Here is a 115,343-nt window from a genome sequence, read left to right on the forward strand (position 1 = left end):
GGTCGTTGTCGAAGATCGCCCTCAGCGTGCCCAGCGGCGCGCGGTTGACCCGCGCCAGCACGAAGCCGGAATAGGCCTCGTCGGCAATCCGCATGTGATCGTGCTGCTCGTAGTCGTAGTACGGATGGCCACCGGCGAGCAGGTCGTCGCTGAGCCGCTGCAGCGACTTCTGCAGCACGTCCTGCGGCACCGCGAAGCCGGCGTCGCGCGCGTCGAGCATGAAGTCGACCACGTACGGCGTCATGAACGTCTCGATCGGGCTGGTGCCACCCCAGAAGCTGAAGTGGCCGTTGCTGGCCTGGAACGAGGCGATCCGCGCCAGCGCGCCGTCCACCGCGCCTTTGCGCACGTCGTCGGCCATCGGCGATACACCGAGCGCCTTGGCCGTCTGGCCGTCCAGAATCAGCGCGGCATAGCCTTTGCTGGTGGTCTGCTCGATGCAGCCGTAAGGATAGTCCAGCAGGTGACGCAACGCCGAGTTGTACGGCAACGGCGGCAGCGTGCTGAGGGTGAGCTGGGTGCGCACAGTGGCCGGCAGCAGGCCGGCAGCCGCACCGGCATCCAGATGCGCCGGCTTGCCGCCCTCGATGGCCATCGGCAGGGTTTTCACCTGCTCCGGCCACGCCGGTCGCACGGCAAATTCAAAATGGCGGTCGACCTGGTAGTCGTTGAGTTCAGCATGGATGTCGACCTTCGCCACCGCGGCACCGGCACCGGCGGTAACCGGCATGCTCAGCGTCTTGCCGGCGCCGTCCTTCAACGCCACGCTTTGCGTCGCATTGTCGATGTTGATCAGGCCGTCACCCTTGACCATGACCTTGGCCACACCGTCCTTGCCGGAGAGATTTTTCAGGTCGAGGCTGATCCGCGCCTTGTCGCCGGCGGCCATCACCCGCGGCGTGCTCGGCTCGACCACCAGCGGCGCCCGCACGACGATGTTGCTGTCGGCGTTGCCGTAGCGCGCGTCGGTATAGGCCAGCGCGGACAGGCGCAGGCTGCCGTTGAAGTCCGGTACGTCCACCTGCAGCGTGGCCTTGCCGCTGGCGTCGAACACGGCCGGCCCCGCGAACAGATCGACGATCTGCACTTTCGGATTCAGCCGCGCGGCATGCGGCAGCGCCTTGCCGCTCATGTCGCCGCCGTAACGCAGCTTGGCCTCGGTGCCGTCCATCGCCTCGATCAGCCGGCTGTACAGATCGTACGCGTCGGTGGTCAGCGCGCGCTTGGCGAACAGCCACGCCCACGCATCGGGCACTGGGTAGTTGGTGATGTTTAGCACGCCTTGATCGACCGCCGACAACGTGACGTACGCGCGCTTGCCAGCCAGGCCGTCGGCCTGCACGGTCACCTTGAGCGGGTTGCCTGGACGCATCATCGCCGGCGCGTCGAGCTTCAGCGGGATGCGTCGGTCGGTGCGTTCCATGCTGACGTGTTCGATGCCCATCGAGCGCGCCGGCGTGGTGTGTTCGTCGGCCGCGCCGCCGCGGAACACCAGCGCCACCACGTAGACGTCGTGGCGCTCCCAGTCCTTGGTCACCGGAATCTCGAAGGTGGCGCCGGCGGTGGCGTCGATGTTCTTCGTGTAGAGCAGATGATCCGATTCGACCAGCAGCACGCCGGGGCCGTCATGCGGCGGCGTCACGCTGACCTTCATGGTGTCGCCGGCGCGGTAGCGCGCCTTGTCCAGCTGCAGCTTGACCTTGTCCGGGCGCGCCTCCTTGCCGAGATTCTCGTCGTCCCAGCTGTAGCCGGCGAAGAACGGAAACGTGGTGGTCAGCTTGGTTTGCGGGTCGTACACCTGCAGCTGATAGCCGCCCCACTGAACCGGGAAGTCGACTTTGACGCGCTGACCGGCCGCGACGTCCACATCTTTTTCTTCGATCAGCTGCAACCGCTGGTTGGCGGTGGATTTCCAGTCATCACCGTGTTCGTACAACCAGTAGAAATCGCGCAGCTCGCGCTGCAGCCGCACCTTGAGATGCGAGCCGGCAACCAGCTTGCCGTCGACGTTCGCGCGCAGGACCTCGAAGCTCGCCGTGCCTTCGCTTTCGGAGCCCTGCTTGGGATCGAACAACGGGCGCACGCCGACCAGCTCCGGCGCCGGCCAGTACACCCGCTTCAGTACGCGGGTGACCGCACGACCGCCGCTTTCGTACACGCTGCCGGACAGGTTCACCGCGAACGGCGCCACCGGCTTGATGTCATCGGGCAAGCTCACGTCCTGTTCCAATTGGCCGTGCTCGTCGAGCTTGGCATCGACCGCGTCATCGGCGCTCTTGGGCAGGTCGATCAGCGGGTCGCCGAAGAACGTGTCCGGCAGGTTGACCAGCGGATGCACTTCCGGTGCGACCAGCAGCTTGGCGGTGAAGCGATTGCCATCCGCCGGCGCGCCATACAGATAGCTGGAGGCGACCTTCAGCTTCAGCGGCTCGTCTGGCATCACCCGCGCCTGCGGGCTGGACAGCTCGACCTTCAGCCGCTCCGGCAGAAACTCCTCGACGTGGAACGGGAACGCCTGTACCGATTCCTTTGCGGCGGGATCGAGACGGAATTCCAGCTGCCACAAACCGGTCGGCGCATCGGCCGGAATCGCCTGGCTCAAATCGAAATAATTCAGCTCGCGCGGCTCCATCCGCTTGTCGATCAGGCTGCGCCCGTCCGGCTGCTTCAGCCGCACGAACAGCGACTGCTGTTTCATCGGCATGCCGTCGTAGTCGCGCAGCAGCGCCGACACGCGCAGCGTCTCGCCGGGCCGGTACAGGTCGCGGCCGGACCACGCATACACCTCGAACGGCGCCTGCTTGCGCCCGGTGATGTCGAAATTCGAGACATCCAGCGCGGGCCGGTTGAACGGCAGCACCGAGACATCCTTGCCGTGTCGCGCGACCAGCACGTCGGTCGCATCGATCTTGTAGGCCATCAACGCATTGCCGCTGGCGTCGGTGGTGGCCTTGAGCTTGCTCTTGCCGCCCGTGTCGTCGATCTCCACCGCCACGCCGCTGATCGGGGAACCGTCGCGCAGCGACGCGACGTGCAGCAACACGTTGTCGCGATACACGCGCAGATGCAGGCCAAGGTCGCTGACGAAGAACACCGAGGTGTCATAAGAGCCCTTGAACGTGCCGCCCTGCTTGATCACCGCCATGTACACGCCGGGCTCGGCGAGCTGCTTGACGTCTTGCACGGGCAGGTAGGTCACCGCGCGCTCGTTCTCGGCACCGCCCAAGGTGTAGTGGTTGGCGTAGACCGAGTCGGCCATGTCGGTGATCGGACGGCGCGGGCGAGCGCCGTTGTCGCAGTTGTTCCAGGGGCTGATCTCGTGATCGAGTTCGTAGGTGTCGCGATGCTTGTTGGCGGGATAGGCGCAGTACAGATCCGACAACGCGTCATCGCGCACGCGAAAAAATTCCACGTCCGCATCGTGCACGTTCATCGACACCACTGGCAGCCCGCGCGTGCCGCGTGCCGGCAGCACGCTGCCGTGCGAGGCGAAACCCACCGCCGGCGGCAGATTGCCGGAGTACACGTCGTGCTTCAGCTCGCGCCCCAGCGTGCGGCCATCCGCGGCCATCAGGCCGGCATGCAGCTGCACCGCGTAACGCTGGTTGGCGTTGACGAACGGAAAGCTCAGCGTCTTGCCGTCGGGCTTCAGGCTCCAGCTGCCGCCGACCACCTCGCCGTTCGGCCCGGTCACCGCGATCTGCTGGTCGAAAGTCTGTGCCGATGCCAGCGGCGCATTGAATTGCAAGGTCAGCGCGGTGCGCGAATCCTGCGTTTCCGAACTGGCCGATACCAAGCCGAAGGCTGATTTGGCGGCTGCCGCAGACTGCGCCGAGGCATTGCCGGCAGGTGCGCCCTGCAACGTGGGTTTGCCGCCGTCGTGGCCGCGGTTGCAGGCGGCCAGCAGCAGGCCGAGCAGCAACGGAAACAGCGCGCGCGACAGCACGCTTTTCGACAGCACGCGGCGCGAAAAGCACTCGAACATTTGAACTGACATGTGACCCCTCTCCCTAGGATTGCATAACAGTATTGCCGGAATTCATGGCGGCTTGGTGGCGCCGATCGGGCGCGCAGATTTCACTAATGAGGTGACGCGACGGCTCGATCGTGCACCTGCCGGCCCAGCCAGTCCGCCAGCTGCATCATGACCTGGCTGCGTCCGGGCTCGGCTTCGTTGAACAGTTCGTGATAAAGCGTCGAGAAGAAGCGCGTGGTCAGCTGCCCGGTCGACGCGGCCTTTCTGGCGAATGCACGACTGCCGGAGGGATCGACCAACCCATCGCTGTCGGCGACCAGCAGCAGCGTCGGCTGCGCCAGGCTGGCGGCATCGGCAATGCACGTCGCACCCTCGCGGAAGATGAAGTCGGCCAGCCGCGGCGTGATCCAGCCATGCCGCAACGGATCGCCGAGATAGCCGGCCGCCACCTGCGGATCGTGCGAGAGCTTGTCGGAATCCAGCCCATTGCGCAGCGGCAGATTCGGCACGACCCGATTCAGCATCCCAGCCAGCTTGATCAGCCACGGTGATTCCCAGCTACGCAGCGCCGGCGACGACAGCAGCAGGGCCGGCGGCGCGATGCGGCCATCCAGCGTGCTGCGCAGCGCGACCAACCCGCCCATGCTGTGGCCTAGCAGCAGCGGCGCGTGCGGCAGTCCGTTGCTGTAGTCGTTGTAGACGCTAGCCAGATCTTCCAGCAAATCGTCGCGATGGCGTAGCGCACCGCGCTGGCCCGGTGTCCGCCCATGACCGCGCTGGTCGTAACTGCGTACCGCATAGCCGCGCTGATTGAACCACCGCGCCAGCCATTGATAGCGGCCACTGTGTTCACCCAGCCCGTGCACGATCAGCACCGCGCCACGCGCCTGCGGCAGTGGCCAATCGCGCAGGAACAGGCGCTGGCCGTCGGGCACGGCGAGCATGCTTGTGTGCCGGGTATCGTTGTCGGGGATTGCGCGCATGCGTAAGTGCTTTGTGTGCGGTGAGGATTCAGCGCTCCTTGACCTGCAAATCCTTCGTCAGCAGGTCGAGCTTGCCCTTCATGAAATCCTGGGGCTGCGTGCCGGTGTGGCCGTAGAAGGCGGTATACAACACGGCGGGCGGCTGCTTGCCGGCAGCGGGCGCCACCACCGTGTCGATGCCCATCTGGCCGTCCCGGTAGTTGGCCACTTCGTTGAAGGGATACTCGCGCATGGACAGCTTCCGCCAACGGCCGCTCATGTCCTCATCCAGACCAGGCGGCGGCGCGAGGTAACGCTGCACGTTGACGGCATCGCGATCGTCGGAGGTGAGATCTTTCCATATCTGCACGATGCCCACGTCCCATACCGGCTTGCCGTCGTCGACGAAGAAACGCAGGCCCAGCTCCAGCAGGCTATCCGGTGCGACCGCTTGCAACGTGGCCGGATAGGCGAACGCCACGCGCGGCGAGTCGTAGCTCAAGCGGTGGCCGTAGTCGAACTGCATGTGGATGTCGCGCAGCACGGCCGGCAGCAGCGCGGGGCGGTCGAGAAAGGCCTTCCACTGCGCGAGGGTGCCCTTATAGGTGACGTAGACGAAGCTGGCGATCTCATCGAGGTCGAGCCGGTCATCGTGCTGGCGGGCAGCCGGCACGAAGCGCATCAGCATCACGCAGCCATCCGGCACAGGCAGCGTGTAGGTCACCACACGGGCATTCGCGTAAGCCAGCGGCCAGATGGCAACGTGCCAGGGGCGCTGCCAGCGATCGACGTGCGTGGCCTCGAGCGTGGGCTTGCCGAGCGAGGTGATCTTGATCTTCTGGCCGGCTACCTCGCGTTGGAACATGCCGGTGTGCGCGAGCAGATCCATGCGCGCCTGCGCGCTGTCGTAGAACGTCGCCGCATCCATGGTATCGGGTCGGCGCAGGTGGATCAGTCCGTTGTGCCCGAACCCGCCGACGCCCACATAGCCGTTGGCATCCAGCGTGAAAGATTGCGCCTGTGCGCCGGTACGCACCCATTCGCCGTCGGTGTTGCGCACGACCACCGTGGGGAAGTCGTTGATCTGTGTCTGCTGATGCAGCAGGCGCGCCGAGCCGGCGCCATTGGGGAACAGGTTCGCGGATTCCTTGGCGAGCAACGCCTTCAGCTGCTTCTCGCTGTTGGCATCGAAGCGCTTCTGGTAATCGCGGTAGAAGTCGGCAAGGTTCTCGGGCAGCGCGAACTCCGCCTTGAACTCGCCGCTCTGCTCCGCGGTGAACAGGTCGAGCTGGTAGCTGTTGCGTACGTCCATCACCGCCTTGCCGTCCGGCGCAGCCAGCACCTCGCTGATCGGCAGTGCGTAGTTGAGGTTCTCGTTCGCCGATTTCATCAGCACGATGCCGATCAGCTTGCCGTCCTTGTCCAGCAGCGGGCCGCCGCTGTTGCCGGGCGAAGCGGCCGCCGAGAAACGCATCCATTTCCAGCGGCCGTCCTGCTCCTCCGGTGTGTCGGAGGTGTAGAGGCCATCGCGTATCACCACGCCGGTACCCAGCGCATTGCCGACGGCGTAGACCACGTCGTTCAGCGCCGGCTTCAAGTTGATCTCGAGCGCGGTGGCCGCCGCAGGCTGCTCGGCGAGTGAAAACACCACGAAATCCTGCTGCAGCGAGAACTTCTCGATCTTGCCTATGGCGTACACATGGCCGCTGGCGTCACGCAGTGCGGGTTCGCCCCACAGGCTATCGACGCCGACCTGCAGCACATGGGCCGCCGTGACGTAGCGGTTGTTGCCCAGCGCGAAGGCGGTGCCGATCGAGTAGTACTTGTCGTTGCGCTCCTGATACGGCAGCAGCTCCAGCGGCAACGGCTTCTCATAGGTCAGCGAGTCATTGACCGGCTTGGCCGCCACCACCTCGAATGTGGCTGCCTGGATTTTCGGCAGCACCGCCGGATCGAGGCTGGCGGCATGTGCGGTGGCGCCGCACAGACCGATGAGGGCGAGCAAGGCCAGCCGGCGAAAAGCCGCCCGCATGGTGCCGGCCTTGCGCAGAATCACTTCAAGGTGATGCATGAGAGTCCTTCGCATGAACGCCGCCGCCGGATTCCCCATGGGGCCCCCTGACCTGCGCCGGCTGTACATGAATAATGACATGCTGCAGCAGCCCCTGCATCACTACCCGTATGGCCATTTGCGGCCGATTTGATGGCACGGATGGCGCGAACCAACGCATGGTCGGGTGACCCTTTCCTGGCCGCGAGGAAGCCTGGAGACAAAGGCGTGGCGACATGCCGACGGTGGTGACCTACGTGTCCGCACTGAAGGCGCTGTCGTACGGCAGCCACATCAATCCGGAAGCGCCGCTGGAAGGCGCCCGCGCCGAACAGGAAAACCCGGCTGCCCCATGTGGCGGCCGCGACCCGGAAACCCTGCCGTCCCTTCGCCGAATGGCGACGATGGGACGGCAGGCGTGCCGACTACAGCTCGACGCGAAACTCCACGCCAACAACACGTGGATCGTTGACGAAGGCGGTGCGATTATTGAAATCGATGGCGCCGGTGATCGCCCGCTTGTCGGTGAGGTTGCGGGCGTACAAGGCGACTTCGCGGCGGCCGTAATCCCAGTTGTAGCCAAGCCGCAGTCCGCCTTCGAGCAGCGGCTTGCCTTTGAACTCGGCCGAGTCGTACAGGAAGAAATTCACCTCGCTGCGGTAATTCCAGTCGGTATAGACGAAGAACTCGCCGCTGTCGCCGTACGGGATGCCGTAACGCGCGGTAACTGTGCCGACCCACTGCGGCGCGTTCGGCAAGGTGTTGCCATCGACCAGTGCCTGACCGTTGGCATTGAGCGGATTGAGCACAGTGCAGCCAAAGCCGCAGACCGCCACGGCCAGGTTCGGATCCTTCAGTTCGGTGTGGTTGTAGCTGCCGCCGGCGGTGAGCACGAAGTTCGGTGTGAGGTACGCCTCCAGGTCGAACTCCGCACCGTAGCCCTGGGTCTTGCTGGCATTCAACAGGCGCGTCACGTTGATGTCGCCACCCACCGCGGTGAGCTGCTGGTTGTGCATGTTGTAGGTATAAACGTCCGCGTTGAAGCGCACGTGGTTGTCCATACCGGTGGTCTTGACGCCCAGCTCGTAGCTGGTGATCGTCTCCGGCTTGGCCTGCGAGATGAAATCGGCGAACAGCACGCGGCCCTGCACGCTGGGCGCGCGAAAGCCGTTGGCGATGCGCGCGTAGACGTTGACGTTCGGGTTGAGTGTCCAGGTGCCGGTAAGGTCACCGCTCCAGCGCGAATCATGCGGTTGCGCGGCGAGCTGCAGCGGGCCGGCGCCGAACGGCGACAGCAACCGGTTCACTGCGAAGTCGCGCGAATCGTGTGACCAGCGTGCGCCGGCGCGCAGCTCCAAATCGTCGGCAAGCTGGTAATTGGCCGAACCGAACACCGCCCACGCCTTGGTGCGCTGGGTCTGGACGGCATAGCCGTCCAGAGCATGGTTGTTGAACGTGGCGTAGTCGAAATTGCTGATCGCGATGTCTTCGTCGAAATAGTAGGTGCCGACCTGCCAGTTGAGCTTGTCATGCTGGTTGCTGGCGAGGCGGAATTCCTGGGTGATCTGGCGATCGTGCGGCAACGCGTCCGCGGTCTCCGACGGGAACGGGATGAAGCCCGGGCCCATCGGCGGATGGAACACGGCACCAAAGCCGCCGTCGACGTCGCCGCGGCTGTAGGTGGTGGCGCGCTCCAGACCCGTGATCGAGGTGAACGTGTAGTCGCCCACGTTCCAGTTCAGGTGCAGGTTGCTGCCCCAGCTGAACAAGTGCTGCTTGTTGAGCCCGTCCTGCGCCACCTTGTTCCGATCGAAGCCCGGCACGAACACATCGCCACCCAACGAGATCGCGTTGGCCCGGTTGACTTCGGCCGTGCCGTCCAGCCAGCGCGCATGCGCGCTGATCAGTGCGTTGAAGCCGCCGTTCTCGTACAGCGCCTGCAGGCGCAAGGCGCGATCGTTGTAACGGCCCAGCGCATCTTTCTTCCCGGTGTAGGTGTTGTCGATCCAGTTGTCTCGGTGCTGCGCCAGCGCCGAGACGCGGCCGGACCAGTGCTGGCTCAGCGCACCACCCAGCGCAGCCTCGGCGTTCGCGGTGCCGAGCGTGCCATAGGAGACGCGGGCGTAGCCGCTGGTCTCCTGGCTCGGCTTGCGCGACTCGAACTTGATCACGCCAGCCGGCGAGTTGCGTCCGAACAGCGTGCCCTGCGGGCCGCGCAACACTTCGACCTGTTCCAGGTCGAACAGCGGAAAGCCTTTGAGTATCGGGTTCTCCTGCACGATGTCGTCGTACACCATCGACACCGGCTGCGAGGCGTTGAGGTCGAAGTCGCTGTTGCCCAGGCCGCGGATATAGAAGCGCGGGAAGATGCGCCCGTACGAGGTCTCGGCATATACGCTGGGCGCACGCGAAGCCAGCTGCAGCACGCTGTCGCCGGCCTGACCGAACGCTTCCAGCTTGTCCGGCGTGATCACGGTCAGCGCCATCGGCACCTTCTGCATGTTCTCCACCCGTTTCGAGGCGGTGACATTCACGGTCTGCAGCTCGGTGGCCTTGGCCGCCGGCGGCTTGGCCGGTGCCGCCGATTCTTGCGCCAGCGCGACAGAAACCGGCAGGCCAAGAGCGAGCGTGATCGACAAGGCGAGCGCGACGGAACGCGACGGGCGGGCGACGGACATGGTTTTCCCCAGTTGGAAAGGCAACGATACGTAGCCGTATTGTCATACAAAGGGCGGCAGCGACGGAAGCGCCAGGCGCGGATGCCGTTTACAACAGCCTGCACCGCCTCCATCTATGATCGACCCCTGCCCCTTCCCTGCGGGCCCGATCAATGGCACTGCAAGACTTCCATCCCGCCGTCGCGAACTGGTTCCGCGCCGCATTCCCCGCACCCACCGCGGCGCAGGCGGCCGCGTGGCCGTCGATTCGTGCCGGCAACCACACCCTGGTCGCCGCACCGACCGGCTCGGGCAAGACGCTGACAGCGTTCCTCGCCGCTATCGACACGCTGGTGCGCGAAGGCGTGGCGCATGGCGGCGTGCTGGCCGATGCCACCACGGTGGTCTATGTGTCGCCGCTGAAGGCCTTGTCGAACGACATCCACATCAATCTGGAAGCGCCGCTGGAAGGCATCCGCGCCGAACTGGAGAAGCTCGGCCTGCCCGACGTGGCGATCCGCACCGCGGTGCGCACCGGCGACACGCCGCAAGTGGAACGCAACCTGCTGCGCAAGCAGCCGCCGCACATCCTGGTGACCACCCCGGAATCGCTGTACGTGCTGCTCGGCTCGGACTCCGGCCGCGCGATGCTGGCCGGAACGCGCACGGTGATCGTGGACGAGATCCACGCCATCGCCGGCAGCAAGCGTGGCTCGCATCTGGCGCTGTCGCTGGAGCGGCTGGAGTCGCTGTGCCAGCGGCGCTTGCTGCGGATCGGGCTGTCGGCGACGCAGAAGCCCATCGAAATGGTCGCCGACTTTCTGGTCGGCGCTCCTGCTCCCTCTCCCCTGCGGGGAGACGACTGCATGGATGCAGGAGGTAGAGCAATGCAAGGAGCAATTGCCGAGGGTTGGGGTGAGGGGCAGGGGTCGCTGGGAGCTGCAAAGGAAGCGATGGCCATCGGCAACATTCCCGCGAGCACCCGCCCCTCACCCTACCCTCTCCCCGCAGGGGAGAGGAGCGAGACTTGCAACATCATCGACGTCGGGCACACGCGTCCGCGCGATCTCGCGATCGAGGTGCCGCCGGTGCCGCTGGAAGCGGTGATGTCGAACGACAGCTGGGAGCTGGTCTACAACCGGCTCGCGCAGCTGGTGCAGGCGCATCGCACCACTCTGGTCTTCGTCAACACGCGGCGGATGGCCGAGCGCGCCGCGCGGCATCTGTCCGAACGGCTGGGCAAGGAAGTCGTAGCGGCGCATCACGGCAGCCTGGCCAAAGAGCAGCGGCTGGATGCCGAGCAGCGGCTCAAGCGCGGCGAGCTGTCGGTGCTGGTGGCGACCGCGTCGCTGGAGCTGGGCATCGACATCGGCGAGGTGGACCTGGTCTGCCAGCTCGGCTCGCCGCGCTCGATCGCTGCGTTCCTGCAGCGAGCCGGCCGTTCCGGCCACAGCATCGACGGCACGCCGAAGGCGCGGCTGTTCCCGGCCACCCGCGATGACCTGATCGAGTGCACCGCCTTGCTCGATTGCGTGCGCCGCGGCGAACTCGACGCGCTGATCATGCCGCCGCAACCGCTGGACGTGCTGGCGCAGCAGATCGTGGCCGAGGTTGCCTGCCGGGAATGGGACGAAGATGCCTTGTACGCGCTGGTGCGCCGCGCCTATCCGTACCGCGGGCTGGCGCGCACCAGTTTCGACGCGGTGGTGCGCATGCTGGCCGAGGGATTCACCACCCGCCGCGGCGCCCGTGCGGCGTACATCCACCGCGATGCGGTGAACCGCCAGCTGCGTGCGCGGCGCAGTGCCCGGCTCACCGCGCTGACCTCCGGCGGCACCATTCCCGATACCGCCGACTACAAGGTGGTGCTGGAGCCGCAGGCCATCATCGTGGGCACGGTCAACGAGGATTTCGCGGTCGAGAGCATGGCCGGCGACATCTTCCAGCTCGGCAATACCAGCTACCGCATCCAGCGCGTCGAACGCGACCGGCTGCGGGTGGAAGACGCGCATGGCGCGCCGCCGAGCATTCCGTTCTGGCTGGGCGAGGCGCCGGGGCGCAGCAACGAGCTGTCGTTCGGCGTGTCGCGCCTGCGCGATGAAATCTCCGCGCAACTCGACGCCGGCGGCATGCCGGCGGCGATGGCGTGGCTGCAGGACCCGCTCGGCCTGGACGTGGCGGCCGCGCAGCAGCTGGTCGACTACCTGGCTCGCGCGAAGGCCGCGCTGGGCGTACTGCCGAGCCAACACACATTGGTGCTGGAGCGCTTCTTCGACGAATCCGGCGGCACCCAGCTGGTGATCCATACGCCGTGGGGAAGCCGCATCAACCGCGCCTGGGGGCTGGCGCTGCGCAAGCGATTCTGCCGCCAGTTCAACTTCGAACTGCAGGCGGCGGCGACCGAGGACGCGATCGTGCTGTCGTTGTCGACCAGCCACAGTTTTCCGCTGGAGGAGGTCGCGCATTACCTGCACTCGAACACCGCCGAACACGTGCTGATCCAGGCGCTGCTCGACGCGCCGCTATTCCCCGCGCGCTGGCGCTGGAATGCGGTGACGGCGCTGGCGCTGCCGCGCTTCACCGGCGGCAAGAAAACCCCGCCGCCGCTGCAGCGGATGAAAAGCGAAGACCTGCTCGCCGCGGTGTTCCCCGATCAGGTCGCCTGCCTGGAGAACATCGTGGGCGAGCGCGAGGTGCCGGATCATCCGCTGGTCAACCAGACCATGCACGACTGCCTGCGCGAGGCGATGGACGTGGATGGCCTGCTGCAGATCCTGCGCAAGCTCGAAGGCGGCGAAATCGCCATCGTGGCTCGCGATCTCACCGCACCCAGTCCGCTCGCCGCCGAAGTGCTGAACGCGGCGCCGTATGCGTTCCTCGACGACGCGCCGCTGGAGGAACGCCGCACCCAGGCCGTGCAGACACGCCGCTGGAATGGGACCGACAGCGCCGACGACCTGGGCCAGCTCGATCCCGACGCGATCGCCGCGGTGCGCGAGGAGGCGTGGCCGCAGGTGCGCGATGCGGACGAGATGCACGAAGCGTTGACATTGCTGGGTTTTGTCACAGCGGCGGAAGTCGATGCCAACATCGGCTGGAGCGAGCGGCTGCAGGCGCTGATCAAAGCACATCGGGCGACACAACTACTCCCCCTCACCCAGCCCGCTTCCCCGGCTTCGCAGATTGTCTGGACATCCGCCGAAAAGCTGCCGCTGTGGCAAGCGCTGCATCCCGCGGCCTCCATGCAACCACCGATCGCCGCACCCACCGAATACGCCGCGCAAACGTGGACACGCGAGGATGCCTTGCTGGAACTGGTACGCCATCGCCTCGGCGGACTCGGCCCGGTCACCGTGGCGGCGCTGGCGCAGTCGATGTCGGTCGGGCCCGGCGAGATCGAAACCGCACTGAGCCGGCTGCAGTCCGAGGGTTATGTGATGCAGGGCCGCTTTACGGCCGATGCCGTCGACACGGAATGGTGCGAGCGACATCTGCTGGCACGCATCCACCGCTACACCATCGGCCGCCTGCGACGCGAGATCGAACCGGTCAGCCGACGCGCGCTGATGCGCTTCCTGTTCGACTGGCAGCACCTTTCTCCGACGACGCGGCTGAGTGGACCGGATGCCCTGGTCGCCACGCTGGCGCAACTGGAAGGCTATGAGGCGGCGGCCGGCGCCTGGGAGTCGGAGATCCTGCCGGCACGCATCGACGATTACTCGATCAACTGGCTGGACGAGCTGTGCCGCGCCGGCCGTATCAGCTGGAGCCGCCTGCGCGCGGGCAGCGGCGGCGGTGGCGGACCGGTGCGCAGCACGCCGATCGTTCTTCTTCCACGCCGCGACATGGCCGTCTGGACGTCTGTTTCCGAGGGTGACGATCCGCAGGAAATCCTGCTGTCGTCGCGCGCACAAGCCGTCGCCGATGCGCTACGCGAACAGGGCGCGCTGTTCTTCGACGAGCTGCTGGATGCCACCCGGTTGCTGCGCACCGAACTGGAGGACGCGCTCGGCGAACTGGTCGCCGCCGGCCGGGTCAGCGCCGACAGCTTCGCCGGCTTGCGCGCCCTGCTGCTGCCCGCGGCGAAGCGCGACGGCGGCCGCCATCGTCGCCTGCGACGGCACCAGCTCAGCGGCATCGAGGATGCGGGGCGCTGGGCATTGGCGCGCACGACCTCCCTTCTCCCCATCGGGGAGAAGCTGTCCGTAAGGACGGATGAGGGGCGGGTGCTCGCGGGAGAATCGCCAAGAGCAAACGCTTCGATGAGAATTCCGGGCAAGGCCGCCCCCTCACGCCAACCCTCGGCAATTGCTCCTTGCGTTGCTCTACCTCCTGCATCCATGCAGTCGTCTCCCCGCAGGGGAGAGGGAGAGAATGTCGAGCACATCGCCCGCACCTTGCTGCGCCGTTACGGCGTGGTGTTCTGGAAGCTGCTGGAGCGCGAGGCGCCGTGGTTGCCGTCGTGGCGCGAACTGCTGCGCGTCTATCACCGGCTGGAGGCGCGCGGCGAGATCCGCGGCGGGCGCTTCGTCGAAGGCCTGGTCGGCGAACAGTTCGCTCTGCCCGAGGCGATCGCGCCGCTGCGCGCGGTGCGCCAGCGCGCCGACGACGGCGAGCTGATCTGCCTCAGCGGTTGCGACCCGCTGAATCTGGTCGGCACGGTGCTGGTCGGCGACAAGGTGCCGGCGCTGGCCGGTTCGCGTGTGCTGTATCGCGACGGTGCGGCGATTGCCGCGCTGATCGGCGGCAAGGTCACGCCGTTGATCGATCTGTCCGCTGCCGACGCCCAGCTGGCGAGGCACGCCTTGCTGCGCTATCCACCCTCGTTGCCGGAAGCCGCGGCAGCTGCAGGCTGACGCCGCCACTCGCCAACACCGCGAAGCACGAGGACACCGCCGGTGGGAGCGACTTCAGTCGCGACGCTTTTGATCATGTGGCGGGATTGTCGCCACAAGCATCGTGGCTGAAGCCGCTCCCACAAAAAACTGGAGCGGGCCAGGGCTAGAGTTTGAGGTAAATATGCCGGCGATCCATGGCCCGCACGATCAGCCACCACACCGCCACGAACACCACCGCGAAAGCCAGCGACGGGACGTAGGGGCCGAACCGCGGCGCCATCCAGCCGGCAAACAGATGCTGGTACAGCCAGCCCTGCCCCAGCCCCGGCAGCAAGATCTGCATCAGCTCGGAACCGGCGTACGCGGCGATCGCATTGACGCCGAAGCGCCGTCCCCACGCCGGCCAGCCGCGCCGATCGATCAACCGATGGAACGCCAGCAGCGCCAGCGCGGCCCAACCCGCCGTCCACAATACGAACGACGACGTCCACAGATTCTTGTTGAACGGCAGCCACAACGACCACGCCGCACCCAGCAGCAGCGACAGCACGCCGCCGATCAGCAACGGCCTGAGTCTGTCCGCGCGCAACCAGCAACCCGCGCGCAATCCGAGCAGCGCGGTGGCCAGTGACGGCAATGTGCTGAGCAGGCCTTCGGGATCGTGGCCGCGTCCGGTCGCCGGGTCGATCAGATAAACGAAGCGGCCGAACACGGCCGTGTCGGTGCGGCTGACGATGTTCGTCCATGGCTCCAATGACCCGCCGCACCACAGCAGCGCCCAGTAGCCGAGCAGCCCTGCCGCGATCGCGGCCCATTGCGTGCGCGGCCTGGCGTAGAGCGCGAACAGCGCAACGCCTGCGTAGCACACGCCGATCCGCTGCAGCACACCGGGAAAGCGCAGGTGCGCTCCGGGCATCCACCACCACGCAAGGACATTGATCAGCACGCCGAGGCCGACGATGCGCACGGCTCGTTTCAATGCGCTGCGCATCAGCGCCGCGCGATCGGCGCCCTGCTCCCATCGCGGCAGGATGGCCTGCGCCACCGACACGCCGACCACGAACAGAAAGAACGGGAAGATCAGATCGGTGGGCGTGCAGCCGTTCCACGTCGCGTGATCGAGCGGCCAGTAGACGTGATCCCAGTCGCCCGGGTCGTTGACCAGCAACATCGCCGCCACGGTGCAACCGCGCAGCGCATCGAGCGAGGCAAGCCGGCGCGATAGCGTACTCACGGCGCCGCTTCCGGTAGCAGCGCGACGCGGTCCAGAGCGTACAAGGGACCATCGGTGGGCGCGGTATAAAGCAGACACAGCGCATGCTCGCCGCGCTGCGCCGGCAGCGTAGCCTGGAGCGTGAAATTCCGGGCGCTGCGCGCCGGATCCGGCAGCGGCATGCTGGCCAGTACCGGCCCGTCGCATCGATCCTGATGCACCACCAGCTCGCCGAACGGCGTCGCGTGCGGATGCGCCACCACCAGCTTCGCCTCGTGCGCCAGCGCGTAGTTCCGCTCGAGTCGCACGGCATCGACGCGGATCGTTGCGATACCGTCCATCGGTGTCGACGGATACGACTGGCAGGTATTGAACAAGTTGACGCTATACACCGGAGCCAGCGAAGCGGCATCGGGCAACGGCTGCACGCGCAGGCGGAAATCGCTGCCCGGGCAGTTCGGCATCTCGTTGCCGCTAACGCTCAGCAGCTCCGCCCGCGACAACACGCGCTGGCGAGGTGCCGCCAGCATGCTGCCATCGGCGGCCAGCGTCACCACGCGTACCGTGGCGGGCAACTTCACCGCCAGTGGCGCGCGGTACTCGGGCGAGTCGCGCCCCGGCACGCTGCCGTCCAGCGTGTAGCGCAGGACACCACTGCCGGCCTCATTGGACAGGCTGACCTGCGCCGTGCCGCTGGCCAGCGCCGCGTTGCGATCCAGCGAGATATCCGCTGCGAATGCGCTGTCGGCATAGGCGATGCCTTGTGTGCGATAGCGTGCGAACTGCGCCGGCAGACGGCTGGTGAAGCTGCCCCAGTCGCGCGACGCCGCCGGCGACCAGTCCACCTCGCTCAGCGCCGCGAGGCGCGGGAACGCCGCATGCTCGACATGCTGCATCGTCGGCATGTGCTCGGTCCACGCATTCGCCTGCGCGCCCAGCACGTGTTGCGCCTGCGCCGCGTCGAGCTCCTTCGGCACCGGCTCGAACGCGTAGACGCTGGCAAGGTCGCGCACCGGCATGCGTCCGGCGGTTTCGTCGGCGCGGTCGCTCTGCAGCTGGTCGAGATACAAGTCCGGCGCGGGCGACAGCACCACGTCGTGCCCTTGCTGCGCCGCCTTGATCGCACCCTTCGTTCCGCGCCATGACATCACCGTGGCATCGGCCGGCACGCCGCCGTCGAGGATTTCGTCCCAACCGATCAACCGACGCCCATGCGCGTCGAGGTAGCGGCCGACGCGGTCGATCAACCAGCCTTGTAGTGCATCCTCGTCTTTCAGACCCAGCGCACGCATCTTCGCCTGTACCGCCGGCGAGGCCTGCCACTGGTCCTTGACCGCCTCGTCGCCGCCGACGTGGATGTACTTCGACGGAAACAGCGCCATCACCTCGTCCAGCACATCGGTGATGAATCGAAAGGTGGCGTCGTCGACGTTGTACAGATACGGATTGACGCCCCAGTCCACCGACACCGGCGGACGCCGGCCGGTGACGCCGAACTGCGGATACGCCGCCACCACCGCCTGCGCGTGGCCGGGCATGTCGATCTCCGGCACCACCGTTATGTGGCGCGCGGCGGCGTAGGCGACAACGCGACGGATATCGTCCTGCGTATAAAAGCCACCGTAGCGCTGCGGCTCGCCGTCGTGCCCGGCATCGGGCGGCCTGCGCCACGCGCCGAGGCGGGTGAGTTCGGGATAGCGCCTGATCTGGATGCGCCAGCCCTGGTCGTCGGTGAGATGCCAATGGAACACGTTGAGCTTGTGCTGGGCCATCTGGTTCAGCAATTGCTCGATCTCGGCCACGCTCTGGAAGTGCCGCGCGGAATCCAGCATCAGCCCGCGCCAGGCGAAACGCGGCTGGTCGCGGATATGCAAGGCCGGCAGTTGCACCGCACCGTGTCGTGCGTCGGGCGTGAGCAGTTGCCACAAGGTCACCGCGCCGTAAAACAGTCCGGCATCATCGCGTGCGGTGATGCGAATGCCCTGCGGCGCGACATCGAGCGCATAGCCTTCGCGGTTCACCACAGGCGCGTGCGGATCACGCAGCAATACGATCGAAGACGCTTTTGCGGCGCCTTGCCGCACCGGCAGGTGCAAGCCGCGGGTGCTCGCGATCAGCTCGGCCAGATAGCGCGCCGTGCGCTGGGTCGATGCGGCATGATCGGCGACGACGATCGACGTGTGCGCGTCGACATTGAAACTGCCGCGGTCGACGTCGAGTTGGGCCGGCAATGGAATCAGCGGAACCGTCGCTGCCGTAGCGGCATGCGCAACGCGCGCGGGCAACGCGGCCAGGATCACACCAGCCAGCAGGCAGTGACGGCACAGCAGGAGAAAACGGCGTGTCATCGGCAATCTCCATCGCAAGCGTCGAAGGATGCCATGCGCGGCACCCGATGACGCCAAAAAAAAACGGGCCCGGTACGAGGGTCCGGACCCGGAAGGGGAGAGTGCGGAGCCATCCATGGCTCGCGATTGCGTGAAACAGGTTCAGAGCTTGAAGCGGAGACTCAAGTAATACTGGCGACCATTGACATAGAACGCGGAAGGCTGCTCGCCGTAGGCGGGGTTCTTGGTGAAGTACTTGAGCTTCGGGTTGTTGAGGTTCATCGCGTCCAGCGACAACGACATCCAGTCGGTGAGCGTCATGCCGAGTGAGGCGGAGAGCGTGCCGATGCTGTCCTGGTAGAAGGTATCGGTACGGCTCACACCGGCGTAGAAGCTCGAGCGGTAGGTGTAGCTGACGCGGGCATTGAACCGCTTGTTCTCGAAGTAGCCCGACAGGTTGTAGGTGTTCTTCGACGTGCCCTGCAGTGGTCTGTCGTTGCTGGCGCTGCCTTCGGCATAGGTGTAGTTGGTCGAAATACCGAAGTTCTCGCCGATCGGCTGGATGTAGTTCAGCTCGACGCCCTTGACGTGGCCGTTGACGTTGTGCGGCACGCTGATGAGGTAGGTGCTGAACACGTCGTGCCCGGCGGCCTGGCTGGCCTGCATGTCCTTGAACTGGCGGTTTTCGTTACCGAAGCCGATGTAGTTCTTCAGGTTCATGTCGTACACACCGGCCGACAGCAGGCCGCGCGGTGCGAAGTACCACTCCAGTGCCGCGTCGAAATTGGACGAGACCAGTGGTTCGAGCTTCGGATTGCCGCCGCTGCCGGTATGCGTCAGGTCATCCGCCGACACCGAACCGGCCAGGGCGGAGTAGTCCGGCCGGGTCATGGTCTGCGACGCCGCGAAGCGCGCCACCAGATCGTCGCGGATATCGAACTTCAGGTTGCCGCTCGGCAGCAGCTTGCTGTAGCTCTTCTTAAAGGTGTTCCAGTAGTAGTCGCCGAAGGCCGAGCCGGTGATCGGGCCCTGCACCGTGGCGGCCTCGGCATCGGGAGCCGTGCTGGTATACCCGATGTTTTCCTTGGTCTTCACGTAGCGCAGGCCGACGTTGCCGGCCACGATGCCGCTTTCGAAGTTGAGCTGGGCGTAGGCGGCCGAATCCTTCTCGTTGACCTTGTAGATGTCGTTGAAATAGAAGCGCGACACCGGATCGCGATTGGCGAACGACGCGTCGATCGCCGCCAGCTGGCCCGGCGTGTAGTACCAGATGCTCTGCGGGATGCTGCCGCCCAGCGAGCTGGTGAAGTCGCCCGGATAGTTCTGATGGCTGGTCGGATAGGCGGCCGGATCGGTCCAGTTGCTGGACCAGTTCGGACCTTGCGCGATTTCGCTCGGGTTCTTGCGGGTGTGGTCGGCGTAGCGCACGCCGAAGTCCAACGAGGAAATGGCGCCATCGTCGAACGCCAGCGAGCCGTCAAGTGCGCCCCAGTTTTCGCTGTCCTTCACGTGGATGTCCTGACCACCGAAGATCCAGCCCGCCGAGGGCAGGATGCCGGAGGGCGAAGAGTTGTCGCCGCCGAGGTTCCAGTTGATGGGATGGCCGGTGCCGTTCATGGCCCAGCTGGCGCCGCCGCCGGCGGCAGTGCCCAGCTCGATCACGTCCTGGGTCGGGCTGTCGCCCTTGCCTTTGGTGGTGCCGATCTGGCCCTTCAAGCTCAGGTGGTCGGTCACGCGCCAGTCGGCGTCGAGGGTCAGGTAGCTGGATTGCGAGGATGCGCCGGGACGGGAGATCTGGTCGTACACGCCGTACGGATTGGTCCCGCCGCTGATCGATCCGTTGGTGACCACATTGTTGCTGACCGAGCCCGGCGTCAGCACGCCGCCGGTTGCGCCGCCCAGCGCGCTGCTGGCCCACATCATGTAGTTGCGGTTGTAGTTGTCGGCCTTGAGCTTGGAATAGAAGCCATTGAGGTCGAGGGTGAGGTTGTCGGTGGGCTTCCACTCGAGGTCGATCACGCCGCCTTTGCGCTCACGTTGCTGGGTGAACAGCACCGCGCCGATTTCGTTCGGGTAGTACTTGCCGTTTAACTCGGGGTGTGCGGCCACCGTGTTCGGAGCGGACGCGGCCGTGATCTGGTTGTAGCCGCCCACCACTTCCTGGCCGTTGCGCTGCAGGCTGCGCTTCTCGTAGAACGCCTGCACCATCACGCCGAAGGTATTGCTGTCGTTCTTCCAGTTGAACAAGCCATCGAACTGCGGCTTGGTGTTTCCGGGCAGATCGGCATAGACGCCGCCGATCGACGCTTCGGCCGTCACCGGCTTGGCGAATTCCAGCGGCTTGCGGGTGATGATGTCCACCGAGCCGGCGCTGCCGCCTTCGACGATCTTGGCCTCCGAGCTCTTGTGTACGACCACCTGGCTGACGACTTCCGACGGCAGCAGGCTGTAGCTGACACTGCGTCCCACGGTTTGTACCTGGCTCAGCACGAACCAGTCGCCGGTACCGATGTTGTGGCCGTTGACCAGCGTCTGGGTCATGCTGGGATTGGTGCCACGCAGGCTGACGCGATCGTTTTCGTCGAAGCCGCCTTCACTGGCGCTGGAGGAGCTGATGTTGACGCCGGGCAGGCGCTGCAAGGTATCGGCCACGTTCTTGGCCGGCAGCTTGCCGATGTCTTCGGCGGTCACGACTTCGATGTGCGAGGCGGCGGCCTGCTTGATCTGCAGCGCCTCGGCTTCGCTGTCACGGATGCCGACCACGGTGACCGTGGCCAACTCCTTGGCTTTCTTTTGCTGCGCCTTGGTGGCGCTGGTGTCGGTCGACTGCGTGGTGTCCTGTGCATAAAGCACACCCGACACACACAGACTGGTGATGATGCTGGCGGCTAAAAGTGTCTTGCGATAATTCATGATGTCCTCCCCTCAGAGGCTGGCTTGAATCAAAACCGTCGTGGCGACGGTCATGGACTTGTGTTGTGGCTGGCTTGGCGCCGTGTCACCGGATGGCGGTCGTCTCACTCTCCCTGCCGCTCATCCAGAAACCAGCCTGCGGCGCCAATGACACCAAGCTGGCCGTGCTCGATCAGTCGTACCGGAACCTGTTGCAGATAGGCGCGCATCACGCCCTTGTTGAAGTAGCGTTCGGTGAAGCTGCTGGCCAGCAGGAACGGCTGGATCTGCGGCAGGATGCCGCCGGCCAGGTAGACCCCGCCGCGGGCGCCGTACAGCAGCACCAGATCGCCGACGAAGCTGCCGAGCAGGCCGCAGAACACCTCCAGCGTTTCCACCGCCGCGGCATCGTTGCCGGCCAGTGCGGCACCGGTGATCTCTGCCGGCGTCAGCAACCGCGCAGCGCTGCCGCGCAGTTCACACAGCGCGCGGTAGACCTTGAGCAGACCGGGACCGGACAGCGCGTCCTCGAACGACACGTGCGGACGATCGCGGCGGAACAGGCGCAGGATCTCGATCTCGCGCTCGGTGCCAGGCGCCAGCGAAATCTGTCCGGCCTCGGTGGCCAGCACCTGCGCACGCGGCTGGCCCGGCAGCAGCACGGCCGAACCCAGCCCGGTGCCCGGACCCATCACCAACACCGGCCCGGACGCCGCCGGTTGGGCGGCCTCGATGATCGGCCTGATCTCGTCCGCATCGATGAACTGGGTGGCGTAGGCGAGCGCCTCGAAATCGTTGATCACCGCCAGCCGCTGGATGCCGAGGCTATCGCGGATCTCGCGGATCGACACCGGCCACGGCAGGTTGTCGTTGATGATCGCGTCGTCCAGCACGTAGCCGGCGCAAGCCACTGCGCAATGACGGATCTGACCTTGCATCGCCGCGTACGGCGTGCCGCCCAGCTGCCCGACAAAGTCCTGCAGCATCGCGGTGAGGCTGCTCCAGTCGGCACAGCTGTAGCGGTGATAGTGCAGCACGCTGACTGGGCGCTTGCCTACCGCATTGCGGACGACCAGCCCGATGCGCGCATGCGTGCCGCCGACATCCGTGGCCAGGAACGCCTCGCTGAAACCCGACGCAGCTGCCTGCGCCGTCGCCGACGGTTCCGCTGCATGACGCTGGTTGGCGACTTCCCCCACTCCACTCTCCCCGTGGCCTGCAACGCCCGGTCCGGTGCAGCGATGATTCGCCGCCGACCGGGCCGTGGCCTGATTTGGACGGAGTCTGCTGGCCAAATGACAACGTTGTCAACTGGGTTCGTGACAAATTTGCGAACATTCGATATTGCGCCGCAGCATAGCTGTCATGGCACCCCGGAAAATCGCCTGAGCAAGCCTCATGATTGGCTATGCCTGGCGGCTTTCAGAAGAGTTCTGCGTTTCCGAAGCGTCGTGCGGCAGTGCCGCAGCAGCATCCTGATATAGCCGTCTGGATGGCCCGATCGAGGTCTCGAACGGCGGCCCTTTGCCAGGTATTAATTGACAACGTTGCACTTTCCGGCGATTAAGGAGACATTCGCGTCTGTCCCGGTCATTCGATCGGTGCGGTACGCTCGGACTCCGGGGAGAAAACAAGACCATGGCAACCACGATGACGGCGGCGCCGTCCGAACGCACCAACCTTGGCCCGATGCTGATCATCGGCCTGCTGTTTTTCATCTTCGGCTTCGTGACCTGGCTCAACGGGCCGCTGATCACTTTCGTCAAGCTGGCCTTCAATCTCGACGATGTGAATGCGTTTCTGGTGCCGATGGCGTTCTACCTGTCGTACTTCTTTCTGGCGCTGCCGGCGTCGTCGGTATTGCGTCGCACCGGCATGAAGAAAGGCATGGCGCTCGGACTGTTCGTGATGGCGATCGGCGCGGTGCTGTTTGGCCAGTTCACCACCATGCGGATGTATCCGGGCGCGTTGACCGGACTGTTCGTGATCGGCGCCGGTCTCTCATTGCTGCAGACTGCCTCCAATCCGTACATCAGCATTCTCGGCCCGATCGACAGTGCGGCGCAGCGCATCGCCTTCATGGGCATCTGCAACAAACTGGCCGGCGCGATCGCACCGTTCGCGTTCGGCGCACTGGTACTCAGTGGCATCAGCACTTTCGGCCAGCAGGTCGAGTCGGCGCCGACGCCGCAAGCACGTGAGGCGTTGCTCAACGCCTTTGCCGGCAAGGTGCATCTTCCGTACATGGTGATGGCCGGGCTGCTGGTGCTGCTCGCCATCTGGATCGCCCGCTCGTCGCTGCCGGAAATCAAGCCCGCCGGCGCGAACAGCGAAGGCGCCATTGGCCACAAGGACGGCAGCATCTTCAGTTTTCCGCACCTGTGGCTGGGCGTGCTGTGCCTGTTTCTGTACGTCGGCGTGGAGGTGATGGCCGGCGATGCGATCGGCACTTATGGGGCCAGCTTTCACCTGCCGCTCGAGGAGACGCGCTTCTTCACCTCGTTCACGCTGGGCGCGATGCTGCTCGGCTACGTTGCCGGCTTGCTGCTGATTCCGCGCTTCATCTCGCAGCAGCGTTATCTGGCGGTCTCGGCGGTGCTCGGGGTGCTGTTCACGCTCGGCGCGTTTACTACCAGTGGATACAGCTCGGTGCTGTTTGTCGCAGCGCTCGGCTTTGCCAATGCGATGATGTGGCCGGCGATCTTTCCGCTGGCCATCAATGGCCTCGGTCGCCACACCGAAGCCGGATCGGCGCTGCTGATCATGGGCATCGCCGGCGGCGCGGTGGTACCGCAGCTGTTCGTGCACCTGAAGCAGCACATCGACTTCCAGCTTGCGTTCATGGTGCTGATGGTGCCGTGCTACCTGTACATCCTGTACTACGGAATGGTCGGCCACCGGGTCGGCCAGAAGTCCGGCGCATGAGTCGCTCGTCGCGTCGGGTATGGCCATAAGCTAGGATGCATGCGATGCCGCGCATTCCTGCGCGACGTGGTCGGCGCGGCGGCGCCCTTTATCACGATGGGCGCCTTACATCACGATGCACGAGGTTCAGCGGGTGCGTAGCGCCACCATCAAGGATGTAGCCGAACGGGCCGGCGTTTCGCTGAAGACCGTCTCGCGCGTGATCAACAACGAGCCTTCGGTGCACGCCCGCACGCGCGAGAAGGTGCAGCGCGAGATCGACGCGCTCGGCTACCAGCCCGATCCTTCCGCGCGCAGCCTGCGCAGCACCCGCGCGTATGCGTTGGGGCTGGTCTACGACAACCCGAACGCGCACTACATCATCAACCTGCAGCGCGGCGTGCTGTCGGTGTGCCGCAGCAGCGGCTTCGGCCTGCAAATCCATCCCTGCGATTCGTCCTCGCCGAAACTGGCCGACGAGTTGCGCGATCTGGTACGGCGTTCGCGCCTGGCCGGGCTGGTGCTGGCGCCGCCCATGTCCGAGCAGCCGGCGCTGATCCGTGCGCTGAGCGAAGCGAAGATCCCGTTCATCCGGATCATCTCGGCACGCAAGGATCCGCAGGACGGTTCTCCCTGCGTGTATGTGGACGACCGCGATGCCGCCTATGCGATCACCGAGCATCTGATCCAGCTCGGCCATCAGCGCATCGGTTTCCTGTGGGGCGGCACCGATCACCGCTCCAGCGTGGAACGCTACCAAGGTTACGAGGACGCATTGAAGGATTACGGCATCGCACTGGATCGCAAGCTGATCATCCCGGGCGACTACACCTTCGACGACGGCTTCCGCGGTGCGCGCAAGCTGCTGGCGCTGAAGGACCGGCCCAGCGCGATCTTCGGCTCGAACGACGAGATCGCCGCCGGCGTGCTGGCGGCGGCACACTCGGACGGCATCAACGTGCCGTACGAATTGTCGATTGCGGGGTTCGAGGACAGCCCGTTCTCCAAGCAGTCGTGGCCGGCCCTGACCACGGCGCGGCAGGCCACCGAAGACATCGCACGGCACGCCGCGCAGCGATTGATCGGCGACCTGCAGCGTGAGGCCAACGGCGAAGCGATCAGCAGCACCAACGAGGGCTTCAGCCCCGAACTGGTGGTGCGTGGCTCGACGGCGCCGCGGCACACCACACCCGCCAAACGCTGAAGCCTGCGCGACAGCGCATCGCCCAACCTCAACCCCGCGCGATCAAGCCGATCGCCAGCAGCGCCAGCAGCACTCCGCCGAGATTGAGCCGGCTCAACCGCTCGCGAAACAGCAGCAGACCGACCAGCGCGCCCAGCGCCACCACACCGATATTCATGCTGGCAAACACCAGCGCCGGATGCTGCGGCAGCGCCTGGTGGCCGCGCAGGTAGAACAAGATGTTGCCGAAGTTGGCCAACCCCAGCGCGACACCCGCCAGCGCACTGCGCGCGGTGAAGCGGGTGCGGTCACGCAGACGGCGCCACAGCTGCAGCGCCAGGGCGACCAGCAGCGCCAGCGCAAACATCGCCTGCAGCGACGCACCCAGCGGTACGCCGGCCTGCGCCACGCGCTTGAACAAGATATCGATCACGCCGAAACCGCCGAACACCAGCAGCGGATACAGCCAACCGGCGGGTCCGCTTTCCACCACGCGCTGCCTGCCGCGCCACACCATGCACAGCAAGGCGAGCAAGCCCAGTGCGATACCCAGCGCCTTGAACGCGGTGAGCTGTTCGCCGAACAACAGGAACGCCGCCAGCAGCGAGAGCAACAGCGACAGCCGTTGCGCGGCATCGCTGCGTACGATGCCGGCATGCCGTACCGATGCGGCCAGCGCCAGGAAGATCGTCGGCAGCAGCACACCCAGCCCGATCAGCGCCAGCCACGGCGCACCCGGTTCGCGCAGCGGCGCCAGCGCCGGTTGCAATATCAGCGCGGTGAGTGCGCCGGCCACCAGATAATTCCAGGCGATGGCCTGGCTCACGTCGATCTCGAAACGTCGCGCCAACTTCAGCAACACCGACACCAGCACGCTGCACACCACGCTGAGCAGTACGTAGATCACCCATCACCCCGCAAGCGGCAAACCATCATTGTGCCGCAGTGTGGCTGACGCATCGAACATACGCTGGGCGTCGCCGCCCGCTCAGAAGGAATCCAGGGGGATCTTCAGATAGCGCACACCATTATCCTCGGCCGGCGGCAGCTGGCCGGCGCGCATGTTCACCTGCACCGCAGGCAGGATCAGCGCCGGCATGGCCAGGGTGGCATCGCGCGCGCTGCGCATGCGCACGAACTCGTCCTCACCGATGCCGTCGTGTACGTGGATATTGCCGCTGCGCTCGGCCGCCACGGTGGTCTCGTGGGCAAACGCGTCGCGGCCACCGGCCTTGTAGTCGTGGCAGAGAAAGATCCGGGTGGCGTCAGGCAGCGCGAAGATACGCTGGATCGAGTGGTACAAAGTGCGCGCATCGCCGCCGGGAAAATCACAGCGCGCGGTGCCGTAGTCGGGCATGAACAAGGTATCGCCGACGAAGGCGGCATCACCGACCAGATGGGTCATGCACGCAGGCGTGTGACCGGGCGTATGCATCGCCACGGCTTCGATGTCGCCGATCATGTAGCGTTCGCCGTTCTTGAACAGATGGTCGAACTGGCTGCCGTCGCAGCGGAATCCGGGGCCGGCATTGAACAGGCGACCGAACGTATCCTGCACGTCGCGGATGTGTTCGCCGATGCCCAGCCGACCGCCGACTTGCGCCTGCACGTACGGCGCCGCCGACAAATGGTCGGCATGCACGTGGGTGTCGATCACCCAGTCCACGTCGAGCCTTTGCGCTCGCACGAACGCGACCAGCGCATCGGCGGACGTGCGCGCCGTACGACCGGAGGCGGCGTCATAGTCGAGCACGCTGTCGAACACGGCCGCCCTGCCGGTAGCCGCATCCCACACCACATAGCTGAAGGTATGGCTGACCTCGTCGAAGAACGCCTGCACCTCGGCGCGCTTCATCGCCGGCTTCCTCCGGCACACGGGAGCTGGTGCCACCACACCGGTCGATGAGCGATCAGCGCGCCGCCGTGCAAGGCGTCGAGGTAGGGGTGCATGGTCTCGCTTCCTGTGAATACGGACGTGGGGATTATCACCTCTGCGCGATCGGCAGCTGCATCATGTCGATTCGGTAGTTTGGTCCCGGGGGAGACGTTGGGCGACGACGCCTGATCCGGCCACGACGGAACCGCCACGCGGATGGTGCGGTGTTTCAGGCCGGCGATGGACGCAGCGCGAAGTAGCGTCCCGGCGACTGCCCGAAGCTGCGCCGGAACATCGCCACGAAGGCACTGACGCTGGCGTAGCCGAGCGCGTCGGCGACGGTGGCAACCGGTTCGCCTTCGGCCAGCTGTTCCAACGCCCGGCTGAGCCGTGCCTGCTGGCGCCATTGCGCGAAGCTCAGCGCGGTCTCGGCGCGGAACAACCGGCTCAGGCTGCGTGCCGATAGTCCGGCACAGGTGGCCCAGTCCTCCAGGCTGCGGTTGTCGTGCGGCTGTTCGAGCACGGCCTGGGCGACGCGCAGCAGCCGGCGGTCGAGCGGCATCGGCAGATGCAGCGGTTCGTGCGGTGCGCGACGCATCTCGTCCAACAACACCGCCATCACCCGATCCTGCTCCGCGTCCAGCCGTTCGTGCCAGGTCCACGAGCTGGCGCGGCGCACCAGTGCGCACATCAGCTCGCTGACCCCGATCACGCAAGGGTGCTCGGGCAGGCCGTGGTCGATGTCCGGCGTGATGAATACACCCCAGCCGCTCATCACCCCGCTGATGCTGACCGTGTGGAGTTCGCCCGGCGGCATCCAGCCGGCACGGTGCGGCGGCAACATCCACGAGCCGTGTTCGGTGTGTACGTGGACGAGGCCGCTCTCTACGCAGAAGAACTGCCCGCGCAGATGCCGGTGCCAGTCATAGGTGTGGGTTTCCTCGCCGTATTCGCTGGCGGCTTCACGCTCGATCCTGTAGGCGATCAGCCCCGGGCCGCCGACCTGCTCGATCAGTTCGTGGACCTGCTGCTGCTTGGAGGACGTCATGGCCAGTTCTCGACATAAATTGACCAAATAACGTTATCAGCTTGCCTGTGACCATGCTTATGCTTTCGCGTACCCCGACCACGTTCTGGCACCCGCCACTGCCGCCGCTTGCGGCCTCCGTCGATGTCGCGGATGTGCGCTCGCGGTCACACCGCGCACTGTTCGCGCGTCCTTGCTGCAGTTGCCCGTGCATCGCCGCGTTCCGAACCGAGGATGACCCCCATGTCACCGATCGAGCTGCTTTCCATGAAGCCCAAACCGACGGTCTCCCCGCTGGAAACCTTTGTTGTCTGCGCCCACCAGATGCTGGATCCGGCCACCCCCGAGCAGGTGCGCCGCGCCATGGAGCCGCGGCTGCTGGCCCAATTACCCGCGTTACGAGCCTTGGGCGTATTCGAGCTGTTCGAGTTGCGCGACCCGGCTCTGCGCGCGTGGCTGACAGACGAACTGGACGGCCTGGAAACCGCATTGAAGCACCCGCGGCCCAAAATTTTGCTGGAACAAACATAAACAGACATATATTTGCCTTGACAAATATATTTTGGGCAATAGAATGCCCGGCATGAATCAGAACGATCCCACCCAGACCTCAGTCACCAACGAGCCCCATGCGCCGAGCCTGGGGATGCTGATCACCATGGTGCGCTCCGAGATAGTGCGTGCGATCGAGGCCGCGCTTGCCAGCCAAGGCCTGGATCTCAGCTTCACCCAGTACCTGATCCTCAAAAAGTCGCAGCAGCTCGGTCCGGTGTCGGCCACGGAACTAGCCCGTTCGGTGGAGCTGGATGGCGGTGCGATGACACGCCAGCTGGATCAGCTGGAACGCAAGGGTTATCTGCGTCGTTCGCCGCACGAACAGGATCGCCGCGCGCTGCGCATCGAACTCACCGAAGCGGGCAGCACGGTCTGGCAGAACACCGCGTCCGTCTGCAGCGAGCGCGTGATGGCCGCGGCGCAGCGCTCGATGAATCCTGCCGAGCAGGCGCAGCTGCACGACTACCTGGAGCGCATGTTGCAAGCGCTCCGCGACAAGAACTGAACCCATATCCCTGGACCTCATCCCATGCGTCTGCAACTACTTGCGGCTGCCACCGTACTGACCTTCGCACTGGCCGGCTGCGTCAGCAGCGGCGGCGTGCATCCGGACGGCACGCCGATCGACCCCGCCACCCTGAAGACCCAGCGCAGCCTCGCCGGCGTCAACGTGTCGCCCGCCGCATGGCCGGCCACGGACTGGTGGACCGGGCTGGGCGATACGCAACTCGATACGCTGATCGCTGAGGCGCTGAAGGACAATCCTGGCCTTGGCATTGCCGATGCGCGTGCCCGCGCGGCGCAGGCCGAAGCGGGTGTCGCCGATGCCGCCCGCGGCCCCAGCGTAAACGGGGGCGCCGCAGTCGCTGGCGCCCGGCCGCCGGCCGCGCTGCTCGGCGACAAGGCGCATTTCGAGATGGCCAAGTACGGCTACGCCAGCTTCAAGTGGGACCTCGATCTGTGGGGCGGCAAGCGTGCCGCGTGGGAAGCCGCAGTCGGCCAGGCGCATGCGGCCGAGGTCGATGCCCGCGCCGCACGCATCGAACTTTCCGGCAACGTCGCCCGCGCCTACGTCCAACTCGGCTACGCGTTCATCCAGCAGGATCTGGCGGCAGGCGAACTGCAGCGCGCAAGCCAGTCGCGCGAGCTGACTCGCCAGCGCGTCGCCGGCGGCATCGACAACCAGATCCAGCTGAAGCAGAGCGACGCCGAAGTGGCTACTGCCGAGGAGGACGCGGCGCTGGCCAAGCGTGCGGTCGACGCGGCGCGCTCGTCGCTGTCGGTGCTGCTGGGCAAGGGTCCGGATCGCGGGCTTGAGATCGCCCGGCCGCAACTGCTGAAACCCGCCGAGCTGGCGGTACCGACCCATCTGCCGGTCGATCTGCTCGGCCACCGCGCCGATCTGGTCGCCGCTCGCTGGCGTGTCGAGGCTTCGGCCAAGGACATCAAGGTGGCGAAAACCGAATTCATGCCGAACATCAGCATCGGTGCGTTGGCCGGCGTGATCAGCATGGGCGGCGGTAACCCGCTCACGCTGCCGTCCCGCTTCTACCAGTTCGGACCGTCGCTCAGCCTGCCGATCTTCGATGGCGGCAAGTTGCGCGCAAACCTGTCCGGCAAGGATGCGCAGTACGACCTCGCCGTGGCGCAGTACAACCAGACCCTGGTCGGCGCGCTGAACCAGGTCGCCGACGAGTTGTCGGCGCTGCAATCGGTGCAGGACCAGCTCGCCGCGCAACAGCGCGCGCAGGACGCGGCGCAGCAGGCCTGGGAGCTGGCGCTGCAACGCTACAAGGCCGGCATCGGCAGCTATCTCGAAGCACTCGTGGTGCGCCAGCAATTGCTCACCGCCAACCGCGGCATCGCCGCGCTGCAGGCGAAGCAGGTCGATCTTTCCGTTCAATTGATTCAGGCCCTCGGCGGCGGCTTCCAGCCGCAGGCCGGGGTGCCGATGCCTTCCCCGTCTCCCCACTCTTCGCGTTCCTGAGGCAGCCCCATGTCCAGCCAGACCATTCCCGATCCGAGCGGCACCACGACCGTGAGCACGCCGGTCGCCCCGCCACCCAAAAAGAACTCGCGCGGATTGATGCTGCGCGTACTCGCCATCGTCGTATTGCTCGCCGTCGTCGGCTGGGCGCTTTGGTACTTCCTCGATGGCCGCTGGTACGAAGGTACCGACGATGCCTACGTCAACGGCAACGTGGTGCAGATCACGCCGCAGGTGCCAGGCACCGTGGTCAGCATCGGTGCCGATGACGGCGACCTGGTGCACGCCGGCGACGTGCTGGTGCAGCTCGACCCCAGCGACGCCGATGTGGCGCTGGCCGAGGCGAAGGCGAATCTAGCCAACACTGTGCGCAAGGTGCGCGGCCTGTATTCCAGCGTCAACGGCGCGCAGGCCGACGTGGCCGCACGCAAGACCGCCGTGGACAAGGCCCGTGCCGATTACAACCGCCGCGTCGCGCTGGCCAAGTCCGGCGCGATCTCGGCCGAGGAACTGGCGCATGCCAGCGACGCATTGACCAGCGCCGAGAGCGGCCTGATCGTCTCGCAGCAGACGTATGAGACCAGCAAGGTGCTGGTCGACGATACCGTGGTGGCTTCGCATCCGGACGTGCAGGTTGCGGCGGCGCGTCTGCGTGCGGCGTTCCTCGACGATGCGCGCGCCACCCTGGTCGCGCCGGTGGACGGCTATGTGGCCAAACGTTCGGTACAGGTCGGTCAGCGCGTGCAGCCGGGCGCTGCCTTGATGGCGGTGGTGCCGCTGCACGGCGTGTGGGTGGATGCGAACTTCAAGGAAACCCAGCTCACCGGGATGCGATTGGGCCAGCCGGTGGAGATCGAGTCCGATGTCTACGGCGGCAAAGTGAAATACAAGGGCAAGGTAGAGAGCCTCGGCGTCGGTACCGGCAGTGCGTTCTCGCTGCTGCCGGCGCAGAACGCCACCGGCAACTGGATCAAGATCGTGCAGCGCATCCCGGTGCGCATCGTGTTCGACGACCCGACCCAGCTGGACAAGCATCCGCTTCGCCTGGGCATGTCGCTGACTGTCGATGTCAGCCTGCATGACCAGAGCGGCCAGACGCTGGCGCAGCAGTCGCCGACCCAGCCGGCCTTCAGCACCGACGTATACAAGCAGCAGCTGGCCAAGGCCGACGCGGCGATCATCCGCATCGTCCACGCCAACATGGCCAGCAGCAAATAATCCCAACGACCGATACCGATGACCGCCCAATTCCGCCCACCCAATCTGGCACTCAGCACGATCGGTCTGTCGCTGGCGACCTTCATGCAGGTGCTGGACACCACGATCGCCAACGTCTCGTTGCCGACGATCGCGGGCAACCTCGGCGTCAGCAGCAACCAGAGCACCTGGGTGATCACCTCGTTCGCGGTGAGCATGGCGATCTCGCTGCCGCTGACCGGCTTTCTGACCCGTCGCTTCGGTGAGGTGAAGCTGTTCGTCTGGTCTACCCTGCTGTTTGCGCTGACGTCGTTCCTGTGCGGCGTCTCGCAGAGCATGGGCATGCTGATCGTGTTCCGCGCGCTGCAGGGCGCGGTGGCCGGACCGATGTATCCGATCACGCAGAGCTTGCTGATCAGCATCTATCCGCCAGCCAAGCGCGGCATGGCGCTGGCACTGCTGGCGATGGTGACCGTGGTGGCGCCGATCGCCGGCCCGATCCTCGGCGGCCTGATTACCGACAATTACTCGTGGCCGTGGATCTTCTTCATCAACGTGCCGATCGGCATCTTCGCCAGCATGGTGGTGGCGAACCAGCTGCGCGGTAAGGTCGAGAAGACCGAGCGCCCGAAGGTCGACTATGTCGGCCTGATCACCTTGATCGTCGGCGTCGGCGCACTGCAGATCGTGCTGGACAAGGGCAATGACGAGGACTGGTTCAACTCCACCTTCATCATCGTCACCAGTGTCGTCTCGGCGATCGGCATCGCGATCTTCCTGATCTGGGAGCTGACCGACAAGGATCCGATCGTCAACCTGAAATTGTTCCGCCACCGCAACTTCACCGCCGGCACGATCGCCCTGATCCTCGCCTACGCGGCGTTCTTCGCGATCGGCCTGCTGGTGCCGCTGTGGCTGCAGCGCAATCTCGGCTACACCTCGACCTGGGCCGGTTACGCCACCGCGCCGCTAGGCGTGATCCCGGTACTGCTGACCTTCTTCGTGGGCAAGTACGCCGCCCGATTCGACCTGCGTCTGCTGGCGTCGGTGGCGTTCGTGGTGATGGGACTGACCTGCTTCATGCGCGCGGACTTCTTCATCGGCATCGACTTCTACCACGTGGCGATGGTGCAGCTGATCCAGGGCCTGGGCGTGGCGCTGTTTTTCATGCCGATCCTGACCATTCTGCTTTCGGACCTGCAACAGAACGAAATTGCCGCCGGCTCCGGCCTGGCTACGTTCCTGCGCACGCTCGGCGGCAGCTTCTCCGCCTCCCTGACCACGTTGCTATGGGAACGTCGGGCAGTGAGCCATCACGAACAACTGGCCGAACACATCACCGCCTACAGCTCGACTTCGCAGACGGCGATCAGCCAGATCGGCCAGGGCAACCCGCAGGCCGGCGCCAGCGTGATCAACGACATGATCACCCAGCAGGGCTACCAGATCTCGTTCAACGAGGTGTTCCACGCGCTGGGCTGGGTGTTCATCGGACTGGTGTTCGTGATCTGGCTGGCCCGGCCGCCATTCAGCGCGAAAGCCGGCCCGGCCGCCGGCGGCGGACATTGACGCCGCCGCCGCAATCGCAATCTAGGGATTGAAGGCCACGCCCACCAGAGCCATGGTTTCGCCGCGGTTGGGGTGGTGCAGATTGCCGTTGGAAATGTGCCGGACCTGCAGGCTGAAGCGCCGCCCCTGCCAGCCCAGCGTGCTGACGAATTCGTAAGGCGTGCTCAATGCCTGCGTGCGGCCGGTATGCAAGGCTGGCTGGAAGCTGAGAAACAGCGGTCGATACCAGTCGCCGGCATCGCCATAGTGGAGACGCGCCCCACCTGCGACCAGCCAGATCTGGTCGCGCGTGGTGTAACGGCCGCCATCGAAACGGGCGATGTTGCGGCCATCGAGCCAGCCCAATGAAACGTCCGGAGACCAGCTGAAGCGGGTATCGCCGAGGCGGTGTTCGTCGAACACGCCTTCGGCAAACACGGTATTCGCCGCATAGCTGTCCATGTAAGTCCGGCCGCCCTGGATTTCCAGACGAGCGGCGGCGGCGGGAAAGGCGAGCGCGACAAGGGGTAACGCGAGCAGAACGAGGGACGCACGGGAAGGCAAACGCATGGAGAGACCTATAAGAGATAGGGAGCGGTTGGTTTGTGTACCCCATAGTTTACTAAACGATGTCGCGCACAGGTGAAGCCCGCCGATCGTGTGGCGGAAACACTATGTTTCTTCGGCATGCGCGTAGCCTGCAAAAATCCCCGCGGTATCTGCCGGGGCTATTCCCTCGGAACGGTGAAGCTGCCGGTTTAGCGAGCGATGATTTTCGACGCGGCAGCCGCTGGTTGCAGACTGGTGCTGTCCAGATCGAGCGCGCTCGATTCCAGCAGCACTGCATGGGGATGCGCCTGGTGTATCGCCGCGCCGAACTGCGCGGCATCACCGACCACCACGACCTTGCTGCCATCGGCATCCAGATGTTTTGCCGCGTACTTTTCGATCTGCTTCGGCGTGACTGCTTGCACTTGCTCGATGTATTTGCCGATCTGCTCCAGCTTGACGCCATGGATGGCCAGCTCGCCGACCTGCTCGGCGAGGCCGGCGGTGGTTTCCAGACTGTTGCCATAGCTACCGATCAAGGTCGCCTTGCGCGCCGCCAGTTCGTCCGCGGAAACGCGTGCGCTGCCGAGCTGCTTGAACTCGCCCAGCACCAGCTCCACCACTTGCGGCGCCGAGGGGTTCTTGGTCTGCGCGGCGGCCAGCCACATCCCGGCATCGCCCAGTGCCTGCAGCCGGCTGCTGGCGCCATAGGACAGCCCGCGCTTGATGCGGATCTCTTCGTTGAGGCGCGCGGAATACGAACCGCCGAGCACCGCGTTGGCAACGATGCCGACGTAGTAGTCGGCATCGTTGCGCGGCGGCGCCGCATGCGCGACGACCACGCCAGCCTGGCCGGCGCCATGCTGATCGATCAGCAGGATCGCCGGCACGTGGCTGGCAGCCATGCCCACCGGCCGCGGCGGCAGTGGCGCAGCCGGTTTCCGCCAGTCGCCGAAACTGTTCTGCGCCAGCTGCTGCGCCTGCTCCGGCGTGACATCGCCGGTCAGGATCAGGATCGCGTTGTCCGGCCGGTACAGTGCGTCATGCAGATGCTGCACGTCATTGCGGCGGATCCGCGCGATCGACGCCGGCGTGCCGCTGCGCGAATGGCCATAGGCGCCGTCGCCGAACACGCTGCGACCAACCGCAAGCGAGGCCAGTGCGGTCGGCCGGCTCAGCGACAAGCGCAGATCGTCGATCGCCTGTGCCTGGGCCCGCTTCAGCTCGGCCGCACTGAAGTCCGGCTGGCGCGCCACCTCGGCGAGCAGGCCCAGTGCCTGCGGCAATTTCGGCGTGGTCACGGTGACGCCCACCGCGCTTTGATCCCAGCCGGCGGCGGCGCTCAAGGACCCGCCCAACGCTTCGACGGCGGCGGCGATCTGCGGCGCGGTCTTGCCGGCGGCACCTTTGCTCAGCAGGTTCGCGGTGAGGTCGGCCAGGCCGGCCAGCTGTGGCGGATCCATCTCGCCGCCGCCATGCAACACCAGCTGGGCGGTGACCAGCGGCAAGCCGGCGCGGCGCACGCTGATCACTTGCAGGCCGTTCGCCAGCGTCTGTGTGGATGGCGTGGGCACGCTCAGTTTCGGCGCCGGGCCGGGAGCCGGCGGCGTGGCAGGGAAATCAGCGGCGGAAGCCATCGCGGTCGACGCGCCAACGGCGGTCATCAGCATGGCCATAAAGACGGCCAGACGAATTACTTTCACGTGACGGCTCATTTCGCTGCTCCCTTGCCTGCGGCCGATGCGGACGTGGCGGCCTGTGGCAGATAATCGATGGTGACGCTGTGCGCACCGATGACGTACTTCTGCAGTACCCGATGGACGTCGTTCTCGCTGACGTTCTGCAGCGCGGCCAGATCGGTGTTGACGTGTTCCGGATTGCCGTCGATCAGACTCGCCTGGCCCAGCGCGAACGCGATGCCCTGCGCAGTCTGGCGTTGTTTCAGCTCGCTGGTCAGCAGCTGGGTTTTCACCTTGTCGAGTTCGGTGGCCGGTATCGGCTGGGTCGCCAGCCAGATGATCTCCTCGTGCAGCAGTTTCTCTGCGGCAGCCGGCGCGTGACCGCTGGCGAGGATCGCGTAGGCGATGAACAGACCCGGGCCGACCCGGCCGTCGGCGTCGGCGCCGACTTGCTGGGCGACCTGATGGCGATACACCAGCGACTGGTACAACCGCGACGAATCGCCTTGCGACAGCAGCGCGGCGGCGACCTGCAGCGGAATGCTGTCGGCACTGTCGGCGGCGGGCGGGATCAACCAGGTGATCGCCACCGCGGGCAAGGGCGCCGTCTCGCTGGTGACGGTGTAGCGCATATCCCTCTTGCGCACCGGCTCTTGCGCGGCGACCTGCGGCACCGCCGTGGCCGGTTTCGGAATCCAGCCAAAGTACTGATCGACCCAGGCGTCGAGCTGCTTCGGATCGAAATCACCGGAGACGATCAAGGTGGCGTTGTCCGGCCGGTAAAAGGTGTTGTGGAAATCGATCACGTTCTGCAGCGAAGCCGCTTCCAGATCCTCGATGCTGCCGATGGTCGGCCGCTGGTATGGATGCACCGTGTACGAGTGTGGATCGATGGCGTTGAACAGCTTGCCGTATGGATTGGCCAGTACGCTCTGGCGGTACTCCTCCTCCACCACCGCGCGCTCGGACTTGAAATTCTTCTCGTCCACGTTGAGGTTGGACAGCCGTTCGGCCTCGGCCCACAGCAAGGTCTGCAGGTAGTTGCTGGGCACGATCTCGAAGTAGTTGGTGACGTCGTCCCCGGTAGACGCGTTGTTGGAACCGCCGACGTCTTCGGTCAGCCGGTCGAACTGCTCGGCGTGCATGTGTTTCGTGCTTTTGAACATCAGATGCTCGAACAGATGCGCGAAGCCGGAGCGACCCTGCGGATCGTCCTTGGAACCGACGTGGTACCACATCTGCACCGACACCGTCGGGCTGTCGTGATTCTCCACACTCAACACCTGCAAGCCGTTCGGCAAGGTGCGCTGGTGGTACTGGATCGACGGAATGCTCAGTTCGGCCGCAGCCAGCGGCGGCGACAACGCCGTCACGGCGAACAAGGCGAGTGAAGCCAGCAAGGCGGTCGGACGCAGACGCATGGTCATCCCTTCAATCCTTCAGGTGAAAGGCCAACCATAGCAAGTCGACGAAAGCGCTGGCGCGTGGCTTCCGGGCCACCGTGTGGGTTTTGGCTCCGCCCTTGACGGGCCATTTAATCCGGGTAGAATTCGCTCATTATTTCATCCGGGTAAAATAAAGTGAGCCAGTCCAACCCACCTAACTGCAGCGCGTTCGACCACCAGCGCCTGATTGCCAGCGGCCCATTGGTCGAGGTGGTGCGCGCAACCAAGCAGGCGCTGGATGCGGGAGCGCACGGGCCGTTGCTGATTTTCGACGATCAAAGCAGTCGCCAGATAGAGATCGATTTTCGCGGCACGATCGCGCAAGTGCTGGCGCGATTGCCGCAGGGCGAAGCCGCGCCGGAGCCTGCCGCACGCGGCCCCGGCCGACCGAAGCTGGGGGTGACGCCGCGCGAGGTGACCTTGTTGCCCCGACATTGGGACTGGTTGTCCAGCCAGCCCGGCGGCGCTTCGGCGGTGTTGCGGCGGCTGGTCGAACAGTCCATGCGCAATCATGGTGCGAAGGATCGCGCACGGCTTGCGCAGGAGTCGGTCGATCGTTTCATGCTCGCGATGACCGGTGACCTCAGCCAGCACGAAGAAGCGTCGCGCGCGTTCTACCGGCATGAGCGCGAGCGTTTCATCGCGCTGACCGAACCGTGGCCGCGCGACGTGCGCGATCATCTGCGCCGGTTGGCCGCCACAGCCTGGGACGACATGGCGGCCAGCTGATCGCTCTCGCCGACACTCGCACCACGCGGGCAGATCAGGACGCGGTCTGCTGCCCGCCCAGCGCCCTGAGCCGCTTCTTCTCCGCACGGCGAGCTTGCCTTGCGGCCTTGCGGATCTTGCGGTCGTAGTTCCACAGGTAGATCGCCGGCGTACTCAGCAAGGTCAGCAGCTGCGACACCAGCAGGCCGCCGACGATGGCGATGCCCAGCGGCTGGCGCATTTCCGAGCCGATGCCGAAGCCGATCGCCAATGGCAGCGCCGCACCCATCGCCACCAGGGTGGTCATGGTGATCGGGCGGAAGCGCACCAGCGCCGCTTCGCGAATCGCTTCGGGCGCGGACAATCCCCGCTCGCGCTCGGCGACCAACGCGAAGTCGACCATCAGGATCGCGTTTTTCTTGACGATGCCGATCAGCATCAGGATCGCGATGATCGCCATCATCGAGATCTGCGTCTGCGTCACCAGCATCGCCAGGAACGCGCCGGCACCCGCGGCCGGCAAGGTGGAGAGAATCGTCAGCGGATGACCCAGGCTCTCGTAGAGGATGCCGAGCACGATGTACATCGCGATGATCGAGCCGAACAGCAGCACCATGCCGTTGGACTGCATCTGCTGCAGGCGCTGGTTGGCACCGGTGTAATCGACCTTGACGCCGGCCGGCAGACCCGTCGCATAAGCCGCCTGCTCGACCAGCTTGACGCCACGATCCTGCGGCACGTCCTTGGCCAGGTTGTAGCTGATCGTGGCCGCCTGCAGCTGGTTGTGGTGGCGCACCCGGATCGGGCTGCTGTTCGGCTCGATGGTCGCCAGCGCGGACAGCGGGATCATCTTGCCCTGATCGTTGCGCACACGCACGTTCAGCAGCGACTGCGGGCTCACGCTTTGCGCCGGGTTGACCGTCAGCACCACCGAATACTGGTTGATGTCGGAATAGATCTGCGACACCTGGCGTTGGCCGAACGAGTTGTACAGCGCCGAATCGATCGTGCCGATGCCGACATGCAGGCGTCCGGCGGCCTCGCGGTCGATCTTCAGGAGCTGCTGCTTGCCGACCTGGTCGAAATTGCTGCCGACGTCGCGGAATTCCTTGATCGCGCGCATCTGCCGCACCATCTTCAGCGCCCACGGCTGCAGGTCGTCGCCGTTGGTGCTGATCAGCTGGAATTCGTACTGGCCGCCGTTGTCGCCGCTGCCGCCACCGCCGAGAAACTGCGCGGCGCTGACCGAGACCTTCACGTGGGGCAGCAGGTCATAATGCTTCGCGAGCCGCTCGACCACTTGCTTGATGCCTTCCTTGCGCTGACCCGGACCGTTGCCGTGCGGCTTCAGGTCGACGAACATCTGCGCGTTGTTGCCGACTGCGCTACCGTCGCCGCCGCCATTTCTGCCGAGCATGGTCAGCTGGTCGAGCACCGCCGGATCGGCCAGCATGATCTTCGCTACCGCCAGCGTGCGTTCGGTCATCTGCTGCGGCGAGATGTTGGCGTCGGAGCTGATGTCGACCTGCAGCTGGCCGGTGTCCTCGTCCGGCATGAAAGTGCCGCCCGCGGTCTTCGCCACAGCAAAGCCCAGGGCGAAGGTAAGGATCAGCAAGGTCAGCGGCTGCCAGCGCATGATGCGCCGGTGATGCATCGCCCAGTCCAGCGCGCGCTCGTAGATGCGCAGCAGGTTGCGGTCGAAATTCTCCACCGCCTGCTCGATCCGCCCCGGCGGCTTGCGGTCGACCGGCTCGTGCCGCAACAGGTGGGCGCACAGCGCCGGGGTCAGCGTCAGCGAGACCAGCGCCGAGATCACCACTGCCGCGGTCAGCGTCACCGAGAACTCGCGCAGCAGCATGACCAGCATGTTGTTGCCGAACAGCAGCGGCGCGAACACCGCCACCAGCGACAGCGTTATCGAGACCACCGTGAAGCCGATCTCGCCGACGCCGGTCAGCGATGCCTGCAGCGGCGTCTCGCCGCGCTCCATGTGGCGCACAATGTTCTCGATCACCACGATCGCGTCGTCCACCACGAAGCCGATGCACAGCACCAGCGCTACCAGCGACAAGGTGTTGAGTGTGTAGCCCAGCGTCCACATCACCACGAACGCACCGGCCAGCGACAGCGGCACGCTCAGCGTGGCGATCAGGGTCGGCCGCAGCCGGCGCAGGAATACCAGCATCACCAGCACCACCATCGCGATCGAGATCAGCAGCGCCACTTGCACTTCATGCAGCGCCGACTTGGTGGTCTGGGTGAGGTCGAACACCGGCGTCATGGTGATGTTCGACGGCAGCGACGCGCGCAGCTGCGGCAGCTTGGCGCGGATCGCCTCCACCGTGGCCACCGCATTCGCCTCCGGTCGCTTGGAGATCTGCAGGCCGACCGTACGCGCGCTGCCGGTCTGCTTGGTATCGAACCACGCCGCCTGATATTGATCCTGCTGGCCGCCGTAGACCTTGGCCACATCGGACAGGCGTACCGGCGTGCCGTTCTTCACCGAGATCAGCAGGCGGGCGAACTCGGCCGGCTCGTGCAGGCTGTCGCTGGCGGTCACCGTCATCTGCGTGCGGCCGTCGCTCAGCGTGCCCTGCGGCGAGGTGACGTTGGCCGCGCGCAGCGCGTTGGCGACGTCGTTCGCGGTAAGCCCCTTGGCCGCCAGCGCGTTGTTGTCCAGCTCGATGCGCACCGCATGCGGCGTGCCGCCGAACACCTGCACCTGTGCGACGCCGTCAATCTGCGCCACGGCCGGCTTGAGCAAAGTGTCGGCCAGGTCGAACAGCTGATCCTGCGGCAATCCGGTCGACGTCAACGTGAGGAACAGGATCGGGATCTGCGAGGTATCGAACTTGAAGTACTGCGGCGGCGACGGCATCCCCGTCGGCAGGTCGACCGCGGCCGCGTTGATCGCTGCCTGTACGTCGCGCGCGGCGCTGTCGGCAGTGCGGCTCATGGTGAAACGCACCATCACCGAGGCGGAACCCTCACTGGCGTTGCCGTACATGTCGTCTATGCCGGGAATTCGGCCCAGATGCCGCTCCAGCGGCGCCAGCACGGTGTTGGCCATGGTCTGCGCACTCGCGCCCGGCTGGCTGGCCACCACGTAGACGCCGGGGAAATCCAGCGACGGCAGTGCGGCGACGCCGAGCAGCATGTACGCCCATGCTCCGGCCAGGATCAGGCCGAGGGCAAGCAGCGAGGTACCGACCGGGCGGCGGATCAGAGGTGCGAAAATATTCATGGCGTTTCCGTGGCCGACAAGTATGACGCCAGAAACGGCACGCGCAGCACGTACGCGTTCGACGCGCACGAAACCGGCGGGGACAAGGCGAGAGTTCCGTTCATGCCGGCTTTATGCCAGCCGGCGCGCGCCAACGTATGTGCCTGAAGTCCACACCGTGTCGGAAGACAGGGGTGGCAGGCAGGCACCGGCGACGTGGCTATTTCGGCAGCGCGGGCATCTGTTGCTGCAGCGCCTGCTGGCGCCGGATCTGGGCACGCAACTGCCGGCGCGCGGCTTTGCGCTGCTGGCGGTCGTACTGCCACAGATAGATCGCCGGCGTGCTCAGCAAGGTCAGCAGCTGCGACACGAACAGGCCGCCGAGGATGGCGATGCCCAGAGGCTGGCGCATCTCCGAGCCGTATCCGAAACCGATCGCCAACGGCAGCGCCGCGCCCATCGCCACCAGGGTGGTCATGGTGATCGGGCGGAAGCGCACCAGCGCCGCCTCGCGGATAGCCGCGGGTGCGGACATGCCGTGGTCGCGCTCGGCGACCAATGCGAAGTCGACCATCAGGATCGCGTTCTTCTTGACGATGCCGATCAACATCAGCACCGCAATCACTGACATCACGGTCAGCTGGGTATGCGTGACCAGCATCGCCAGGAACGCGCCCATCCCGGCGGCCGGCAGAGTCGAGAGGATGGTCAGCGGGTGGATCAGGCTCTCGTACAAGACACCCAGCACCACGTACATCACCAGGATCACCGCCAGCAGCATGATCAGCGCGTTGTTCAACATGTCGACCAGGTTCTGGTTGTCGCCGGAATATTTCTTCTGCACGCCTGATGGCAGCTGCGCGGCGAACATCGCCTGGTCGACCAGCCTCAGACCTTCTGCCTGGGTGATGCCTTTGGCGAGGTTGTAGTTGATCGCAGCCGATTCGAGCTGGTCGTAGTGGCTGATGGTGGCTGGCGCGATATGCGGCCGGATCGTTGCCAGCGCGGACAGCGGGATCATCTTCCCCTGCGTATTGCGCACATAGGTATTGAGCAGGGTGGCCGGACTCAGCGACTCGGCGCTGCTGGCAGTGATCACCACGTGGTACTGATTGATGTCCGAATAGATGGTGGAGACCGTGGTCTGGCCGAACGCATCGGCCAGCGCTTCGTCGACCTGGGCCTGGCTCACGTGCAATCGCGCAGCCGCGTTGCGATCCACCTGCAGCATCTGCTGTTTGCCGATGCTGTCGAAGTCGGTGCTGACGTCGCGGAATTGCCGCATGCCGCGCATCACGCGTGCCAGTTTCAGAGTGGGCTGCTGCAACGAGGTGCCGTCGAGGCTGTTGAGCTGGAACGAATACTGTCCCTTGCCGCCACCGCCCGAGCCGCCGCCAATGAACTGGTTGACCGTGAGCGACACCTCCAGGTCCGGCACGTTCTTGAAGTACTTGTCCAGCCGGTCGACCACCGCTTGCGCTGCAACGTGGCGGTCGCCCGGCTGGTCGCCGAGCGGCTTCAAGTCCACGAACAGGCTGGACTGGTTGCCGACCGCACCGCCGCCGTTGTTGCCGCCGAGGAAAGCGGAAACGTCGCCGACTGCCGGGTCGGCCTGGATCTTCGCTGCCACCTCCTGCGTGCGCTTGGCCAGCAGGATGGGCGAGATATTGGCGTCGGCGGTGATGTTGACTACCAGCAAACCGCTGTCTTCCTTGGGCATCACGCCGCCGCCCGCCGTCATCGCCACCGCCACGGCCAGGCCGATGGTGAGCACCAGCAGAATCAGCGGCTGCCAGCGCATGATGCGTCGATGGTGCATCGCCCAGTCCAGCGCCCGCCCGTAAACGCGCAGCATTCCGCTGTCGAAGCGCTCGGCGATACGCTCAAGCCGGCCCGGGGTGCGTGTGCCCTCCGGCTCGTGCGCCAACCAGCCACCGCACAGCGCCGGGGTCAACGACAGCGAGACCAGCGCAGAGATCACGATGGTGGCGATCAGGGTCACCGAGAATTCGCGCATCAATAAGGTGAATACGTTGTTGCCGAACACCATCGGTCCGAACACGGCGATCAGCGACAGCGTGATCGAAATCACCGTGAAGCCGATCTCGCGCACGCCGTTGAGCGACGCCTGCAGCGGCGTCTCGCCGCGCTCCATGTGGCGCACGATGTTCTCGATCACCACGATCGCGTCGTCCACCACGAAGCCCACGCAGAGCACCAGCGCCACCAGCGAGAAAATGTTGAGGGTGAAGCCGAACATCCACATCGCCACGAACGCGCCGGCCAGCGACAACGGCACGCTGAACATCGCGATCACGGTGGGCCGCAGCCGGCGCAGGAACACCAGCATCACCAGCGCCACCATCACGATGCCCATCAGCAGCGCCACCTCCACTTCGTGCAGCGCAGACAAGGTGGTCGGCGTGAAGTCGAAGATCGGCGTGATCGTCGCGTCGGCAGGCAACAGTCCGCGCAGCTCGGGCAATCGCGCGCGGATCGCCATCACCGTGGCCACCGCGTTGGCCTCCGGCCGCTTGTTGATTTGCATCACCACCGCACGCTGGCCGTTGAACCATGCCGCAGCGTATTTGTCTTCCTGGCCGCTGCTGATGGTCGCTACGTCGGCCAGCCGCACCGGCACGCCGTTGTGGCTGGCGACCACCAGCGCGGCAAAATCCTGTGCCGTATGCAGCACGTCGTTGGCGCTCACCGTCATGCGGGTGGCGCCGTTGCTGAGCGTGCCCTGCGGCGAAGTGACATTGGCGGCGCGCAGCGTATTCGCCACGTCGTTGGCGGTGATGCCCATGCCCACCAGCGCACCGGTGTTCAGCACGATGCGCACCGCATGCGGCGTGCCGCCGGAGACCTGTATCTGCGCCACGCCGGGGATCTGCGCCACCGCGGGCTTGAGCAAGGTGTCGGTGAGGTCGTACAGCTGATCCGGCGGCAGGCTGGTGGAGGTCAGCGATACCAGCAGCACCGGAATCTGCGAGGTGTCGAACTTGAAGTATCCGGGCGGAGGCAGGTTGGTCGGCAGATCCGGCGCCGCCGCATTGATCGCCGCCTGCACGTCGCGCGCGGCCTTGTCGGGACTGCGGCCCGTGTTGAAGATGACCTGGATCTGCGCACCGCCCTCGCTGGCGGTGGAGGACATCCGCTGGACCCCGGCGATGCGCCCGAGATGGCGTTCCAGCGGTGCCACCACGGTCGTGGCCATGGTCTGCGCGCTGGCGCCCGGCATCTGCGCAAACACCACCACGCCGGGAAGCTCGATCGACGGAAACGCCGCCACGCCCAGCAACAGGTAGGACCACAGTCCTGCCAGCATCAACCCGAGCGCAAGCAATGAGGTGCCGACGGGCCGGCGGACCAACGGTGCGAAGATATTCAAGCGGCCTCCCTGACGCGCAAGCGTAACGGGAGAGCCGGGAATTCGGCCAGAGCCGTCGCGGGCGTTCCATCCATGCCGACGTTATGCCAGCAGTCGCGATCCTTCGTATGTGCCTGAAGTCCACCCGCATGCAGGAACCCTGCGACCGGGTTCCTGCATGCGGGTATCGGACTCAGCGCATGGCGGGGCTGTAACGCAAGGTCAGGAACACGCTGCGACCGGGTTGATTGAAGTAGTACACGGTCTCGTAGTGGCGGCCGAAGGCATTCGCCAGCCGAGCCTCGACCTGCCAGTCCGGCGCGAAGTGGTAGCTGGCGCGCAGGTCGGTCGTGGAATACCCGGCCAGTGGATGCCGATTGGCCACATCATCGTAGCTGCGGCCCGCCGCGTAGACCGTGGCGCCGATACCGATGGCGCCGAAGCGACGATCCAGGTCCACCCGCGCGGTGTGCTCGGGCCGGCGCGGCAGCACGTTGCCGTTGTTCGGACCGCCGTCCCGGTTCTGCGGTTGCAGCCAGGTCAGATAGCCCTGCAGCTGCCAGCCATCGAGATTCACGCCCAGCTGGCCTTCCACACCGCGAATGCGTGCCTTGCTGAGGTTGGACGGGAAGTAATTGCTGTCCAGCGCGATCAACTGGTCGATGCGGGTCTGATAAGCGTTCACCGCCCAGTTCCACATATCCAGCTGCTGGCTCAGGCCCAGTTCGGCGCTGCGCGATTTCTCCGGCTTCAGATCCGGATTGCCGCTGCCGTAGGGGTAATACAGGTCGTTGAAGGTCGGCGCGTGGAACGCGCTGCCGTAACTCGCCGATAGCCGTAGGTCGTGGTCGAAATGGTAGCCCCAGGCGACCGCGCCGGTGTTGTGGCCGCCGAACTGGCTGTTGTCGTCGCGCCGCGCCGACAGCTGCACTTCGTTGCGGCCGAACGTGCCCTGGTATTGCACGAAACTACCGGTGTCATGGCGGCGGGTAGCGAGGAAGCCGGTGTCGCTGTCGATGTGCTCGCCCTGCCAGTCGACGCCCAACGTCAGCAGCTGGTTCTCGGCCAGGCTGACATCGTTCTGCCACGACGCCTGATTGCGCCGCGAATAGATGTAGCCGACGAAATCCTGGTTCTCGTAGTTGTCGTAGCGATCCAGGTTCTGGCCCACGCTCAGCGTGGTCTTCCACGCCTGCAGCAAGTTGAAGCTGAGCGCGGAGCCGGCAACCTGCTGCACGGTGCGGCTGCGGTTCTGGTAACTGCCGTCGAAATGAATCTCGCCAAGGCTGCGCAGCCAGTTGCCGGTCAGTTGCACGCCGTTGTCCCAGCGGTAACCGCCGTTGGCGCTGAGATTCTTGTTGCTGTAAGCGTCCTGGTCGGGCTCGTCGGCGAAGCAGCCGGCGAATGCTTCAGCGGCGCCGATGCGGCAGGCGTTGATGCCGCGCGTGTGTTGCGCACCCACACTGAGGTTGTACCAGGCGTGCTCGCTGCCGCCGGCCAGACCGGCCTGGCCGCGCAGCAGATTATCGCTGCCGGTGGTCACGCTGAATGAGGGCACCAAGCCGCCATCGCGCGAGCCATGCCGGGTGAATATCTGGATCACGCCGCCGATGGCGTCGGCACCGTACAAGCTCGAACGCGGACCGCGCACGACCTCGATGCGCTCGATCTGTTCGACCGGCAGCTGCTCGAACGCGGGCAGGCCGTTGCCGACCGAGCCGATCCGCACGCCGTCGATCAGCACCAGCGTGTGCGACGAGTTGGTGCCGCGCATGAACAGCGAGGTCTGCTGCCCGATGCCGCCTGCATTGGCGAAACTCACGCCCGGCAGACCGGTCAGCAGATCCTGCACCGACAGCGGCTGCAGCCGCTCGATGTCGGCACGAGTGATCACGGTGACCGATGACAGCGCCTCGTCGGCGGTGATCGCGGTGCGCGTGGCGGTGACGATCACCGGGCTGAGCGTGTTGGCATCGCCTTGATCGGCAGCCTGCGCCGCCATCGTGCAACTGAGCAGCGCCGCTGCCAGCAAAGACTTCTTCATGTTGGTTCCTCGGCCGCACACCCGCGCACGGCGCCATCGTTCAATGAGCTGGCAACCGACGGGAGGAAAGACGGAACGACGGGCAGGCGGAAACGCCACACACGTGGTTCGGCCTCGCCCACCGCGAGCCACCAGGAATCGTTCGGGCCGGTCTCCGGGCTCGCGAGTGGCGTGCGGGTGAACCGCATGCCCCGAACGGCGCCTTCCCGTGCTATGCACAGTGGCGTCCGCCGTTCGTGAATCTCGCTTACCGTTGCGGGGGCAGCGCCGGCCTTGCAGTGCGACGAACGCACCACGCACCGGCTTCCCGTTTCATCCCCTGGGTGATCACCCAGCAGGACACCTGAACCGCGCCACTTTAGCTTCGACCCGAGGACCGCGCAATCTAGCGATTGCGTTAAAAAGCGCGTTATCGGCTTCGGCGTCATTGTTCTAACGATGGATGCGCTTTAAAAGCTTGCACAAAAAAAGGCTTTTATAGGAACAATAATCGCAAGCTATTGCTGTTGCGGAGAGGGAAATCGTAACTTCTTACTAATCGCCGATAATTCATAAAAATTTTGTTGACGGCGGCATTTACGCCGTTTTATGGTCCAGATCACAAATCGCGAGAAGTCATCTGTCGCGGGTAGTTAAAGCGACGGATTAAGGCATCTGCCTGACCAAGGTGAGGCTATCTGCCTAAGCAAAAAATAATCGACTGCCAGCATGCATTCGGCCTGCTGTTTCGTCGCATTGATCGAGTTACGTCACTCGGCCCTTGGGCCTTCAACACTGATGGGGAGATTCATCTCAAATGAGCAGTCACAATAAAAACCGTAACCCAATGTGGCGCCACACCGCGCTCGCCTTGGCACTGAGCGTGAGCCTGGGCGGCGTCGCCATGGCTCAGTCCACCACCGGCTCCATCTTTGGTCAGGCACCAGCGGCCTCCGGCGAAACCGTCGTCGCAACCGGCACATCCGGCCAGAGCCGCGAAGTCGCCGTCGACAGCTCGGGCCGTTATCAGATCAGCAACCTGCCGGTTGGCGTCTATACGGTCTCGCTCAAGAAAGATGGCGCCGTCATCGACTCGCGCAAGGACGTGGCGTTGTCGCCGGGTGCCGGCGCTTCGGTCTCGTTCGCCGCCGCGGCCGGTGCGGCCGGTGCGACATCGCTCGGCGCAGTGACCGTGCAGGCCAATGCTCTGCCGTCCATCGACGTCTCCAGCGTCAATTCCAGCACCGTCATCACGGCAGCTGACCTGCAGAAGCTGCCGGTTGGTCGCAACGCCGAGTCCATCGCGCTGCTGGCGCCGGGTACTGCCTCCGGCAGCGGCTTCTTCAACGGCCCGGGCAATCACTCCCTGGTCTCGTTCGGCGGCTCCAGCGTGACCGAGAACGCCTATTACGTGAACGGCTACAACACCGGCGAACCGTACAAGAACCTGGGCGGCTTCCAGCTGCCCTACGGCGCGATCGATCAGCAGGAAACGCTCACCGGCGGCTATAACGCCAAGTACGGCCGTTCCGACGGCGGCGTGATCAACCAGATCGGCAAGCGCGGCACCAACGAATGGCATTTCGGCGGCCAGGTGGCTTGGCAGCCGCGATTCCTCGAGGGGAACCCGGTCAACAACTATTACGGTCATCCGACCGTTCCGGCGTCGACCAGCCAGGTCAATTACGCGTACGAAACTCCGAGCCTGCCGGGCACGTTGCACCAGTTCCGCAACGACAACAAAGAGTGGGAGACGATCTACTCAGCCTACTTGGGCGGCCCGCTGATCAAGGACAAGCTGTTCATGTTCCTGGCAGGCGAGACCACCAAGACGCAGTCCAACAATGTAGAAGTCGCGGCCAGCCACCTCGTCCAGTACAACACCGACAAGAACACCAAGTTCTACGGCAAGTTGGACTGGAACATCACCGACAGCAACATCCTGGAACTGACGGCGCTGAAAAATGAGCAGCGCACCGGCGCGGGCTCGACCTATAAGTTCGACTACACCACGTTGAAGGCGGGCGCGTTCTCCACCGCGAACGACGTGACCAAGGACAATTCCCAGTTCTACCTGGCCCACTTCACCAGCTATATCACTGACGCCGCCACGCTGAGCGTCTTGTACGGCAAGGGCAAGTTCCAGAATCCGACGATCTACGGCAACCAGAGCCCGCTGCCGTTCATCTCCCGTCCGCAAAACGAGAATCCGGCCTTCCTGCCGCCGGGTACGGGCACGTTCGGTATCAACAACGCCCAGACCAACACCAGCTGGTCCTCGAACAACGCGACCAACGGCACCCACGGTCTGCGCGCCGACTTCGACTACAAGCTGGGCACCCACGACCTGGCCGTCGGTATCGACAACATGACCTACTCGGCCCAGAACCAGGGTCCGAATCAGCAGAACCCGTTCAACCCGTCGCTGAATTACTACTGGCGCTACATCTCCCACACCACCGTACAGCAGCGCGAGATTGGCTGGCAGACCAGCATGCGGACGACCCAGAAGGCCTACTATCTGCAGGACGACTGGCAGGTCATGCCCAACCTCCTGCTGGATATCGGCGTCCGCAACGACCATTTCACCAACTACAACGACCGCGGCACAGCGTTCGTCGACTTGAAGAACCAGTGGGAGCCGCGCATCGGTGCCAGCTGGGACGTGAATGGTGACTCGTCGTTCAAGGTCTACGGCAACGTGGGTCGCTACTACCTCGCACTGCCGGACAACGCCGCCGAGCGTGCGGCGAACGTCTCGACCTACCTCACTACCAACTACAACTATACCGGCGTCGATGCGAATGGCGTTCCGACCGGCCTGACACCGCAGGGTCCGACGACTTCGCCGGACGGCGAGAAAGGCGCGCCGAAGGATCCGCAGCAGGTCACCGCCCGCAATCTGAAGGCGGAGTATCTGGATGAATTCATCCTCGGCTTCGACAAGAAGCTCAACGACAGCTGGAACTACGGCGCCAAGGCGATGTGGCGTGATCTGAAGACCGCCATCGACGACGAGTGCTCCGCCTACAAGCTCGGTGCGAAGGCAGCCAAGATGGGCCTGGACCCGAGTGCTTATTCGGATTCGATCTACGGCGCGTCCTACTGCCGTCTGATCAACCCGGGCCTGACCAACAACCTGTTGATCAAGTCGAACGACGGCACCCAGAGCCACCTGATCCCGATGACCCAGCAGGATTGGGGCTATCAGCAGGGTGTCAAGCGCAAGGTCGGCTCGCTGAACCTGTACATGGAACATCCGTTCGACGGCAAGTGGCAGGCTCGCATCGATTACACCTTCACCCGCGGCTTCGGCAACACCGAGGGCCAGGTGCGCTCCGACTTCGGTCAGGCCGACGTCTCCAAGACCGAGGACTGGGATTCCTGGCAGCTGATGGACGGTTCGAACGGCGAACTGGCCAACGTCCGCAAGCACCAGATCCGCGTTCGTGGCGCCTACCAGATCACGCCAGAGTGGCTGGTGTCCGGCACGCTGCTGGAACAGTCGGGCTATCCGAAGGAGTGCCTGGGCTACTACGGTACGGGCGGCTCCGGCGCGGCCTATTACGGTCCGGGCCATTCGGGCGATCCGTCGGGCTACAACAACTACGGCAGCGGCAACTACCACTGGTGCAATGGCGTGCGCTACCCCGCGGGCACCATCGGCCACACACCGTGGACCACGCAGCTCAACCTCGGTGTGCACTACTCGCCGGCGTTCGCTGACCACAAGCTCGGGATCAACCTGGATGTCTTCAACGCTCTGAACGGGCAGAAGGCTTTGCAGACCGATCCGGCTGGTAACAGCTCGTACAACCGCACGACGAACACTCTTAACATCAACAACAGCTACGGAGATGGCATCTTCTTCCAGCAGCCGCGCACGGTGCGCTTGTCGTTGACCTACGACTACTGAGCTAACTGATCCAGATACACGTTCTGAAGACCACCGGCCGCGAGGCCGGTGGTTTTTTTATGCGCGGACCGGATCAACGATTAGCCGACAAGCTGTCCTCGTGCGCGGGCCGTTCGAGGCGCACAAAGAGAACCCAGCGATCACGGCTGGGAACTTGCGTCTTGCGCGAAACCAATACCTGTGCAGCCGACTTGCCGTAGCGGTCACGCGGACTGGACGAGCACCTCTTGGGCGATGAGCGACTGCCGCAGCGGCTCCAGCTGGGACGCGTATTTTCTCCATTGACCGATGCCGCCGGTATGGATCGACTGGCGCACTTGGGCGCTGCTGGGTGTGGCTACTGGCGCGGGATTGAGCTCGGGGCGCAGGCAGCGTTCGTCCGCTGCTAGCCCGCAGCGGGCGAGCACTTCACCCATGGTCGTGGCGGGATCGCCAACCAGCGAAGCGTAGGGAACGTCGAGCATGGCGTCCGGCATGCCGGTGCGCCAATGCGTAGCCAGGCGCATGTACTGCGCATAATGGTGGGCAAGCGCCTGCAGATCATAGCTGTAGGGTGAGACGTTGCCGAACATCGCCTTGAAGTTGGAAAAGCAGGTGTCCATCGGCTCGCGGACCATGTGCAGGATGGGCGCATGCGGCAGCGCGCGACGGATGAACGCGACCATCTGGATGTTGGCCGGCAGCTTGTCGATGTAGTAGCGCCGTCCCTGCGCACGCCACTGGGTTTGCTGCAGGTAGCGCGCGCCCAGTTCCGCGTAGTCGATGTCGGGACTGCGCCGGATGAGCTGCAGCAGGCCTTGTGCCTTGGCGGGCGGCACGTCCGCCACCCAGTGCAGCTGGCGCCAGAAATCGATGATTTCGCCAGCGGAAATCACCTCGGGGTGGCTGGAGAGCATGCGGTCGAGCAGGGTCGTACCCGAGCGAGGCATGCCGACGATGAAGATCGGGGTGGGCCCCTCGAACGCGCGTTCCGTTGGAGGGGCGGCCGCAGCGGGCATGCCGATCAGCGCGTCGGTAATGGCGGCTTCGCCGGCGGCGTCGTAAGGATTGAGTTCATGCATGATGGCGTTGCACCGCGCCAACGCGGGCCACGCCTCTTCATGACGCCCGAGATCGTCCAAGGTCTTGAAGGTCGCGTACTCGAACTCGGCGCGGACGAAACGGTCGCCCGGATCCTGGCTGCTTTTCGGCAGCAGCTGCAGTTGCTCCTGCAGAAAGTCGAGCCGATGGGACTCTGCCTTCTGTCGGCGCAGGTTCACCAGAACCATGGCTGCATCACCGAAGCGCGGCCAGCGCTGCAGGCACTTCTCCAGCACTTCGCATGCCTGGCCGATCTCGCCGCTGAACTGCAGCAGCATCGCATAGAGATAATGGTCATCAGGCGAGTCGGCGCCGCTGCGCATCGCCGCATCCATCAGACGCTTCGCCACGCCCACCTCGCCAAGAGTGAAGCGCAGGTGCGCCTGCGCGACTTGCAGGTCAGCAGGGGGGGCGGGCGCCTGCGCGAGGAAGTCGAGGCATGCGCGTGCCGCGAGGATCTCGCCTCGCATCATCAGGCGCTGCACCAGCCCGATGATCAGCGGTGCATCCTTGGGCAGATGGGCCGCCGCCTGCAGCAGCGGAGGACTCGATGCGCGCAACTGGCCGCGCTGCAATATCACATCGGCCAGCTCGATACAGGCGGTGACATCGTGTGGCACCAATTGCACGACTGATTCCAGCGTCGCCTGCGCAGCCTCGAACTGCTGCGCATCGATATATAGCTTTGCCTGCTGGCGAAGGCGGCTTGCAGAGGGACGAACGTCGGGTGAATTCATCGGAAGATAGTAGCTTGATCGACGGGAATGAGGAGCCGTTCGCGCCGTACTTCATGCTGCCCGGGGCGCGACCAAAGCTGCGCGCGGGCCAGCATCGCCCGAGACCGCATAAGGGCTAGCGACATGGCCCGTGCTTCGTTCGTCGAATACCGGACAACACATGCAAATGGTCAACGATGTGGCTTGAGGCTAGGCGCCACCATCGTCCACGCCACCTATCCAGCTCCGCTGGACGCGGAAGTCGTCATCCAGCACCACCAGATCGGCCTGGTAGCCCGGGGCGATACGTCCGTGCGTGGCGCCGAGGCCGAGAAAATCGGCCGGATAGGTGCTGGCCATGCGCACCGCTTCATCCAGCGGCAGGCCGAGCATCTGCACGGCGTTGCGCACGGCGCCAGCCATGTCCAGTGCGGAGCCGGCCAGTACGCCTTGCGCGGTCTGGCAGATGCCGTCCTTCACAGTGATCGTCTCGCCGTTGAGCAGGTAGCTCGGATCGGCTGCACCGACCGGCGGCATCGCGTCGGTAACCAGTACCATCTTGCCGCGCGACTTGGCGGCGATCGCCACGCGCAGGCTGGCCGGATGCACGTGATGGCCGTCGACGATGATGCCGCACCAGCTATCCGCATCTTCCAGCGCGGCACCCACCACGCCGGGTTCGCGACTGCCTAGCGGCGTCATCGCATTGAACAGATGAGTGAAGCCGCGTGCGCCGGCAGCCAGCGCTGCATGCGTCGTGGCGTAGTCGGCCGCGGTGTGGCCGGCGCAGACGATCACGCCGGCGGCAGCCAGCGCACCGATGCTGGCCGACGGTACGCGCTCCGGCGCCAGCGTGAGCAACCGCACACCGCGGTGCGGCGCGCACAGCAGCGCCAATTCCTCGCTGCCGGGCGTGTGGAAAAATTTCGGGTCGTGTACGCCTTTGCGGGCCGGCGCCAGATACGGCCCTTCCAGATGAATGCCGAGTACGCCGGGCACGCCTTCGGCCAGCGCCTGCTCCACTGCGGCGAGCGCCGCGCGCATCACGTCGACGCTGTCGCTGATCAGGGTCGGCAAGAAGCCGGTAGTGCCGTAACGCCGGTGCGCCGCGCCAATGCGGCGAATCGTTTCCACCGTGGGCGCGTCGTTGAACAGCACACCGCCACCGCCATTCACCTGCGTGTCGATGAAACCCGGCAGCAGCATCGCGCCGTGCAGGTCATGCACGGTCGCCGCGCCTACGCGCGGATCGGACAGTGGCAGCAGATCGACGATGCGCTCGCCATCGAGCAGCACGGCGAGATCGTTGCGCCAGCCATCGGGAGTGAGTACGCGGGCGTTGGTGAGGGCAAGAGTCATAGGGCTAGAAGCGAGAAGTGAGTGATGGGGCGAGGAGTGAGAACGAGAGAGAGCGAAACGGAGGATCACGAGCGAGCCGGCTTGGGCTTCCTCTCGTTTCTCACTCCTCTCCACTCACGCCTCGCCCTCAGACCGTTTCGGTCACCTTGTTGAGATGCGGCGGCACGTCAGGATTGAAGCCGCGGCGCAAGGCCAGCTCGCTCGCCGCGCGATAGAAGCTCTGGATGATCAGCAGCGGCGTGCACAGCGCCGGCAGGCCACCGATTACCGGCAGCATGCCCGCACCCTGCAACCCGGGTGCCGCCACGAAAACCTGCGCGCCGCGACCGCGGAATTCGCGCGCCACCGCGAGCGTGCCCTCCAGCGTGTCGTCGTCCTGCGCGAAACACAGCACCGGAAAGTCGGGGCCGACCAGCGCCATCGGCCCGTGCTTCACCTCGGCCGCGCTGAACGCCTCGGCGTGCAGGCCGCAGGTTTCCTTGAACTTCAGCGCCGCCTCCAGCGCGATGCCCAGGCCGAAGCCACGCCCCACCACGAACAGGTTGTGCGCATCGACCAGGCCTTCGCTCAATGCCGACCAATCGGCGTCCCATCCGGCGCGCAAAGCATCGGGCAACGCCTGCAGCGCCGCGCCCAGTTCGTCATCGCCGCGCCAGCGCGCGCACAGGTGCAGCACCGCAGCCAGCGCGGCGATATAGCTCTTGGTCGCCGCCACGCTGCGCTCCGGCCCGGCGTGCAGCGGGATCACCGTATCGGCCAGCGCCGCCAGCGGCGAATCCTCCACATTCACCAAGGCCACCACGCGGGCGCCGGCAATCTTCGCCGCCTGCGCGTTGCGCAGGAGGTCCGGGCTCTTGCCCGACTGCGAGATCGCGATGAACAGCGCATCCTGCCACTGCTGCTCGGCTGCATACACCGAGGTGACCGACGGCGACACCGACGCGGTGACGATACCGAGCTGGGTCTCGAACACGTACTTCGCATACGCCGCGGCGTGATCGGAACTGCCACGCGCACAGGTGACGATGAAGCGCGGCGGCCGTGCGCGCAGCTCTTGCGCCAACGCGGCAACCACCGCCTCGTTGGCGGCGAACTGGCGCGCGACCACGTCGGCGGTTTCGTGCGCTTCGCGGTACATCAAGGTGTCGCGGGCAGTCATGGCGGATGTGTTCAAGATAGCCTCAGTCGGTTTGCAGTTCGGCGACAAAATCGTAGATGTCGCCGCGATACCAGGAACAGGTGAACTCGACCACGCGGCCGTCGTCGAGAAAGCTGCGGCGTTCGATGCTCAGCCCCGCGCTACCCACGCTGACATGCAGCAGCCGGGCCTGCTGCGCATTCAGCGACACCGCACGCAGCCGTTGCAGTGCGCGGCGCGGGCGGGCGTTGAGTTTTTCGAGTGCTTCGTACAGCGAGTCGTGTACCAGCATCGGATCGGGTAGCACGCTGGCCGGCACCACGCTGCGCTCGATCGCCAGCGGCTCGTCCTGGCCGTAGCGCACGCGGTGCAGCCGCACTACCAGCGAGCCGGGCGACAGGTTCAGCGCCATCGATTCTTCCGGGGTCACTTCGCCGATGCCGCGCTCGAAGAATTCCGAACGCGGATGCAGCCCGCGCTCATGCAGATCCTCGGTGAAACTGGTCAGCCGCGACATCGGCTTGACGATGCGCTCGGCGATGAAGGTGCCGGCGCCGTGGCGTTGGGTCAGCAGGCCTTCCTCGACCAGCCCGGCGATCGCCTTGCGCACGGTCACTCGCGACAGCTTCAGCGCCTGCGACAGGTCGCGTTCGCTGGGCAGTGCCTGACCCGGTTCGATGTCGCGATGCTCGACGATATTGCGGATCGCCCGGCGCAGGCGCAGATAGGCCAGCGGCTGATGCGTGGCCGGATCTTGGCAGATTCTGCGGTATTCGTTGGCCAGGGCGGTTTCCATCCGGCAAAGATACCAATAGCAAACCAGTTAACGCAAGCCCGCATTGCCATGCCTACATCGCAAGTCATGTCTGGCGCGGATTTCGGAAACATAACAGGTGGCAGTGAATTCGTATGCAGCCCGGTGGTCGTTCTGGTATTTCACTGGTACCATCTGCAAGAACCCGGGCGTTGCGCCATTCGGCCCCTGCCCGCCATCCGGCATCGTGTCGAGGTGACTGCGTGACTGCTTCCTCCCAATCGGTCGAACCGTTCGACCTGGTGATCTTCGGCGGCACTGGCGATCTCGCCGTGCGCAAACTGCTGCCGGCCCTGTTCCACCGCTTCCTCGATGGCCAGATCCCGGCCAGCAGCCGGATCGTGGGCATCGCCCGCGAAGCGCTGAACGATGCCGGCTACCGCGCGCTGTTGCGCGAGGCGCTGATCGGCATCTGCGACGCGGCGAAGCTCGACGTGTTCCTGCAGCAGGTGTTCTACCGCTCGCTGGACGCGCGCAAGGATGCCGGCTGGGACGAATTCGCCGGCTTCATCGGCGCGCAGCCCGATCACGTACGAGTGTTCTACCTGTCGACTTCGCCGGAGCTCTTTGTCGACATCTGCACCCGGCTGGGCCACTACGGACTCAACCAGGGCGCTTCGCGGGTGGTGCTGGAAAAGCCGATCGGCCGCGACCTCGCCAGCGCGAACCAGATCAACGACGCGGTCGGCAAGGTGTTCACCGAGTCGCAGACCTTCCGCATCGACCACTATCTCGGCAAGGAGACCGTGCAGAACCTGCTGGTGCTGCGTTTCGGCAATGCCTTGTTCGAACCGCTGTGGAATGCCGGGCACATCGACCACGTGCAGATCACCGTGGCCGAAACGCTGGGCGTCGGCCATCGCGGCGCGTACTACGATCGCGCCGGCGCGCTGCGCGACATGGTGCAGAACCACATGCTGCAGCTGCTGTGCATGGTGGCCATGGAACCGCCTTCGTCACTGGCGCCCGATGCGGTGCGCGACGAGAAGCTGAAGGTGCTGCATTCCCTCAAGGCCATCGACGAGAGCAACGTCTCCCAGCTCACCGTGCGCGGCCAATACCGCGCCGGTGTGGCCGAAGGCGCCAGCGTGCCGGGTTATCCGGACGAACTGGGCAACAACAAATCCAACACCGAGACCTTCGTGGCATTGAAGGCCGAGATCGCCAACTGGCGCTGGGCCGGCGTGCCGTTCTACCTGCGCACCGGCAAGCGGTTGCCGAGCCGGGTGTCGGAAATCGTGGTCACCTTCAAGCCGGTGCCGCATTCGATTTTCAGCGCCGACGCCGGCACCTTGTCGCAGAACCGGCTGGTGCTGCGGCTGCAGCCGGATGAGGGCGTGAAGCTGTGGCTGACCATCAAGCACCCGGGCCCTGGTGGCCTGCGCCTGCGCCATGTGCCGCTGGACATGAGCTTCGCCGAAGCGTTCGGCGTGCAGCAGCCCGATGCATACGAGCGACTCCTGCTGGATGTGGTGCGCGGCAACCCGACCTTGTTCATGCGTCGCGACGAGGTCGAGGCGGCATGGCGCTGGGCCGGTCCTATCCTGGCCGCCTGGTCCGCCAGCGGCGAAGCGCCGCGACCGTATACCGCCGGCAGCTGGGGGCCAAGCGCCGCAGTGGCATTGATCGAGCGCGATGGCCGTACCTGGAACGAGGATCAGTGAACAACCCGGCATCCACACGCTCGTTTCACTTTGCCATGCCGGCACATTCGGCAGACTTCGCCTTCCCTCCCCGCTAGACGCGCAGCGGCATTCACCGAGCGCGCTGCACGCCACCATCAACCATGACCGCCCACCTCAACGTCACCACGCACAGCTTCACCGATTGCCAGGCACAAGCCGTGGCGCTGGCCGAACGGGTCACCGTGCGCCTGCGCGCCGCACTGATCGAACGCGGGCGCGCCGTTCTCGCGGTCTCCGGCGGCAGCACGCCCAAGGAATTTTTCGCCCGCCTCGCACACGCGGAGCTCGACTGGGAGAACGTGCAGGTCACCCTGGTCGACGAGCGCTGGGTACCGGACAGCGACGAACGCTCCAATGCGCGGCTGGTGAAATCGCTATTACTGCAACACGCCGCCGGCGCCGCGCAGTTCGTGCCGTTGTACACCGGCGCGCCGACACCGGAAGAAGGGCTTGCCGAGGCCAGTGCGCGCATCGGCGCCTTGCCGCTGCCGTTCGATGCGGTGATCCTGGGCATGGGCGACGACGGCCATACCGCGTCATTCTTTCCCGGCGGCGATCATCTGGCCGAAGCACTGGATCTGGATGGCCGCGCCCGCGTGCTGCCGATGCGTGCGCCCGCTGCCGGCGAGCCGCGCATCACGCTCAGCCTGCCCACCGTGCTGGATACCCGCGCGCTGTATCTGCTGGTCTCTGGCGAAAAGAAACGCGACCTGCTTGCCGATGCACGGCTGGGCCTCGATACCGCGCGGAACTACCCGGTGCGCGCCGTGCTGACCCAGCAGCGCGTGCCGGTGGCGGTGTACTGGTGCCCTTGAGAGCGAGAAACGAGTGGAGAGGAGTGAGAAACGAGTGAACTGCACCCGCCTCGCCTGCTTCTCACTCGTTTCTCACTCCTCTTCACTCACTTCTGGACCTGAGTCATGAACACGCTGCATCCCGTTGTCGCCGAAGTCACCGAACGCCTGCGCGAGCGCAGCCGCGAGACGCGGGCGGCCTATCTCGCGCGGATCGATGCGATCGATCGTAGCGGCCCGCAGCGCGAACACCTGTCCTGCGGCAACCTCGCGCACGGCTTCGCCGCCTGCGGCAGCGAGGACAAGGCCGCCCTGCGCAGCGGCCGGCGCGTCAACCTCGCCATCGTTACCGCCTACAACGACATGTTGTCGGCGCATCAGCCATACGAGCGCTATCCCGCGCTGATCCGCCAGATCGCCCGCGATGCCGGCTTCACTGCCCAGGTCGCCGGCGGCGTACCGGCGATGTGCGACGGCGTCACCCAGGGCCGCGCCGGCATGCAGCTGTCGCTGTTCTCGCGCGACCTGGTGGCGATGGCCACCGCGGTGGCGTTGTCGCACGACATGTTCGACGGCGCGCTGTACCTGGGCATCTGCGACAAGATCGTGCCGGGCTTGCTGATCGGCGCACTGAGTTTCGGCCATCTGCCCGGCGCGTTCGTGCCCAGCGGGCCGATGCCCAGCGGTATCCCGAACGAACAGAAATCGAAAGTGCGCCAGGCCTGGGCCGACGGCAAGGCCAGCAAGGCCGAGCTGCTCGAAGCCGAAGCCGCGTCGTACCACACCGCCGGCACCTGCACCTTCTACGGCACCGCGAACTCCAACCAGATGCTGATGGAGATCATGGGCCTGCACCTGCCCGGCGCCAGTTTCGAGGCACCGGATACGCCGCTGCGCGACGCGCTCACCGCCGAGGTGGTTCGACGGGTCGCATCGCTCAGCGCGCTAGGCGAGCACTACCTGCCGATCGGCCACATCGTCGACGAGCGCGCGATCATCAACGGCGTGATCGGCTTGCACGCCACCGGCGGCTCCACCAATCACCTGCTGCATCTGGTAGCGATCGCCCATGCCGCCGGCATCCAATTGCGCTGGGACGATTTCGACGCGCTGTCCGGCGTGATCCCCCTGCTGGCCCGCGTGTACCCGAACGGCTACGCCGACGTGAACCAGTTCCACCAGGCCGGCGGCATGGCGTTCCTGATCGACCAGCTGTTAGGCGCCGGCCTGTTGCATGGCGACGTCAACACCCTCTTCGGCGGCGGCATGGAAGGCTATGCACAAGTGCCCTATCTCAACGACGACGGCGCACTGCACTGGAAACCCGTCGACAAGCAGAGCGGCAACCGCGGCGTCTTGCGCGGCACCGACGAACCCTTCCGCGCCGACGGTGGCCTGCGCATGCTGCAGGGCAATCTCGGCCGCGCGGTGATCAAGGTGTCGTCGGTACCGGACGATAGGCAGGTGATCGAGGCTCCCGCCATCGTGTTCAGCGACCAGGACGAGGTGGCCACGGCGTTCAAGCGCGGCGAACTCAATCGCGATTTCGTGGCGGTGGTGCGCTTCCAGGGCCCGCAGGCGAACGGCATGCCCGAACTGCACAAACTCACCCCCACGCTGGCGCTGCTGCAGGATCGCGGCCACCGCATCGCGCTGCTCACCGACGGACGCATGTCCGGCGCCTCCGGTCGCGTACCGGCGGCAATCCACGTCACGCCCGAGGCGGTCGCCGGCGGCAATATCGCGAAGATACGCAACGGCGACATGATCCGTCTCGATGCGGCGAATGGACGTCTGGACGTCCTGATGGAACAGCACGAACTGGATGCGCGCCTGCCACACACCGCCGACCTGTCCACCCAGCACAGCGGCATGGGCCGCGAACTGTTCAGCTTGTTCCGGCAGGCGGCAGCTACCGCCGACCTCGGCGCGGGCGTGCTGTGAACGATCACGCCTCACCTGTGGGAGCGACTTCAGTCGCGATAGCTTTGCCTGTAATGACACCGATGCATCGCGACTGAAGTCGCTCCCACAAAAGATTTCGCGCACGACCGGAACTTCTTGGCTGCGCTCCCACAAAATCACACTCAGCGAGTGACCTCATGAGCGGCATCGAACTCAAGCAGCAACAGATCGAAACCACGATGCGGCTGGCGCCGGTGATACCGGTAGTGGTGATCGACGACGTACGCGCCGCGGTGCCGATGGCCCGTGCACTGGTGGCGGGCGGCACTCCGGCGATCGAAGTCACCTTGCGCACTTCCGCCGCGCTGGAGGCAATCCGTGCGATCGCCGCCGAGGTGGAAGGCGCGATGATCGGGGTCGGCACCGTGCTCAGCGCACGCGACCTGAAGGCTGCGCAACAAGCCGGCGCGCGCTTCGCGGTATCGCCCGGCGTGTCGCCGCACCTGCTCGATGCCGCCGACGACAGCGAACTGCCACTGCTGCCCGGTGCCGCCACCGCCAGCGAAGTGATGGCCATGCTCGAGCGCGGCTATCGCCACCTGAAATTCTTTCCGGCGGTACCGGCCGGCGGCCACAAGCTGCTCGGCGCATGGGCCAGCCCGTTGCCGCAGGTCCGCTTCTGTCCCACCGGCGGCATCAGCCTCGCCAGCGCACCGGATTTCCTCGCCCTGCCGAATGTGATCTGCGTGGGCGGCTCATGGCTGACCCCGGCCAACCTGCTCGCCAGCGGCGACTGGCCCGCGATCGAACTGCTGGCGCGCGAAGCGGCCGGCCTGCGCAAGCCCGGATAACCCTGCCACTGCTGGTAGGAGCCCGCATCGCGGGCGATGCTCTTTCTGTACAACGTGACGAAGAGCATCGCCCGCGAGCGGGCTCCTACAGCAGCCGCGACTCCGCCTCCAATCGCGCCATCACCGCCTCGGTGACGCGGGCGCAGCGCTGGCCCATGAACGGGAACGCCTCGCCCATGGTGGCGGCCAGAGTGCCATGCAACGAAGTGCGCAACAGGCGGCGCGCGCGATGCAGGCGGGTCTTCACCGTCTCCGGCTTGATCGCAAGCAAGGTGGCGGTTTCCTCGACCGTGCATTCCTCGATCTCGCGCATCACGTAGACGGTGCGGAATGCCTCCGGCAATTCGTCGATGGCGTGTTCGAGCAGATGGCGAATCTGGGCGCGGGCAGCGGACACGGCTGGATCCTCATTGCCGAATTTCGAGGGAAACTGGATGACGTGATGCGTATCGTCCGGTGCCGCATCGATCTGCTCCAGCCCCACCATGGTATGGCGCTTGCGCAGCCGCCCGCGTGCTTCGTTCAGCACGATGCTGGTCAGCCAGGTCAGCAGGGTCGAATCGCCGCGGAACGTGTCCAGCTTGTCGTAGGCACGCATGTACGATTCCTGCAGCACATCTTCCGCTTCCGCATCCTCGCCGACCACGCTGCGTGCGATACGGAACAGCCGCTGATTGCAGCGCTGCATGATGTGCCGGAACGCTTCGCGCTGGCCACCGCGGACCAGCGCCACCAGAGCGTTGTCGTCCAGCGCGGCGTAATCGACGGGTACCAGTCGGACGGGCGATGTCATGGTTCTCTCCTTTTACACCTGATCGGATGCAGCGGCATCGCCTGAGGTTCCCGGCTCATCCCGCCAACTGCGCCAGGATCTCGCGGCGCTGCGGCTCCTGCGCGAACTGCCCCAGCAGGCGCCGGGTCAGCATCGACACCCCGTGCAAGCGCACCCCACGCGACGACAGGCATTCGTGGCTGGCCTGCACGATCACCGCCACGCCATGAGGCTGCAGCACGTGCGCCAGCGTGTCGGCGATCTCGGCGGTCAGCCGCTCCTGAATCTGCAGGCGCCGGCCGCAGGCCTCCACCAGCCGCGCCAGCTTGGAAATGCCGACCACCCGCCGGTTGGGCAGATAGGCGATGTGCACCACCCCGCGGATCGCCGCCATGTGGTGTTCGCAGGTCGACTGCAGCGGGATATCCCGCAAGACCACCAGATCGTCGTAACCGCCGACTTCCTCGAACGTGCGGCTGAGCAGGCTGGCCGGATCCTGCCGATAGCCGGAAAACCATTCCTCATAGGCACGTACCACCCGCGCCGGCGTGGCCAGCAAGCCTTCGCGCGACGGCTCGTCGCCGGCCCAGCGGATCAGTGTGCGCACCGCCGCTTCCGCCTCGGCCCGCGACGGGCGCGCGGCTTCGGGGGCGACGGAAGCTGCCGTGGCAACGGCGGCGGACATGACCTGGTCGGATTCGAGCATGGCTGCGGGTTCGCTAGTGAGCGACACCGATCCGATGCAGCGGCCAGCGGCGAGGTTCCCGGCGGCGGCTCACAGAAGCCGGAACCTGCCCGCCGCTACCGCATCCCATGGACGCAGGCGAGGGCACCGGCCGGTTCGACCGCGACCCTCGCCGCATCCGTTCGTCCACTTCAAGGAGACAACACTCATGAACAAGCCACTGCTCGCTCTCGCCCTCGCTTTCGGCATCGCTTCCGTTGCCAGCGTGCAGGCCCAGACCCCGGCAGCCAGCCCCGCCCCGGCCATCAACGACGCGCAGATCGCCCACATCGCCTATACCGCCGGCGAGATCGACATCACCGCCGCCAAGCAGGCGCTGGAGAAATCCAGCAACAAAGACGTGCGCGCGTTCGCCGAGGAGATGGCGCGCGATCATGCCGCGGTCAACGTGCAGGCACTGGCGCTGGTGAAAAAGCTGGGCGTGACGCCACAGGACAATCCGACCAGTCAGTCGCTGTCGAAGCATGCCGCCGCCGAAATCAAGAAGCTGGCCGCACTCAAGGGGAACGCGTTCGACAAGGCCTACGTCGACAACGAGGTGGCGTATCACCAGGCCGTCAATGGCGCGCTGAGCGATACGTTGATCCCGTCGGCGCAGAACGCGGAACTGAAGTCGCTGCTGGAGACCGGCCTCAAGCTGTTCCAGTCGCACCAGATGCATGCAGAGCATCTCGCGCAGAACCTGAAGTAAGGAGCACCCGATGCTCCGCACGATGATTCTTCTCGCTGGCTTACTGGCGTTGACCGGTGGTATCGCGCCGGCCAGCGCCGCCAGCACGGCGAAGCAGCCTGCGGCGGCGCAGGCCCATCGCGTGCACAGGATCGTGATCGACAAGATGCAGTACGGCCCCATGCCGACCGACGTACGCGCCGGCGACATCATCGAATGGACCAATAAAGACATCCTCGAACACAGCGCCACCGCACGCGACGGCCACTTCGACGTCGACCTGAAACCGGGTGCCAGCGGGCGTGTCACCGCCACCACCGGCATGCTCGCGTTCTTCTGCAAATTCCACCCCACCATGACCGCCACGCTGGTGGTCAAGTAAACCGGCGAGGACTCCAAAGCCCGCTTCGGGGGTTGCGGCGTCGCGTATTTGCACGCGACGCCGCAACGCCGACCCATTTGGTCTATCCAATCTGACGTCCGGCTGTGGCTCGATCAATTCCCGACGACAGCATCCTTAACCGGCTTCACATAGGTGTTGAACAACTCAACAATCCGCTGGTATTCGTCGTGCCACGAATCCGCATGCATGAAGCCATGCCGCTCCACCGGATACAGCGACATCCAGAAGTTCTGCTTGTGCAGTTCGATGAGGCGCTGGTACAGGCGGATCGAGTCACTGGCCATCACGTTGTCGTCGACCACGCCGTGCTCGATCAGCAGCGGATCCTGCAGTTGATCGGCGTACTCGATGGGCATCTGGTGCCTGCGGCATGATGCCCATTCGCGCATACTACGGCGACATCACAGGGGATGATCAACAATGAAAAGCATGCGCTGGTTGCTCGTGTTGTTGCTGGCCTGGACGTTGCCGGCGTGGGCTGACAACACGCGTCAACAGACTTTTGTGGTTGGCGCGGATGTAAATGCGCAGGGTGAAGTGACGCAGACGCAAGTCGATGCCGGCGTCGCCAAACCGATTGCTGCCGTACTTGATCTTGCACTCAAACACTGGCGTTTCGTACCGGCGCAGCGGGACGGAAAGCCGTTGCCCGTGCACACCTTCATCGAGGTGAAGTTCGAAGCAATAGCCGATGCTTCCGGCAAATACGTGCTGACCATCAAATACGTCAGTCAGGGGCCGAAGTGGGACAAGAAATTCATCCCACGTTACCCTCCTGACGCAATACGTGAGCGCGCGGAAGGCAATGTCGCGATCATCGGTGAACTGCAGACTGATGGAAAACTGACCATCACCGATTCGCAAACGTCTGTTGGAGGGCGCGCAGGCAGGCTTCTTGTCCAAGCCGCCAAGGACAGCCTATTGCAGGATTCCTATATCCCCGAGCAGATGGATGGCATGCCGGTGCCTGCACGACTGCGCGTTATTATAAATTTCAATCTGAATCGAGTAGCCGCTTCTTTCCCCGAAAGAAGCGGAAGGAGAGTTGCTTCCAAAGGCTTTTGCGGCGCCGCCAAGCAAGGTTCCAGCGAGAGAGACCTATTCAAAGAAATGAGTGAAACGGATCGGAATTTCATGGAAAAAACGGGCTTCGATGTGGGTGCAGAGGCGGACCGAAGCTGGCACTCCGGAATTTCAAGTGTGCTGCAGCCGCGCATGGTCAATCCCGTAAGGATGCAACTTTGATCGCTCGGAAAAGGCCGAGTGAACCAGCCACCGTCATCAGCTCGCATTGAACCGTGCCACGCCGTGCCGACGTAATTCGGTCAGCCGCACCAATGTTTGGTAGCGGGGAGGGTGCCGCCGCTGCACTCGCTGCGCCGGCGCGCTACCCTGCGGAACCCGACCCATTGCGGAGTTGCCCCATGCGTCTTGCCTTCGTTGTCGCCGTCACGTTGTTTGCCGCGGGCGTCGCCTGTGCCGCACAACTGCCGCCCGTCGAACCGCACAAGCCGACGCACGGCGACGTGTCGCTGATCGCCGGCACCGCGCCGCTGCCGCCGCCGACACCGCAACACGCCGACGCCAGTGTGATCCATGGCGTTACCGTGAAAGATCCGTACCGCTGGCTGGAAAACCCGGACGACCCGACCGTGCAGCAGTGGATCAAGGCGCAGAACGCCTATACCGAGGCCGAACTGGCCGCCATGCCGCAGGGCAAGGCGCTCACCGCGCGCGTGCAACAACTGTCGATCACCTCGACCACGCGCTCTGGCCCGATGCTGGCCGGCGGCACGCTGTTCTACATGCAGCAGACGCCGCCGCAGCCACAACCGGTACTGATCGCACAGGCCTGGCCGAACGGCGCGGCGAAGACCCTGGTCGATCCGAACGCCGGCCATGGCAGCACCGCGATCGTCGCCTACTGGCCGTCCCCGGGAGGACGTTACCTTGCCTACGGCACCGCCGAAGGTGGCAGCGAACTGACCACCATCCACGTGCTCGACGTCAACAGCGGCAAGACGCTCAGCGACACGCTGCCCTGGGCCGGCGGCGGCACCACGCCGCAGGGCGTGGCCTGGGACGCCGACGAGAAAGGCTTCAGCTATGTGCGCCTCACGCCACCGGCCGCTGGCAAGCCGGTGGAGCAGTTCAATGCCACGCTGGTGCATCACACCCTGGGCCAGGCTACCACCGCGGATATCGTGGTGTTCGGCGAGAACTATTCGAAGGTTGCCGAATACGTGCTGGTGAATGCACCGGGCACGGCGCAGGCTGCGGTGCTTGCGTACGACGGCGACGGCGGCCCGGCCGAGGTGTTTCTGCGTCGCGGCAACACGTTCCAGCGCGTGCTCGATCACGCTGCGAACGTGCGCACGGCCGCGTGGGTGTCTGGACGTCTATATGTCGCGTCGTTCCAGGACGCGCCGCGCGGCAAGATCGTGGCGGTCGACGCGGAGGGCAAGCCGGCGACGATGCTGGCTCAACGCGATGGTGCGATCCAGCAGATCGCTCCGCTTGGCAACGGTTTTCTGGTGGTTCGCAGCTGGGGCTCGGACTGGTGGGTCGAGCAGTACGACGCCAAGGCCCAGTTCGTGCGCAAGCTGCCGTTGCCGGCGCACGGGATCGACGTGGGCGAGATCGCTTCCGAATCCGGCCAGGACAAGGCGCTGATCAGCTACAGCGGCTGGACCACGCCGGAGCGCTGGGTGGAATACGACGGCCACAGCGGCACACTGAAAACCGTGTTCGAGGTGAAGCCGGCGGTCGATTATTCCAAGGTGACCGTGCAGCGCATCGACGGCACGTCGAAGGACGGCACCAGGATTCCGGTGACCGTGCTGTCGATGGCTGGCACCAAACCGAATGGCCCGCGCCCGACCATCTTGTACAGCTACGGCGGTTTCGATATCCCGATCAAGCCCGGCTTCATCGGCCCGAATCTCGCATGGCTGGAGCGTGGCGGTGTACTCGCGTACGCGAACATCCGCGGCGGCAATGAGAACGGCCAGGTTTGGCACGCGCAAGGGCAGCAGTTGCACAAACAGAACGTGTTCGATGACTTCCACGCCGCCGCGTTGGCCTTGTTCGACACGCACTGGACCGACCGCGCCCACCTGGGCATTCTCGGCGGCAGCAACGGCGGCCTGCTGATGGGCACGCAGATCGTGCAGCATCCCGGCGACTACCGAGCGGTAATGGCGAAGGTCGGCATCCACGACATGCTGCGCCATGAGACCGCGTTCGCGAACGGCCCGTACAACGTCAGCGAATACGGCACGATCAGCGACCCGGCACAGTTCAAGGCCACCCTGGCGTATTCGCCGCTGCAGAACGTGCAGCTGCACACCGCCTATCCGGCCGTGCTGATGACCACCGGCGCGAACGATCCGCGGGTGGCGCCGTGGCAGTCGCGCAAATTCACCGCCGCACTTCAGAAGGCCACCTCATCGGCCCAGCCGATCATGCTGCTGACCCGCACGAACGCCGGCCACGGCATCGGCGCTCCTTTCAGTCAGCGCGTCGGCGATACCGCGATCGGGCTGACGTTCTTCGCGCATGAGCTGGGCCTGGATGGCAAGCCTTGAGCGCGGTGACGGCGTAGGGGCTACCTCACCCGCCATCGCTGCGGCATGATGGCCACCACTCGCGTGGTGCGGGGCGCCGGCGTTAACGGGGAGAAAAATGGCGATGAAAGGCATCATGTGTTGTGCCTGCGTCATGCTGCTGGCTTGTGTATTGCAAGCACGAGCAGCCGACAGCCAGGAACAGACCTACGTCCTCAGCGCCGAGGTAAGCGCGCTGGGTGAAGTGACAAAGACGCAGGCCGAGCCTGGAGTTACCAAACCGATCGCCGCCGTGCTGGACCTGGCGCTCAGGCATTGGCGATTTGTGCCCGCGCAAAAGGATGGAAGAGCCGTTCCCGCACAAACCTTCATCACGGCGACACTGGAGTCGGTATCCGATACCGGTGGCAAATACACACTGACGGTCAGGTACATCAGCCACGGCCCCAAGTGGGAGCACACCAACTTTCCGCGTTATTCTCCAGAGGCCTTGCAGATCCACGCACAAGGCAGCGTCGAGGCTACTGCTGAACTTCAGGCGGATGGCAAGTTGATCGTCAAGGATTCCCGCACTTCCGCCACAGGTCGTGGTGGCAGGTTGCTGGTCCAAGGTGTCGACGATGCACTTCTGCACGATCGGTATACCCCGGAAACGCTGGACGGAAAGCCGGTCCCCGCGCATCTGCGCACCCGCGTCGTGTTCCATCTGGACGAGCACAACGCGGTCACGACGACCCACTGCAAAGGGCCTCCCGACAGCATACCGATCTGGTGCACCGAAAGCCGCACCGACAATACCCCTCCGACAGACGCAGATCGCGATTTTCTGGAGCAAACGGGTTTTGTCGTAGGTGTCGAAGCCAACCGGGCCTGGCGCCCGGGAATTTCGAGCGTGTTGCAGCCGAGCGTGATCAATCCGATAACCATGCATCTCTGATCCATCGGGGCGGTTTGATCAAGTCGACACGCTGGCATGAACGCTGGCCAAGGCATCGGTGTGTCGTTCAGTCAGCGCGCCGGTTACCCCGCGCGCCGTCATTGCGGCATGATAGTGGCTCGCGCGACGCGGGCGCCGGCATTTACTGGGGGAGGGATCACGATGAAAAACATCATGCTCTGTGCGGCCATGCTTCTACTGGCCTGTTCCTTGACGGTGCGGGCTGCCGAGAAGCGCGAACAGACCTACAAGGTTGGTGCCGACGTAGATGCTCAAGGGCACATCACTGCTACTCAGGTCGATCCGGACGTACCGGCATCGATTGCCGCGGTGCTGTCTGCCGCGGTGAAACAGTGGCAATTCACGCCAGCCAAGCTCAATGGCAGGCCGGTGCCGGCGCATACGTTCATCAGCGCCAAATTGCAGGCCTTGCCGAACGCGCAAGGCCAATACGATCTGCGCATCAGCTTTATGGGCAACGGCCCCAAGATCGATTCGAAGAGCGTGCCACCACAATATCCAAGGGATGCCATCCGGGCGGGACAATCGGCATTCACCATACTTGAAGCGACCGTCCATCCTGACGGCAGCCTCACTGATATGAACGTGAGCAGCAAGTTTGCGGACTGGCCTCTGCCTCTCTATTTCAGGACCGCCGTGCTTGCCGCCGCGAAACGGTGGCATGCCATACCCGAGCAAGTCGATGGCCAACCGGTGGCAACTCGCATGCATATACCAGTGAACTTCACTGTCGACTCTCCTCGCTTCACTGCAAAGCAGATCAGAATGCTGCGCGAGGCCGACCGCGAGGAGGCCGCCCAACCCGCCATCCCGCTGCCGTCGGAACAGGAGGTTGCACTGGACAGTCCGCTGCAACCCAGCGTCGTCGCCACCGTCACCAACGCCCCCTGACCCGCCGAGTACCGCATGCCCCTGCCCGCCATCGAACACGAAACCGCAGCCAACCCGCGTTACAGCATCCTCTGGCTGCATGGCCTGGGCGCCGACGGCAACGATTTCGCGCCCATCGTGCCGGAGCTGGTCGATCCTGCGTGGCCACCGCTGCGTTTCGTGTTTCCGCATGCGCCGGTACGGCCGGTGACGATCAACAACGGTCTGTCGATGCGCGCGTGGTACGACATCGCCGCGTTCGATCTCAACGCGCGACAGGACGAGGTGGGCATGCGTGCGTCGATCGGCGAGGTGGAGACCTTGATCGCCCGCGAGCGCAGCCGGGGCGTGCCCAGCGAGCACATCGTGCTGGCCGGCTTCTCCCAGGGCGGGGCGATCGCGCTGGCCGCCGGTCTGCGTCATCCGGAAAAGCTGGGCGGCATCATCGCGCTGTCGACCTACCTGCCGCTGCACGCAACGCTCGCGGGCGAACGCCACGCGGCGAACGCGACGTTGCCGATCTTCTGGGGTCACGGCACGCTCGATCCGGTGGTGATCCTGCAGCGCGGCACCGACTCGCGCGATCTGCTGCAATCACTGGGTTACACGGTGGATTGGCATATCTATCCGATGGCCCACGCGGTCTGCGCCGAAGAAATTGACGACCTGCGTCGCTGGCTCGGCCAGCGGCTGGCATAAGCGGCGTCCGCATACGGCATACTGGCCCGCATGCGCGAACTGAAGCCCAGCCGCGGCCCGCGCGGCCGCATCGAACACAGCCCGCTGCCGGACTTCTGCGAGCTGCCGGCGTTGTTCGCGCTGCTCGTGGTGGGCGCATTGACCGTAACCGTGATGTGGCTGGCAGGCGACGACCCGCGCGACTGGTCTGCCTATAGCGTCAGCATGCTGTTCGTAACCTTGCTGGGCATGGTGATCGCGGTGACGCTGTGCGCGCTGCGGCCGTGGTTGCAGCGTTTGCCGAAACACCTGCCGTATGTCGGCGTATGGTTGCTGATCCTGCTGCTTGTGCTGGTCGCCAGCATCGTGGCGCACTGGTTCGATGGCGCGTTGCAGATGCATCTGGTGCGCAGCAGCCTGCCCGTGTTCGTGCGCGACAACGTGCTGATCGCCACCTTGCTCGGTGCCGCGCTGCTGCGCTATTTCTACGTGCTGGCGCAGTGGCAGGCGCGGCTGGCGGCGGTGACGCGCGCGCAGGTCGAGGCGCTGCAGGCGCGCATCCGCCCGCACTTCCTGTTCAACAGCATGAATACGGTGGCGGCGCTGATCCGCGTCGATCCGGCTGCGGCCGAGCGCACGGTGGAAGATCTGTCCGAACTGTTCCGTGCCGCGCTGGGCCAACACGATACCGACGACGGCACCTTGGGCGAGGAGCTGGCGCTGATCGATCGTTATCTGGCGATCGAACAACTGCGCCTCGGCGCGCGCCTGCGTGTGCAGCGTGAGCTGGATGACCTTCCCGCCGACTTTCCGCTGCCGCGCCTGCTGCTGCAGCCGCTGGTGGAGAACGCGGTACGCCATGGCATCCAGCCGCTGCGCGAAGGCGGAGAGGTGGTCCTTCGCGGACATCGCGGCGGCGGCGGCATCCGCATCGAGATCAGCAATCCGCTGCCTGACACGCCCGCCGAACCCGGCAACGGCCATGGCCTGGACAGCGTGCGCCAGCGCATCGTCTACCGCTATGGCCCGTTGGCGAAAGCGCAGGCCGGACCGCAGGGCAACCGCTTCGTGGTGCTGCTGTACCTGCCGAGGCCCGCACGGTGATGCGCGTGCTGATCGTCGACGATGAACCGCTGGCACGCGCCCGCCTGGCCGCGCTGCTCGGCGAGTGTGACGGCGTGGAGATCGTCGGCAGTGTCGGCGACGGCGAAACCGCGCTCGGTTCGCTTGGTGAACTGCAGCCCGATATCCTGCTGCTGGACATCAACATGCCAGGTCTCAGCGGCACCGCGCTGGCGCAACGATTGTCAGGACGCACACGGGCTCAGGTGATCTTCTGCACCGCCTACGAAGCACACGCGCTTCAGGCCTTCGAACTGGGCGCGGTCGATTACCTGCTCAAACCGGTGCGGCTGGAACGGCTGCGCGATGCGCTGCAACGCGCACAACGACGCCTCGCCGATCAGCCGCGCGAGCCTACCGCCTATCTGCGCGGCCGGATGCGCGGCGAACAAATCCGCATCGCACTCAATGAAGTGATCTGCCTGCTCGCCGATGAAAAATACGTCGTGGTGAAGCACCGCCGCGGCGAACTGCTGATCGAGGAATCGCTGCGCCAGCTGGAAGAAGCCTATCCGGATCAACTGATACGCCTGCACCGCAATTGTCTGGTGCCTCCGCCACGCCTGCTCGGCATCAAGACCCTCGCCGACGGCCGCGTGCTGGCGCGCCTCGACGGCACCGAAATCAACCCCGAGATCAGCCGGCGAAATTTGCCGGTGGTGAGGAAATTGTTGCGGCTGGGGTGAATAGGTACGGGCTATTGCACCTGAGCGACTCTGCCCTTTGGGTGGTAGGCTTCTGAATTGAATTCGCGAACGTTGAATTTGAGCGCCAATGGAGACCGCATGAGTACCGCCAAGGAAATACTCGGCACTTACTTGCATGTGTGTGATGGCGGTAAAACCGATGCGATATCCGTTTCGGACTCATTCTGGGAAGAACTGGCGGGCGGTGCCTATCCACAACTTGACCAAGGCAGGCTCATGTCCGCCTTTACATTCTCCGAGCCGTGGTCTACGTGGGAGCGTCACCCCGCCGGCGAGGAGCTGGTCATGTTGCTTTCGGGCACCGCAACTATCGTGCTTGAGGATTCTGGCCAAGAGCGCGCTGTTCAGTTGAGCGATCCCGGTTCTTACGTCCTGGTGCCACAAAATGTCTGGCACACGGCCAGGACCACGGTTCCAACCACGATGCTATTCCTCACGCCAGGCGCCGGTACCGAGCATCGGCCGATTGGGGCCTGACAAGCTATTCAAGGCGAAGCCGCTTCGCGGCCCTGCTTATTTCACGCGTTAGGCGGAAAGAGGAGAACGCAGCCATGAAAGCATCTGTCTTCGTCGGTACCAGCCTCGACGGCTTCATGGCCAGAACCAACGGTGAGCTGGATTTTCTGCCGCCGGGAGGTGGCGAACCTCACGGCTACGATGAGTTCATGGCCACGGTCGATGCGCTGGTCATCGGCCGCCATAATTTCGATACGGTTCTCGCCTTTGATCCGTGGCCCTACGGCAAGAAGCCCGTGTTCGTGCTCAGCACACACGCGTTGCCTCCGCCCCCGCATGGGGCCGTTGTGGAGCACCTGTCGGGAGCACCGGCCGAGATTGTTTCGCTGCTCGCCACTCGTGGCATCGAGCATATCTATGTAGACGGAGGGATCACCATTCAGCAGTTCCTGCAGGCCGGCCTGATCCAACGCATCGTTGTCACGCGCGTTCCCGTACTTATCGGCGCCGGGATTCCGCTTTTCGGCCCCTTGCAGAACGACATCATCCTCAGACACATTCGGACGCAGCAATACGCCAGCGGCCTCGTCCAGAGCGAGTATGCAGTTGTCGTCTGACGACTCCGTTTCGCAGCACGGCTCAATCCAGGCCTCACGCTAACGTCCGCGAGTGCATACGCAGTGGGCGGATTTTGAGCCAGGTCAAGAGCCCCTCACCCCAACCCTCTCCCCCAGTAAAGCCGGGGGAGAGGAGGCGAAACAGCAGGCGTGAGCAGGCACGATCTTTCAGCTCTCCAGCTCTCGCAACCGCGCAGCGGTCGCGCACCGAGTGCGGGCCAGGATGGCCCGCTGCTCTACCGGGGCCCCTGTGCGGCGGTGAGGCGGGGTCGACAGGCCGCGAAGCGGGCATCGGCAGGGATGTCGATGCCTTTTCGTCCGGACAGGAGTCCGGTCGAAAAGCCCGGCTCCGGCTCACGGACTTGCCGCCCAGGGATGGGCGGCAAGCGCCAAGCGGCGGTGGCCTTTCTCTTTGGTTACTTTCCCTTTGGCCACGCAAAGAGAAAGCAACTCGGCTGCCGAAGGCAGACGAAAGCCCCTGCCTCTCGATCAGTAACGAAGCGACAAAAGCATTGCGACTGAAGTCGCTCCCACAAAAAAGCATCCGAAGTGCAGCGCCACCCTACTCCTTCTTGATGGCATGCCCACCGAACTCGTTGCGCATCGAGGACAGCAGCTTGTCGGCGAACGAATCGTCGTCGCGCGAGCGGAAGCGCTCCATCAGCGACAAGGTGATCACCGGTGCGGGTACGTTGAGTTCGAGCGCGGCGTCGACGGTCCAGCGGCCTTCACCGGAGTCGACGACGTAGGGCGCAATGCCATCCATGTTCGGGTTCTTGCCGAGTGCGTCGGTGGTGAGGTCGAGCAGCCATGAACGCACCACGCTGCCGTAGCGCCAGATCTCGCCGACCTGATGCAGGTCGAGGCCGAAATCCTGCTTGTGCTTGAGGATGGAAAAGCCCTCGGCATAAGCCTGCATCATGCCGTATTCGATGCCGTTGTGAACCATCTTGGTGTAGTGGCCGGAGCCGACTGGGCCGACCCGGCCCCAGCCTTGGTCCTTCGCTGGGGCCAGCGTCTCGAAGATCGGCCGCAGCGCCTCGACGGCTTTCTCGTCGCCGCCGATCATCATGCTGTATCCCTCCTTCAGGCCCCATATGCCACCGCTGGTGCCGCAATCGACGTAGCCCAGGCCGTGATCGGCATACAGCTGTGCGCGGCGCAAGGTGTCTTTGTAGTTCGAGTTGCCGCCGTCGATCACGGTGTCGCCCTTGTTCAGCAGCGGCAGCAGCGCGTTGACCGTGTCGTCGGTGATCTTGCCGGCCGGCACCATCAGCCATACCACGCGCGGGGTGGACAGCCCGGCGACCAGTGCTTCCAGCGATGTCGCCGGCGCAATGCCGTCGGCTTCAGCCGCCTTGCGCGCATCGGCGTTCGGGTCGAAGCCGCTGATCTTGTGGCCGCCTTTGACCAGACGTTCTGCCATGTTGGCGCCCATGCGCCCCAGACCGATCATGCCGAGTTCCATAGTTGTCCTTGAGCTGAGAGAGTGCTGATGTGAAATGTGGAATTGTAGGTGCGCCACCGATTAAGCAAGCGTGACAGGTGTGATGGCCGTCAGTTCCTCAACGCTCCAGCCAACGGCGCAACCGTGCGCGAATACGCGGGGTGAGTCGCGTGCGATTGTAGGCATCGGCGGCGCAGCGGATCGCCTCGGCTTGCGTGGGATACGCGTGGATCACCCGCGACAGGGTGCGCAGACCGATACCGGCCACCATCGCCAGAGTGATCTCGTTGATCATGTCACCGGCATGGCGCGCCACGATGGTGGCGCCCAGGATCTGGTCGGTGCGTTCCCTGACGTGGACTTTCACGAAGCCGCCATCCTCGCTGTCGGTCACCGCGCGATCGATCTCGTGCATCGGGATGGTGAAGGTCTTCACCGGAATACCTTGCTGATTGGCCTCGCGTACGTACAGGCCGACGTGGGCGATCTCGGGATCGGTATAGGTGCACCAGGGGATGACCAGGTCGCTCATTCGCTCGCGGCCGCGGAACAACGCGTTCTGCACCGCGATGCGCGCCGAGGCGGTGGCCGTGTCGGTGTACTGGTGCTCCAGGCAGATGTCGCCGGCGGCATAGATGCGCGGATTGCTGGTGCACAGGAAATCGTCGACGCGGACGCCGTCGCCAGCCGCGTAGTCGACGCCAGCCGCTTCCAGATTCAGTCCCTCGACATTGGGCACGCGACCGGTACCGGCCAGGATCGCATCGACGGCGATCGTGTTGTGGTAGTCGTCACTGAGCAGGTCAACCAGCTTCTCCCCGTTCTCCACGCGCACCGCGACGGCCTGCGTGTTCAGCCGCACCTCGATACCGTCACGGGCGAACGCATCGGAGAGGATCTGCGCCGCGTCGCGCTCTTCCCGATCGAGAAACAGCGGCATGTCCTGCACGATGGTGACTCGTGCCCCGAGTCGACTGAACGCCTGGGCCAGTTCGCAGCCGAGCGGGCCGCCACCGATCACCAGCAGGCGAGGCGGCAGCTCGGTGAGGTTGAATACATTGGCGTTGGTCAGAAAGCCGGCTTCCCGCAGGCCGGGAATCGACGGAATATGCGGACGCGCGCCCGTCGCGATAAGAGCCTTCCGGAAGCGCAGCTCGTCCCCGTTGACCTTCAAGGTATCGGCCCCGGAAAACTGTACATTGCCGAAGAACACGTCGACCCCGGCCGCTACCAGATTGCGCACCGAATCGCCTCCGCTGATATGGCTGCGGAGGCGTCTGACGCGTTCCATCGCGGCGGAAAAATCGACCCGGATATCGTCCGGGACCTGCACGCCGTAGCGGTTCGCATCGCGCATTTCGGCATACAGCCGAGAGGTGCGGATTATCGCCTTCGACGGTAAGCATCCCGTATTCAGGCAGGTGCCGCCAAGCAGATGGCGCTCGACCAGTGCCACCTTGGCGCCGAGCGCCGCGGCGGTCTGCGCGGCAGCAAGACCGGCGGAGCCGCCGCCGACGATCACCAGCTGATAGCAGCTCGCGGGCGTGGGATTGCTCCACTCGACGGGATGTACGTTGGCCGCGCGCTCGCGCTCATACGCATCCTGCGGCGTGCGTGGCGAAGCATCGATGGGCGGCGACATCAGCCTGCTCCAGCGGGAATGGAATCCCGAAGCCAACCGTCGCGAAATCCCGCGCAACCCAGGCCACTGCGGATATACGGGCAGGCACGCATCAGCTGCCAGAGCAGTCCGCTCCGATGATTCTCTATCATCAGCAGCACGATGCCCTGGTCGAGGCCGTAGTGCCCCGCGGAAAACCATGCACGCCCGTCGGCATCGGCCAGTGAGGGGTTGAAGCTGCTGGCGAATCGTTCCGCGGTCAGCATTTCCGGGTAGCGCGTCATCATGTTGCGCACGTCACTCAGAACGATCTCCGGCGCGAACGGCAACGAGGCCAGCACGGACGGCGCCGACAACGTGCCGTCGTCCGGCCCGTACGGCACGCCACGGGCGGCATAACCGAACAGGCGCCGCTTTTCGTTAGACACATCGGGCAGCTCATCGCTGGGACCGTCGCAGGCAGTCAGCCCCCAGCAGTCGATCTCGTAGCCGGCGAATCCGTGCGGGTTGCGCTGTGCGTACTCGCGCTGAATCAGCACGGCGCGTCGGCTGTTTTCGAAATAGTCCGAGCGCTTCTCGCACATGAAATCGTCGCGGATGCCGCGAAAGTCTATCCACGCGTGCGAGAACTGATGCACGAACAGCGGACCGGCATAGAGATAATCGTGGTCGTACAGGTTTTCCCACTGGTAGGTGGCTGTCCACGCCTTGTAGCAATCGCCATGGATCGGATGGGTAGGTGAGCCCATGGCCAATGCGTACAGCAGGATCGCTTCGCTGTAGCCCTCCCAGCCGTAATGCAGGAATCCGCACTCGGGCTTCCAGCCTTGCCGGATGGTATCGCCCTCATTCTGCGCCCAGCGCCAGTCGATGCGTCGATAGAGGAAATCGGCCAATTCGCGCAGCTCGGCCTCATCCGGCGTATCTGCCGTGAAATACGCACTCGCGGTGAGCACGCCGGCGATCAACAGCGCCGTGTCGATCATCGACAGCTCCGACTGCCAGACGCGGGCACCGGTGTGGATATCGAGGAAGTGGTAGTAGAAGCCCGCGAAGCCGGTCGCCGTGGGGCTGCCGCTTTGGTCGCTGTCACGGAAGAAACGCAGCGCAGCGAGGCTGCGCCGCACCGCATCCTCACGTTCCATCCAACCCCGCTCCACCGCCACCGGATACGACGTCAGCGCGAAGCCGACCACCGCGATGCTGACGGGCGAATTGTCACGAGACGTATCGGCCACGAGGCCGTTGCGCGGATTCATGTTCTGCACGAAATAATCGAAGGCGGCACGCTCCAGCCGATCGAGCAAGGCGTCGTCCGTGAGAGCGCAAAGCTGGGACATCCGGGACTCCACGCCGGCTCAGGCTGCGGCAGTCGGTGACAGCTCGCCGCGCGGCGCGTCATGCCAGCGGTGTGGCGGCCGGCGTGCCAAAGCAGAATTGAAGGGCGCGTACTGGTCGCTTCGGTCATTCATCGCACCATCCTACTCTGCCGCAGGGTGAAGCCCAGGTCGATGCCTTGACGTGACGGATGCCGATAGAGGCGCATGCTACCGGTTCAGCGCTAACCAACGGGACGCCCATGCCATCCGCTTCTTCCCGCACCATCGACGCACGCCAGCACGCTCTTCTCTCGAACGGCAGTTACAGCGTGATGCTGGGCAGCAGCGGCTCCGGCTACAGCCAATGGCACGATCTGGCGGTGACGCGCTGGCGCGAGGACCCCACCGGCGACGGCTGGGGCAGCTACCTGCTGCTGCGCGATGAGGACAGCGGCGCGGCGTGGTCGGCGTCGCTGCAACCGTATGGCCATCGCACGCCGGACGATGCGGTGTCGTTCGGCGCCGGCTGCGCCAGCTTCAGCCGCCGGCATCACAGCTTGCACAGCGTGCTGGACGTGGCGGTGGCCAGCGACGCCGACATCGAACTGCGTCGGCTCACCTTGAGCAATCACGGCGACCGCACGCGCACGTTGTCGCTGACGTCGTATGCCGAACTGGTACTCGGTCCGATCGGCGCCGACAACGCGCATCCGGCGTTCTCCAAGATGTTCGTGCAGACCGAATGGGATGCCACGCATGGCGTGTTGCTGGCCACCCGGCGCCGGCGCGCGGGCGGCGAATCCGAAGTGTGGGCGGCTCAGGCGTTGCAGATCGCGGGACAACCCATCGATACGGCGCCCGAATACGAAACCGACCGGGCACGCTTTCTCGGTCGCGGCAACACGCTGCGTCAGGCACAGGCGATGCAGCCGGGCACCGCCTTGTCGAATACCAGCGGTTGCGTGCTCGATCCGATCTTCAGCCTGCGCCGACGCATCACGCTCGGACCCAACAGCAGTGTGACCATGCTGCTGTGGACGCAGCTGGCCGACTCGCGGGAGGGCGCGCTGGCACTGAGCGCACGGCTGCAAAGTGCGGACGTGGCCGAGTCGCTGTTCGCCGGTGCGGCGAAGCACGCCGAAGCCGAACAACAGCGGCTGGGCATCGGCGCCGCCCTGCTCGCACGTTTTGCGTACTGGATGAGCGCCATGGTGCGCAGCGATCCAGGCCAACGGCCGGCACCGGATGCGCTGGCGTGCGGCCGCGGTGGTCCACCCACACTGTGGACCGCCGGCATCTCGGGCGATCGCCCGATCGTGCTGTTCCGTCTCGGCGGCGACGCCGGACTGCCGCACGTGCAGGAGCTGCTATTGGCGCAGCACTATTGGCGCAGTCAGCGGCTGGCCGTCGATGTGGTGCTGCTGAATATTGCCGATGGTGCCGACAGTGCCGATGGCGACGCACTGCACAGTGTGCTCATGGCGCTGACGAGCACGCAGCAAGCTCAGCTGAAATCCGACGACCGGCTGCCCAAGGCCGAGCTGTTCGCACTGCGCGACGATGCGATCGGCGACGACTTGCGCAACGGCCTCCTGACCGTCGCACGGGTCGTGCTGGACGATGCCGCGACGGAGCCTGTTGCCGCGGAACCCGCACCGGCCGCCATCGCACCGGCGGTCATCCGCGCGAGTACGCCGGCTTCCGCGGCGGCCGCGCCCATCATCGGCGAACTGGAATTCGCCAATGGCATCGGCGGATTCACCGATGCCGGCCGCGCCTATGAAATCAACCTCGACGACAAGCGCGGCACGCCGGCGCCATGGGTGAACGTGATCGCCAATCCCGCGTTCGGCTTTCTGGTCTCGGCCGAAGGCGGCGGCTACACGTGGTCGCTGAACAGCCAGCAGAACCCGCTGACGCCGTGGCCGAACGATCCGGTCAGCGACAGTCCGCATGACGTGCTGTATCTGCGCGACGAGGATACCGGCGTGCTGTGGAGCGCCACGGCGCAGCCGATCCGGGTGGTCGGCGCGGCCTACAAGATCACCCACGGCAAGGGTTGGACGCGTTTCGAGCATGATGCAAACGGCATCGGGCTGGAGCTGATCCAGTGCGTGCCGACGACCGACTCGATCAAACTGTCCCGGCTGCGCCTGTGCAATCGCTCGACGCGCACACGCCGGCTGTCGGTCACCGGCTACGTCGAATGGGCGCTGGGCGCGAACGGCACCACGCCGGCGCCGTATGTGATCACCTCGCGCGATGAAAGCACCGGCGCCCTGCTTGCGCGCAATCCGTGGCGGCCCGATTTCGGCGATCGCGTGGCGTTCGTCGACCTGGCGGGAGCGCAGCATTCGATGAGCGGCGATCGCCGCGGATTTCTCGGTCCGCTAGGCACCGTCGCGCAGCCCGCCGCACTGCGTGACGACGCGCCGCTGTCGGGCCGGCTCGGTGCCGCGCTGGATCCTTGCGGCGCGCTTCAGACACGCATCGAGCTGCCGCCGAACACACAGATCGACGTCATCTTCATGCTCGGCGATGCGGCTGATGAATCCATCGCACGAGCCTTGATCGAAAAGTATCGTGCGGAAGATATCGACAGCGTGCTGTCCGACATCGCCACGCAATGGAACGACGTGCTCGATACGGTGCAGGTACGCACGCCGGATCGCGCGATGGACATCGTGCTCAACGACTGGCTGCTGTACCAGGTGCAGGGCTGCCGGCTGTGGGCGCGCACGGCCTACTACCAGGCCAGCGGTGCTTACGGTTTCCGCGACCAGCTGCAGGACGTGATGGCACTGTGCGTGAGCCGCCCCGATCTCGCCCGCGAGCACCTGCTGCGCGCCGCCGGCCGCCAATTTGCCGAAGGCGACGTGCAGCACTGGTGGCTGCCGCCGGGCGGCCAGGGCATCCGCACGAAAATCAGCGATGACCGGATCTGGCTCGCCTATGTCGCCATGCACTATGCCGGCGTGACCGGCGATGTCGCGGTGTTGGACGAGGTAGTGCCGTTCCTTGCCGGCCAGCCGATTCCCGAGGATGCCACCGATGCGTTCTTCCCGCCGTCCGTCTCGGACCAGCGCGTCTCGGTATACGAACACTGCGCCCGTGCGCTAGACGCCAGCCTCACCCGCGGCGCGCACGGCCTGCCGCTGATCGGCACCGGCGACTGGAACGACGGCATGAACGCGGTCGGCGAAAAAGGCCGCGGCGAAAGCAGCTGGCTAGGCTGGTTCCTGCTCGGCACGATCGACGCGTTCGCACCCTGTGCCCAGGAGCGCGGCGAGATCGAACGCGCGCAGCGATGGCGCGACTACGCCGACGATCTCCGCGCGGCGCTGGAACGTGCCTGGGATGGCCAGTGGTATCGCCGTGGCTACTATGACGACGGCACGCCGCTCGGTTCGCACGAGAACGACGAATGCCGCATCGACGCCATCGCGCAGTCGTGGAGCGTGATGGCCGGCGCCAGCGACCAGCAGCACGCGGCGCAGGCGATGGCGTCGGTTGACCGGCTGCTGGTGGATCACGCCCACCGGATCGCGCGCCTGTTCACCCCGCCGTTCGACCACAGCACGCAGAATCCCGGCTACATCAAAGGCTACCCGCCCGGCGTGCGCGAGAACGGCGGCCAGTACACGCACGGAGCGACCTGGTCGGTCTTTGCCTGGGCGAAGCTCGGCGACGGCGACCGCGCCGCCGGGCTGTTCGACCTGCTCAACCCGATCCATCACAGCGACGGCGCCGAAGCGGCGGCGCGCTACAAGGTGGAACCTTATGTGGTCAGCGCCGACGTCTATTCCGTCGCACCGCACATCGGCCGCGGTGGCTGGACCTGGTACACCGGCTCGGCTGCATGGCTTTATCGTGCCGGGCTGGAGGCGGTGCTCGGTTTCCAGCGGCATGGCGACAGCCTGCGCATCGATCCGTGTATTCCTAGGGACTGGCCCGGCTTCCAGATCGTCTATCGATATCGCGGCAGTCAACACGTGAGCCGCTACGAGATAGCCGTGGAGAACCCGGCCAAGGTTTGCCGTGGCGTGACCCGCGTTGAATTGGATGGCCAAATGCTGACCACTGATGCCGCCATCAAGTTGCTTGATGATGGCAAGAAACATCAGTTGCACATCGTTCTCGGCTGACCACTCGCTTGTTGTAGGAGCCCACTTGTGGGCGATGCTTTTCGCTCTCTCACGGAAAGAGCATCGCCCATAAGTGGGCTCCTGCAAGGGATCTCGACCGAGGCTAGTGGCGACGCGTACGCGAGGCGCCGAGTTTGCGGGTGAGCGTATTGCGCCCCACACCCAGTGCTTGCGCCGCGTTCTGCCGATGACCTTCGTTGGCCAGCAACGCGGCCTGCAGCAGTGTCTGATCGAGCGCTTCGCGGGCGCGGGCGTGGATGTCCGCCTCGCCCCCGGCCAGCGCCTCGACTGCCCACTCGCGCAATGCGTCCGTCCACTCGCCGCCGCTGGGCGCGTGTCCGCTGCCGCCCAGATCGGCGGGCAAAATTTCACTGCCCGGTGCGATCACCGCCAGTCGGCGGCACAGGTTTTCCAGCTCGCGCACGTTGCCCGGGTAGTCGCGCTGCGCGACCAGTTTCAGCGCCGCGCGCGAGAAACGCTTCGGCGGCAGCTTCAGCTCCTGGGCGGTCACGGCGAGGAAGTGTTGCGCCAACAGCGGGATGTCGCTGCGCCGCGTGCGCAGCGGCGGCAACTCGATGCGCACCACGTCGAGGCGATGCATCAGGTCGGCACGGAACTGTCCAGCGGCGACGCGCAGCGCGAGGTCTTGATGAGTAGCGGCGACGATGCGCACGTTGCAGCGGATCAGCTCGCGTCCGCCGACGCGATAGAACTCGCCCCCGGCCAGCACGCGCAGAAGCCGCGTCTGCAGCACCAGCGGCATGTCGCCGATTTCGTCGAGGAACAGCGTGCCGCCTTCGGCCTGCTCGAAGCGGCCGGCGACCCGGCGCGTCGCCCCGGTGAATGCGCCGGCCTCGTGGCCGAACAGCTCGCTCTCCAGCAGCTCGCTGGGAATCGCCGCGGTGTTCAATGCGATGAACGGCTTGCCGCTGCGCGCGCTCTCCTCATGCAGTGCCCGCGCGACGAGCTCTTTGCCGGTGCCGGTTTCGCCGGTGATCAACACGTTCAGGTCGCTGGCGGCGACGCGGCCGATCAGACGAAACACCTCGCGCATCGGCGCGCTCTCGCCCAGCAGCGCGTGTTCGGTCGCAATGACGTGATTGCCGGTCACGGTCGGCGCCGCCACGCTGGCCAGCGCGCGCTGCACCGATGCCACCGCATGATCGAGATCGAACGGCTTGGCCAGGTAGTCCACCGCACCGGCGCGGTAGGCTCCCGCGGTGGTGGCCACGTCGGTATACGCACTCATCACGATCACCGGACCGATAGCCAGCGCCTGCAGTTCGGTGAGCAAGCTCAGGCCATCCTCACCCGGCATGCGCACGTCGGTGAGCAGCAACGCGGGTCGCGTGTCGCGCAATGCCGAGCGCACGTCCGCCACCTCGCCGAACTCGCGCACCGTCAGACCGGCATCCCGCAAGGCCTCGGCCAGCACGAAACGTACCCCGCGATCATCGTCGACGATCCAGATTTCTTCAGTCATCGCTTGTCTCGATTGGCGTCTTCCCCTGCGTGCAGAGAGAGGTTGTGAAGGGGTTGCCCGGGCCACAGAGCAAGATCCGGAACGAAGAAATGCCACGCGCGAAATCAGTCATGGCTGCGCCCCATGGGCAGGTACAGCGAGAACGCCGTCTCGCCCGGTCGGCTCGTATAGCGCAGCTCGCCGCCATGCTCGTGCGCGATCTCGCGCGACAACGCCAGGCCGAGACCGGTGCCGTCCGCGCGGCCGGACACCAGCGGCTGGAACAGCGTGTCGCGCAGGGCCGCCGGCACGCCGGGACCGTCGTCGATCACGTCCACCCGCAGTGCCATGCGCAACATTCGCTCGCCCACGCGCACGCCGTGTTCGACCCGCGTGCGCAAGGTGAGCGTGTGCGCGCCGGCTTCCAGCGCGTTGCGCGCCAGGTTCAAGAGCACCTGCTGCAATCGATCCGCATCGCCGAGCAGATCCGGCACGCTGGGGTCGTAGTCATGGCGTAGCTGCGGCGGTGACGGTTCGGCCTGCAGCAGGTCGGTGAGCCGCTCCAGCAGCTGATGGATATTCACCGGCCCGATCTGCGGTGCGCCGTCGTGATGCAGCAGGCGGTTCGCCAGAACACCGAGCCGATCCGCCTCGTCGATGATCAGGCCGGCCAGCGATCGCAAGTCCTCATTGTCGACCCGCCGATGCAACAGCTGCGCCGCGCCGCGCAGACCGGCCAGCGGATTCTTCACCTCGTGCGCGAAGCCTCGCAACGTAGCCGACAACGGCGAGCTGTTCGCCAGCGGCTCGGCCAGCGCATGCACCTCGAGCAGCAGGCCGCCCTCGAACGGCTGCAACGCGATATCCGCGGTGATTTCACGGCCACTGGCCGCCACCAGCGACATGCCACGCCATTGCAGCGGCCGCTCTTCGGCCAACGCGCGCGAGGTCTGCGTCAACGCCTCCTCATCGAACCACAGCCCCAGCGACAGCCCGATCGCACTGCGCGGCCCCAGCTCCAGCCATTCGGCCAGCGCCGGGTTGATCCAGCACAAGCGCAGATCCCCATCGACCAGGGCCAGCCCGGTCGCCATTTGCTCCGCCCACGTCCGCCACGCCCTATCGTTCATTGCACCATCATGGACAATGCGACGGTTTGGTGCAAATGGTGATCGGACTGGCCCGCTGCGCTCGGCGCGCCCTCGGTGTGTTAGTGATGCTTAACTTTGTCGCAGTTTGCTTGGAGCAAGCCTCTCCATATCCGGGCGGAGCCGATGGCGGAAGCGTCGGCTGACGCGAAGCTCGGTGCCGTCTTTGAGGGTGAGGACGGCATCCCGGGTAGAGAGCAGGCTGAGCCCGGTCACTCGATCGAGCGACACGATCGTCGACCGGTGTATGCGCGCGAAACCTGACGGGTTCAGGCGCTGTTCGATGCCGTCCATGCTTCCATGGACCATATGGATGCGACGTCCGGCATGCAGGATCACGTAATCGCCGCTGGCCTCTATCCAGTCGATATCGTCCGTGGAAACCCAGAAGGTCCTCCCTCCACTCTTTACTTCGAAGCGGGCTTGCCATGCGTCTCTGGGTGAAGCTTCGCGCGCCGGCAGCAAGTTTTGCTTGCTGGCCAGCTGTTCGCCGGCCCGCATGTCATGAAGACGTTTGCGCGCAGTCCGAAGTGCCTCATCGAAGCGTTCGTCATCGATCGGCTTCATGAGGTAATCGAGGGCGTGGACGCCAAATGCCTCGAGGGCATAGCTATCGTATGCCGTGAGAAAGATGATGAGAGGCAACTTTTCGAAGTCGACCTTCAACAGCATCTCGAAGCCGTCCATGCCGGGCATTTGCACGTCGAGAAAAACGAGATCGGGGCGAAGCTCCACGAGCTTCTCCAAGGCCGTCTCACCCGAGTCGGCCTCCCCGACGATCACCACATCGCCCGCTCGCCGAAGGCATACCCGGACGCCGCGGCGGGCCAGCGGCTCATCGTCGATGATAAGCACGCGAATCACGGCGGCATGTCCGCCTTGGCATGGTGGGGAATCTCTATTTCGACCAGCCACCCGTGGCTCGCATCACCGGATGCCGAGAAACGATAGTTGTCCCGATAGCGAGCCGCGAGTCGCGCTGCCGTATTGGTCAGACCGAGCCCTCCGGAGAGGGTCGACCTTTCGTGCAGCTCGCACGCGCTGTTGTGGATCGATATGCGGACCCAATCATCGTCGCGGATGATCGCCAGAGAAAGCCTGCCGCCTTCCGCTCTTGGGGCGATGCCATGGCGAATGGCGTTCTCGATCAGCGGCTGAAGCAGAAGATGGGGTACGCAGGTGTCCTGTACCTCACGGTCACAATGCATGGTGACCACCAGGCGATGCCCCAATCGAACCTGCTCGATCTCGATGTAGCGCTGGACCTGGGCGAGCTCTTCGGCAATGGTCACGTCGCCTTGCCGCGTTGGCAAAAGGGTGGAACGCAGAAAGTCAGCCAGGAGCGCAATCATGCGGCGGGCCGATTGGGTCTCGCCCTCCCCGACCAACGTGGAAATGCCATTGAGCGTGTTGAACAAGAAGTGCGGCGTGATCTGGTAGCGAAGGGCTTTCAACTCCGATTCGCGGGCCAGCGATTCGGCGAGGAGCAACTCCCGCTCGCGCTGCTGCATTTCGCGCCAATGCGATGCGCCAAGATACAGTGCGCTCCAGGCCACCAGCATGATGGTTGGACTGAATGCATTGGCGAAGCCCACGAAAGCAATGGATCGCCATGGCTGCGATGTCGTGCCGATGTGGCCGTATCTGGCCTCGAGCGCCGCGCCTGCTATCGAACAGACGATGCCCAGCCCGTATGAGCACACCACAATAAGAGCGAACGTATTGGGCCAGGGCGTTCGGCGCGCAGCCAGCCTGCGGCAAAGCGCCAGCATGACCAGGCTGGCGGAAAAAGCAGCCACCGTCGTGCCAATGAAATAGAGAAGGATCGGATACGCATTCCGGTAAGGCAGCGCGCCCAACGCACTGATCAAGCCATAGGCCAGCCATCCGGCAATCTGGATTCGCCAGAACCTGGAGGGCCTGGCTCGATTCATGCGGTCTGCCATATCCCGCGCAGTTTGCTCCGGAGCGGCGGGGCTTGGAAGTCGCCCGCGTACCGCTTGGCGGTCGCAAACGGTCCGCCTGGCGAAAACAAGTATCTGGCCGGCTTTGCCACGACTAACCTCCCTGCGCTTCATCAAGCCGGCGACCGGCTCGGCATCGAAAATCAGGAGTGCACGATGAACGGTGGCATCTCTGCAAAACCCATCAAGCTGATCGCTTGGGCTACGGCTATTGCCGGTACGCTCGACATACTTTCGGCATTTTTCTACGCCTTGCTGGAGGGACATGGTCCTTTCGTCGTCTTGCTCGGCATAGCGTCCGCCGTCTGGCCCGGCGCCCGGCACGCGGGCGCAGTAGGCGCCATCGCGGGACTGCTCCTGCACTTTTCCATCATGCTGATCATGGCGTCGATCTATGCGCTGGCTGTGCCGCGAATCGGGTGGACCAGGGGACGGCCTCTGATCGCAGGCGTCCTCTATGGCCTTTCGTTGTGGGCGGTGATGAATCTTGTCGTGCTGCCTTTGCGTTGGCCGGCGCTGTTTCCGCACTTCACCGCGCTGGGGCTGGCCGAGCAACTCTTCAGCCACATCATCCTGGTGGGCATCCCCATCGCATGGCTTACCCGGCAATCGTTGGATTCGCGCTAGGCGGCGAACACACCTTGCATAGGAGCGCTAACGAGACAGCATGAACGGATCGATGAAAGCGACGCGGCGACATCCTGTTACGCAACCCCCGGCAGCTGGCTCAAACGGGCAGCTGTTGCCTTGAAATCATCGGCGTACCGATATGTGGTTCTGGGATATGGCCTGGGCATCGTGAGCACTCCTGAAGTGGTAGTTCAAGGTGTCCACTAAAGCGAGGGAACTATCGAAAGTCTCCTGCGGAGTTGTTAGGTCCCCGACGTGACCAGCTCAACATCCGGAACCCACAGCTGCGACCATCGTGCGACCTTTTCACCGGGAGCCAGCACCTGCGGCGAAGCCGGGACCGCACCCCCAAAGCCGGTAGGCCCCTCTAGCGAGAGTGCGTTAACCGCTCCGTAGATGCGGGCTTTGTGCTCAAAGACGACCGCCACCAGCACACCGCATCGATCGCAGAGCAGGAATTCGGCGGTATTCGATCCCTGCCGATACCGACGCAGCGCATCTGGGCTCTGCATGATGACGGACAGTTGTCCGGCCGGATCTGAAACGTAGGCGGCACCGTGCTTTTGACAGAACGAGCAGTCGCAGGCTCGCGGAGTAATGCTGGCCGGGTCCAGTGCGGTTGAAAAAGTCACGCGAAGCCGACCGCAGTGGCAACCGCCCCGAAACGCAAATGCATCATTCAATCGCGACATCGCTGCACCTGAAACCATAACGCTGGAATTATGGACCGCTACTGCTTGTACCAGCACACGCGGTTCCCGTTGCAATATCGGCAGTCGCCGTCGCCACAGCAAAGGTCGCAGCTGCGACCATAGGAATCGCTGCATGAGCCATGGCAGCAGGGGCAGGCCCCGGTCCCTTGGCAGTCCGAGCACGGCTGGGAGGCTTGTTTCTCATTGGCACCACATCGACTGCATACGCGGTGCCTGACGGTACCGGACTGAGTCCATTCACCAAAGGTGTGATTGCAGGTCGTTTGCATGCGAATTCCCACGCGGTGTCTTGGCTTGCGGACTGCTGCGGTTAACGGGTCGCCTGGACGGTACGACTTTCGCGGCACGCTTTGAGCACATCCACCGGATACCGGAACGCGGCGAGGGGCATCCCGCAGGATGCCCCTCGCTGTTTGCGTGTTGCGTTCAGAAGCTCTTTCTCAGGCCCAAGCGGATCATCTGGTCGCGGGAACGCGGCTGCATCAGGTAGCTGTAGTCGGTGATGATCAGCAGATCGTCCCGCAGCTGCAGGTCGGCACCGATGCCCAGCAGCACGCTGGTGCCGTTGGCGGCGTAGGGGTTGGTCAGTACGTTCCAGGAGCCGGCCGAAGGAATGGCGGCATAGCTCAAGGTGGTGCTGCTGGTCCCCTGGAAATCGTGACCGATCTCCAACCGCGCGCGCGGCACCAACATGCCGTAGTCCAGCTTGATCGCACCGCTGGCGCGCAGCCCCACCACCGCCAGCGAAGTGCGCACGGTCTCGCTGCCATAGGCCAATGCGGCGCTGGCTACGCCGTTTTCGGAGAAGCCGTTGAGTTCCGTGCGCGACCATTCCAGCCGGCCGTAGGGCGACATCAACAGCTCGCCGCGCCGATATTCATAGCCGGCGGTGAGCGAGCCGAACCACTGGCTGCCGCTGCGGCGGCCGCCCAGGAAGGTGCTGCTGTCGGCGTCGTGGCGGCGGCTGTCGAAATGCAGCCCGCCGCCGCCCAGTACCGCGTCGAGGTAAACCTGCGCCGCCGGCTGGAAGCTGCCGTAGAACGATGCGCTGTAGCCTTGCGCGATGCTGCGCGTGCCGTCGTTGGCGATGTCGCTATGGTCGTGGTCGTAGCCCAGGCTGAAACCAAGCACGCCGCGTTCGCCGATGCGCTGGTCGATACCCATGTTCACCGCGATGTTGTCGCTGTCGAAGCTGGCCGCCTGCCGGTAGGCCTCGAAGCTGCCGAAGTCCGCCCGGCCGTTGATCCACACGCCCAGTCCACTCGGGTTCGGCTTAGCCGGTGCCGCGCTCGGGGGCGGCGCATCGTCGTCCATCGACCTGCCGAAGGGAGCGACTTCGCCCATGCCCCCGGCGGCACCGATACCGGGCCGCAGAGGGTCGGACCATCCGTTCGCGCCATCGCTGCCCGGCGCACGGGGCCTGCCGAAACCGTTGTTCGACCTGCCCGCTGCGCTCAACGGCTTGCCGTCCAGGCTCAGCGCCAGGCTGCTGCTGAACAATTCGGTCGAGCCGTCGTGCAAGCCTTCCAGGCGCTGCCGGACGTTGTCGAGCTGGCTCTGGGCGAAGCGCTGTGCGGCCACGGTCTGCGCGTTGATCACGCCGAGCGCGGTTGGGTTCTTCGACGGATCGGGCTGGCTGCTCACCAGCACCAGCACGTCCACGGTGGTGGTCTGCCCACCGGCTGCGATCAGCACGGCGGTGATCTGCACCAGGCCGCGGTAGCTGCCGCTGGGCGTGAACGTCAGCAGGGTCGGTTGGTTGATCGCCACGCTGCCGGCATCGCCGGGCGAGAGCCCAAGCACGGCCGAGGACACGTAACTGCCCGGCACGATGCTGCTCAAGTCGACGCTGACCGGCGCCGTCGGCGTGGTCGTCACCGTCTTGCTCTTGCCGGACGCACTACCGGCTGCCGTTACCGTGACTGTGATCGTGGCCGGCTGTGAACTGCCGAAGTGGTTGGCCACCTGGTAGGTGAAGGCATCGGTACCGACGAAGCCGGCGGCCGGGGTGTAGACGATCTGCGTGCCGCTGGCACTGGCGCTGCCATGCGCCGGTGGGCTCGCCACGCTCACGCCGGTGAGCGGCTGCGGACCGACGGTGCCGGTGGTGGCCTGGATCGTCACCTGCGTGCCCGTGGTGGTGGTCACCGACAAGGCACCCGCGACCGGAACATTCAGCGGCGTCACAGTCAGGGTGACCGTGGCCGGTGCCGAAGTGCCGCCCGGATTGGTGGCGGTGTAGGTAAAGCTGTCGCTACCGCCGTAGAAGCTGGCCGAAGGCGTATATGTCACCGTCTGGCCGGAGACCGACACGGTGCCATGCGTAGGCTGCGTCGCTACGGTGACGGCGGTGATGTCTACGCCGGTGATGGAACCGGACAGATCGATGTTCACCGCAGTGCTGTACGGCGTCGTGGTGCTCTTGGCGGCGGCCGTAGGCACCGCCGGCAGGCCGACGGTGACGGTCACCGTGGCCGGCGCCGAAGTGCCACCGGGGTTGGTAGCGGTGTAAGTGAAGCTGTCGGTACCACCGTAGAAGCTGGCCGAAGGCGTATAGGTCACCGTCTGGCCCGAGACCGACACGGTGCCATGGGTCGGCTGCGTCGCCACGGTGACGGCGGTGACGTCGACGCCGGTGATGGAACCGGACAGGTCGATGCCTAACGCAGTGTTGTACGAGGTCAAGACGCTCTTGGCAGCCACCGTGGGTATCGCGGGTGCGCCGACGGTGACGGTAACGGTGGCCGGGACAGAGGTGCCGCCTGGGTTGGTGGCGGTATAGGTAAAGCTGTCGCTGCCGCCGTAGAAGCTGGCCGAGGGCGTGTAGGTCGCCGTCTCGCCCGATACGCTCACCGTGCCGTGGGCCGGCTGCGTGGCGATGTTGACCGCACTGATGCTGGCGCCGCTGATGGCGCTGGCCAGGTTGATGGTCGCCGCCGTGTTGTAGGCGGTGCTCGCGCTGACATTGCCGACGGTCGGTATCGCCGGATTGACGATCACCACCGCCAGCGTCACCTGAGGCGCCGCCAGGTGGCTGGCATCGCCTGCCTGGTTGGCAGTCACCGTGCAGGTGCCGGCCGACAGCATGGTCACCGTACTGCCGCTGATCGTGCACACCGCCGCGGAGGCCGGGTCGATCGCGAACACCACCGGGCTGCTCGAGCCATCACTGGTGGCCGAGACCGTGAACGTACCGCCCGGGCTGTACACCGGCGCGGATGGGGCCGCGATGAAGTTGGTGATGGTGCCGCTGGCCTTCGGCGTCACGCTGTTCGAGGCGGCCGAGGCCGCGCCGGTGCCGGCCGAGTTGGTAGCGGTGACGGTGAAGGTGTAGGCGGTGCCGTTGGTCAATCCGGTCACGGCGATCGGGCTGCTCGTGCCTGTCGCCGTGATGCCGCCCGGACTGCTGGTGACGGTATAGCCGCTGATCGCGGCGCCGCCGGTAAAGGACGGCGCCGTGAAACTCACCGTCGCCTGCCCGCCGCTGGCCGTGGCGGTGCCGATGATCGGCGCGCCAGGTACTACGGCCACGATGGCGAAGGTCTGGCTGACCTGTGGCGCGGGCGCATAAGTGCCGTTACCCGTCTGGTCGGCGTTGATGGTGCAGCTGCCTACCGACAGCGTGGTCAGCGCACCACCGCTGGTGATCGTGCACACCGCGGTGGTGGCCGAGCTGAAGCTCACCGTCAGGCCCGAGGTGGCGGTCGCGGTGAGCGTCGGCGAGGTGCCGAAGTTCTGGCTGCCGGGGTTGCTGAAGGCGATGGTCTGGCCGCCGACCGGTGTCACGCTGTTCGAAGCGGCCGAAGCGGAGCCAGTGCCAACCGAGTTGGTTGCCGTCACCGTGAACGTGTAAGCGGTGCCGTTGGTGAGGCCGGTGACCGTGCACGGCGAACTGGCGCAGGTGCCCGTGATGCCACCCGGGCTGCTGATGGCGGTGTAGCCGGTGATGCTGGTGCCGCCCGTGGACGGCGGCGGCGTGAAGGCCACCGCGGCCTGTCCGCTACTCGCCGTGGCCGTGCCGATGGCCGGCGCGCCCGGCACTACTGCGGCGATAGTGAACGACTGGCTCACCTGCGGCGCCGGCTGATAAGAGGCGTTGCCCGATTGATTGGAGTCGATGGTGCAGGTGCCCGCCGATACCGTGGTCAGCGCGCCGCCACTGGTGACGGTGCAGACGCCGGTAGTGCTCGAGGAAAACGTCACCGCGAGGCCCGAAGTGGCCGTAGCTGTCAGCGTGGGTGACGTGCCAAAGTTCTGCGTGCCGGGATTGCTGAAGGTGATGGTCTGGCTGGCCGCCGGTGTCGCGCTGTTGGAAGCCGCCGAGGCCGCACCGGTGCCGGCCGAGTTGGTTGCAGTCACCGTGAACGTGTAGGCGGTGCCGTTGGTGAGGCCGGTGACGACGCATGGCGAACTGGCGCAACTGCCCGTGAGGCCGCCTGGATTGCTGGTGACGGTGTAGCCGGTGATGCTGGTGCCGCCCGTGGACGATGGCGGCGTAAAGCTCACCGATACCTGCGTGTCGCCGGCCGTCGCCGTGCCGATGGTCGGCGCGCCGGGCACGATCGCGGCAATACTGAACGACTGGCTGACTTGCGGCGCCGGTTGATAGGCACTGTCGCCCGCCTGGTTGGCGTTGATGGTGCAGGTGCCCGCCGATACTGTGGTCAACGCGCCACCGCTGGTGACGGTGCACACCCCGGTGGTGCTCGAGGAGAACGTCACCGCGAGGCCCGAAGTGGCCGTAGCTGTCAGCGTGGGCGAAGTACCGAAATTCTGCGTGCCGGGGTTGCTGAAGGTGATGGTCTGGCTGGCCGCCGGTGTCGCACTGTTGGAAGCCGCCGAGGCTGCGCCGGTACCGGCCGAGTTGGTCGCTGTCACCGCGAACGTGTAGGCGGTGCCATTAGTGAGACCGGTGACGACGCACGGCGAACTGGCGCAGGTGCCGGTGAGGCCACCCGGGCTGCTGGTGGCGGTGTAGCCGGTGATGCTGGTGCCGCCCGTGGACGACGGCGGCGTGAAGCTCACCGATACCTGCGTGTCGCCGGCCGTCGCCGTGCCGATGGTCGGCGCACCGGGCACCACAGCTGCCACGGTGAAGGACTGCGTGACCGTGGTCGCGGCGGCATAGACGCCGTTGCCAGACTGGTCGGCCTTGATGGTGCAGGTGCCGGCCGTCATGAAGGTCAGCGCACCGCCGCTGGTAATCGTGCAAACCCCGGTAGTGTTCGAACTGAACGTCACCGCGAGGCCCGAACTGGCCGTCGCCGTCAGCGTGGGCGAGGTGCCGAAGTTCTGCGTGCCGGGGTTGTTGAAGGTGATCGTTTGCGCCGCCTTCGGAGTGACGCTGTTGGATGCAGTGGAGGCTGGACCGGTGCCATCCGCATTGGTCGCCGTGACGGTGAAGGTATAGGCCGTACCGTTCGTCAGGCCGGTGATCGCGTGAGAGAGACTGGTCGAGCCTGCATTGCTGTCCACACCGCCGGCCGGACTGGAGACGACCGTATAGCCGGTGATGGCCGCGCCGCCATTGCTTGCGGGCGCACTGAAATTCACCGTCGCCAGCGTATCGCCCGCCGTGGCGGAAACGCCGGTTGGCGCGCCAGGCACGGTCGAAGGTGTCACGCTGTTCGATGCGGCTGACGCCGAACCGGTGCCTACGGAATTGGTGGCGGTGACGGTGAAGGTGTAGGCCGTACCGTTGGTGAGGCTGTTGATCGTGCACGGCGAGCTGGCGCAAGTGCCGGTGATGCCACCGGGACTGCTAGTCGCGGTGTAGCCGGTGATCGCGGCGCCGCCGTCGCTGGCGGGCGCGGTGAAAGACACCGAGGCCTGCGCGTTGCCTGCCGTGGCGGTGCCTATCGTTGGCGCGCCGGGGACGGTCGCGGTATTGACGGTCAGCGTATAGGTGTTTGCTCCGTTGTAGTTCGTGGGCGAACTGCTGTCGGCCATCTGGACGGTGAACGTATAGGTGCTCGCTGTGGTGGGCGTACCGGACAGCACGCCACTGGAGCTCAGGCTCAGCCCCGCCGGCAGACTCCCCGAGCTGACGGCAAAGTTCTTGTACGGGCTGAGGCCGCCGCTCACCGGGATGGTCTGGCTGTAGGGCACGCCGACTGATGGCGCTGGCAGCGGCAAGAAAACGAATGTCGGCTGCAGTATGTCCAGGGCATAACTCTGGGTCGCCGTGACACCGTTCTTATCGGTGACCTGGATGCCTACCGTGAAGTTGCCCCATGCGGTCGGCGTGCCAATAAAAGTGCGGGCGACGGGGTCAAAGTTCATACCGGGCGGGTACGTGCCGCTGACCTTCGCAAAGGTATAGGGCGAAGTACCGCCTGTGGCGCTGAGGGCTACCGCTTGGGTATAAGCCGTGCCTTCCACAGGTGCGATCAAGGAAGACGGAGAGATCGTAATCGACGATGTCTTGGGGGCAATGGAGACGTTGACGGTTATCGGGGTGTTGTTGGCGTCATAGAAAACAAAGGTGTCGCTGGTGGAGGTGCCAAGGCCATCATTGGTATAGGTGATGATTTCGGTAATCGTGTTTGCCGATGCGTGTCCATGCAAGGGTGTCGATGGAGTACCGATGATTCCCAAAACGCCTGTGGGATCGCAAGCCGCTGTCACGTTGATGTCGATGCTGCCGCCTGAGGCCATCGGCGACGTGGACGGCGTAGTGTTTGCGTCGGGAACGTTGAAGGTGGGACACAAGGGCGCGGGCGGCGTTGTTGCGCTGGCCATGCCCGGCCATGTCATGGCAATAATGCACAGCAGCGCCAAGGCGCCAAGCTGCGCATACCAGGATCGACCATTGCCCCGCGACATCGCCGATCCATGCGCTTGCGAACGCTGCTGCATATCCATGTCCCCTGTAAACATCCGGTTTCACCCGTCGCGTCACCGCGACAAGCCCCCTGACCGATGCTGCATAACGGCCACCTTGGCCGCTCCCCTTGCGCAATCTGCCTATTGCCTGCGAAGACGGCATAGACAAACTGCGAAATTACCCCCAATGGAGGCGCATCCTAGGCCAGTCATGGCGGCGATGCCAGTGGCCACTTGTCAAGCACGTGCAAATAAGGTCAAAGTAATTGGAGGCGGGCACCGGTTCGGTCGTCCTGCCTTCACCAGGGGGAAAGCCATGGCTGAATTTTTCATCGGGCAGGTCATGCCTACCGGATTTTCGTTTGCGCCCAAAGGATTTGCCCTCTGCAACGGGCAACTCTTACCCATCTCGCAAAATCAGGCTTTGTTCGCGCTACTCGGCGTGCAATACGGCGGCAATGGCACGACCAATTTCATGCTGCCGGACCTGCGCGGACGCACGCCGATCGGCTACGGCGGCAATAATTATCCGATAGGTACCGTAGCCGGCAACGAAAACGTCACTTTGACGCCACAGACGCTTCCGACTCACAACCATGTCGGCAACGCGACTACCACGGCAGGCACGGTGCGCAATCCGGCCAACGGCCTCTACGGCGCCGTCGCCAGCGAGGCCTTGTATGGAGCCGCCAGCGGCCCGCAGGTGGTCTTGAATGCCGGCACGCTGTCCACCACTGGCAACAGCCAGCCGCACCAAAATATGCAGCCTTACAACGTGATCAATTTCTGCATCGCGTTGACCGGCTTCTTCCCCTCGCGCAACTGATGCCCACGCATTGGAGCATGGCCAATGAGCACACCTTACGTCGGTGAGATACGGTTGTTTCCCTACACGTTCGCCCCGGTCGGCTGGCAATTGTGCGACGGGAGTTTGCTGGGCATTGCCGACTATGAGGTGTTGTATACCTTGATCGGCACCACGTTCGGCGGCAACGGCCAGACCACCTTTGGCGTACCCGATCTGCGCGGACGCGTCCCGGTCCACCAGGGTACGGGTTCCGGCTTGACGCCACGCGTGATGGGGGAATTGAACGGCTCGGAAAGCGTCACCTTGATCAGTGCGCAGATGCCCGCCCACACGCACAACTTTGCCGCGACCAGCAGCATTGCCTCCATCAACTCGCCAGGCAGCACGGCGGAACTGGGCGGCCTGGGCACCGATACGATGTACACGAGTACGGTCTCGGCCAGCAGCGTATCGCCGGACAGCGCCACGATCTCGCAAAGCGGCGGCAGCTTGCCGCATGAAAATCTGATGCCCACCCTCACGGCGACCTTTTGCATCGCCGTGAACGGAATATTTCCTTCGCAGAATTGATCCGCGCTGCCGTTGGCGCGCGCCAGGAGACATCCGCATGACTACTCCGTATATCGGCGAAATCCAAATATTCGGCTTCAATTTCGCACCGTATCAGTGGGCGATCTGCAGCGGGCAGATCATGCCGATCACCCAGAACTCCGCGTTGTTCTCGCTGCTCGGCACCAATTTCGGCGGCAACGGGACGACGAACTTCGGCTTGCCGAACTACGTCGGCAACGCGGCCTGCAGTCAGGGCCAGGGGGTGGGACTGACATCGCGCACGGTGGGCGAGTCGTTCGGCACGGAAGGTGTCACCCTCCTGCAGACGGAAATGCCTATGCACAACCACAACATGAACTTGCACGGCCAACAGGATGCCAGCCTGCGTCATGGCATTCCGCTGACCGGTGACGCCGTACTCCTGCCCGCCCAGGCCACCCCATTCGTTCCCCAAGCCACGTCCAACACCACCTTCGCGCCGAACATGATCGGTGTTACCGGCCAAGGCCAGTCGCACGAGAATCGTCAACCGCTACTCGCGCTGAATTTTTGCATCGCCCTGGCCGGACAATTTCCAGCGCGGCCGTGAGCGCGCCATCACTGCCCAACCTGATCTTTCCGCCGTCGCAAACATCATCCACCACGCTTGCCGAAGTCCTGCAGAAGCAGGGCTTCGCCTGGCGTGCGGCGGAGCAAACGGACCTTGCCTTCCTGCGCACGTTGTACGAAACCCTGCGCGCCGACGAACTGGCCTCGCTCGATTGGCCAGAGGCGACGCGGCGGGCATTTCTGGATAGTCAGTTCGCCTTCCAGCACCATCACTTCACCACGCATTTCGAGCGCGCCGAATTCCTCGTGCTCCAACACGACGGCGATGCGGTGGGCCGTCTCTATCTGCTGCGCGAACCGCCGAGATGGCTGATTGTCGACATCGCCTTGTTGCCCGCGTGGCAGGGACGCGGCATCGGCACAACCTTGCTGCGGCAACTGCAGCAGGATGCGCAAGACGCACAAACACAGGGACTGGCGTTACACGTGCGGCTGGACAACCCGCGCGCCCAAGCGTTGTACGCCCGGCTCGGCTTCGGGGATGAAAGCGTCGATGGCATGCACAAGCTCATGCACTGGGACGTGCCCTCGGCCGTCGCTCAGTTGAAGTCGCTCAATTGAACACGGCCTGATACAGGAACCCATCCTGATTGCGCGCCACCGGCACCAGGAAGACACCGAAATCGCCTATGCCCGGACTTTCCATCTGGTAGATGCGCTGCGGGAAAAGCACCGGCGATACATGGTGGAACAACAGCGAGAACGGTGCGCGCAGCATGCCGCGAAGCGCCGGCGCGGCCAGCGGCTTCGCTTCGATCAACACGAACGGCGACTTGCCATGACCGAGATCGACGGTGAACGTCTCATGGAGACGGCTTGCGAAATGTTCCAGCGTAAGAATCTGCACGGCCACCCCCCGTGGTTCGGCGAGGCGGGAGTGTCGCATGGATGCTTTCGCGACGATAGCTTGCGCGACACGCGGAAAAAGCAGCCGAAGTGATCGCCACTCCGATCGGTCCGGCTCGCCCGTGACGTTGCCGGCTTGCCGGAACGTGCCGAAGGTCCAGCCCACATCGGGCGCTCACGCATCACGCACAGTGAATGATTCGATATCAACGCTCTGTCGAGCGGGCTTTGCCTGAGCCGGTCAGGCACTCGAAAACAATTTGTGATGTTCATCACAAAATCCACAACCGAGAGCGAGCCTGGGCCAGCTTGGAACAGGCATTGCTTGTGCCTTGACTCAAGGAAGCCACGAGGCGGGGGCCTGGCTATCCAGTTGTGTGGTCGGCTTCCTGGGCGAACTGACCACGCGTTTGAGGGCAATCCGTTTTCGCCTACTACACATTCCAGGAGGGAGAGCCATGCGCCGCTTGCTTCCGTCCATATCGTTCGTTGCTCTGCGGCGAGCCACCCTTATTGCCGTTCTTGTGTTCACGTCCTGCGCCTATTCGCTGGCCCTGGCGCACTCAACGGGCAGCGCACCTTCTCTGTGGATAGCCAATGGCGTTCTCGTGGGCAGCCTTCTCCGATTGCCGACGCGCGACTGGTGGCTGTATCTGCTTTTCGGTTTCTCAGTCATGGTGGGAGCTGCGCTGCTGCTTCACATCTCTCTTCTCGTAGCCCTTGGCCTTGCGGCGGCCGATGCACTCGAAATTTTGGTTGTCTGCTGTGCCGTACGGCGGCAGTTTCCGGAAATCCCCGACGTTGTGCCGTATCTGAGCCTGGGCCGCGTGGCCCTCACAAGCACGCTTGTGGCGTGCGCCCTGTCCGCGTTGCTCGCCGGACTCACGGTCCACATCGCGCAAGGAGCTCCGCTGCTTGCTTTCGCGGAAACCTGGTATCGCGCCCATGTACTGGGAATGGTGATTGTCGCGACGTTCGTGTGGGTGGCTTTCACCGAGAGGTGGGAACTCTTTGGACCACCGGGCAAGCGGTGGCCGTTTGTTCGCGATATGGCATTGATCGCCGGCACGACTTTCGCCGTGTTTGCGCAGTCGCGATATCCATTGCTGTTCCTGATCTACGCGCCGCTGCTCTTGGCGGTATTCCGGCATCGCTTTGCCGGCCTGGTGGTGGGTATAGCGCTGATCGCGGCCATCACCAACATCGCGACAGCCTTGGGGTCGGGACCCTTCAATCTCATTCTCGGCGGATCACGCACCGAACACGCCCTGCTGGCGCAGGTTTTCCTGGGGGTGGCCTGCCTGATCTCCGTACCGCTGGCCCTGGTTCTCGCCGAACGCCGGCATTTGGAAGACAAAGTACGCGAGAGCGAACTGCGGTATCGAATACTCGCCGACTATGCCGGCGATCTGGTGATGCGCATCCGGCCTGACGGCCAGCGGCGTTACGTGTCGCCTTCGATCAAGGAGCTGCTGGGCTGGGACGTCGAGGAGTTCTCTATGCCACGCCCCGACCTCATTCATCCCGATGACCGCGAGCGTGTGGCACGGGCCGTGGCCGAGCTTCATCGAACAGGTGGCTCGACCATTACCACCTACCGCATTCGCCACAAGGACGGCCGTTACGTCTGGTTCGAAGCCCTGGCACGGCTGGTTCCCAGCCCCGAAGGAGATGGCGTGATGGAAATCATCTACACCGGGCGGGATATCACGCAAAGGGTGATTGCGGAGCAGGCGCTGGCCGACAGCGAACAGCGGCTGCGCACAATCACCGATAACGTACCGGCGGTCATTGCTCATGTGGATGCTTCCGAACGCTACACCTTCGTCAATGCGTACGTTGAGCATGTTTCGGGCGAAGACCCGCGACAGATGATCGGAAAAACGATGCGCGAGGTTCGCGGCGAGCAGATCTATGGCGACCTTCAAGGGCACATTGCGACCGCCTTGGGTGGTGGGGCGGCCATGTTCGAGTACGAGGCGGACTACAAGGGCAAGCACCACTGCTTCCAGACCAACTTCGTGCCGGATCGGGACCCGGAGGGGTGCGTTCGCGGCTTCTACGCGCTGACCACGGACATTACCCACATCAAGGATGTGGAGCAGGAACTGACCAGGCTGGCGCGCTTCGATACGTTGACGGGACTCGCCAATCGCCGCCATTTCGATGAGCGCATCGCCGTGCTGTTGTTGCAGAAATACCGGCAGCGGTCGCCGCTTCTGCTCATGATGATCGACATAGACCACTTCAAATGTATCAATGATTCATGGGGTCACGGCGTTGGCGATGAAGTACTCAAGGCCGTCGGCCAACGCCTTCAAGGCTGCCTTCGCAAGAACGATCTGGTGGCCCGCCTTGGCGGCGATGAATTCGTCGCACTCGTTGAAGACGTGGAGTCTTCGTCTATCGCGGAAGAATTGACCCGGAAGATCCAGGCGGCCATGGCGCAAGAGATCACGGTGGGTGCCATTCGAATACAGATGACGCTGAGCATCGGTATGGCGCTTTGCCAGAGCGCTGCTTCGGCCGATGCCTTCATGCAACTCGCTGACGCCGCGCTCTATGAAGCAAAGGCGGGCGGGCGCAATACCTTTCGCATGGCGATACACGAGCCACGAGCTCTGCAGGAACCAGCGGTCGCCTCGAAAGGCATTCGCTCCCGTTGAGAGGTACAACAGTTCGGTGCGATTAAATTCACGGCGTATCAGGTAACAACCATCTATGCCATTACGGATCCTCATGTGAAGAACGGCTACCCGCAGGTTTCTCGCCCAGAGTCGTCGATGACGACGGAAGAGCAAACATGGTTGCGTCGGCTGATCGAGGCGACGACGCCCGTCGAAGTCGGTGCAGTGATCCTGGATCTGGCCAGGTCATTACCCGACTGCGAGACAGCCACGTTGTTCTGGGGTGGCGAAGGCGAGGTGCATTCCTGTGGCGCGGATGCAGCGCCCGAGGAAATGGCATGGGCGCAAGGTGCGCTTGCCGGTGATGGGTTTTGTCTCGGCGACCACGGCCGACGAGTGGCCTTGCGACTGTTGCAGCGTGAACGCGCGATCGTGTTGCTGCATTTTTTCACCCAGGTCGCGCAGTCCTTGCGAGGAACGCTCGAGCGCCACTTTGCGATGGCCGGCCACCGCCTGCAGCAGGTGCTGGAGCTGGCGAGCCTGCAGGACTCGCACAAGCAGCTGAAACGCTCGGAGGACCTGCAGCGTGCACTGTTCGCGATCGCCGATCTGGCCGGCTCCGATCTGGACATGCCGGAACTCCTGCGAGGTATCCACGAGATCGTCGGCACGCTGATGTACGGCGAAAACTTCTTTATCGTGCGGCACGACCCTGAACGCGGTGTGATGCGCTTCCTTTACTACGCCGATGTCGAGGACAAGCAAGGCCCGGATACAACCAAGGAAGAGCCGCTGGACAATCGGCGGCACACGCTGACCTGGCACCTTCTGAGCCAAGGCAAGCCGTTGATGGGCAGCAATGAGCAGCTACTCGAACAGGTGAACGGGCCGCTCTTGACCGCTGGCCCGGACAGCACCGATTGGCTCGGCGTGCCGATGCTTCGCAATGGCCAGGTACATGGCGCTCTGGTGGTTCAGAGCTATCGCGAAGGTACGGTGTATACGCTCGAAGACCGCGCCCTGCTGGAATTTGTCGGCAGCCACATCCTCACCGCGCTGGAGCGCAAGCAGGCCAAGGACGAGCTGGAGCAGCGCGTACATCGGCGCACGCAGCAACTGGATGCGGCCAATCGCGACCTGCAGCAGGAAGTGGTGGAACGCCGACGCGCCGAACAATTGCAGGCCGCGTTGTTTCAGTTGGCCCAGCTTGCCACCGCCGATATCGGCGAGAGCGAGTTCTACGAACGGGTCCACCTCCTGGTAGGTGCCTTGCTCAATGCGGAGAATTTCTTCATTGCCTTGCTCTCGGAAGACCATCGCACACTGGATTTTCCCTATTACGTGGACGCCGGCGAACGCCGCACCTTGTCCCGTCCCCTGGGCGGCGGCCTGAGCGAATATGTCATGCGGAAAGCCCGCCCGTTCCTGGGGCAGGCCTCCGACATAGAGGCGCTCATTCTGCGGGGCGAGGTCGTGCAGCACACCATCGGCAAGCCTTCGGCATGCTGGCTCGGCGTCCCGCTGTTGGTCAGCGACGAGGTGATGGGCCTGGTCGCGGTGCATAGCTACGCCAAAGAGAACGTCTACAGCGCTACCGATCAGGAATTGCTCAGCTTCGCCGCGCTGCAGATCGCCAACAGCATTTTCCGGCGGCGTTCCGCCATGTCGTTGCATCAGGCCAATGTCCAGCTCGAGCAACGCGTGGAAGAACGCACGCACGAGTTGCTGCAGCAGATTCGCCAGCGCGAACACATCCAGCAGCAGCTGAAGCACCAGGTGATGCACGATCCGATGACGGGCCTGCCGAATCGAGGATTTCTGCGCGATCGTCTCGACCGCGCGTTGACATTGTTGCAGCGCGAGCCGAATCGACTTTGCGCCTTGCTGTATCTGGATATCGATCGCTTCAAGGTGATCAACGACAGCCTTGGCCATCTGGCCGGCGACAGGTTTCTCAAGGAGATTGCCCGTCGGCTGCTCAGCTGCGTACGTGATCCGGATGTGGTGGCACGTTTGTCTGGCGATGAATTTGCGATTCTGCTGGAGGACGTGGAGATTCCGGGCACCGCGGTGAACGTAGCGGAGCGTATTTTGAAATGTCTTGGTGAACCGCTGCAGCTGGCCGGCAAGGAACTGGAGCCATCGGCCAGCATCGGCATCGCGGTGGCCGACAGCCGCTACAGCACCGCGGACGAAGTCCTGCGCGATGCCGACATCGCGCTGTATCGGGCGAAAGAAGGTGGTCGCAAGCGCTTTGAAATGTTCGACGAAGCCTTGGCCAAGAATGTCGTCGACGTGCTGACGTTGGAGGCCGAACTGCGCCATGCGCTGCAGCACGACGAATTCGAGCCGTACTTCCAACCGATCTGCCAGCTCGATTCCAGCCGCGTGGTGGGCTATGAAGCGCTGATCCGATGGAACCACCCGCAACGCGGCCTGCTGAAGCCCGACGAGTTCGTCAAGATTGCCGAAGACAGCGGACTGATCGAAACGATCGACTGGCGCATGTTCGAACTCAGCTGTCGTCTGCTGCAGCAACACGCCCGGAAGGACGTGTTCATGACGCTCAATGTTTCGGCACGGCATTTACGCCATCTCGATTTCGATACGCGCTTGATCCGGCTTCTCAAACACTGCGATTTACCGACTACGCGTCTGGTTATCGAGGTCACCGAAGGCGCGCTGCTGGACAATGCCGAACGCGTACGCTCCACGCTCGAACAGCTGCGCCTTGCCGGCATAGGCGCCGCGCTCGACGACTTCGGTACGGGCTATTCATCGCTCAGCTATCTGCACTCTCTGCCGCTGCGCATGTTGAAGATCGACCAGGTATTCGTGCAGGAACTGGATAAAGACAGCAATACCAGCAGCATCAGAGTTGTCGAAGCGATCCTGGCGCTCGCGCGCGCGCTGGATATCCAGGTTATCGCCGAAGGCATCGAAACCGACGCACAGCACGACATTCTGTTGGCGATGGGCTGCGAAATGGGCCAGGGTTATCTGCTGGGCCATCCTGCGCCTATTCGGGGTTGACTGTTTTATCGTCGAGGAAAATCGCGAATGGAGCGCATTTTTCTACGCGACTGCTTTATTCGTAAGTTTGCGTGAGCAGCACCGGATCCGCCGCGTCGCTCCGACTCGCCTTGGCGTAGGCATCGAAATACTTCAATACCCGATCCGGCACTGAACTCGACAGGCGAACGGCAGTCAACGCATAAATCCGGGAGACAGCAGTCGTTACATTGCCAGGTTCGGCGCAAGTTTGCCGCGTCTCGGCCGCTATAGTCGGCGTAGCGCCCGCGATCGCCATATTTTCCGCGGCCGCGGCGCTGCAGGTGGGCTCGACAACGGAACCGGAGAAAGTGATCTGGTCGTTTTCCGCCCGAACCGGTAATGGAACAAGCAATATGGCGCACAGACACCAGGCAACTTCAGCCATCAAGGAAATGGTCATGTCATCGTTCCCCCTGAGGAATTTCAGTTCAAATTATTTGAACTGTGACGGGGCTAGACTCTGCTCAACTGCATGCATGCATTGATAACTGCATCACGGTTCTGATGTGAGATGTTTGTGAAAACGAAGCATTAAATCACCCACAGAATTTGTTAAAAACGGCATACACTGAAATCGTCAAATCATGGACAGAGGATCTAATGAATGATGAGCGGACAGATTCGCAGGAATTAAAGATCACCAACTCTACCGGCTACTCCGAAGCGCGGTGGCCGGCGCGAACGCAGCGCCTGCTCGGTGAACTGCGCGTGCTCTGCGGCAATTGGCTGCATGAGCCGTTGAAGCGCTGTCTCGACCATTTCGACATGCGCTTGCATAGACAAAGCGAGCAAACCAGCAGCCATCTCGATCAACAGCATTACCTGACCACGCGCCAGCACTTGTTCATCGAGCGTAAGACATTCGACGAGCGTTTCATTGCAAGCATCGACCAGGCGTTCGATCAGCTCGGGATGCCCGCGAAGAAATCGACCGCAGCTGTTCCCCAGATGCTGACACTGAGCCTGCTCGATCAGTCGGAACATGAATTGGCTGCCGCGCTCGATCAGCTGGTCTCACGCAGCGAGGCTCGCGGCGGTTCGCAGCTCATCGAGCTGGGTTATCGGCTGGCGGCTCTGATCGGAGCGCCTCCATTGGAAAGCGACGCGCTGCCCATCGGGCCGCAGGCGATGGCCAACGCATTTCGTGAGGCCAGTCGCACGCTCGGGCTGCCCAGCGTGCACGAACTATTGCTGCTGCAGAGTCTGGAAAGCAGCCTGATAGAGGGGCTCACCCCGCTGTACGAACTGATCAATGCCCATTTGCTCGCCGACGGCATCCTTCCACGCCTGCGCCCCTTCGCGTTGCCGCGTGCCTCGGCACGCCGTGAGCGTACCAAGGAGGAGAAGCCTGCCCGATTCGCGCCATCGATCGCAGCGGCCGATGCCCGTACTCCTTCGGCGACACCGGACAGGCGACCGGAGCCATCCGGCCAGCCACAGGCGCATCGTGGCGAGAACCCGTCCGCACAGGGCGCGTCGATTACCGGCGAGGAGTTGCAAGTCGCTCTTGCGGTATTGCAGGAGCATCTTTTCCAGGTGGATGAGCGGACCCGCTTCGACTTGAATCGCCCTGATCGCCTGCGGCAGGAGCTGCTTATCCAGCTCAACGTGGGACGACCGGCCCAGGCTCCGCGCGTCAGCTTGTCCGCCGCGCAGGACAATACCGTGGAACTGATCATGCGGCTGTTTGGGCAAATCGCACAGCAGCTGCCGCAATCCAGCGACGTGCAATCGTTGCTCTGCGATCTGCAGTTGCCGATGCTGCGCGTGGCGCTGATGGATCATGGATTTTTCGAGCAGCACGAACACCCTGCCCGCAAAGTGCTGGGCAAAATCGCCGAGATCGCCCGCGATTGGCTGGACGATACCAGCGGGGTTATCGACCGTGGCTTGCGCCTCGAGTTGAGCCGACTGATCGAGCGTGCCGGACGCGAACCACCCAGTGCCGCTCTTTATCTGTCGCTGCTGAACGACCTCGAACAGTACCTCGCTGAGCTGGAGCACAGGACGCAATTGGCCGAACGGCGCCAGGTGGATGCGATGCAAGGCCTGGAGCGCCTGGAGCAAGCCCGCTACCGTTCCGCGGAGCTGCTGGCCCAACGTTTCGCCAAGTCATCGCAGCAACGCTTGTTGGCCCAGCTCGATCATGCCTGGTCCGACGTTCTGGCGTTGACTCTGCTTCGCCATGGCGAACACAGCCAGATCTTCGGAACCCGGCTGGCGATCGCCGATCAGTTATTGGGCTGTCTGCCGATCGGCAACCGCAGCAAACTGCAAGACGAGGTAGAGGCCGGCCTGCGGCAAATAGGCATGCAGGATAGCGAAGTCGCGCAAGCAGCCCGGCGCATGATTGACGCGAATCAAAAGGAAGGCGCAGGCGATTCCTCCGGTATCGGTGATTCCGGCACGCGCTCGAGACGACAGGAAAATCCGGTGCGGGAAAACGCGGATATCACCGGCGCTGTCGCCGGCACGGCGGGTGCCGCAGAGATCGCGCCGAGCGCCGAGGTGCTGCGCATCCACCGGCATCTTCGGACTTTGGCGATGGGAACATGGTTCGAATTCGACGACCCCTCCGGCGGCCCACGTAGCCGGCGCAGGCTGGTGTGGTATTCGGCGTTGACCGGGCACAGCCTGTTCGTCACTCGCAATGGACAGCGTGCAGAGGAGCTGGGTGAACTGCGGCTCGCTCACGAGATCGCCTGTGGCCGCGTACGCGAGATGGCGTCGGACCATGAGGACGTGCTCGATCACGCATGGCGCGCCGTTACCCGGGAGATCCCCTTGAGCCGTATCTCATGAACCGTACCGAGCACGACCATCAGCGCGACCAGCGCAGGGCTGGACGCAAATCGGTCAACGTCGTGACAGAGGTCACCGATGTCATCACCGGACGGCCCATGGGCCAGATCGGCAACCTGTCGGGCACCGGCATGCTGCTGATCGGCCCTATGGAGCCACGCAGCGAGGCGATCTATCAATTGCGTCTGCCGCTGCCGGACGCCAGCGGCTCTTCTCCGTACATCGAGGTGGGCGTACAGGAACAGTGGCACGAGCACGCCGCTTCGGCCGACCAGTTCTGGGCCGGCTACCGCATCATTTCAATTACCGAAGAGAGCGAAGCAAAACTGCAGGCATGGCTGGCGCTCCCTTCGTGAGGCCTCCGTGCACACCGAGCTTGTCGTGTAGTCGCCAACGACAACGGGCGCCGTAGCGCCCGTTGTTTTCAATCCCTCGCCGCGATCAGAGCGAGTAATACATCTGGAATTCCAGCGGATGGGTGCTGGCGCGGTACTTGGTGACTTCCTTCATCTTCACTTCGATGTAGGCATCGATGAAGTCGTCGGTGAACACGCCGCCCGCCTTCAGGAAGTCGCGGTCCTTGTCCAGCGCTTCCAGCGCGGCGTCGAGGCTGGAGCAGACCTGGGGGATGTTCTTCTCTTCTTCCGGCGGCAGGTCGTACAGATCCTTGTCGGCCGGTGCGCCCGGGTCGATCTTGTTGAGGATGCCGTCGAGGCCGGCCATCATCAGCGCGGTGAAGACCAGGTAGCCGGAGTTCATCGGGTCGGGGAAACGCACCTCGATGCGGCGGCCCTTGGGGCTGGCCACGTACGGGATGCGGCAGCTGGCCGAACGGTTGCGGGCGGAGTAAGCCAGCATCACCGGCGCCTCGAAGCCCGGCACCAGGCGCTTGTAGCTGTTGGTGGTGGAGTTGGAGAACGCGTTGATCGCGCGCGCATGCTTGAAGATGCCGCCGATGTACCACAGCGCGGTCTGCGACAGGCCACCGTAGAGATCGCCTGCGAACAGGTTCTCACCGTTCTTGGCCAGCGACTGATGCACGTGCATGCCGCTACCGTTGTCGCCGACCAGCGGCTTCGGCATGAAGGTGGCGGTCTTGCCGTTCTGGTGCGCCACGTTCTTGATGACATATTTCATCGTCAGCAGCTCGTCGGCCTTCTTCACCAGCGTGTTGAACTTGACGCCGATCTCGCACTGGCCCGCGTTCGCCACTTCGTGGTGGTGCACTTCGACTTTCTGGCCCAGCGATTCGAGGATCTTGCACATGTCGGCGCGCAGGTCGCCCAGCGAATCGACCGGGCTGACCGGGAAGTAGCCGCCCTTCACGCCCGGCCGATGGCCGGAGTTGCTGCCGTCGTACTTGTAGCGCGACGACCACGTCGCTTCTTCGGAACCGATCTCGTAGAACACGCGGCCCGGATCGTTCTGCCAGCGCACCGAATCGAAGATGAAGAACTCAGGCTCCGGGCCGAAGAACGCGGTGTCGGCGATGCCGGTGGATTTCAGGTACGCCTCGCCACGCTTGGCGATCGAGCGCGGATCGCGGCCATAGGCCTGCATCGTCGACGGCTCCAGCACATCGCAATGCACGATCAGCTGCACGTGCGAGCTGAAGGGATCGAGATGGGCGGTGTCCGGATCCGGCATCAGCACCATGTCCGATTCATTGATGCCCTTCCAGCCGGTGATCGAGGAACCGTCGAACATCTTGCCGTCCTCGAAGGTCGACTCGTCGATCGCATGGGCCGGGAAGCTGACGTGGTGGTGTACGCCGAGCATGTCGGCGAAGCGGAAGTCGACGAACTCGACCTCATGTTCCTGGATCAGGTCGAGCACTTTTTTGGCGGACATGTAGCAACCTCGGCTGTGAATGATGAGCTGGTTAGAGCAAAGCCCATGCCAATGGATGGAACCGTTGTACGACAACGGCTGCGGGCTTTTCCCGGTACGTCGGACGGACCGCGAAGAAACACAATGGTGCAATACACGCTGTGTATTGCACCATCATGAATCATTCGGACACGTCATTCCGGCACGTACGCGACGCCCCGCTCAGACATCGTAAGCGCTTTCGCCGTGCGAGGTAATATCCAGTCCTTCGCGCTCGGCCTCGGGCGATACGCGCAGGCCGAACACCGCCTTGACCACAAAATACGCCAGCACCGAGACCAGCCCGCTCCACACCAGGGTGATGCCCACGCCCAGCGCTTGCACACCGAGCTGATGGCCGATCGAGAAACCTGCCGCACCGGTGCCGCCCAGTGCCGGTGCGGTGAACACGCCGGTCAGCAGCGCGCCCACGATGCCGCCGATGCCGTGCACGCCGAACACGTCCAGCGCGTCGTCCGCACGCAGCAGTTTCTTCAGGCCGGTCACGCCCCATACGCAGCAGAGGCTGGCCACCGCGCCCACTGCGATCGCGCCCATCGGCCCCACCGTGCCGCAGGCCGGCGTGATGCCGACCAGACCGGCGACCGCGCCGGAAGCACCACCCAGCATCGATGCATGGCCTCGCACGAGCGCCTCCACCGCCAGCCACGCCAGCACCGCCGCGGCCGTGGCCAGCAAGGTGTTGATGAAGGCCAGCGCCGCGCCCGAGTTCGCCTCCAGATTGGAGCCGGCGTTGAAGCCGAACCAGCCCACCCACAGCAGCGCCGCACCGACCATGGTGAAGGTAACGTTGTGCGGTTTCATCGATTCGCGGCCGAAACCCAGCCGCGGCCCGGCCAGGTAGGCGCCGACCAGGCCGGCGATACCGGCGTTGATGTGCACCACGGTACCGCCGGCGAAGTCCAGCGCACCTTTGGCGAACAGATAGCCGTCCGGCCCGTACCACACCATGTGCGCAATCGGCAGGTAAGCGAAGGTGAACCACAGCGCGGCGAACAGCAGCACCGCGCGGAAGCGCATCCGCTCGGCGAACGAGCCCACGATCAGCGCGCCGGTGATGCCGGCGAAAGTGGCCTGGAACGCCACGAACACGTACTCCGGCAACGATATGCCAGCGCTGAACGTGGCCGCCAAAGTGTCTTTGGTGACGCCGCGCAGGAACACCTTGTCGAGATTGCCGATGAAGGGGCCACCGCCGTTGAACGCGAGGCTGTAGCCGTAGGCCGCCCACAGCAACAGCAGCAGCGAAAACACCGTCATCACCTGCATCAGCACTGACAACACGTTCTTCGAACGCACCAGGCCGCCGTAGAACAGCGCCAGTCCCGGCACCGTCATCAGCAGCACCAGCAGCGTGGAGGTGAGCATCCACGCCACGTCGCCCTTGTCGACTACCGGCGCGACAACCTCGGCATGCAGCATCGGCGCAGCCAGGCCGAGTACCAGTAACGGCAGCCACGTGCGGATACCACGGAACAACTTGAACTCTTTCATGGAAACCTCGTGTGGTTCGGTCAGAGGGCGTCGGCGTCGAGCTCGCCGGTGCGGATGCGGATCACCTGATCCACGTGGGTGACGAAGATCTTGCCGTCGCCGACGTTGCCGGTACGGGCCGAGCGCTGGATCTCTTCCAGCACGACATCGAGCAGTTCGTCGGACACCACCACCTCGAGCTTCAGCTTGGGCAGGAAATCGACGACGTACTCGGCGCCGCGATACAGCTCGGTGTGGCCCTTCTGGCGGCCGAAGCCGCGCACTTCCGTCACTGTGATGCCCGAGACACCCGTTTGCGCGAGTGCATCGCGGACCTCGTCGAGCTTGTAGGGGCGGATGACGCTGGTAACCATTTTCATGCGTGACTCCCGGGGTGGATTTTCTGCAGAGCGATGCATCGGCTCAGAACGCCTTGGTCAGGGTCAGCACCGCCGTGGCACGGCCCAGGTAATGGTCGTGCGCATTGGTGTAGATGGCCTTGTTCGCGTTGGTGTCGTAATAGCCCAGCGCCACCGAGTAGCCGCTGGCGAAGTTGCGCGTCACGCCCAGCTTCCAGTCGGTGTACGACGCGCCGGACATGTTCTCCACCTTCTGGTGGCCGACGTGGGCATTGAGCAGCCAGCCCGGGGCAAACTCCTGGTTCCACGACAGGTCGACATAGCTGCTGTGCTTGCTGTCGGCGTAGCCGAACAGGTTGGTGAAAGCATGTGAGTACTTCAGCGACACGCTCTTCCAGGTCAGTGCGGCATAACCTTCGGTGGTGTTGGGCAAGGTGAAGCCGGCCGGATAGCTGCCCGGGTACTGGTAGCGATACAGGCCGACGTCATAGCTCCAATCGGCGGAGAAGCTGCCGCGGTAGCCACCGTAGAGATCGATTTCCAGGCTGCTGGAAATCGGCTGCGCCGAAGTCGAGGCATCGGACAGCCAGCTGACATTGCTGCCCCAGCCGCCGATATACCAGCCACTGGCGTGATCGAATTCTAGGCCGGCCTGCACGGCGGGCTTGCGATTGGTCTGCGAAATGCCACGGAACAGGTAATCGTTGACCACGTCGGCACTACCGACCCACTTGCTGGCCGGGGCCTCGTCGGCCAACGCCGGCGTCAGGCCGGAGGCGGCGAACAGCAGGACGGCAGCACCCACAGGTATCCAACATCGTTTCATAAGCTCGACTCCCCTTGGAGAAACGGCAGGCCTGAAGACGGACGTCCAGACGTCTATGGATCACCGCGATGTGACCATGCGGACGCATGGCCATAGCTCACCTCAGCAAGCGCCGTGCCACAGCACGCAAGCGTTGCTGAACCTGGATCGACAGGGGTTGTGGCGCGTCTATCGCGCCCCGTTAGCACCATCAACACCCGAGTGCATGGCTGGTTTGCACTGTTCCAGTGCGTGTACGGGCGGCCGACCGTGTACGCGATGACGCCTCATTCCGGAAGCAAAACCCGTAAGCTATGGCGCTTCATGCCGGTCATCGTCCGCCGGCACGTCTTCAACCTGCAACGGAACGTCCCGTGACCGATCTTCTTCACGTCATCCTGCTCGGTATCATCGAAGGCATCACCGAATTCCTGCCCATCTCCAGTACCGGCCATCTGCTGATCGCCGAGAAATTCGGGCTCGGCGCCCGCTCGGACCTGTTCAATGTCGGCATCCAGGCCGGTGCGATCCTGGCGGTGACGCTGATCTACTGGAAGCGCATCTGGCAGCTGTTCACGCAATGGCGCGTACCGGCCAACCGCGACTACCTGCTGAAGCTGCTGGTGGCGTTCCTGATCACTGCGGTGCTGGGTTTCATCGCGGTGAAGCACGGCTTCAAGCTCCCCGAGACGGTCACGCCGGTTGCATGGGCGCTGGTGATCGGCGGTTTGTGGATGATTGCCGCCGAGGGGCTGGCCGCGAGCCAGCCCGATCGCAGCGAGGTGACCTGGAAGGTGGCGATCCTGGTCGGTATCGCCCAGATGATCGCCGGCATTTTTCCGGGCACGTCACGCTCGGCCGCAACCATCTTTACCGCAATGCTGGCCGGCACCAGCAATCGCGCGGCGGCCACCGAGTTCGCCTTCCTGGTCGGCATTCCGACCATGTACGCGGCGACCGGCTACGAATTGCTGAAGGTGCTCAAAGGCGGCGGCGCGGCGCATGAGGACTGGACCGCGCTCATCGTAGGCTTCGTCGTCTCGGCGATCGTCGCCTTCGTCGCGGTGAAGTGGCTGCTCGGCTACATCCGTACGCACCGCTTCACATGGTTCGCGATCTACCGCATCGCACTCGGCGTGGCGCTGCTGTTGCTGGTGCCGGCCGGGGCGTGACGCTTCGAACGTCGCCGTAACGCTCTTACGCGACGGCGGCTACACGCTCGCCGCGCTCGGCCTGCTCGGCCTTGATCCGTGCCGTGATCCGGCATTGCGGTTCGCTGGTGCGCTGGAACAGCTCGTTGGCCCACTCGATGAACGCCTGCACGCGCGCCGACAGATGCCGTTTCTGCGGGTAGACGATCCACACCGGGGAGCCGGTGGAAATCGTATCGGTCATCACGATCTCCAGCTGGCCCTTGGCCAGCGCGCTGGCGGCGAGGCAGTGGGCGATCTGGATGATGCCCAGGCCGGCGACCGCCGCTTGAATCACCGATTCGCCGTCGTTGATCAGCATGTGTGCGTCGATATCCAGCGCAACGCGCCCGCTCGGCGTGTCGAACTGCCATTGGTAGGGCTTGCCGGTGTTCGGATAGACGTAGTTGATGGCGCGATGCTGCTTGAGGTCCTCGATGCTATGCGGCGCGCCATGCTTGCGCAGATAGTCCGGCGAGGCGCACAGAACATTGTTGAAGTAGCCGAGCTTGCGCGCGATCAGGTTGGAATCGGCCAGTTCACCCATGCGGATGGCGCAGTCGTAACCTTCTTCATTGAGGTCGAAGTGGTAGTCGCACATGGCCAGCTCGAGCCGGATGTCCGGATAGCGCTGCTCGAACTCGGCCAGATTCGGAATCAGCGCGGCACGGCCGATCGCCGAATGGGCAGCTACCCGCAACTTGCCTACCGGGTGGCTGCGCGCATGCCCTAGCGCTTCGGTCGCCTCGGCCAGATCGGCGAGGATCTCCTTGCAACGTGCATGGAATGAGGCCCCATCGTCGGTCAACCGCAACGAACGGGTCGAACGGAACAGCAACCGGGCGCCGAGTTGGGCTTCCAGCCGGGCGACAGCCCGGCTGACCCCCGACGGGGTCATCCCCAACTGACTGGCAGCGGCGGCGAAGCTCTTGGCTTCGACTACCCGGACGAAGGTCGAAATTGCTGAAAAGTCTTCCATTGCCTGGATTCCTGGCCGATTCGTGATCGCGAGTCATGAGTGTAGTGCGCAAGAAACGGATTTTCTATACCGCCAGGTACACCTATTCTCTCGACCCTTCGCCGGGGATGTGTGCCCGGCCTGTCAGATTCTGGGAGCGCAACATGAAAAAACAATGGATGCTGATACCTCTGATAGCCGCTGGTGTGATCGGCAGCTGGGTTCTCCTGCATGGCGGCAACAGCCAGGCGCAAACCCCGGCTGGCGGCGGTCCGGCTGAAGTCACGGTCGCGCAGGCCTTGACCCGCCAGGTCAGCGACAGCGCCGAATTCACCGGCCGGCTGCAAGCGGTCAGCACGGTGCAGGTGCAGCCGCGGGTCGGCGGCTTCGTGGATTCGGTGCATTTCCAGGAAGGTGCGCTGGTGCACAAGGGCGATGTGCTGTTCCAGCTCGATCCGCGCCCGTATCAGGCCGAGGTCGACCGGCTCAGCGCGAATCAGGCGCAGGCCCGTGCCGAGTTGAGCCTGGCCGAGACCAACCAGCGTCGCGCCGAGATGTTGCTGGCCCAGCATGCCGTGGCGCAGCAGGAAGCGGATCGCCAGAGCACGACCGAACAGAGCGCGCGTGCGCAGCTGGCGGCCAGCACGGCCGCACTGGCCGCCGCACGCCTGAACCTGGATTTCACCCAGGTGCGCTCGCCGATCGATGGCCGCGTCAGCAATGCCCGGGTCAATCCCGGCAATCTGGTCACCAGCAGCGACGTGTTGACCAGCGTGGTCTCGGTCAATCCGGTCTATGTCTATTTCGATGTGGACGAACAGACCTGGCTCAAGCTCGACCATCTGCGCAGCGGCGCGGCGAAGGCCGGACGCAACGCGCGGATCGAGGCCGCGATGGGGCTGGCCGACGAACCTGGCCATCCGCATGAGGGCCGCCTCGACTTCGTCGACAACCAGCTGCACGCCGGCTCCGGCACGATGCGCCTGCGCGCGGTGTTCGACAACGCCGATGGGCTGTACACGCCAGGCCTGTACGCCCGCGTGCAGCTGCAAAGCGGCCAGGCACGTCCGCGCCTGCTGGTGGACGACCGTGCGATCGGCACCGACCTCGGCAACCAGTTCGTCTACGTGGTCGACAAGCAGCACAAGGTGGAATACCGCAAGGTCAGCACCGGTGCGCTGTTTCATGGCCTGCGCGTGATCGAAAGCGGTCTGGATGCCAACGACGTGGTGATCGTCAACGGCCTGCAGCGCGTGCGCCCCGGTGCCGAGGTCAACCCGCAGAAGGTGGCCATGCAGTACCGGCTCGATGCCAGCGACAAGGCGCTGGTCGAAGCCGCTCCTGCAGCCCAGCCGGATGCCGACAACACGCGCACCGCGCAGGCCAACACGGCGACAGCGAAGGGTCCGCAAGGTTGAGCACACGCTCCCTCCCCTAAGTGCAGCAGGGGAGGGCTGGGGAGGGGTGAAGCCCTCCAGCGAACCGCATAGCAAGAGCAAGCGTTACCCCCTCCCCACCTCCTCCTGCGATGCAGGGAGAGGAGCAAAGAAGACCGAAGCCGCGAAGCGGCTTCGTCGAGGATTCATTGCATGAAAAACATTGCCCAATTCTTTGTCGATCGGCCGATCATGGCCGCCGTGCTGTCGCTGCTGTTCGTGATCACCGGCTCCATCGCGGTGTTCAAGCTGCCGATCAGCGAATACCCGGAAGTCGTGCCGCCCACCGTCGTGGTGCGCGCGGCGTATCCCGGCGCCAACCCCAAGGTCATCGGCGAAACTGTCGCCACGCCGCTGGAGGAACAGATCAACGGCGTCGAGGGCATGCTCTACAGCTCTTCGCAGGCGACCAGCGATGGCGCACTGACCCTGACCGTGACGTTCGCGCTGGGTACCAACCTCAACACCGCCCAGGTCGACGTGCAGAACCGCGTGGCGCAGGCCCTGCCCAAGCTGCCGGAAGAAGTGCAGCGACTCGGCGTGACCACGCAGAAGAGCTCGCCCGACCTCACCATGGTCGTGCATCTCACCTCGCCGGATCAGCGCTACGACATGCTGTACCTGTCGAACTACGCGCGGCTGCACGTGAAGGATGTGCTGGGCCGGCTCGACGGCGTCGGCGACGTGCAGATCTTCGGCGCCGGCGAATACTCGATGCGCGTGTGGCTGGATCCGCAGAAACTGGCGCAGCGCGGGCTCACCACCGGCGACGTCATCAGCGCGATCCGCGAGCAGAATGTGCAGGTCGCCGCCGGTGCGCTGAATGCGCCGCCCGGGCCGACCAATTCCGCGTTCCAGCTCAACATCAACACCCGTGGCCGACTGGTCAGCGAAGACGATTTCCGCAACATCATCGTGCGCACCGACGCGAATGGCGGCGTTACCCATCTGAACGACGTGGCCAAGGTCGACCTGGGTTCCAACAACTACGCGCTGCGCAGCCTGCTCGACAACAAGCCGGCGGTGGCGCTGCCGATCTTCGCGCGGCCCGGCTCCAATGCGATCCAGATCTCCGACGAAGTGCGCGCCACCATGACGCAGCTGAAGAAGGAGTTCCCGCAAGGCGTCGACTACTCGATCGTGTACGACCCGACCGTGTTCGTGCGCGGCTCGATCGAGGCGGTGGCGCACACCTTGCTGGAAGCGATCCTGCTGGTGGTGCTGGTGGTGATCCTGTTCCTGCAGACCTGGCGCGCTTCGATCATTCCGCTGGTGGCGGTACCGGTATCGCTGATCGGCACGTTCGCGGTGATGTACCTGGCCGGCTTCTCGCTCAACGCGTTGTCGTTGTTCGGGCTGGTATTGGCGATCGGCATCGTGGTCGATGACGCGATCGTGGTGGTGGAGAATGTGGAACGGCATATCGAGCTGGGCCAGTCGCCGAAGGAGGCCACGCGCCATGCCATGCACGAGGTCACCGGCCCCATCGTGGCGACCGCGCTGGTGCTGTGCGCGGTGTTCATCCCGACCGCGTTCGTCAGCGGTCTCACCGGCCAGTTCTATCGCCAGTTCGCTCTGACCATCGCGATCTCCACGGTGATCTCGGCGTTCAACTCGCTGACCCTCAGCCCGGCGCTGGCCGCGGTGTTGCTGAAGAGCCACGACACACCGAAGGACCGCCTCACCCGTGCGATCGACCGCGCGTTCGGCTGGCTGTTCCGCCCGTTCAACCGCATGTTCCGTCGCGGCTCGGAGCGTTACGTCGGCGGCGTGAAGCGCATCCTCAGCAAGGGTTCGATCGCGCTGGTGCTGTACGCCGGCCTGATCGCCCTGACCGCGTTCGGCTTCTCGCACGTACCGACGGGCTTCGTGCCGGGCCAGGACAAGCAGTACCTGGTGGCGTTCGCACAACTGCCCGATGCAGCTTCGCTCGATCGTTCCGAAGACGTGATCCAACGCATGGGCGCCATTGCGCTGAAGCAGCCTGGCGTGGAACACGCGGTGGCGTTCCCGGGCCTGTCGATCAACGGTTTCACCAACTCCACCAACTCAGGCATCGTGTTCGTCACGCTGAAGCCGTTCGAGGAGCGCCGCAGCGCGGAGCTCTCGGCCGGCGCGATCGCCGGCGCGCTGAACCAGAAGTTCGCGTCGATCCAGGATGCGTACATCGCGGTATTCCCGCCGCCGCCGGTGATGGGGCTGGGCACGATCGGTGGCTTCCGCCTGCAGCTGGAAGACCGCAGCGATCGCGGTTTCGAGGAGCTGTACAAGCAGACCCAGAACCTGATCGCAGCAAGCCGGAAGGATCCGGCACTCGCCGGACTGTTCTCCAGTTTCCAGGTCAGCGTGCCGCAAGTGGACGCCGATGTGGATCGCGAGAAGGCGAAGGCCGAAGGCGTGAACCTGGCCGACGTGTACCAGACCATGCAGGCCTACATGGGCTCGCTCTACGTCAACGACTTCAATCGTTTCGGGCGCACCTACCAGGTGAACGTGTCGGCCGATCCCGAGTTCCGGCATACGCCGGAGGACATCCTGCAGCTGAAGACGCGCAACACGCAGGGCCAGATGGTGCCGCTGGGTTCGTTCGTCACCGTGCAGCAAGGTGCCGGTCCGGATCGCGTGCAGCACTACAACGGTTACCCGACA

77 protein-coding genes, 1 pseudogene and 1 riboswitch (2 of these 79 cut by a window edge) are annotated in these 115,343 nt (G+C 64.6%); of the genes and pseudogenes, 38 read left to right on the forward strand and 40 right to left on the reverse strand.

What is annotated here, in order from left to right:
- From BUA26_RS08340 to BUA26_RS08355, 4 genes are all read right to left on the reverse strand, one after another.
- Positions 1-3,997, reverse strand: the 5' portion of a protein-coding gene (locus tag BUA26_RS08340; protein ID WP_072759452.1) for an alpha-2-macroglobulin family protein. The gene continues 1,043 nt to the left of window position 1, outside the view; the window shows 3,997 of its 5,040 coding nt (coding positions 1-3,997); the start codon lies at positions 3,995-3,997; the stop codon falls past the left edge of the window.
- An 83-nt stretch (positions 3,998-4,080) separates the two neighbouring features.
- Positions 4,081-4,959 carry an alpha/beta hydrolase gene (locus BUA26_RS08345; RefSeq protein ID WP_072759455.1) on the reverse strand — a complete coding sequence of 293 codons (879 nt, stop codon included), beginning with the start codon at positions 4,957-4,959 and terminating at the stop codon, positions 4,081-4,083.
- Positions 4,960-4,987: 28 nt separating this feature from the next.
- Entirely contained in the window at positions 4,988-7,009 is a 2,022-nt protein-coding gene (locus tag BUA26_RS08350) for a S1 family peptidase (RefSeq protein WP_255368210.1), read from the reverse strand.
- Between the two features lie 404 nt (positions 7,010-7,413).
- On the reverse strand, positions 7,414-9,666 hold the full coding sequence (locus tag BUA26_RS08355; RefSeq protein WP_072759457.1) for a TonB-dependent receptor: 2,253 nt from the start codon (positions 9,664-9,666) through the stop codon (positions 7,414-7,416).
- A 152-nt stretch (positions 9,667-9,818) separates the two neighbouring features.
- On the opposite strand from BUA26_RS08355, the gene BUA26_RS08360 reads away from it, so the two are divergent.
- Positions 9,819-14,501 carry a DEAD/DEAH box helicase gene (locus tag BUA26_RS08360; RefSeq protein ID WP_072759459.1) on the forward strand — a complete coding sequence of 1,561 codons (4,683 nt, stop codon included), beginning with the start codon at positions 9,819-9,821 and terminating at the stop codon, positions 14,499-14,501.
- 145 nt (positions 14,502-14,646) lie between these two features.
- On the opposite strand, the gene BUA26_RS08365 is transcribed toward BUA26_RS08360, so the two are convergent.
- From BUA26_RS08365 to glk, 4 genes are all read right to left on the reverse strand, one after another.
- Positions 14,647-15,717 carry an acyltransferase family protein gene (locus BUA26_RS08365; protein WP_072759461.1) on the reverse strand — a complete coding sequence of 357 codons (1,071 nt, stop codon included), beginning with the start codon at positions 15,715-15,717 and terminating at the stop codon, positions 14,647-14,649.
- Positions 15,714-18,044: a beta-N-acetylhexosaminidase gene (locus tag BUA26_RS08370; protein WP_072759463.1), complete on the reverse strand. Its 2,331-nt coding sequence runs from the start codon at positions 18,042-18,044 to the stop codon at positions 15,714-15,716. Before BUA26_RS08370 ends, BUA26_RS08365 begins: the two co-directional genes overlap by 4 nt.
- Positions 18,045-18,185: 141 nt before the next feature.
- Positions 18,186-20,936 carry a TonB-dependent receptor gene (locus BUA26_RS08375; RefSeq protein ID WP_072759465.1) on the reverse strand — a complete coding sequence of 917 codons (2,751 nt, stop codon included), beginning with the start codon at positions 20,934-20,936 and terminating at the stop codon, positions 18,186-18,188.
- 104 nt (positions 20,937-21,040) lie between these two features.
- Positions 21,041-22,114, reverse strand: coding sequence for a glucokinase (gene glk, locus BUA26_RS08380; RefSeq protein ID WP_072759467.1), 1,074 nt, complete (start codon positions 22,112-22,114; stop codon positions 21,041-21,043).
- Positions 22,115-22,553: 439 nt separating this feature from the next.
- On the opposite strand from glk, the gene BUA26_RS08385 reads away from it, so the two are divergent.
- Positions 22,554-23,840, forward strand: a complete 1,287-nt coding sequence (locus BUA26_RS08385) for a sugar MFS transporter (RefSeq protein WP_072759469.1) — start codon at positions 22,554-22,556, stop codon at positions 23,838-23,840.
- A gap of 133 nt (positions 23,841-23,973) precedes the next feature.
- Entirely contained in the window at positions 23,974-25,023 is a 1,050-nt protein-coding gene (locus BUA26_RS08390; RefSeq protein WP_072760203.1) for a LacI family DNA-binding transcriptional regulator, read from the forward strand.
- Between the two features lie 28 nt (positions 25,024-25,051).
- Here BUA26_RS08390 and BUA26_RS08395 read toward each other — a convergent pair whose 3' ends face one another.
- From BUA26_RS08395 to BUA26_RS08405, 3 genes are all read right to left on the reverse strand, one after another.
- Positions 25,052-25,909, reverse strand: a complete 858-nt coding sequence (locus BUA26_RS08395) for an EamA family transporter (RefSeq protein WP_072759471.1) — start codon at positions 25,907-25,909, stop codon at positions 25,052-25,054.
- Positions 25,910-25,990: 81 nt separating this feature from the next.
- Positions 25,991-26,857, reverse strand: coding sequence for an MBL fold metallo-hydrolase (locus tag BUA26_RS08400; RefSeq protein ID WP_072759473.1), 867 nt, complete (start codon positions 26,855-26,857; stop codon positions 25,991-25,993).
- Between the two features lie 250 nt (positions 26,858-27,107).
- Complete coding sequence (locus BUA26_RS08405) at positions 27,108-27,926, reverse strand: AraC family transcriptional regulator (RefSeq protein WP_072759475.1); 819 nt, start codon at positions 27,924-27,926, stop codon at positions 27,108-27,110.
- Between the two features lie 222 nt (positions 27,927-28,148).
- On the opposite strand from BUA26_RS08405, the gene BUA26_RS08410 reads away from it, so the two are divergent.
- The 5 genes from BUA26_RS08410 (at position 28,149) to BUA26_RS08430 (ending at position 33,213) form a co-directional block, all read left to right on the forward strand.
- Complete coding sequence (locus BUA26_RS08410; RefSeq protein WP_072759476.1) at positions 28,149-28,436, forward strand: hypothetical protein; 288 nt, start codon at positions 28,149-28,151, stop codon at positions 28,434-28,436.
- A gap of 52 nt (positions 28,437-28,488) precedes the next feature.
- Positions 28,489-28,965, forward strand: coding sequence for a MarR family transcriptional regulator (locus tag BUA26_RS08415; protein ID WP_072759478.1), 477 nt, complete (start codon positions 28,489-28,491; stop codon positions 28,963-28,965).
- Between the two features lie 24 nt (positions 28,966-28,989).
- A complete protein-coding gene (locus BUA26_RS08420; protein WP_072759479.1) occupies positions 28,990-30,447 on the forward strand; it encodes an efflux transporter outer membrane subunit in 1,458 nt (485 codons plus the stop codon).
- Positions 30,448-30,546: 99 nt separating this feature from the next.
- Positions 30,547-31,665, forward strand: coding sequence for an HlyD/EmrA/EmrK family protein (locus BUA26_RS08425; protein WP_255368246.1), 1,119 nt, complete (start codon positions 30,547-30,549; stop codon positions 31,663-31,665).
- A gap of 18 nt (positions 31,666-31,683) precedes the next feature.
- A complete protein-coding gene (locus BUA26_RS08430) occupies positions 31,684-33,213 on the forward strand; it encodes a DHA2 family efflux MFS transporter permease subunit (RefSeq protein ID WP_072759483.1) in 1,530 nt (509 codons plus the stop codon).
- A gap of 21 nt (positions 33,214-33,234) precedes the next feature.
- On the opposite strand, the gene BUA26_RS08435 is transcribed toward BUA26_RS08430, so the two are convergent.
- From BUA26_RS08435 to BUA26_RS19690, 3 genes are all read right to left on the reverse strand, one after another.
- The gene (locus BUA26_RS08435) at positions 33,235-33,762 is read right to left on the reverse strand and encodes an acyloxyacyl hydrolase (protein WP_072759485.1); all 528 of its coding nucleotides are present in this window, start codon (positions 33,760-33,762) and stop codon (positions 33,235-33,237) included.
- Positions 33,763-33,950: 188 nt separating this feature from the next.
- Positions 33,951-35,444 carry a M16 family metallopeptidase gene (locus tag BUA26_RS19685; RefSeq protein ID WP_255368211.1) on the reverse strand — a complete coding sequence of 498 codons (1,494 nt, stop codon included), beginning with the start codon at positions 35,442-35,444 and terminating at the stop codon, positions 33,951-33,953.
- A gap of 8 nt (positions 35,445-35,452) precedes the next feature.
- Entirely contained in the window at positions 35,453-36,847 is a 1,395-nt protein-coding gene (locus BUA26_RS19690) for a M16 family metallopeptidase (protein WP_255368212.1), read from the reverse strand.
- Positions 36,848-37,000: 153 nt separating this feature from the next.
- Here BUA26_RS19690 and BUA26_RS08445 point away from each other — a divergent pair, with 153 nt between their 5' ends.
- Complete coding sequence (locus BUA26_RS08445; RefSeq protein ID WP_072759487.1) at positions 37,001-37,594, forward strand: DUF2239 family protein; 594 nt, start codon at positions 37,001-37,003, stop codon at positions 37,592-37,594.
- A gap of 34 nt (positions 37,595-37,628) precedes the next feature.
- Here BUA26_RS08445 and BUA26_RS08450 read toward each other — a convergent pair whose 3' ends face one another.
- From BUA26_RS08450 to btuB, 3 genes are all read right to left on the reverse strand, one after another.
- Positions 37,629-40,817, reverse strand: coding sequence for an efflux RND transporter permease subunit (locus BUA26_RS08450; protein ID WP_072759489.1), 3,189 nt, complete (start codon positions 40,815-40,817; stop codon positions 37,629-37,631).
- Between the two features lie 199 nt (positions 40,818-41,016).
- Complete coding sequence (locus BUA26_RS08455; protein WP_072759491.1) at positions 41,017-44,187, reverse strand: efflux RND transporter permease subunit; 3,171 nt, start codon at positions 44,185-44,187, stop codon at positions 41,017-41,019.
- A 172-nt stretch (positions 44,188-44,359) separates the two neighbouring features.
- The gene (gene btuB, locus BUA26_RS08460) at positions 44,360-46,210 is read right to left on the reverse strand and encodes a TonB-dependent vitamin B12 receptor (protein ID WP_072759493.1); all 1,851 of its coding nucleotides are present in this window, start codon (positions 46,208-46,210) and stop codon (positions 44,360-44,362) included.
- Positions 46,211-46,337: 127 nt separating this feature from the next.
- Positions 46,338-46,572, reverse strand: a riboswitch (cobalamin riboswitch).
- Between the two features lie 464 nt (positions 46,573-47,036).
- Here btuB and BUA26_RS08465 point away from each other — a divergent pair.
- Positions 47,037-50,105: a TonB-dependent receptor gene (locus BUA26_RS08465; RefSeq protein ID WP_255368213.1), complete on the forward strand. Its 3,069-nt coding sequence runs from the start codon at positions 47,037-47,039 to the stop codon at positions 50,103-50,105.
- Between the two features lie 203 nt (positions 50,106-50,308).
- On the opposite strand, the gene BUA26_RS08470 is transcribed toward BUA26_RS08465, so the two are convergent.
- The 4 genes from BUA26_RS08470 to BUA26_RS08485 all read right to left on the reverse strand — a co-directional run bounded on the left by BUA26_RS08470 (position 50,309) and on the right by BUA26_RS08485 (position 55,194).
- Positions 50,309-51,922, reverse strand: coding sequence for a tetratricopeptide repeat-containing sulfotransferase family protein (locus BUA26_RS08470; protein WP_072759498.1), 1,614 nt, complete (start codon positions 51,920-51,922; stop codon positions 50,309-50,311).
- 189 nt (positions 51,923-52,111) lie between these two features.
- Complete coding sequence (gene nagA / locus BUA26_RS08475; RefSeq protein ID WP_072759501.1) at positions 52,112-53,260, reverse strand: N-acetylglucosamine-6-phosphate deacetylase; 1,149 nt, start codon at positions 53,258-53,260, stop codon at positions 52,112-52,114.
- 127 nt (positions 53,261-53,387) lie between these two features.
- Complete coding sequence (locus BUA26_RS08480) at positions 53,388-54,419, reverse strand: SIS domain-containing protein (protein WP_072759503.1); 1,032 nt, start codon at positions 54,417-54,419, stop codon at positions 53,388-53,390.
- Positions 54,420-54,441: 22 nt separating this feature from the next.
- Positions 54,442-55,194, reverse strand: coding sequence for a GntR family transcriptional regulator (locus BUA26_RS08485; RefSeq protein ID WP_072759505.1), 753 nt, complete (start codon positions 55,192-55,194; stop codon positions 54,442-54,444).
- 221 nt (positions 55,195-55,415) lie between these two features.
- Between BUA26_RS08485 and zwf the strand changes: the two genes are divergently transcribed.
- The 4 genes from zwf (at position 55,416) to eda (ending at position 60,447) form a co-directional block, all read left to right on the forward strand.
- Positions 55,416-56,876 (forward strand): glucose-6-phosphate dehydrogenase, encoded by a 1,461-nt coding sequence (zwf, locus tag BUA26_RS08490; protein WP_072759524.1) that lies wholly within the window; start codon positions 55,416-55,418, stop codon positions 56,874-56,876.
- A gap of 122 nt (positions 56,877-56,998) precedes the next feature.
- Entirely contained in the window at positions 56,999-57,712 is a 714-nt protein-coding gene (pgl, locus tag BUA26_RS08495) for a 6-phosphogluconolactonase (protein WP_072759526.1), read from the forward strand.
- 105 nt (positions 57,713-57,817) lie between these two features.
- Positions 57,818-59,635: a phosphogluconate dehydratase gene (edd, locus tag BUA26_RS08500; RefSeq protein WP_072759528.1), complete on the forward strand. Its 1,818-nt coding sequence runs from the start codon at positions 57,818-57,820 to the stop codon at positions 59,633-59,635.
- A 158-nt stretch (positions 59,636-59,793) separates the two neighbouring features.
- A complete protein-coding gene (gene eda, locus BUA26_RS08505; protein WP_072759530.1) occupies positions 59,794-60,447 on the forward strand; it encodes a bifunctional 4-hydroxy-2-oxoglutarate aldolase/2-dehydro-3-deoxy-phosphogluconate aldolase in 654 nt (217 codons plus the stop codon).
- Between the two features lie 85 nt (positions 60,448-60,532).
- Here eda and BUA26_RS08510 read toward each other — a convergent pair whose 3' ends face one another.
- A complete protein-coding gene (locus BUA26_RS08510; RefSeq protein ID WP_072759531.1) occupies positions 60,533-61,240 on the reverse strand; it encodes an RNA polymerase sigma factor in 708 nt (235 codons plus the stop codon).
- A 55-nt stretch (positions 61,241-61,295) separates the two neighbouring features.
- Positions 61,296-61,904, reverse strand: a complete 609-nt coding sequence (gene folE / locus BUA26_RS08515) for a GTP cyclohydrolase I (protein WP_143154243.1) — start codon at positions 61,902-61,904, stop codon at positions 61,296-61,298.
- A 208-nt stretch (positions 61,905-62,112) separates the two neighbouring features.
- Here folE and BUA26_RS08520 point away from each other — a divergent pair, with 208 nt between their 5' ends.
- Both BUA26_RS08520 and BUA26_RS08525 read left to right on the forward strand, forming a co-directional pair.
- A complete protein-coding gene (locus BUA26_RS08520; protein WP_072759534.1) occupies positions 62,113-62,655 on the forward strand; it encodes a DUF4142 domain-containing protein in 543 nt (180 codons plus the stop codon).
- Positions 62,656-62,665: 10 nt separating this feature from the next.
- Positions 62,666-63,016 (forward strand): cupredoxin domain-containing protein, encoded by a 351-nt coding sequence (locus BUA26_RS08525; protein ID WP_072759535.1) that lies wholly within the window; start codon positions 62,666-62,668, stop codon positions 63,014-63,016.
- A 113-nt stretch (positions 63,017-63,129) separates the two neighbouring features.
- On the opposite strand, the pseudogene BUA26_RS08530 reads toward BUA26_RS08525, so the two are convergent.
- Positions 63,130-63,390 (reverse strand): annotated as a pseudogene (locus tag BUA26_RS08530) (prolyl oligopeptidase family serine peptidase); the annotation flags it as partial.
- 67 nt (positions 63,391-63,457) lie between these two features.
- Between BUA26_RS08530 and BUA26_RS08535 the strand changes: the two are divergent.
- The 9 genes from BUA26_RS08535 (at position 63,458) to BUA26_RS08575 (ending at position 72,011) form a co-directional block, all read left to right on the forward strand.
- The gene (locus tag BUA26_RS08535) at positions 63,458-64,282 is read left to right on the forward strand and encodes an energy transducer TonB (RefSeq protein ID WP_072759536.1); all 825 of its coding nucleotides are present in this window, start codon (positions 63,458-63,460) and stop codon (positions 64,280-64,282) included.
- A 179-nt stretch (positions 64,283-64,461) separates the two neighbouring features.
- Positions 64,462-66,624, forward strand: a complete 2,163-nt coding sequence (locus tag BUA26_RS08540; RefSeq protein WP_072759537.1) for a prolyl oligopeptidase family serine peptidase — start codon at positions 64,462-64,464, stop codon at positions 66,622-66,624.
- Positions 66,625-66,727: 103 nt separating this feature from the next.
- Complete coding sequence (locus BUA26_RS08545) at positions 66,728-67,540, forward strand: TonB C-terminal domain-containing protein (RefSeq protein WP_178368556.1); 813 nt, start codon at positions 66,728-66,730, stop codon at positions 67,538-67,540.
- 162 nt (positions 67,541-67,702) lie between these two features.
- Positions 67,703-68,452: an energy transducer TonB gene (locus BUA26_RS08550; protein ID WP_072759539.1), complete on the forward strand. Its 750-nt coding sequence runs from the start codon at positions 67,703-67,705 to the stop codon at positions 68,450-68,452.
- A gap of 15 nt (positions 68,453-68,467) precedes the next feature.
- The gene (locus BUA26_RS08555; protein ID WP_072759540.1) at positions 68,468-69,130 is read left to right on the forward strand and encodes an alpha/beta hydrolase; all 663 of its coding nucleotides are present in this window, start codon (positions 68,468-68,470) and stop codon (positions 69,128-69,130) included.
- 30 nt (positions 69,131-69,160) lie between these two features.
- Positions 69,161-70,213 (forward strand): sensor histidine kinase, encoded by a 1,053-nt coding sequence (locus BUA26_RS08560; RefSeq protein WP_072759541.1) that lies wholly within the window; start codon positions 69,161-69,163, stop codon positions 70,211-70,213.
- Positions 70,213-70,917 (forward strand): LytR/AlgR family response regulator transcription factor, encoded by a 705-nt coding sequence (locus tag BUA26_RS08565; protein ID WP_072759542.1) that lies wholly within the window; start codon positions 70,213-70,215, stop codon positions 70,915-70,917. The genes BUA26_RS08560 and BUA26_RS08565 overlap by 1 nt, the downstream gene beginning before the upstream one ends.
- A 99-nt stretch (positions 70,918-71,016) precedes the next feature.
- Positions 71,017-71,415 carry a cupin domain-containing protein gene (locus tag BUA26_RS08570; RefSeq protein ID WP_072759544.1) on the forward strand — a complete coding sequence of 133 codons (399 nt, stop codon included), beginning with the start codon at positions 71,017-71,019 and terminating at the stop codon, positions 71,413-71,415.
- A 74-nt stretch (positions 71,416-71,489) separates the two neighbouring features.
- Positions 71,490-72,011 (forward strand): dihydrofolate reductase family protein, encoded by a 522-nt coding sequence (locus tag BUA26_RS08575; RefSeq protein ID WP_072759546.1) that lies wholly within the window; start codon positions 71,490-71,492, stop codon positions 72,009-72,011.
- Positions 72,012-72,573: 562 nt separating this feature from the next.
- Here BUA26_RS08575 and gnd read toward each other — a convergent pair.
- From gnd to BUA26_RS08590, 3 genes are all read right to left on the reverse strand, one after another.
- A complete protein-coding gene (gnd, locus tag BUA26_RS08580; RefSeq protein ID WP_255368247.1) occupies positions 72,574-73,515 on the reverse strand; it encodes a phosphogluconate dehydrogenase (NAD(+)-dependent, decarboxylating) in 942 nt (313 codons plus the stop codon).
- A gap of 61 nt (positions 73,516-73,576) precedes the next feature.
- Positions 73,577-75,100, reverse strand: a complete 1,524-nt coding sequence (locus BUA26_RS08585; RefSeq protein ID WP_072759550.1) for a mercuric reductase — start codon at positions 75,098-75,100, stop codon at positions 73,577-73,579.
- The gene (locus BUA26_RS08590; RefSeq protein ID WP_072759552.1) at positions 75,100-76,419 is read right to left on the reverse strand and encodes a glucoamylase family protein; all 1,320 of its coding nucleotides are present in this window, start codon (positions 76,417-76,419) and stop codon (positions 75,100-75,102) included. Before BUA26_RS08590 ends, BUA26_RS08585 begins: the two co-directional genes overlap by 1 nt.
- Before the next feature lie 239 nt (positions 76,420-76,658).
- On the opposite strand from BUA26_RS08590, the gene BUA26_RS08595 reads away from it, so the two are divergent.
- Positions 76,659-80,543 carry a GH36-type glycosyl hydrolase domain-containing protein gene (locus BUA26_RS08595; protein ID WP_072759554.1) on the forward strand — a complete coding sequence of 1,295 codons (3,885 nt, stop codon included), beginning with the start codon at positions 76,659-76,661 and terminating at the stop codon, positions 80,541-80,543.
- Between the two features lie 103 nt (positions 80,544-80,646).
- Here BUA26_RS08595 and ntrC read toward each other — a convergent pair whose 3' ends face one another.
- The 4 genes from ntrC to BUA26_RS08615 all read right to left on the reverse strand — a co-directional run bounded on the left by ntrC (position 80,647) and on the right by BUA26_RS08615 (position 85,087).
- Positions 80,647-82,026 (reverse strand): nitrogen regulation protein NR(I), encoded by a 1,380-nt coding sequence (ntrC, locus tag BUA26_RS08600; protein WP_072759556.1) that lies wholly within the window; start codon positions 82,024-82,026, stop codon positions 80,647-80,649.
- 104 nt (positions 82,027-82,130) lie between these two features.
- Positions 82,131-83,135 carry a two-component system sensor histidine kinase NtrB gene (locus BUA26_RS08605; RefSeq protein WP_072759558.1) on the reverse strand — a complete coding sequence of 335 codons (1,005 nt, stop codon included), beginning with the start codon at positions 83,133-83,135 and terminating at the stop codon, positions 82,131-82,133.
- A 90-nt stretch (positions 83,136-83,225) separates the two neighbouring features.
- Positions 83,226-84,017 carry a LytR/AlgR family response regulator transcription factor gene (locus BUA26_RS08610; RefSeq protein WP_072759560.1) on the reverse strand — a complete coding sequence of 264 codons (792 nt, stop codon included), beginning with the start codon at positions 84,015-84,017 and terminating at the stop codon, positions 83,226-83,228.
- Positions 84,014-85,087, reverse strand: coding sequence for a sensor histidine kinase (locus BUA26_RS08615; protein ID WP_178368557.1), 1,074 nt, complete (start codon positions 85,085-85,087; stop codon positions 84,014-84,016). Before BUA26_RS08615 ends, BUA26_RS08610 begins: the two co-directional genes overlap by 4 nt.
- Before the next feature lie 66 nt (positions 85,088-85,153).
- Between BUA26_RS08615 and BUA26_RS20435 the strand changes: the two genes are divergently transcribed.
- Positions 85,154-85,744: a hypothetical protein gene (locus tag BUA26_RS20435; RefSeq protein WP_178368558.1), complete on the forward strand. Its 591-nt coding sequence runs from the start codon at positions 85,154-85,156 to the stop codon at positions 85,742-85,744.
- Between the two features lie 245 nt (positions 85,745-85,989).
- On the opposite strand, the gene BUA26_RS08625 is transcribed toward BUA26_RS20435, so the two are convergent.
- Both BUA26_RS08625 and BUA26_RS08630 read right to left on the reverse strand, forming a co-directional pair.
- Positions 85,990-86,439, reverse strand: a complete 450-nt coding sequence (locus BUA26_RS08625; RefSeq protein ID WP_072759564.1) for a GFA family protein — start codon at positions 86,437-86,439, stop codon at positions 85,990-85,992.
- A 447-nt stretch (positions 86,440-86,886) separates the two neighbouring features.
- Complete coding sequence (locus tag BUA26_RS08630; RefSeq protein ID WP_178368559.1) at positions 86,887-93,027, reverse strand: fibronectin type III domain-containing protein; 6,141 nt, start codon at positions 93,025-93,027, stop codon at positions 86,887-86,889.
- Between the two features lie 574 nt (positions 93,028-93,601).
- Here BUA26_RS08630 and BUA26_RS08635 point away from each other — a divergent pair.
- From BUA26_RS08635 to BUA26_RS08650, 4 genes are read left to right on the forward strand one after another with little or no spacing between them, the layout of a single operon-like run.
- Positions 93,602-94,111, forward strand: a complete 510-nt coding sequence (locus BUA26_RS08635; protein WP_072759568.1) for a phage tail protein — start codon at positions 93,602-93,604, stop codon at positions 94,109-94,111.
- Positions 94,112-94,135: 24 nt separating this feature from the next.
- The gene (locus BUA26_RS08640) at positions 94,136-94,663 is read left to right on the forward strand and encodes a phage tail protein (protein WP_072759570.1); all 528 of its coding nucleotides are present in this window, start codon (positions 94,136-94,138) and stop codon (positions 94,661-94,663) included.
- 37 nt (positions 94,664-94,700) lie between these two features.
- Entirely contained in the window at positions 94,701-95,234 is a 534-nt protein-coding gene (locus tag BUA26_RS08645; RefSeq protein ID WP_072759572.1) for a phage tail protein, read from the forward strand.
- A complete protein-coding gene (locus tag BUA26_RS08650; RefSeq protein ID WP_072759574.1) occupies positions 95,231-95,815 on the forward strand; it encodes a GNAT family N-acetyltransferase in 585 nt (194 codons plus the stop codon). The genes BUA26_RS08645 and BUA26_RS08650 overlap by 4 nt, the downstream gene beginning before the upstream one ends.
- Here the strand turns inward: BUA26_RS08650 and BUA26_RS08655 are convergent.
- On the reverse strand, positions 95,808-96,101 hold the full coding sequence (locus BUA26_RS08655; protein WP_072760205.1) for a DUF6916 family protein: 294 nt from the start codon (positions 96,099-96,101) through the stop codon (positions 95,808-95,810). The genes BUA26_RS08650 and BUA26_RS08655 overlap by 8 nt on opposite strands.
- Positions 96,102-96,558: 457 nt before the next feature.
- On the opposite strand from BUA26_RS08655, the gene BUA26_RS08660 reads away from it, so the two are divergent.
- Both BUA26_RS08660 and BUA26_RS08665 read left to right on the forward strand, forming a co-directional pair.
- Positions 96,559-98,766 (forward strand): sensor domain-containing diguanylate cyclase, encoded by a 2,208-nt coding sequence (locus tag BUA26_RS08660; RefSeq protein ID WP_072759576.1) that lies wholly within the window; start codon positions 96,559-96,561, stop codon positions 98,764-98,766.
- Positions 98,767-98,883: 117 nt separating this feature from the next.
- Positions 98,884-101,760 carry a bifunctional diguanylate cyclase/phosphodiesterase gene (locus tag BUA26_RS08665; RefSeq protein WP_072759578.1) on the forward strand — a complete coding sequence of 959 codons (2,877 nt, stop codon included), beginning with the start codon at positions 98,884-98,886 and terminating at the stop codon, positions 101,758-101,760.
- Positions 101,761-101,815: 55 nt separating this feature from the next.
- Here the strand turns inward: BUA26_RS08665 and BUA26_RS08670 are convergent, their stop codons facing one another.
- Complete coding sequence (locus BUA26_RS08670; RefSeq protein WP_072759579.1) at positions 101,816-102,181, reverse strand: hypothetical protein; 366 nt, start codon at positions 102,179-102,181, stop codon at positions 101,816-101,818.
- A 200-nt stretch (positions 102,182-102,381) separates the two neighbouring features.
- Here BUA26_RS08670 and BUA26_RS08675 point away from each other — a divergent pair, with 200 nt between their 5' ends.
- Positions 102,382-104,583 carry a DUF1631 family protein gene (locus tag BUA26_RS08675; RefSeq protein ID WP_083572931.1) on the forward strand — a complete coding sequence of 734 codons (2,202 nt, stop codon included), beginning with the start codon at positions 102,382-102,384 and terminating at the stop codon, positions 104,581-104,583.
- Complete coding sequence (locus BUA26_RS08680) at positions 104,538-104,939, forward strand: PilZ domain-containing protein (RefSeq protein WP_255368214.1); 402 nt, start codon at positions 104,538-104,540, stop codon at positions 104,937-104,939. Before BUA26_RS08675 ends, BUA26_RS08680 begins: the two co-directional genes overlap by 46 nt.
- Positions 104,940-105,024: 85 nt before the next feature.
- On the opposite strand, the gene glnA is transcribed toward BUA26_RS08680, so the two are convergent.
- The 4 genes from glnA to BUA26_RS08700 form a co-directional block, all read right to left on the reverse strand.
- Complete coding sequence (gene glnA, locus BUA26_RS08685) at positions 105,025-106,434, reverse strand: type I glutamate--ammonia ligase (RefSeq protein WP_072759581.1); 1,410 nt, start codon at positions 106,432-106,434, stop codon at positions 105,025-105,027.
- Positions 106,435-106,635: 201 nt separating this feature from the next.
- A complete protein-coding gene (locus tag BUA26_RS08690) occupies positions 106,636-107,967 on the reverse strand; it encodes an ammonium transporter (protein ID WP_072759582.1) in 1,332 nt (443 codons plus the stop codon).
- Positions 107,968-107,987: 20 nt separating this feature from the next.
- The gene (locus tag BUA26_RS08695; RefSeq protein ID WP_072759583.1) at positions 107,988-108,326 is read right to left on the reverse strand and encodes a P-II family nitrogen regulator; all 339 of its coding nucleotides are present in this window, start codon (positions 108,324-108,326) and stop codon (positions 107,988-107,990) included.
- Positions 108,327-108,369: 43 nt separating this feature from the next.
- A complete protein-coding gene (locus tag BUA26_RS08700) occupies positions 108,370-109,131 on the reverse strand; it encodes a TorF family putative porin (protein ID WP_072759584.1) in 762 nt (253 codons plus the stop codon).
- A gap of 353 nt (positions 109,132-109,484) precedes the next feature.
- On the opposite strand from BUA26_RS08700, the gene BUA26_RS08705 reads away from it, so the two are divergent.
- A complete protein-coding gene (locus BUA26_RS08705; RefSeq protein ID WP_072760207.1) occupies positions 109,485-110,282 on the forward strand; it encodes an undecaprenyl-diphosphate phosphatase in 798 nt (265 codons plus the stop codon).
- A 25-nt stretch (positions 110,283-110,307) separates the two neighbouring features.
- On the opposite strand, the gene BUA26_RS08710 is transcribed toward BUA26_RS08705, so the two are convergent.
- On the reverse strand, positions 110,308-111,279 hold the full coding sequence (locus BUA26_RS08710; RefSeq protein WP_072759585.1) for a LysR family transcriptional regulator: 972 nt from the start codon (positions 111,277-111,279) through the stop codon (positions 110,308-110,310).
- A gap of 143 nt (positions 111,280-111,422) precedes the next feature.
- On the opposite strand from BUA26_RS08710, the gene BUA26_RS08715 reads away from it, so the two are divergent.
- Together BUA26_RS08715 and BUA26_RS08720 are read left to right on the forward strand one after the other, a co-directional pair.
- Positions 111,423-112,676: an efflux RND transporter periplasmic adaptor subunit gene (locus tag BUA26_RS08715; protein ID WP_143154209.1), complete on the forward strand. Its 1,254-nt coding sequence runs from the start codon at positions 111,423-111,425 to the stop codon at positions 112,674-112,676.
- 171 nt (positions 112,677-112,847) lie between these two features.
- Positions 112,848-115,343 carry the 5' portion of an efflux RND transporter permease subunit gene (locus tag BUA26_RS08720; protein ID WP_072759586.1) on the forward strand. The gene runs 696 nt beyond the window's last position, so only the first 2,496 of its 3,192 coding nucleotides appear in the window; its start codon is at positions 112,848-112,850; its stop codon lies beyond the right edge, outside the window.

The organism is Rhodanobacter sp. OK091 (assembly GCF_900142825.1).
GTDB lineage: Bacteria > Pseudomonadota > Gammaproteobacteria > Xanthomonadales > Rhodanobacteraceae > Rhodanobacter.

Bases quoted from the DNA above. Each gene is read 5' to 3' on its own strand.
- BUA26_RS08585 (WP_072759550.1), bottom strand. From the start codon at position 75,100: ATGTCGCCGCCCATCGATGCTTCGCCACGCACGCCGCAGGATGCGTAT.
- BUA26_RS08450 (WP_072759489.1), bottom strand. From the start codon at position 40,817: ATGAATATTTTCGCACCTCTGATCCGCCGCCCGGTCGGTACCTCGCTG.
- BUA26_RS08360 (WP_072759459.1), top strand. From the start codon at position 9,819: ATGGCACTGCAAGACTTCCATCCCGCCGTCGCGAACTGGTTCCGCGCC.
- BUA26_RS08560 (WP_072759541.1), top strand. From the start codon at position 69,161: ATGCGCGAACTGAAGCCCAGCCGCGGCCCGCGCGGCCGCATCGAACAC.
- BUA26_RS08385 (WP_072759469.1), top strand. From the start codon at position 22,554: ATGGCAACCACGATGACGGCGGCGCCGTCCGAACGCACCAACCTTGGC.
- BUA26_RS08680 (WP_255368214.1), top strand. From the start codon at position 104,538: ATGGCGCGCCGTTACCCGGGAGATCCCCTTGAGCCGTATCTCATGAAC.
- BUA26_RS08510 (WP_072759531.1), bottom strand. From the start codon at position 61,240: ATGACATCGCCCGTCCGACTGGTACCCGTCGATTACGCCGCGCTGGAC.
- BUA26_RS08660 (WP_072759576.1), top strand. From the start codon at position 96,559: ATGCGCCGCTTGCTTCCGTCCATATCGTTCGTTGCTCTGCGGCGAGCC.
- glnA (WP_072759581.1), bottom strand. From the start codon at position 106,434: ATGTCCGCCAAAAAAGTGCTCGACCTGATCCAGGAACATGAGGTCGAG.
- BUA26_RS08470 (WP_072759498.1), bottom strand. From the start codon at position 51,922: ATGAATTCACCCGACGTTCGTCCCTCTGCAAGCCGCCTTCGCCAGCAG.
- BUA26_RS08405 (WP_072759475.1), bottom strand. From the start codon at position 27,926: ATGACGTCCTCCAAGCAGCAGCAGGTCCACGAACTGATCGAGCAGGTC.
- BUA26_RS08570 (WP_072759544.1), top strand. From the start codon at position 71,017: ATGAGTACCGCCAAGGAAATACTCGGCACTTACTTGCATGTGTGTGAT.
- BUA26_RS08345 (WP_072759455.1), bottom strand. From the start codon at position 4,959: ATGCGCGCAATCCCCGACAACGATACCCGGCACACAAGCATGCTCGCC.
- BUA26_RS08370 (WP_072759463.1), bottom strand. From the start codon at position 18,044: ATGACACGCCGTTTTCTCCTGCTGTGCCGTCACTGCCTGCTGGCTGGT.
- BUA26_RS08435 (WP_072759485.1), bottom strand. From the start codon at position 33,762: ATGCGTTTGCCTTCCCGTGCGTCCCTCGTTCTGCTCGCGTTACCCCTT.
- folE (WP_143154243.1), bottom strand. From the start codon at position 61,904: ATGTCCGCCGCCGTTGCCACGGCAGCTTCCGTCGCCCCCGAAGCCGCG.
- BUA26_RS08690 (WP_072759582.1), bottom strand. From the start codon at position 107,967: ATGAAAGAGTTCAAGTTGTTCCGTGGTATCCGCACGTGGCTGCCGTTA.
- BUA26_RS08350 (WP_255368210.1), bottom strand. From the start codon at position 7,009: ATGCATCACCTTGAAGTGATTCTGCGCAAGGCCGGCACCATGCGGGCG.
- BUA26_RS08410 (WP_072759476.1), top strand. From the start codon at position 28,149: ATGTCACCGATCGAGCTGCTTTCCATGAAGCCCAAACCGACGGTCTCC.
- BUA26_RS08640 (WP_072759570.1), top strand. From the start codon at position 94,136: ATGAGCACACCTTACGTCGGTGAGATACGGTTGTTTCCCTACACGTTC.
- BUA26_RS19690 (WP_255368212.1), bottom strand. From the start codon at position 36,847: ATGACCATGCGTCTGCGTCCGACCGCCTTGCTGGCTTCACTCGCCTTG.
- pgl (WP_072759526.1), top strand. From the start codon at position 56,999: ATGACCGCCCACCTCAACGTCACCACGCACAGCTTCACCGATTGCCAG.
- BUA26_RS08675 (WP_083572931.1), top strand. From the start codon at position 102,382: ATGAATGATGAGCGGACAGATTCGCAGGAATTAAAGATCACCAACTCT.
- BUA26_RS08590 (WP_072759552.1), bottom strand. From the start codon at position 76,419: ATGTCCCAGCTTTGCGCTCTCACGGACGACGCCTTGCTCGATCGGCTG.
- BUA26_RS08715 (WP_143154209.1), top strand. From the start codon at position 111,423: ATGAAAAAACAATGGATGCTGATACCTCTGATAGCCGCTGGTGTGATC.
- BUA26_RS08550 (WP_072759539.1), top strand. From the start codon at position 67,703: ATGAAAAACATCATGCTCTGTGCGGCCATGCTTCTACTGGCCTGTTCC.
- BUA26_RS08710 (WP_072759585.1), bottom strand. From the start codon at position 111,279: ATGGAAGACTTTTCAGCAATTTCGACCTTCGTCCGGGTAGTCGAAGCC.
- edd (WP_072759528.1), top strand. From the start codon at position 57,818: ATGAACACGCTGCATCCCGTTGTCGCCGAAGTCACCGAACGCCTGCGC.
- BUA26_RS08415 (WP_072759478.1), top strand. From the start codon at position 28,489: ATGAATCAGAACGATCCCACCCAGACCTCAGTCACCAACGAGCCCCAT.
- BUA26_RS08665 (WP_072759578.1), top strand. From the start codon at position 98,884: ATGACGACGGAAGAGCAAACATGGTTGCGTCGGCTGATCGAGGCGACG.
- BUA26_RS08520 (WP_072759534.1), top strand. From the start codon at position 62,113: ATGAACAAGCCACTGCTCGCTCTCGCCCTCGCTTTCGGCATCGCTTCC.
- BUA26_RS08565 (WP_072759542.1), top strand. From the start codon at position 70,213: ATGCGCGTGCTGATCGTCGACGATGAACCGCTGGCACGCGCCCGCCTG.
- BUA26_RS08595 (WP_072759554.1), top strand. From the start codon at position 76,659: ATGCCATCCGCTTCTTCCCGCACCATCGACGCACGCCAGCACGCTCTT.
- BUA26_RS08525 (WP_072759535.1), top strand. From the start codon at position 62,666: ATGCTCCGCACGATGATTCTTCTCGCTGGCTTACTGGCGTTGACCGGT.
- BUA26_RS08540 (WP_072759537.1), top strand. From the start codon at position 64,462: ATGCGTCTTGCCTTCGTTGTCGCCGTCACGTTGTTTGCCGCGGGCGTC.
- BUA26_RS08465 (WP_255368213.1), top strand. From the start codon at position 47,037: ATGTGGCGCCACACCGCGCTCGCCTTGGCACTGAGCGTGAGCCTGGGC.
- BUA26_RS08375 (WP_072759465.1), bottom strand. From the start codon at position 20,936: ATGAATTATCGCAAGACACTTTTAGCCGCCAGCATCATCACCAGTCTG.
- BUA26_RS08430 (WP_072759483.1), top strand. From the start codon at position 31,684: ATGACCGCCCAATTCCGCCCACCCAATCTGGCACTCAGCACGATCGGT.
- BUA26_RS08700 (WP_072759584.1), bottom strand. From the start codon at position 109,131: ATGAAACGATGTTGGATACCTGTGGGTGCTGCCGTCCTGCTGTTCGCC.
- eda (WP_072759530.1), top strand. From the start codon at position 59,794: ATGAGCGGCATCGAACTCAAGCAGCAACAGATCGAAACCACGATGCGG.
- ntrC (WP_072759556.1), bottom strand. From the start codon at position 82,026: ATGACTGAAGAAATCTGGATCGTCGACGATGATCGCGGGGTACGTTTC.
- BUA26_RS08535 (WP_072759536.1), top strand. From the start codon at position 63,458: ATGAAAAGCATGCGCTGGTTGCTCGTGTTGTTGCTGGCCTGGACGTTG.
- BUA26_RS08670 (WP_072759579.1), bottom strand. From the start codon at position 102,181: ATGACCATTTCCTTGATGGCTGAAGTTGCCTGGTGTCTGTGCGCCATA.
- btuB (WP_072759493.1), bottom strand. From the start codon at position 46,210: ATGAAGAAGTCTTTGCTGGCAGCGGCGCTGCTCAGTTGCACGATGGCG.
- BUA26_RS08400 (WP_072759473.1), bottom strand. From the start codon at position 26,857: ATGAAGCGCGCCGAGGTGCAGGCGTTCTTCGACGAGGTCAGCCATACC.
- BUA26_RS08625 (WP_072759564.1), bottom strand. From the start codon at position 86,439: ATGTCGCGATTGAATGATGCATTTGCGTTTCGGGGCGGTTGCCACTGC.
- BUA26_RS08635 (WP_072759568.1), top strand. From the start codon at position 93,602: ATGGCTGAATTTTTCATCGGGCAGGTCATGCCTACCGGATTTTCGTTT.
- BUA26_RS08485 (WP_072759505.1), bottom strand. From the start codon at position 55,194: ATGGAAACCGCCCTGGCCAACGAATACCGCAGAATCTGCCAAGATCCG.
- BUA26_RS08645 (WP_072759572.1), top strand. From the start codon at position 94,701: ATGACTACTCCGTATATCGGCGAAATCCAAATATTCGGCTTCAATTTC.
- BUA26_RS08615 (WP_178368557.1), bottom strand. From the start codon at position 85,087: ATGAATCGAGCCAGGCCCTCCAGGTTCTGGCGAATCCAGATTGCCGGA.
- BUA26_RS08575 (WP_072759546.1), top strand. From the start codon at position 71,490: ATGAAAGCATCTGTCTTCGTCGGTACCAGCCTCGACGGCTTCATGGCC.
- BUA26_RS08555 (WP_072759540.1), top strand. From the start codon at position 68,468: ATGCCCCTGCCCGCCATCGAACACGAAACCGCAGCCAACCCGCGTTAC.
- BUA26_RS08480 (WP_072759503.1), bottom strand. From the start codon at position 54,419: ATGACTGCCCGCGACACCTTGATGTACCGCGAAGCGCACGAAACCGCC.
- BUA26_RS08425 (WP_255368246.1), top strand. From the start codon at position 30,547: ATGCTGCGCGTACTCGCCATCGTCGTATTGCTCGCCGTCGTCGGCTGG.
- BUA26_RS08420 (WP_072759479.1), top strand. From the start codon at position 28,990: ATGCGTCTGCAACTACTTGCGGCTGCCACCGTACTGACCTTCGCACTG.
- BUA26_RS08695 (WP_072759583.1), bottom strand. From the start codon at position 108,326: ATGAAAATGGTTACCAGCGTCATCCGCCCCTACAAGCTCGACGAGGTC.
- BUA26_RS08605 (WP_072759558.1), bottom strand. From the start codon at position 83,135: ATGAACGATAGGGCGTGGCGGACGTGGGCGGAGCAAATGGCGACCGGG.
- BUA26_RS08355 (WP_072759457.1), bottom strand. From the start codon at position 9,666: ATGTCCGTCGCCCGCCCGTCGCGTTCCGTCGCGCTCGCCTTGTCGATC.
- BUA26_RS08545 (WP_178368556.1), top strand. From the start codon at position 66,728: ATGAAAGGCATCATGTGTTGTGCCTGCGTCATGCTGCTGGCTTGTGTA.
- nagA (WP_072759501.1), bottom strand. From the start codon at position 53,260: ATGACTCTTGCCCTCACCAACGCCCGCGTACTCACTCCCGATGGCTGG.